We start from the raw sequence: 113,471 nt of genomic DNA on the forward strand, positions 1-113,471 counted from the left end.
GAGCGACCAGGGTCAACAACAAGGTCAGTGAGCAAAACAGGCGCATGTGGCGTCCTTCAAGCAGTGGTCGGAGTGAGGCGCTCGAACAGCGCCTCTACGATATTGAAACGCTCTTCCGCGCGCTCCATGGGCACCATGAATTTGAACATCGTGGCACCTTCGAACTTGTAGCGTTTGGGCTGGCCCTGGATCAACTTGATCAGCACCAATGGATCGACCGGGGTCTGGGCCTCGAACTCGATCCGGCCGCCGTTGGGGCCGCCGTCGACTTTCTTGATGCCCAGTTGTTCGGCCTTGAGCTTGAGCTGCGTGGTACGCACCAGGTTCTTGGTCGGTTCCGGCAGCAGGCCGAAGCGGTCGATCATCTCAACTTGCAAGTCCTTGAGGCCTTCCTCGTCGCTGGCCGAGGCGATGCGTTTGTAGAGGATCAGCCGTGCGTGAACGTCCGGCAGGTAGTCTTCCGGGATCAGTGCCGGCACCCGCAGGTTGATTTCCGGCCCGCCGCCCAGGGGTTGATCGAGGTTCGGCTGTTCGCCCTTGCGGATCGACTTGACCGCGCGCTCGAGCATTTCCATGTACAGGGTGAAGCCGACGGCCTGGATCTGGCCGCTCTGGCCGTCGCCGAGCAATTCGCCGGCACCGCGGATTTCCAGGTCGTTGGTGGCCAGCACGAAGCCGGCGCCCAGGTCCTGGGTATTGGCGATGGCTTCCAGGCGCTTTTCCGCATCCGGGGTGATTTGCTGGCGCGGTGGCGTCAACAGGTAGGCATAGGCCTGGTGGTGGCTACGACCGACCCGGCCGCGCAACTGGTGCAGCTGGGCCAGGCCGAATTTGTCGGCGCGCTCGATGATGATGGTGTTGGCGCTCGGCACGTCGATGCCGGTCTCGATGATGGTCGAGGCGATCAGCACGTTGAAGCGCTTGTGGTAGAAGTCGCTCATCACCTGTTCGAGTTCACGCTCGCGCATTTGCCCGTGGCCGATGCCGATCCGCGCTTCCGGCACCAGTTCGGCGAGGTCGGCGGCGCATTTCTCGATGGTCTTCACGTCGTTGTGCAGGTAATAGACCTGGCCGCCACGCAGCAACTCACGCAGCAAGGCTTCCTTGACCGTGCTTTTGTTCTGCTCCATGACAAAGGTGCGCACCGACAGGCGCCGGGCCGGCGGCGTGGCGATGATCGACAGGTCGCGCATGCCCGACACCGCCATGTTCAGCGTGCGCGGGATCGGCGTGGCGGTCAGGGTCAGGATGTCGACTTCGCTGCGCAGGGCCTTGAGCTGTTCTTTCTGGCGCACGCCAAAGCGGTGCTCTTCGTCGATGATCACCAGCCCCAGGCTCTTGAACTTCACGTCGTCCTGCAGCAGCTTGTGCGTACCGATGACGATGTCGATCTTGCCCTCGGCCAGGTCGGCCACGGCGGCGTTCACTTCCTTGGTGGATTTGAAACGGCTCATCACTTCCACGGTCACCGGCCAGTCGGCAAAGCGGTCGCGGAAACTGTTGTAGTGCTGCTGGGCGAGCAGGGTGGTCGGCACCAGGATCGCCACCTGCTTGCCACCGTGCACGGCAATGAACGCGGCGCGCATCGCCACTTCGGTCTTGCCGAAGCCCACATCGCCACACACCAGTCGGTCCATGGGTTTGGGCGCGAGCATGTCGGCGCGCACGGCTTCGATGGTGGTCTGCTGGTCGACGGTTTCTTCGAACGGGAAACCGGCGCTGAAGGTTTCGTAGTCGGCTTTCGGATCGGCGAAGGCATAGCCCTCGCGGGCCGCGCGGCGGGCGTAGATGTCCAGCAGCTCGGCGGCCACGTCGCGCACCTGTTCGGCCGCCTTGCGCTTGGCTTTCTGCCAGGTTTCCGAGCCCAGGCGATGCAGCGGGGCCAGGGCGTCGTCGCTGCCGGTGTAGCGGGCGATCAGGTGCAGGTTCGCCACCGGCACGTAGAGCTTGGCGCCTTCGGCGTATTCCAGGGTCAGGAACTCGGCGGCCTGGTTGTCGATTTCCAGTGTCGCCAGGCCCAGGTAGCGGCCCACGCCGTGGTCGATGTGCACCACGGGTGCGCCTTCGCGCAGTTCGGTGAGGTTCTTGATGACGGCGTCGTTGGCGGCGTCGGCGCGTTTCTCGCGACGGCGGCGCTGCATGACGCGCTGGCCGAACAAAGGACTTTCGGCGACCAGGGCCAGGGCCGGGTCATCCAGGACCAGGCCGTCGTTCAACGGCGCGATGGTAATTGCCAGGCGATCCTTGCCGGCGACGAAGTCCGGCCAGCTGTCCACCGTCTTCGGTCGCAGCTTCAGGCGCTCAAGCAGCTCCAACAGCACTTCGCGACGACCCGCGGATTCGGCGGTGAACAACACGCGACCGGGGAACGCATCGAGAAAGCCAGCCAGCGCCGCCAAAGGTTGCGTGGCCTTGGCTTCGATGGCCAGGTCTGGCAACGCCTTGGCCGGGAAACGTTCACGGCCGACGCCGGTTTCCACGTCCTGCTGGCTCGCCACCACCCGTGGCCAGCTCTTGAGGCGGGCAAAACAGTCTTCCACCGGCAGGAACAGCTCGGCCGGCGGCAATAGAGGCCGGGAAGGATCGATGCGACGTTCTTCGTAGCGGTTGCGTACGTCGTTCCAGAAGTTTTCCGCAGCCTGCTCGATGCCCGGCAGGGAAAACACTTGGGTGTCCTGGGGCAAGTAATCGAACAGGGTGGAGGTTTCTTCGAAAAACAGCGGCAGGTAGTACTCGATACCGGCGGGCGTGATCCCGCTGCTCAGGTCCTGGAAGATCGGGCAGCGCCGGAAATCCACATCGAAGCGCTCGCGAAAGCGCGCCTTGAAGCGGGTCACGGCATCTTTCTGCAGCGGGAACTCCTTGGCTGGCAACAGGCGGATCGACTGCACTTTGTCGATGGACCGCTGGTTTTCCGGGTCGAAGGTGCGCAGGGTCTCGATTTCGTCATCGAACAGGTCGATGCGATAAGGCAGTTTGCTGCCCATCGGGAACAGGTCGATCAAGGCGCCGCGTACCGCGAACTCGCCATGCTCGTACACCGTGTCGACGCAGCGATAGCCACTGGCCTCAAGGCGCGTGCGCATTTGCTCGACATCGAGCTTCTGGCCGATGTCCAGCACCAGGCTGCTGCCAAGCAGGAATTGGGTCGGTGCCAGGCGATGTAGGGCCGTGGTGATCGGCACTACCAAAACGCCATGACTGAGTTCCGGCAGCCGGTAAAGGCTGGCGATTCGCTGGGAAATGATGTCCTGGTGCGGTGAAAACAGATCGTAGGGCAGGGTTTCCCAGTCCGGGAAATGCAAGACCGGCAAATCCGGGGCGAAGAAACTCAGCTCCTGTTCCAGCCGCTCGGCGCTTTGGCTGTCGGCGGTCAATAGCAGGGTGAAACGCTTTGCAGCGCTGGCAGCCTCGGCGATGGCCAGGCTCAGGGCGGCACCGGGCAGGTTGCCCCAGTGCTGTTTACCTGCCGCGGCAGGGAGAAGCGGAAGACGCAGAACGGGCACGGAAGGTTGAGCTCCAGCGTTGCGACAAAGTCGACAATTGTAGCGGGGGAAGGGGCCTGCTGTCAGTCGCAGACTACCCAGGCAGACAGGAAAACCACGGTGCGACAGGCGCGCATTGCTCCGCCGAGGACTCGGCGGCATAATGTAGCCCCTTTTTTCAGCCCCTACATGTGGAAGGTTACCGTGACTCAGAAGCCCGACCAGTGTCTTGGTGAATGGATTGATCGTGAAGCTCTCGCAGAAGCGATGATCCCTCTCATCGGTCAGCTCTACCGCAATAACAACGTGGTGAGCTCGATCTATGGCCGCAGCCTGATCAACCAGTCTGTCATCGCGATCCTCAAAGCCCACCGCTTTGCTCGCCACCGTTCTTCCGACGACAGCGAACTCTCCGTCCACGAAACATTCCCCCTGCTCAAAGCCATGAGCGAGCTCAAGCTCGGCGCGGCTTCGGTGGATCTGGGCAAGTTGGCGTTCAAATTCCGCAACGAAGGCAATGGCCGTAGCGCCGAGCAGTTCGTTCGTGAAGAGATGGCCGATGTGGTTGGCCAGCAGAACGCTTCGCCTCGCAAAGGCACTGACGTGGTCCTGTACGGCTTCGGTCGTATCGGCCGTCTGCTGGCGCGCATCCTGATCGAAAAAACCGGTGGCGGCGACGGCCTGCGCCTGCGGGCCATCGTGGTGCGCAAGGGCGCCGAGAACGACCTGACCAAGCGCGCCAGCCTGCTGCGTCGTGATTCGGTCCATGGTTCGTTCAACGGCACCATCATCATCGATGAAGAAAACAACACCATCCTCGCCAACGGCAACCTGATCCAGGTGATCTACGCGAAGAACCCGACCGAGGTCGACTACACCCAGTACGGCATCAAGGACGCACTGCTGGTGGACAACACCGGCGTATGGCGTGATGCCGAGGGCCTGGGTCAGCACCTGACCTGCCCGGGCATCGCCCGCGTCGTGCTGACTGCGCCTGGCAAGGGCAAGCTGAAGAACATCGTTCACGGCATCAACCACGGCGAAATCACCGCTGACGACAAGATCATCTCCGCTGCTTCTTGCACCACCAACGCCATCGTGCCGGTGCTCAAGGCAGTGAACGACAAGTTCGGCATCGTCAACGGTCACGTCGAAACGGTTCACTCGTACACCAACGACCAGAACCTGATCGACAACTTCCACAAGGGCGACCGCCGTGGCCGCAGCGCCGCGCTGAACATGGTCCTCACCGAGACCGGTGCTGCCACCGCCGCTGCCAAGGCCCTGCCTGAGCTGGCTGGCAAGCTGACCGGCAACGCGATCCGTGTGCCGACGCCGAACGTGTCGATGGCCATTCTCAACCTGAACCTTGAGAAAGCCGCCACCCGTGAAGAGATGAACGAGTACCTGCGCTACATGGCGCTGCACTCCGATCTGCACAAGCAGATCGACTTCGTCAATTCCCAGGAAGTGGTGTCCACTGACTTCGTGGGCTCGCGCCACGCCGGTGTCGTGGATGCTGAAGCCACCATCAGCCAAGACAACCGCGTTGTTCTGTACGTCTGGTACGACAACGAATTCGGTTACAGCTGCCAGGTGGTTCGCGTGATGGAAGACATGGCCGGTGTAAACCCGCCAGCATTCCCGCGCTAAGCCTTAGCCGCTTGTGAAAACGCCCCGACTTGTCGGGGCGTTTTTGTATCTGAAGGTTTGTGTTGGCTGGGCCGGCCTCTTCGCGAGCAGGCTCGCTCCCACAGTTGACCGAGTTGTTGCTGATGTATGCGGTCCAATGTGGGAGCGAGCTTGCTCCGGGCGGCGATCCGACGATAGCGATGTGTCAGGCGCCGCCGACGACTGAAGCTTGTGCAGTCCGCAGTGCATGCCGATTGCCCTTGAACAGCACCAGAGTCGCAATCAACCCCAGCACCGCCGCACCACTGAGCCATATCCCCGGTGCAGCCTTGTTGTCGAGCACATGAATCAGATACGTACAGGCTGCCGGGGTAAATCCGCCGAACGTCGCTGTCGCCAGGCTGTAGGCCAGGGAGAAACCGGTGGTGCGCACCTCGACCGGCATGATTTCCGTCAAGGCCACGACCATTGCACCGTTGTACGATCCATACAGGAATGACAACCACAGCTCGACGATCAGCAAATGGCTGAAGCTGGGGTTCGCCACCAACCAGGACAGCGCCGGATAGGCGGTGAGGATCGCCAGGACAGTCGCACCGAGCAGCAGGGGTTTACGTCCGATCTTGTCGGAAAACGCCCCCATCACGGGCAGCCAGAAGAAATTTGACAAGCCGATGCACACCGTGACCAGCAGCGCATCCAGGTCCGACAGGTTCAGCTCGGCCTTGCCGAAGGTCGGTGTGTAGGCGGTGATCAGGTAGAACGACACGGTGGTCATCACCACCAGCGCCATGCCGGCCAAGACAATGCCGAAGTTCTGACCGATGGAACGGACAATTTCCGACAGGCTGGGACGATGTTTTCTCGCTTGGAACTCAGGTGTTTCTTCCAGTGAGCGACGAATCACGAATATCGCCGGCACAATCATGCACCCCACCAGGAACGGTACGCGCCAGCCCCATTCGCCCATTTCCTGGGGGCTCAGCCAGTGATTGAGGCCCACCCCCAGCAGGCCGGCAAACACCACGGCAGCCTGTTGGCTGGCGGATTGCCAACTGACAAAGAAACCCTTGCGCCCCGGCGTGGAAATTTCCGCCAGGTAAACCGACACGCCGCCCAGTTCCACGCCCGCGGAGAAACCTTGCAGCAATCGGCCCAGCAGCACCAGCAAGGGGGCCGCCACGCCCAGGGTGGCGTAGCCCGGCACGCAGGCGATCAGTATGGTGCCCATGGCCATCAGCGCCAGGGTGATGATCAAGCCTTTGCGGCGGCCGTGGCGGTCGATGTAGGCGCCGAGAAAAATCGCTCCAAGGGGACGCATCAGGAACCCGGCACCAAACGTGGCCAGGGACAGCATCAGCGAGGCGAACGCACTGTCGGCGGGGAAGAACGTCTTGGCGATGGCTGTGGCGTAGAAGCCATAGACCATGAAGTCGAACATCTCCAGGAAGTTGCCGCTGACAACGCGAAAAATCGCCTTGCCGTTGCTCGTTTGGGAAGACATGTGTAGGTACTCACTCTGGCAAATCTTGTATGGAAGCGCTGCGTCCCCTGCGGGAGCCTTGGTGCCTTGGTGCCTTGGAGCCTGTGGGAGCAAAGCTTGCTCGCGATGAACGATGACGCGGTCTTGCTGCTAAACCGTATCGTCTGCATCGCGAGCAAGCTTTGTTCCCACAGGGCTCCATTGGCTCCCACAGTTTTTGCGTGCGCTGGAGTTCATAATGGCCGGCGCGGTTTTGAGGGGAGATGAAGATTTGTTAACTGGACGATGGATTGGGCTTATGGTGCTGGCCGGCGTGTTGTCGGGTTGCGGCAACGGCGACACCCTGGAACGCTTCGACGGCCCGACCATGGGCAGTCACTATTCCATTCAGTACGTCAGACATTCCGCCGGGCCCGCTGTGAAAACGGTGCAGGCCGAAGTGGAAAGCATCCTCGCCGAAGTGGATCGGCAACTCTCGACCTATCGCAGCGACTCGGACATCGAGCGTTTCAACGCGCTGCCGGCCAACAGCTGTCAGGTCATGCCTGGCCCGGTCCTGGAGTTGGTCCGCGTGGGTGAGCAGTTGTCGGTTCAAAGCGACGGCTCCTTCGACCTGACCGTGGAGCCGCTGCTGAACCAGTGGGGCTTCGGTCCCCAGTCCCGGGAAGAGAAAGTGCCGACCGCAGAAGCTTTGGCCCTGGTGCGCCAGCGCGTCGGCCATGGTCATTTGCGCATCGAGGGTGATCGGTTGTGCAAGGACGCTGCGGTGGAAGTCGACTTCAACAGTATCGCCGCAGGCTATGCCGTCGACCGCATCGCCGCCAGGCTCCAGGCCCTGGGTATCGACAGTTACCTGGCCGAAGCCACCGGCGAACTCAAGGCCGCGGGGCACAAGCCCGATGGTTCGGCCTGGCGCATTGCCCTGGAGGAGCCTCGGGACGACCGGCAAGTGGCCGAGCGTGTCATCGAGGTCGACGGCTACGGGGTTTCGACCTCGGGCGACTACCGTAAATATTTCGAACAGGGCGGCAGGCGTTATTCCCACACCTTTGATGCACGTACTGGTGCGCCGGTCCTACACAACCTGGCGTCAGTCACGGTGATTCATCCTTCGGCGTTGATGGCCGATGGACTATCGACGCTGTTGCTGATTCTCGGTCCTGAACGGGGTTGGGACTATGCCCAGAAACATGGCATCGGGGTATTTTTCGTGTTGCGCGATGGCAATCGTTTTGTCTCCCGTACCAACGATGCATTTGAACGGATCAGCAGCGGAAAAACCCAATGATGACAGCGCCCTGAAAGGTTACCTGTGGCGAAATAGCACAGGCAAAACTAGCCTACGACGCGACCAAGGGGTAATGTGCGCGGCGTTGACGCTTCTATAGACTGTGGCCGGGCTCGTGAACCGGCCCCAAATTGTTCCTTCATGCCGCAGGCCGGCATGATTTAGCCGTCGGTGCCAAGTGAGGCACAGCGGCCTGTTCTGAGGAGTACGCATGGCTGTCTACAACTACGACGTGGTGGTACTGGGCTCCGGCCCGGCGGGGGAAGGCGCGGCAATGAACGCGGCCAAGGCAGGGCGCAAGGTGGCGATGGTCGACAGCCGTCGGCAGGTCGGCGGCAACTGCACCCACTTGGGTACCATCCCGTCCAAGGCCTTGCGTCACTCGGTCCGGCAGATCATGCAGTTCAACACCAACCCGATGTTCCGGGCCATCGGCGAGCCGCGCTGGTTCTCCTTCCCGGACGTGCTCAAGAGCGCCGAGAAGGTGATCTCCAAGCAGGTGGCCTCGCGCACCGGCTACTACGCGCGTAATCGCGTTGATGTGTTCTTCGGCACCGGCAGCTTTGCCGATGAGCAGACGGTTGAAGTGGTCTGCGGCAATGGCGTGGTCGAGAAGCTGGTGGCCAAGCACATCATCATCGCCACCGGTTCGCGCCCGTATCGCCCGGCCGACATCGATTTCAACCATGCACGTATCTACGATAGCGACACCATCCTGAGCCTGGGTCACACCCCGCGTAAGCTCATCGTCTACGGCGCTGGCGTGATCGGTTGCGAATACGCCTCGATCTTCAGCGGCCTGGGTGTGCTGGTGGAGCTGGTGGATAACCGCGGCCAGTTGCTGAGCTTCCTGGACTCGGAAATCTCCCAGGCCCTGAGCTATCACTTCAGCAACAACAACATCACCGTGCGCCACAACGAAGACTACGACCGCGTCGAAGGCGTCGACAATGGCGTGATCCTGCACCTCAAGTCCGGCAAGAAGATCAAGGCCGATGCCTTGCTCTGGTGCAACGGTCGTACCGGCAACACCGACACCCTGGGCCTGGAAAACATCGGCGTGAAGGTCAACAGCCGCGGCCAGATCGAAGTCGACGAGAACTACCGCACGTGTGTGCCGAACATCTACGGTGCCGGTGACGTGATTGGTTGGCCGAGCCTGGCCAGTGCCGCTCACGACCAGGGCCGTTCGGCCGCCGGCAGCATTGTCGACAACGGCAGCTGGCGCTTCGTCAACGACGTACCGACCGGCATCTACACCATTCCGGAGATCAGCTCGATCGGCAAGAACGAGCAGGAGCTGACCCAGGCCAAGGTGCCGTACGAAGTGGGCAAGGCGTTCTTCAAGAGCATGGCGCGGGCGCAGATCGCCGGCGAGCCGCAAGGCATGCTGAAGATCCTGTTCCACCGCGAGACCCTGGAAGTGCTGGGCGTGCACTGCTTCGGCTACCAGGCCTCGGAGATCGTGCATATCGGCCAGGCGATCATGAACCAGCCGGGCGAATTGAACACGTTGAAGTACTTCGTCAACACCACGTTCAACTACCCGACCATGGCCGAAGCCTATCGGGTAGCGGCCTATGACGGGCTCAACCGGCTTTTTTGAGCGGCTCCGGCCGGTGGCCTGAGCCGGCCGGGGAGACCGATTTCAGCAATTCTCGAGGGTGGCAGTGGCCAAACCGGGAAAGTCTGTAATCAGGCTGTCAGCGCCAAAGTCGGCGAGCCTGCGCATCAGCGCGGGCTCGTTGACGGTCCACACCGACACATGCAGCCCCTGGCGCTGCGCCTTGATCAGGCGTTCCGGCGTGCACAGGGTCCAGTTCAGCGCCAGAATCTCGCAGCCGTAACTCTGGGCGACCTTCAACGGGTCGAGCCAGGCGTATTCGGCCACCAGTCCGCGGGAGATGTCCGGGGTCAGGTCCAAGGCTGCCTTGAGCACTTCCCGGGAGCTGGACGTGATGGTGATTTTGTCCAGCAGCCCGAAACGCTGGGCCATTTCGCGGATGCCCAGCACCGTGGCGGCGGCGCGGGTGCGCGAGGCGCTCTTGACCTCCAGTTGCCAGTGCTCGAAATCACACTTCTCGAACAGCTCCTCCAAGCGTGGGATCGGGCACGGCTTGATCCAGCCCGGGCCACCCTTGCGCGCATCGTAGGTCACCAGCTCGGCGGCGGTATGCTCCACCACCTTGCCCCGGCGATCGGTGGTGCGCTTGAGGGTCGGGTCGTGGATCACCATCAACTCGCCGTCCATCGAAAGGTGCAGGTCCAGCTCGCAACGGCGTACGCCGTGCTTGAGGCACTCCTGAAAGCCGGTCAGGGTGTTTTCCGGTGCTTCGCCCTTGGCGCCGCGGTGGCCATAAATGAGGGTCACGGTTCTTCCTTATTGATACCTGAGTCGTTCTGTTCCCGAGCCAGGCGACGCTCTTGCGCCTGTTTCTGCAGGATATAGCGGGCCAGCAACTGGCGCTGGGCGTCGGTCGGGCGTTCAAACTCGGTGCCGACGTCGAAGCCGTCGCCCTTGGGGTCGCAGTGGGTGACCCGTGCCCGCAGCAACAAGCCGAGGGCTTGCGGCATCAGCACCAGTTTGATCGACAGGTGGGTGCCGACCGCGATCGGCGTGAGGTGTTGGAAGTCGATGCCGCCTTCGGAAATGATCACCGGCTGCGGCTCGCCGATTTCGCCGAGCACCGTCAGGGCAATGACCTGGCTGAGCAGGTCGATGCGTTTGTTCATTGCCTTGAGGTATGCCGCGATGCTGCGTTCGCGCTCGCTGATCTGGCGCAGCAGGTGCTGTGACTCGAATTCGCTCAGGTGCAATTCACTGAGCAGATTGAACAGTGGAGAAGCATCCTGCAACACTTCCTGATCAGCAGCTTCAGGAATGGACAGGGGCCGAATTTCCAGTGCGATCGTGTCCTCGATACGGTAGTATTCGCGGCGATCTTCTTCATCTAATGTCGACATGGCGAACCCATGGTAGCGGCGGTGGTCTGAGTGTAAAGCTGGTTTGTGACCCCCGCCACAAGGACGTTCCTTTTCCCTCCGAACAAGCCCCGACATGTTCAGACCTCTCTTCGTATTTATCGGCACGCGTTATACCCGTGCAAAGCGTCGCAATCATTTCGTATCGTTCATTTCCCTGACGTCCATCATCGGGCTGGCCCTTGGCGTGGTCGTGATGATCGTCGTGCTCTCGGTGATGAACGGCTTCGACCATGAGATGCGCACCCGCGTGCTGGGCATGGTGCCCCACGCGACCCTCGAATCCGGCGAAGCCATCAGCGATTGGCCGAGCCTGGCCGCCAAGGTCAAGCAGAACCCGCAGGTGCTGGCCGTTGCGCCGTTCACCCAGATGCAGGGGCTGCTGACCAATGACGGCAAGGTGTCCAAGGTCTTGCTCAATGGCATCGATCCTGGGCTCGAGCGGCAGGTGTCGATCATCGACAACTTCATGCAACAGGGAAAACTCGATGACCTGGCGCCAGGCAGTTTCGGCATCGTCATCGGCGACAAGGCCGCGGCCAAACTCGGCGTGGCCATCGGCGACAAGCTGACCTTCGTCGCCCCGGAGGTCACCGTGACCCCGGGCGGCATGTTCCCGCGCATGAAACGCTTTACCGTGGTCGGCATTTTCCATGTCGGCGCCGGCGAGCTGGATGGTTACCTGGGCGTCACCAATCTCCAGGACCTGGCGCGCCTGCATCGCTGGAAGCCGGACCAGGTCCAGGGCCTGCGGCTGAAGTTCGACGATCTGTTCCAGGCACCGCGCGTTGCGTGGACCATCGCCCAGCAGCTCGGCGAAGACCGTTACTACGCCCGGGACTGGACCCGTACCCACGGCAACCTGTACCAGGCGATCCGCATGGAAAAAGCCATGATCGGCCTGCTGCTGTTGCTGATCGTCGCCGTGGCGGCGTTCAACATCATCTCCACGCTGGTGATGGTGGTGAACGACAAGAAGGGCGACATCGCCATCCTGCGCACCCTCGGTGCCACGCCGGGGCAGATCATGCGGATCTTCATGGTCCAGGGCACGGTCATCGGCGTGATCGGTACGTTCGTCGGCGCTCTGGTCGGGATGTTCGCCGCGCTGAACGTCAGTGCCGCGATTGCCGCCCTCGAAGGCCTGATCGGGCACAAGTTTCTCAACGCCGACGTGTACTTCATCGACTACCTGCCATCGCAATTGCAGGCCGATGACGTGTTGATGGTCTGCGGCGCCGCGTTGGTCCTGAGTTTCCTCGCCACCCTGTATCCTGCCTGGCGTGCCGCGCGCACCCAGCCTGCGGAGGCGTTACGTTATGAGTGAGTCGGGCATGAGTGAAAAAGCAATCTTGAGCTGCCGCAACCTGGGCAAATCCTACGAGGAAGGTCCGGAGTCGGTGGTGGTGTTGTCGGGCCTGCAACTGGAGTTGCATCCTGGCGAGCGCGTGGCGATTGTCGGCACCTCCGGGTCGGGCAAAAGTACCTTGCTCAACCTGCTGGGCGGCCTGGATACGCCGACCGCCGGCAGTGTCTGGCTGGCTGGCGAAGAACTTTCGGCACTGAACGAGAAGGCCCGTGGCCTGTTGCGTAACCGTTCCCTGGGCTTCGTCTACCAGTTCCACCATTTGCTGCCCGAGTTCACCGCGCTGGAAAACGTCTGCATGCCGCTGTTGATCGGTCGCACGGCGATTCCTGAGGCCCGCCAGCGTGCCACGGCGTTGCTGGAGCGGGTAGGGCTGGGGCATCGCCTGGAGCACAAGCCGGCCGAATTGTCCGGTGGTGAGCGCCAGCGCGTGGCGATTGCCCGGGCCCTGGTCAACAAGCCTGGCCTGGTGATGCTTGATGAGCCGACCGGCAACCTCGACTCCCACACCGCCCAAGGCATCCAGGATTTGATGCTGGAGCTCAGCACGTCGATGCGCACCGCGTTCCTGGTGGTGACCCACGACATGAACCTGGCCCGGCAGATGGACCGCGTCCTGCACTTGCAGGAAGGTTGCCTGACGCCCATCTGACCGACCGAAACCCGGCGTTTGCTACACACGCCGGGTCTTTTATTTTTATACGGTGCCCCGCGAATGTTCAGACCGTTATCGATCTTTATCGGCACGCGCTATACCCGCGCCAAGCGCCGCAATCGCTTTGTTTCGTTCATCTCCATGACCTCGATGATCGGCCTCGCCCTGGGTGTGCTGGCGATGATCGTGGTGTTGTCGGTGATGAACGGCTTCCAGCGCGAAATGAGCTCGCGCATCCTCGGCATGGTGCCCCACGCCACTATCGTCGGCGTCAATCCGATCGACGATTGGCAGCCGGTGGCCGCCGCGGCGTTGAAAAACCCTGAAGTGACTGCCGCCGTGCCGTTTACCGAGATGGAAGGGATGCTGAGCCATAAGGGCTCGATGCAGCCGATCCAGATCAGCGGCGTCGACCCGGCCCAGGAAGGCAAGGTGTCCATCGTCGCCCAGCATATCGTCCAGGGGCGTCTCGATGCCTTGAAGCCGGGCGAGTTTGGCGTGGTGATCGGCGAAATCACCGCCCGGCGTTTTCGTCTGAATGTCGGCGACAAAATCACCCTGATCGTGCCGGAAGTCAGCACGGCCCCCGGCGGCATCACCCCACGGATGCAGCGTTTGAATGTGGTGGGTGTGTTCAAGGTGGGCGCCGAGCTGGACGGCTCCATGGCGCTGATCCACCTGGCCGATGCCGCACAGATGCAGCATTGGCAGCCGAACCAGGTGCAAAGCGTGCGTCTGGCGGTGAAGGACTTGTACGCAGCGCCGAAGGTCTCCGGTGACATTGCTACCGGTCTTGGCGCGGCCTACAAGGCCGACGACTGGACCCACACCCAGGGCAGCCTGTTCAGTGCCATGAAAATGGAAAAAACCATGATCGGCTTGCTGCTGCTGATGATCGTCGCGGTGGCGGCGTTCAATATCATCGCCACCCTGATCATGGTGGTGAACGACAAAGGCGCGGACATCGCGATCCTGCGCACCATCGGCGCCACGCCGCGGCAGATCATGGCGATCTTCATGGTCCAGGGCACGGTGATTGGCGTTGTCGGTACGCTGATTGGCGGCGTGCTGGGGGTGATCGCGGCGCTGAACGTCAGTGCGCTGGTGGGCTGGCTGGAACGGGTCAGTGGCCAGCACATCTTCAGTTCCGATGTGTATTTCGTCAGCAACCTGCCGTCGGAGCTGCAGCGCGGTGATGTACTGCTGATCTGCTCGGCCGGGTTCATTCTGAGCTTCCTTGCCACCGTGTACCCGGCGTGGCGTGCGGCGAAGATCGAACCGGCGCAGGCGTTGAGGTATTCCTGAAACGACACAGACCTCCGTGGCAGAAGGGCTTGCTGAAGATTCCGCTGTGGGAGCAAGGCTTGCCCGCGATGCAGACGACGCGGTCTGCGGGAGAAACAAGGCACCGGCATCGCGGGTAAGCCTTGCTCCCACAGATATGTTCCTTCGCCACAGGGGGGCGTCGGGCTTAATCTCCCTTCGGTAATTCGATCAGGAACCGCGTCCAGCCATCGGCCGATTCACAGCGGATCTGTCCGCCATGGGCGCGGATGATCGAGCGGGTGATGGCCAGTCCGAGCCCCGCGTGTTCGCTGCTGCCCTCCTGGCGGGCTGGGTCGGCGCGGTAGAAGCGGTCGAACAGGCGCGGCAGCAAGTCCGCTGCAATCCCCTCACCACTGTTTTCCACGCTGATGTTCACCCCTTGAGCCTCATCGACAATTCGCACCCGCACTTCGCCGTCAGCGGGGGTGAAGCGCAGCGCGTTGTCCAGCAGGTTGGAAAGCGCCCGGCGCAACATGTTGCGGTCACCCTCGATGCGGCCATCGCCCTCGCGGCTCAGGCGTACGTTGGTGTCTTCGGCCAGCGGCGCGAAAAAGTCCAGCAGCACGTCCACTTCCTCGGCCAATTGCAGCGGTTCGCGATTGAGCGCCAGCAGGCCGTGGTCGGCCTTGGCCAGGTACAGCATGTCGTTGACCAGTTGCGCCATCCATTGCAGTTCTTCGAGATTGCTGTGCAACGCCTCGCGGTAATCCTCCAGGGGGCGTTCGCGGGTGAGGGTGACCTGGGTGTGGGTCAGCAGGTTCGACAGCGGCGTGCGCAATTCATGGGCAATGTCGGCAGAGAACGCAGAGAGTCGCTGAAACGCATCGTCGAGGCGTCCGAGCATGGCGTTGATGCTGTGGGCCAATTCCGCCAGTTCGGCGGGCATTTGCTCCTCCGGCAGTCGGGCGTTGAGTGAGCGGGCCGAGACACTGCCGGCAATGGCGCCCATGCGCCGCAAGGGGCGCAAGGCCCGTCGGGCGGCCCAGGCGCCGAGCAAGGCAGTGGCCAGGGCCGAGAGACCGACGGTCAGCCAGATCAAGCGCTGCATGCGTTGCAGAAAGTGCTGGTGATGGGTGATGTCCAGCAGCAGGGTCAGTTGCGGCGAGTCGGCTCGATCGGGATACAACGGCGCATTCAACACCCGGTAATCGGTGTCGGCATCGTTGAGGGTCGACAGGCCGGGCCGCTCTGGCAATTGAGCGGGAATCCGGATCGAGCTGTCGTACCAGCGCACACCATCGCTGCCCTTGATGCGCAGCGCCAGGTCGGCCTGACGGCTCAGTTCATCCTCCAGGCGGGCCTGGGTCTGCTCGGCGTCGAGATCTTGCAGGGCCCGGCGCAGGCCGATCAGCTTGCCTTCGAGCAGTTGCTGGTCCAGCTCGATGAAATGCGCCTCGCTGCCACGGCTGAACAACACCCCGGCAAACAATGACACCACGGCAGTGCAGGCGGCGAACAGCAGCGCCAGGCGGCTGCTCAGTGACCACCGCCTCACAGGCTGCGCTCTTCAAGCACATAGCCCATGCCCCGAACGGTATGGATCAGTTTGCTGGGGAAGTCATCGTCAATCTTGATTCGCAGGCGTCGTATCGCGACTTCGATGACGTTGGTGTCGCTGTCGAAATTCATGTCCCAGACCTGGGACGCGATCAGCGATTTGGGCAGCACTTCGCCCTGGCGGCGCAGAAGCATTTCCAGCAAGGCGAATTCCTTGGCGGTGAGGTCGATGCGCCGACCGCTGCGTTCGACGCGACGGCGGATCAGGTCCAGGCGCAAGTCGGCCAGTTGCAGGCTGGTTTCCTGCTGTGTCGAACTGCCTCGACGCAACAGACTGCGCACCCGTGCCAGCAACTCGGAAAAAGCAAAGGGCTTGACCAGGTAATCATCGGCGCCCAGCTCCAGGCCGTGTACGCGATCCTGTACCGCATCCCGCGCGGTGAGAAACAGCACCGGTGTATCCAGCCCGGCGCCACGGACGGCTTGCAGGATCTGCCAACCATCGCGGCCGGGCAACATCACGTCGAGGATCAGCAAGGCGTATTCACCGCTCAAGGCCAGTTGCTGGCCGGTGATGCCATCGGCCACCAGATCGGCGTTGAACCCGGCTTCGCCCAGGCCCTGGCGCAGGTATTGGCCGGTTTTGGTTTGGTCTTCGACGATCAGCAGTTTCATGGGCAGCTCAGGGCATGGTTTGAACGTGGGCGTTATACCGCGGCGGCCGGGGTCGTGGCACAACCTGACAGAGTTGTAATGCAACTGTCAGTCAATTGGCAGCCGCACCGATCTAGAGTCTTGGGCAAGTTGAACCTTACCTTGTCGGAGTATGAACATGTTGATGGTAAACCGTCTGATCCTGGCCGCCTCTGCGTTGGTATTGAGTACCTCGTTGTGGGCATCGCCCGGTGCGCACTTTGATTTCGGCCAGCCCGCACCGGCGGCCAAGGCCAGTCGCACCATCGAGGTGGTGATGGGCGACATGTCGTTCAACCCTGGCACGCTGGATATCAAGGCGGGCGAGACGGTGCGGTTTGTATTGATCAATAAAGGCCAGTTGTTGCACGAATTCAACCTCGGTAACGCCGCGATGCATGCCCAGCACCAGCAGGAAATGCTCAAGATGCAACAGAGCGGCATGTTGACACCCACCGGGATGAAGCCGGGAATGGACCATGCCTCGATGAATCCGGCCTCGATGGGGCATAGTGGTAAAGACGGCATGATGGGCCACGACGACGCTAACAGCGTTCTGGTCGAGCCGGGCAAGTCCGCCGAGCTGACCTGGGCTTTTGGCAAGGCTACACGGCTGGAATTTGCCTGCAACGTCCCCGGTCATTACCAGGCCGGGATGAAGGGCGACCTGACAGTCAGTCAGTAAGCACTCAAAGGCTGCGGCAAAGGCTGATAGAATCGGCTGATTCTTCAGTCAGGTTTCCGTCATGCATCCCGCAGCCGAACATTCGCCGCTGGGCAAATCCAGCGAATACATCGCCACGTACACGCCGTCACTGCTGTTCCCGATCCCGCGCACGGCGAAATGGGCGGAACTGGGCCTGACGGCCGAGACCCTGCCGTACAAAGGCGTGGATTTCTGGAACTGTTTCGAGCTGTCCTGGCTGTTGCCGTCCGGCAAGCCGGTGGTGGCCATCGGTGAATTCGCGATCCCGGCGGATTCGCCGAATATCATCGAATCCAAATCCTTCAAGCTGTACCTCAACTCCTTGAACCAGACTCCGTTTGCCGATACCGCGAGCCTGGAAGCGACCCTGCGCCAGGACCTGTCGGCGGCTGCCGGCAAAGCAGTGGGCGTGCGGATCCGCAGCCTCAAGGATGTGGAGCGTGAAGGCATCGTGGCATTGCCCGGTACGTGCATCGATGATCTGGACATCAGCGTCGACTCTTACGCGCACCCGCGTCCGGAGCTGCTGCGTTGCGATGCTTCGCGCATCGTCGAGCAAAGCCTGCACAGCCATCTGCTCAAGTCCAACTGTCCGGTGACCAGCCAGCCAGACTGGGGCAGCGTAGCGGTGGAATATCGCGGCGCGGCCCTGGACCCGGCCAGCCTGCTGGCCTACATCGTCAGCTTCCGCCAGCATTCGGATTTCCATGAGCAATGCGTGGAGCGGATCTTTCTCGACCTGCAGCGCTTGCTCAAGCCAGAGAAATTGACGGTGTACGCGCGGTATGTGCGTCGGGGCGGGTTGGATATCAACCCGTATCGCAGTACTGAAGACGTTCAACTGCCAAACCATCGCCTGGTCCGCCAATAAACGTTCCTTGTGAAAGTGAGCTCTTGTGGGAGCGAGCTTGCTCGCGATGAGTCCGGTACATTCGACATTGATGTCAGCTGACACACCGACTATCGCGAGCAAGCTCGCTCCCACAGGGATTGCATTGCAGGTCGTGAAACTAAAAAGCCCCGCTAGCGATAGCAGGGCTTTTTGCATTTAAAGGGTTCAGATCCCCATATTGCCCAAGGCTTGCACGATGTTGCGCAAGGTCCCGGCAAGGGTAGGGTGTTCCACCTCGAAGCGCTCGACAGCCAGATTCACATTGTCGGCGAGGTTGTTGTCCGGTGCTTTGGTTTCCAACTCAAGCTCAAGTTCGATCTTTTGCATCAGCGCGTGCAGGTCATCGCGCTCGATTTCGGAAAGCGGTGGATTCTGGTCCAATTGCTCGCGCAGTTTGTTGAGCTGTTCTTGCAATTCGCGGGCAGGCATTGGCGTACTCCCTTTATTGATAGGCACTGCCATGGACCGCGACGCCGGGTCAAAAGTCCATGGCCTACCTTAAGAGTAATCTACCCTCGTGTTCCCTGCATGATCCCGGTCATGGCTTCTCGCCTTTGAGTCGGCGCAGGCTGATGTCCGCCAGGCAGGTGTCGAGTTCGCCCAGGTGATCGATCACCGAATGCACCCCCAGGCCGAACAATTGCACGGTGGCCTTGGCGCGCTTGGTTTCCCGTTCCTGTTGGCTCAGCGCCTGCCATTCGCCAGGCGTCAGGCCACACAGCGAGCCGCAGGACGCCAGGCCGATGGTCCACAAACCGGCGTTGAGCCCTGACTGCAACAACCGGGGTTCGCCACTGACCAACACGCAACCGTCCAATTGCTGGACGTTCAACGCCATCAGCGCCTGCCAGCAGGCATGTGGCGCCGGCCAAGGATTATTTGTTGCAGGAAGTTGCGGCGGTTCGATCCATGTCGGCAATGAAGCCGCCAGGGCATGGCTGACGGCAGGTGGCAATTCGTCGAGCCAGGCGCAGGGGATTTCCTGGAGCTGCAAGTGGTGCAAGCTCTCCAGGGCGCCAAGTGTTGGCTGTGCATGCTCATCCGGCGCTGCCCCTGGCTGACGGATGCGCGCGCCGAAGTCCACCAGACATCCGCTCAGGCCAAACAGTACCGCGGTCAGGCTGGGGGCGGGGAGGGGCAGGGCTTCGGGGCGGGGCATGGGAACGTCCTTGAAATAACCAGCAGCCTAAAGGGCCTCGATGACAGTCCGGTGACAGTGAAGTGAAGGGTGCCAGTCGTGGAAACGTCCTACGGCCTACTTGTTTTTTCGGTGCTGCCTATCCACGCGTTCCGTCTTATACTAGCCACCTTACCGCCTGGGCTCGGCGCCCTTGCCTGATTAATCCAAGGAGTTTTCCCCTATGCGCTGGAGCCATCGTCTAGCTCAGCTGTGTTTGTCTGCCAGCGTAGTGCTGGTTCCGTTCGCTGCCCAGGCCGCCACGGAAGAAGATCCTTGGGAAAGCATCAACCGTCCGATCTTTACCTTCAACGACACCATTGATACCTATGCGCTCAAGCCACTGGCCCAGGGTTATCAATACGTGACGCCGCAGTTCCTCGAAGACGGCGTCCACAACATGTTCCGCAACATCGGTGACGTGGGCAACCTGGCCAACAACGTGCTGCAGGCCAAGCCGGCCGCGGCCGGGGTCGACACTGCCCGGTTGATCTTCAACACCACCTTCGGCCTGCTGGGCTTCTTCGATGTGGGCACCCAGATGGGCCTGCAGCGCAGCGATGAAGATTTTGGCCAGACCCTGGGCTACTGGGGGCTGGGCAGCGGGCCGTATGTGATGCTGCCGCTGCTGGGGCCAAGCACCCTGCGTGACGCCCCGGCCAAGCTGGTCGATGACTACACGGCCCCGTATCGTTATATCGATAACGTCTCGGTGCGTAACTCTATTCGAGGCCTGAACGTCGTCGACACCCGCGCCAGCCTGTTGTCGGCCGAGAAGATGGTGAGCGGCGACAAGTATGTCTTCATCCGCAACGCCTACCTGCAAAACCGCGAATTCAAGGTCAAGGACGGCCAGGTCGAAGACGATTTTTAATTCCGACCAGTAAAACCACGAAGGCGGCCCAAAAGGCCGCCTTCTGTGCTTTGGCGTCGTGTTTGAGCGGGTTTGATCCTTCCATTGAGTTACGCTTCGCTCGGTTCTTATAACTCTCTGGACTTTGACAAATAAAGACGGCAAGCGGCTATCTGCCTGAGCTTGAAACGCCCCGCGGATGGGAGTACCGTCTGCGCCTTAGAAGGGCACCTCTGATGTAGCTGTGTGTAGGGCAAAGGCCTGAAACCGGTACGACAGAGAGGCTAGAAAGCGAATCCAGTAGTGCGTGCAAGGCCAGACGGCCCAGCCCGCTACGCCAACCTAATTCTGGCGCCGTTTGCCCACATGCCAAAAACCAGTGCCACGCTGCTGATAATCGATGATGACGAAGTGGTGCGAGCCAGTCTCGCAGCCTACTTGGAAGACAGTGGTTTCAGCGTCCTGCAGGCCAGCAATGGCCAACAGGGTCTTCAGGTATTCGAGCAAGACAAGCCCGACCTGGTCATCTGCGACCTGCGCATGCCGCAGATGGGCGGACTCGAACTCATTCGCCAGGTCACCGAGCTTTCCTCGCAGACCCCGGTGATCGTGGTTTCGGGCGCGGGTGTGATGAACGACGCGGTCGAGGCGTTGCGCCTGGGCGCGGCGGATTACCTGATCAAGCCCCTTGAAGACCTGGCGGTGCTCGAGCACTCGGTGCGCCGGGCCTTGGACCGTTCGCGCCTGTTGGTGGAAAACCAGCGTTACCGCGAGAAGCTGGAAACCGCCAACCGCGAACTGGAAGCCAGCCTGAACCTGTTGCAGGAAGACCAGAACGCCGGGCGCCAGGTGCAGATGAACATGCTGCCGGTCAGCCCTTGGGCCGTCGATGATTTCCGTTTTGCCCACCAGATCATCCCGTCGTTGTACCTGTCAGGCGATTTCGTGGACTATTTCCGGGTCGACGAGCGGCGAGTGGCGTTCTACCTGGCGGACGTTTCCGGCCATGGTGCTTCTTCGGCATTCGTGACGGTGCTGCTGAAGTTCATGACCACGCGCCTGTTGTTCGAGTCCAAGCGCAATGGCACGCTGCCAGAGTTCAAGCCTTCTGAAGTCCTTGGGCATATCAACCGAGGCCTGATCAGTTGTAAGCTGGGCAAACACGTCACAATGGTCGGTGGAGTCATCGACGAGGAGACGGGTTTGTTGACCTATAGCATCGGCGGTCACCTGCCTTTGCCTGTGTTGTATACGCCAGACAGTGTGCGTTACCTGGAAGGGCGTGGTTTGCCGGTGGGCCTGTTCAACGAGGCCACCTACGAAGACCACGTACTGGAATTGCCGCCGACATTCAGCCTGACGCTGATGTCTGATGGCATTTTGGACCTTTTGACAGAACCTACACTCAAAGAGAAAGAAGCGGCCTTGCCTGAACGGGTGAGCGCAGCGGGCGGCAGCCTGGAAGGCTTGCGTCAAGTGTTTGGATTAGCCACGCTAGGGGAGATGCCGGATGATATCGCCCTGTTAGTGTTGAGCAGGAACCTTTGATGAGTACCGGTAGAATCCAGTTCGCCGAGCAGGACGGCACCTTTGTCCTGAAGTTTGTCGGTGAAGTGCGCCTGACCCTGTGTTCGGCGCTGGATGCGACTATTGAGCGGATCTTCACTTCGTTGAATTTCAACGCCATCGTGATCGACCTGACCGAAACCCGTAGCATCGACAGCACCACATTGGGCCTGCTGGCCAAACTGTCGATCCTGTCGCGGCAGAAGGTCGGCCTGCTGCCGACTGTCGTCACCACCCACAACGACATCACCCGTCTGCTGCAATCGATGGGCTTCGACCAGGTGTTCAACATCGTGGGCGACCCTGTGCCGTGCCCGGAGTGCCTGGACGACCTGCCTGACCAGGACCAGTCCGAAGAGGAAGTGCGGGTCAAGGTGCTCGAAGCCCACAAGATCCTGATGGGGCTCAACGATTCCAATCGTGAAGCCTTCCATGACCTGGTGAATGCGCTGGAAGGGCCTTGATCCCTGGATTTTGCTTAGGCTGACCGGCCTCATCGTCGGAACGCCGCCCGGAGCAAGCTCGCTCCCACATTGGAATGCAGTCACCTGTGGGAGCGAGCTTGCTCGCGATAGCGTTTATCGATCCGCCACATCCCTCAGGACAAGCCACATAAAAAAGGGCGAACCCACCAAGGTTCGCCCTTTTTGCATGCCTTGTGAATCAGCTCAAAGCTTGGCTTGCAGCAACGCCTCCAGTTTCTCCTGGTCCCGGGCAAACTGACGAATGCCTTCGGCCAGTTTCTCGGTCGCCATGGCGTCCTCGTTGGACAACCAGCGGAACTGCGCTTCATTGAGGATCAAGCGCGCTTCCCCGGCTTGCCCTGGCGCCAGCTTGCGCTCCAGCTTGCCTTCGTCGGCGGCCAGTTTTTCCAGCAGGTCCGGGCTGACGGTCAGGCGGTCGCAGCCGGCCAGTTGCTCGATCTGGTTGAGGTTGCGGAAGCTCGCGCCCATGACCACGGTCTTGTAGTCATTGGCCTTGTAGTAGTTGTAGATGCGTGTCACCGACTGCACGCCCGGATCATCAGCGCCGGTGTAGTCGTTGCCATTGGCTTTCTTGTACCAGTCGTAGATACGGCCCACGAACGGCGAAATCAGGAACACCCCGGCATCGGCGCAGGCGGCGGCCTGGGCGAAGGAGAACAGCAAGGTCAGGTTGCACTGGATGCCTTCACGCTCCAGTTGCTCGGCGGCGCGAATGCCTTCCCAGGTGGAAGCGATCTTGATCAGCACGCGCTCGCGGCCAATGCCGGCCTTTTCGTACAGATCGATCAGGCGATGGGCACGCTTGAGCATGGCCTCGGTGTCGAACGACAGGCGCGCGTCCACTTCAGTGGAAATACGCCCTGGGATCACTTTCAGAATTTCTTGCCCGACCGCCACGGCAAAACGGTCGCTGGCCAGGCCCACATCGCCCTTGCAGTCCGCCACACAGGCGTTCAGTTGCTCGGCATAACCTTGAATGGCCGAGGCCTTGAGCAGCAGGGAAGGGTTGGTGGTAGCGTCCACGGGTTTGACGCGGGCGATGGCCTCGAAGTCGCCGGTATCGGCCACGACGGTGGTGAACTGTTTGAGTTGTTCCAGCTTGGAAGTCATGAGCGTGCTCTGTCCTATGGGTCCGTTGACATTACCCGAGGGCCGGCAGCCACTCAAGGGCGTGAAGGGGTATCGTCGGGCCCCAGCGGCAACAACCTGAAAACGGCTGTTTGAAAGGCCGGGGCGATATCGGTAGATACGATGCCAAAACAGCGCGCAGGTTCAAAGCAAGTGACGGTTAACGCCCTTCCAGCAATTGCCCCGCCTGGTCCAGCAGCGCCAATGGATCCTTGGTCTTGTGAATATCCACCGACAACAACTGCCGAAACCGCCGCGCCCCCGGGAACCCGGTGCCCAGGCCCAGCACGTGACGGGTGATGTGATGCATTGCCCCGCCAGCGGCCAGGTGATCGGCGATATACGGCCGCAACTGCGCCAGCGCCTCGGCCCGGGTGATGATCGGCGCTGTGCTGCCGAACAGCTGCTGATCCACTTCGGCCAGCAGATACGGGTTGTGATAAGCCTCGCGCCCCAGCATCACGCCGTCGAAGGTCTGCAAATGCTCGTGGCACGCCTCCAGCGTCTTGATCCCGCCGTTGAGCACAATCTCCAACTCCGGAAAATCCGCCTTCAACCGCGCGGCCACGTCATAACGCAGCGGCGGGATGTCGCGATTCTCCTTCGGCGACAACCCCTCCAGAATCGCAATCCGCGCATGCACGGTAAAACTCGTGCAACCGGCCTCACGCACCGTCCCGACAAACTCACACAACTGCTCGTAACTGTCCCGCCCATTGATCCCGATGCGATGCTTGACCGTCACCGGAATCGACACCGCATCGCGCATGGCCTTCACACAGTCAGCCACCAAACCCGGATGCCCCATCAGGCAGGCGCCGATCATGTTGTTCTGCACCCGATCGCTGGGGCAGCCGACGTTGAGGTTCACCTCGTCGTAGCCGTGCTCCTGGGCCATACGGGCGCAGGCGGCCAAGTCGGCTGGGACGCTGCCACCTAGTTGCAGGGCTAGCGGGTGTTCGGACTCGTGGTGGCGCAGGAAACGTTCGTGGTCGCCGTTGAGTAGCGCGCCGGTGGTGACCATTTCGGTGTAGAGCAGGGCGTGCTTGGAGAGGATGCGTAGGAAGAAGCGACAGTGGGCGTCGGTCCAGTCCATCATCGGGGCGACGGAGAAGCGGCGGGAGAGCGGGGCAGTTTGTAGGGGCATCGGAAATCTGATTCATCGGGGCGAATGGACGCAGTTTATCAGGGATGCTTGTCGGGTACTTGGCGGGCTCTCAAGCCTGGCAGCTCAATCTTTGATGACAACCAGGCAGAGCGCATGCTCGGTCAGCGTTTCAACTCACCTTGTGTTGACGATTTAATGTGGCTACGATAATTGCATGCAGATTACTTATGACCCAGCCAAAGACGCTCGCAACGTCGAAGAACGTGGACTTCCGTTTGCCCTCGTGCGGGACTTTGAATGGTCTACAGCATTGATCCTGGAAGATGATCGATTCGACTACGGCGAGTGTCGTTATCGGGCGATGGGGTACATAGGGGATCGGCTGCATGTCGTAGTGTTTACCCCACGGGGTGACGCGGTCCACGTCATCAGCTTTCGTAAAGCCAACAAACGGGAGGTCAAAAATTATGACCAAGAAACCCAGTCCTGAGAGGGTCGATACGGCAAACCCCGAATGGTCGACCGAAGACTTTGCCAAGGCCAAACCAGCCAGCGAGGTGCTTGGTGGGTTGTTTGGCAAAGCTCAGGCAAAGGAAATGCTCAAGCCAAAGCGTGGTCGACCCAAGTCGGTAGCCACTAAAGAGCACGTCAATGTTCGTTTCGATGCTGACGTGCTGGAGAGATTCAGAGCTTCTGGCCCGGGCTGGCAAACACGGATGAACGCCGCCTTGGCCGATTGGCTCAAGACGCATACACCAGAAGAACTGAAGGCTTAGTCGCTAAATATTATTCGTAAAAAATTAGCCGTCGATGAGGCGGCTTTTTGTTGTCTGCTGATTGGATTTGTTTCGGTAGCGGTACAATAGATCTTTCCCCTTTTCGGGTTTGATTGTGCTGAGCGCTACCACTGCACTCATACGTTTCACTACATGGGCCCGCCGTACTGGCAGACCGCTGGATATGGCGTGGACTTCCCGTTCGAGAACTACGAACGGATGACTGACTTCATGCCTGGCTGTCAGCGGTGATGATCACGAAGCGTTAGCGTCAGCATAGTCCAGCGGGCGATCCGTCGACAAAGCACAGGTAAGCGGCTCACGACCGCGACCTGCATCAGCCCGGGCCTGCTCAGCCACTTGTCAGAATATTCTTACTAGGGCTGCAGAGTCTTTGATTTCTCAAACGCAATCGCCTGCTACGCGCCCTGGTAGCCTCGGCCCCTATCATCTGATAGCGATTTTGCCTCGAAGAAAAATTGAGTAGAGGCGATGCCTTGTCTCACTGGTTCATATTTATACTAATGATTGTTTCGGTTTGGATATCAACTAGGCTTAACGCACCATCGGAAAATGAGCAGCCTGTGTCGATATAAATGACGTTGCCCAGGCGTGTAACGCCGGGTACTGTTGAGTGCCCAACATAGAGCCGGTCTATTCCTTTGATGGAAGTGTGGTCTTGTTGCTCGATTTTCTCTCTTGCATACAGCGCTGTTCTCAAGGCGTGCCGCTGGTGTGGCTCCCCAGAACTTCCAGTGATAGCGTCTTTGGCTTCCTGCCAGCCATCGTTACTTCGGATGACAGGAGCTTCGGCATGGACTATTCCAATTGTTTGATCACTTGATAAATTGATCTCAATGATCAGTGGAAGTGCTTGCAGGGCTTTTGATAGTTCTTGCTGAATGTCGGGTTGTAACTCGTAGAGCCAGGCACCACCGTTTCGGATATGTCGGGGTATGTCCCCATGGCCGGAGATGCAGTCAATAAGCATCTGTTCATGATTGCCGCGCACGGCATGGAACCACGGCTTCTCAAGCCAATTCAATATGTCTATGGAGTCGGGACCTCGGTCGATGAGGTCTCCCACGGAAAAGATGCGATCCAGCTCAGTGTTGAAGTCTAGTTTGTTCAAGGCTGCTGTTAGAAGTTTGAAATGCCCGTGAATGTCGCCCACCACAAAGTCGCGACCTTTTTTGTTGGGTGGGAAAGATCTCGTCCTGTACATTTTCAGTGCTTCAGCAGATGTTGATTGGCGGTGACTGTATCACTTGGCGAAATAAACAGTAAGACGCTGGGCGGGGGGGAATAACGTCGTACGGTCAAGCTTGAATCGCCTGCCCAATGCATTTCTCAAAAACCTGCTCCATAGGCTCCATGACGCAGTTATAAGCCGCGATATTGGCGAAGATCCACTCGTCCTTCTCTATCCCCCACCAACTGATTTCAAATCCGGCATTCATGATCAGGTGTTCAAACAGGATGCGTTGCGCACGACCGTTGCCTTCGCGGAAGGGGTGTACGACGTTGATGTCGGAATAGGCCTCTGCCACAGCGACGATCAGCTCAGCCCGCTCCATGCCCTCGAACCAGTTTGCTGCTGCCAGGGCGGTGAAGATCTTGCTGGCTTGCTTCTCCATGTACTCAGGTTGGCAGAAGCGGGTGGCTTGTTTGGACATGCCAACGGTGCGCAGTTCCCCGGCCCATTCGAACAGGTCAGAAAAGAGAAGTCGATGAATGTTTTGAAGGTAAGCCAGGCTGTAGGGAGGAGGGCTGAACTCGACGTTGTCCGCTGCGATGGCCGAGAGCTGTTGTTCGGCTTCGCTTAGGGTCGGTTCGTCACGGATATCGAGTTTGTTGCGAAGGACCGTGGAGCCGGGATAGCAATAAGCGTCCTCGCCGACTCCATATTTGTCAGGCATCAGGTTCTGGTCTGGGTGAAGGCCTTCAAGACCTCTTCACGCGTTGGCATTTTGCGTTCGTCGTCGGCGAAGGTCGTTTTGAAACCTTCCAGACGGAGGCTGGCCGCGTAGTTGGATCTACGCGTCCTGGCGGCATAGGCTTTTTTGGTTTCAAGGCTGACATTGCCCATGGGCTGGACCTCAAATCGCGCTGGTGGGCGGATTATAGCCCATCCGATTGGCATGGCCTACGTCGCGCCTGGACGAATCAGGTTTGACCGTGCGAGGCCGCTTTCGGGCTGACTATTCCAGACTGTGAGCAGTCTTTGATAGCAGGCCCTGGCGCAGTAGATGGTTGATGACGGTTTGATATCCAGTGCCGAGACTTTCGGCGTACTCGTAAGCGGCCTTGATCACTTCATCATCAAGCATGATGGTTATGCGGGTTTTTCCTTCGCTGTTCGTAACGGGACCCCGCTTGGCCGTGCTGAAGTCATATTCTTCTTTCATAAGTTATCCCTGGGTACTGCGCAGTTTATTTTTGAGGCTATTCGTGCGCCCATGGCTGCGCTTCACCGTACGATAGAATCATTGATGATACCAAGGCGTTGGGCGCTCATTCGTTTCGAGATTTGTCCTTGTCGCCCATAGCTGCGCTGCCCAATCCATCGCCGGACACCCCCATCGGAAATTTCCCTCAAGACGCGTCGCTCCCCGCTGACTATCCACCCAATCACCCCGTGCGCTAAGTTCTCTCCTCGCTGCAAATTCAGCGAGAGGGTGTGGAAGCCCTCACGAAAACCTAGCGCGTTGCACCGCTAAATTAAAAAGCAGACGCTTTTCCTAGGTCTGCTGTTAAATTACGGCGGCTGTACGCGGGGCGCCTTCGGGTGCGCCGGGTCCTAGGTTCTCGGTCTTCCACACCCGCGTACAGCTGCCACCCACCAGGTGGAAGTGGTGAAGGCAGTTCCTTTACATAACCTAGGTACAAGCCAATGAAAAAGCTCACCCCCAACCCTCCGAAAACCACAATCTATCCAAGGTGGCTTTCGTCTAGCGTCACCCAAGAATATCTCCTGCCAAATATCCGAATCTCGATCCGGGATTCGCTTCCTTTGCCAGCGGCATCCCAATCCGCCACTGACCTCCCATCCCTGCAGGAGTAACCCCTCATGTCCCGTTACATGCCCATCACCGGTATCGAAAACAATTTCCATGCGCTCTTGATCGACACAGAAGCTCCGCTGGACGTGCTGCACGACACCGCCGCTTACCGCATCGCCGCTGTCACCCAGTTGTTGGAAAACCTCGCCATGCGTTCCGACATCAGTACGGACGCCGTGATACTCCATGATTTTGCCCAAGTGCTAGCGATCCCACTGCGCGATGGGTGTGATTTGCTGGATGTGATTGGGCGGCGATTGCAGGCGCAGGTTTTGGCGTCGTAAGGGAAGTGGGCGACTTCACGAGGTCGCCTGCACTGTCTTGCTCATCACCCTTTGCAGTCTGCAATCCTGTGGGAGCGAGCCTGCTCGCGATAGCGATGGGGCAGTTGATGGAGGCGTTGGATGTGATGCCGTCATCGCGAGCAAGCTCGCTCCCACAGTTTTTCCGGGTTGTTCACAGATAGTGCGTTCACCGCAAATCTTTGTGTGGGAGCGGGCTTGCTCGCGATAGCGGTGGGTCAGTTGGTGAGGATGTTGGATGTGATGCCGTCATCGCGAGCAAGCTCGCTCCCACAGTTTTTTCCGGGGTGTTCACAGATAGTGCGTTCACCGTAAATCCATTGTTGGAGCGAGCTTGCTAGCGATAGCGGTGGGGCAGTTGGTGGGGATGTTGGATGTGCTGCCGTCATCGCGAGCAAGCCCGCTCCCACAGGTTGGTCGGCGTTTCGATGGGTTTGCTTACATCCTCCCTGGGGGGATAGGATGACGGGGTAAATTCACCGAAACACAGGGCTCAAGTTATGAGTGCGCACGACCACGAACATCCCCACCAAAGCCATGCGGCGATCGTCAAGCGTCTCAAGCGGGCGGACGGTCATTTGCGCAGCATTATCACGATGATCGAAGAGGGTCGTGAGTGCGTGGATATTGCCCAGCAGTTGCATGCGGTGGAGAAAGCGGTGTGCCAGGCCAAGCGGACGTTGATCCAGGATCACATCGATCACTGCCTGGAGGACACCGTTTCGTCGTTGCATAAAGGCGAGCGCGCGCCGCTGGAAGCCTTCAAGCAAATCACCAAGTATCTCTAGGCCCGACATGCCCAATTTTGCTGAATTGCTACAACAGGGTGGCACTCACGCTTGGCTGTATTTCCCCAGTGCTATCTTGCTGGGCGCCTTGCATGGCCTGGAGCCTGGCCATTCGAAAACCATGATGGCGGCGTTTATCGTGGCAATTCGGGGCTCGGTCAAGCAGGCGGTGTTGCTGGGCTTGGCGGCTACGCTATCCCACACTGCGGTGGTGTGGCTGGTCGCGATCGGCGGCATGTACCTGGGCCAGGGGTTGGACGCCGAAACCACCGAGCCTTATTTCCAGCTGGCATCCGCTGCGCTGATCATTGCCATCGCACTGTGGATGCTGTGGCGTACCTGGTGCGGCGAGCAGATGTTCAGGTTCGCGCAAAGTCATGACCACCATCATCACAATCACGATCATCACGATCATCACGATCATCACGATCATCACGACCACGACCACGACCACGACCACGACCACGACCACGACCATGACCATGACCATGACCACGGGCATCCCGAACCCAAAGGCCTGGCGCTCTCGCTTGAGGGTTACCAGGACGCCCACGAACAGGCACATGCCAACGATATCCGTAAGCGCTTCACCAACCGGGAGGTCACCACCGGCCAGATCATCGTGTTCGGCCTGACGGGCGGGCTGATTCCTTGTCCTGCGGCCATTACCGTGCTGCTGCTGTGCCTGCAAGTCAAAGAGGTCACGCTGGGCGGTCTGCTTGTCCTGTGCTTCAGCATCGGCCTGGCGATTACCCTGGTGACCGTGGGGGCTGCGGCGGCCATTGGTGCACGGCAGGCGTCCAATCGCTGGCCTTGGCTGGGCACCGTTGCTCGCCGCGCACCTTATCTGTCCAGTGTGTTGATCATCGGCGTCGGTCTCTACGTGGGTATCCACGGCTGGATCGGCTTGAACGCGTAGCCTCCACCGATCAGTTCGCACCTTCTGACACAGAGGGTGCGCTGCCCGGCTGCTGCAGCGAAGCGCCTTCCAAGGTCTTCCACAGCTTACGCATCGTTGGGTTGCGATTGGCAATCGCACAGTACGAACGAATCTCCAGGCGCGTTGAAGTGCGTTGCGTTGGCGCAAAAGGCACCACTCTGTGGGAGCAAGGCTTGCCCGCGATGAAGCTGACGCGGTCTCCCGAAGGCCAAGGTGCCTGCATCGCGAGCAAGCTTTGCTCCCACTGATGAATCAACCAGCCTTGGCCGACCCGCGTAGCGCCGCAATGTCGCGCTTGGGCGGCACGCCAAACAAGCGGGCGTATTCGCGGCTGAACTGGGAAGGGCTTTCGTAACCCACCTTGAAGGCCGCACTCGCCACGTCCACGTGCTCGTTGAGCATCAAGCGTTTTGCTTCGTTCAACCGCAGCCACTTCTGGTATTGCAGCGGGCTCATCGCCGTGAGCTGGCGGAAGTGGTGGTGAAACGTCGGCGCACTCATTTGCACTCGCGCGGCGAGGTCGTCTACGCGCACGGGTTCGGTGTAGTTCAATTTCAACCAGTCGATGGCCTTGGCGATCCGGTAGCCCTGGCTATCGACCGAGGCGATCTGCCGCAGCCGGGCGGCCTGGTCGCTGAGCAGCAACCGGTAGTGGATCTCACGCTGGATCAACGGCGCCAATATGGGGATCGCTTCGGGTTCATCCAGCAACCCCAGCAGACGTGCGAACGGCGCCAGCAGGTCGGGCGTCGCGGTGCCAATCCCCGCGCCGATCCCGACTGCTCGATCACGCGGCGGCGACAGGCTGCCTTGGGTGATCAGATCGGCCACCATGCGCAAGTCGAGCCTCAGGACCAGGCCCAGGCAGGGCTGTTCCGGGCTGGCCTGCATCACCTCGGAATTGGCGGGGATGTCCAGGGAGGTCATGAGGAACCGCCCGGTGTCGTAGCCATAGGCTTCGCCGCCGATCCAGACCTGCTTCTCGCCTTGGGCCACTAGCACGATGCTCGGTTCGATCATGCAAATCACCGGCGGCGCTGGGGCTTCACGCCGAAAGAAGGCGAGGCCGGCGATGGGCGTTTCAAAGTCGCCCGGGTGTGAGGTCCGGCCGCCGATGATGGCGGCCAGAGTCTCTTGTACGGATCTGCGTTGGATGGCCATGTCGGGTCCGGGTGTCATCTCAGCTCAAGCGCTATAGGCAGAACATTAACTCGGCAAACGAAGCGCTGCCTATGCGAAATGGAGAAGCTCATAGAATCAGGCAAGAATTTAACCGTAATGCACTACCTGCCGGCCGGGATGAGCCCTGAAGATAGAACCTCATTCAATCCAGCAAGGAGTCTTCTGATGCGTGTACAAGCCTACGGCGCCCACGCGGGCGACAAGCCCCTTGAACCCCTGCAGATCACTCGTCGCACGCCGGGCGCGCATGACGTCCAGATCGACATCGCTTTTTGTGGTATCTGCCATTCGGACCTGCACCAGGTGCGTGCCGAGTGGGCGGGTACCCAGTTCCCTTGCGTGCCGGGCCACGAAATCGTCGGTCGGGTCGCGGCGGTCGGCGCCCATGTGTCCGGCTTCAAGACCGGCGACCTGGTGGGCGTCGGCTGCATCGTCGACAGCTGCAAGCATTGCGACGACTGCGACAGCGGTCTGGAAAATTATTGTGACGGGATGATCGGGACCTACAACTTTCCCACCCCGGATGAGCCCGGTTGGACGCTGGGTGGCTATTCGCAAAACATCGTGGTGCATGAGCGCTATGTGTTGCGCATTCGTCACCCCGAAGCCCAACTGGCCGCCGTCGCGCCGCTGCTCTGCGCAGGCATCACCACCTATTCGCCGCTGCGCCACTGGAACGTCGGGCCGGGCAAGAAAGTCGGCGTGGTCGGCATCGGTGGCCTGGGCCACATGGGCATCAAGCTTGCCCATGCGATGGGGGCTCACGTCGTGGCGTTCACCACCTCCGAGTCCAAGCGTGAGGATGCCAGGCAGTTGGGGGCCGACGAGGTCGTCGTGTCGCGCAATGCTGAAGAAATGGTCGCGCACACCAAGAGTTTCGATTTCATCTTGAACACCGTGGCGGCCCCTCACGACCTGGACGCGTTGCTGGTGCTGCTCAAGCGCGACGGCACGATGGCCCTGGTGGGCGCCCCGGCAACCCCCATCCTTCGCCGAATGTCTTCAACCTGATCATGAAGCGGCGCACCCTCGCCGGGTCGATGATCGGCGGCATCCCCGAGACCCAGGAGATGCTCGATTTCTGCGCAGAGCACGGCATCGTCGCCGACATCGAACTGGTCCGGGCCGAGCAGATCAACGCGTCCTACGAGCGCATGCTCAAGGGCGATGTGAAGTATCGCTTCGTGATCGATAACGCGACCTTGGTCGGCTGAAGACAGGCGCCAGCGGACCGCTCGCGAAAGCGGTCTGCCTGAGGCGGTGATGTTGGATGTGCCGCTGTCATCGCGAGCAAGCTCGCTCCCACACGGGGAGGTGTGGCGGGCACGAAATATGTGAACACCCCCATTCAAAACTGTGGGAGCGAGCTTGCTCGCGATAGCGGTCTGCCTGAGACAGTGGTGTTGAATATGCCGCCGTCAATCTGCCCACAGATCCATCAAAGAAACACAGGATTGTCCTCCAATGACAGATAACTCATCGCCACAAGTCCAGCCCGCCTGGGGCGCGGTACTTGCCATGGCCCTCGCCGCATTCGTGCTCGTTGCCTCGGAGTTCATGCCAGTCAGCTTGCTGACGCCGGTAGCGGCGGATCTTCACGTCAGCGAAGGGCAGGCCGGTCAAGGCATTGCCGTCTCTGGCGCCTTTGCCCTGATCACCAGCCTGTTCATCGCATCGATCGCCGCCCGGGTCGACCGCAAATGGCTCCTTTTGGGGCTGACATTGCTGATGATCGTTTCAGGCACCGTGGCGGCGTTTGCACCAAACTATGCGGTATTCATGCTCGGTCGCGCGTTGATCGGCGTGGCGATTGGCGGCTTCTGGTCGCTGTCGGCGGCCACGGCCATGCGGCTTGTGCCGGACGATCAGGTTCCGCAGGCACTGGCCATCGTCAATGGCGGCAATGCCTTGGCGACGGTGATCGCTGCGCCGCTGGGCAGTTTCCTGGGGGCGATCATCGGTTGGCGTGGCGCGTTTTTCTGCATCGTGCCCGTCGCCGCCATCGCCCTGGTCTGGCTGCTGTTACGCCTGCCCTCCATGCCTTCGCAGGCGAAGCAAGGCAGTACCAATGTCTTCAAGTTGATGACCCGGGCACCGGTCGCACTCGGCATGCTGGCGGTCAGCACATTTTTCATGGGCCAGTTCATGTTGTTCACCTACCTGCGACCGTTCCTTGAAACGGTGACGCAGGTGAGCGTTTCCATGCTCTCCTTCATGCTGTTGGTGATCGGTGTGGCGGGATTGCTGGGCACCTTTCTGATCGGGGCCTGCCTGAAAAACAACCTCTATCGGACGCTCATCGTCATCCCGCTGTTGATGGCCGCGATTGCCATTGCCCTGGTGGGGTTCGGTGGCTCGGTAACGATCACGACCGTCCTGCTCGGCCTTTGGGGCCTGGTGGCCACGGCGGCGCCCGTAGGTTGGTGGACCTGGCTTTCGCGAACGCTGCCGCAAGATGCCGAAGCCGGCGGCGGCCTGATGGTGGCGATCGTCCAGCTTGCCATCGCCGCGGGCGCGACAGTGGGCGGCCTTCTGTTTGACCTGAGTGGCTATCGCGCGACGTTCGAAACCAGTGCGGCGGTGTTGGGCGTTGCCGCTGTTCTTACGGTGCTGGCCGCTCGGTCAGCGCTCCGGGAATCTTCATCGACTACGCAAGCAACGCCCTACAGCACGGTGGGTTGAGGTAAATATCCGTCAGTCGAGGATGACCTGGTGCTGCGCCGCGCCAGGGGCATAGGGCGACGGAGCTTCGCGGACCGCGTTCTGGGTCAGGAAGGAAGCGATCAGCAACACGATGCCTATCGCCGCAGGAACTGCACCGCGCGGCTTGCGCACACCGATGTGCGCGGACCCCGACAACAGCAAGTGATAGAGCATGCCTGCATAAGCCAGGTCGCTGAGCGCCACACTTGTGCGCGACAGGATGGCGACCACCCCGAGGACTTTCAGGACGGTGAGCATCGGTACCAGATAGCTGGGGTAACCGAGGTCAGCCAGCGCCTGGCCGACCCAGGCCTTCTTGGTGACGTACAGCGTTGCGGACGCCAGGTAAAGCAGGGCCAACGCCGCGGTACTGATCCAGTAGAGGTAGTGTTCAATCATGAGGTTCTTCCTGAGTGGGCTGGGTTGAATCGACAAGAGGCGAGAATGTCGCCTAACATGAAAGCCCACAAGAAGGATGAAAAAGTGATGGTTAGTATGGAAAACCAGACTAATGAGCACGCCAGCATCAGCATGCACGAGCAAATGCGCCGCGCATTCGCGCTGCTCTCGGGCAAGTGGAAACTGGAAGTCATGTGGTTGCTCAATCAGCGGATCTACCGCTTTGGGGAACTGCGAAAGGCCATTCCCGGCATCACGCAACACATGTTGACGGCGCAACTTCGCGAGCTGGAAAGAGATGGCCTGGTGTCTCGCACTGTGTTCGCAGAAGTGCCGCCGCGGGTGGAATACGAAATCACGCAAAAGGCCCGAGGGCTTGGGCCGACGATGGAGGCGCTGACGACCTGGTGGACGGAATATGGCAACAGCGTGCCTGTGAAGGGGGCCTCGCGCGGGCGCAAAGCCAAAGACAGTTGAAAGGGCGACCTCAAGGGTCGCCCATTTGCGTTAAAGCCCCAGGCCTTGCTCGACCAGCGCGAGCAAGGTGTCCTCGTCCAGCATGGCGGGTTCAGGACGCGGTTGTGCGGACAGGCGCAGTGCCTGGATATGCCAGAGCGATTCACCATGTTCGCCGAGTGTGCGCACGATGCAGTGTTCCTGCCCCTTCATATGGACTTCAATGCATCCCTCTCCCTTGGACGAGAAACGCGCAATCGGGTCGAATGAAATGCGCTGGTGATTGCCTTCGATCACCAGCTGATCGATGGCGTAGCTGTACGTCGAACCGCTGGAATGACTTTCAAATACATGGGTGGGGTTACGCCGAATGTCCAGGCCTGCCTCGCACACGGGCGCCAGCCAGATTTCGATCTGGCGATACAGTTCGTAGACCTGGGCGGGCCAGTGCTCGATCGCCAGGTCGGCGCAGTTGTCGGTATCCGCGCGGGTTTGCTGGGTTTTCCTCAGTTTGGCCGCTAGCTCGTCTGCCTTGCTCATGTCGATTCCCTGTCGTGATGATAGGTTGAGCTTAGCTGATGGGCTGGGGTGTTCATTTGCGCTGGGTCATGGGGTGGTGTGTTGTTGAGTTTCGGTGCGATGACGATTACCGGAACAATTTATGAGGAGCAAGTCATGCACATGAGAATACTGAGCAATAACGACCTGGGACCGTTGCGCGATGCGCTCGCCCTGGCCGGTCTTCCCGTGGACGACCTGACATACCCTGGTCGACAGTTCTTCAGCTTCAGCCACCAAGATGTTGTTGTGGCGTTTGGTGGCATCGAGGGGGAGGGGGCTGGCCGGTTGCTACGTTCGCTGGTTGTCCTTGAGGGGCAGCGGGGGAAGGGCACTGGCGCGGCGGTGTTGGCCGCTATCGAGGCGTTTGCGAAACGTGAGGGTGTAGAGCAGCTCCATCTGCTGACTGACAGCGCCGCGGCGTTTTTTACCGGCCAGGGCTATCAGGCGCGGGACCGCTCGCTGGCGCCTGCTTCGATCGGTGCGACGGCCCAATTCAAAACCTTGTGCCCGGCTTCGGCGACGTACCTGAGCAAACGCCTCGTCTAGCGCAGCAAGTGCACCGCCAGCCCGGCCAGCCCGCACGCCAGCAACACCTGGATCACCCCCAGCTTGTAGCGAAACAGCGCAATGGCCGCTGCGATTGCGATGATTGCCGACGGCCAGTCCAGGGCACCTGCAAAACCGTTGGGCCAGAGTACGTGGTAACCGAAGAAGCACGCCAGGTTGAGGATCACCCCGACCACCGCCGCGGTGATCGCAGTCAGCGGCGCGGTGAATTTCAGCGCGTTGTGCGTCGATTCCACCAACGGGCCGCCGGCCAGGATGAACAGAAACGAGGGCAGGAACGTGAACCAGGTCACCAGCGTGGCCGCGACGGCCCCGGCGAGAAACGCCTGTTCGGGACCAAACACCTGCATCACGTAGCCTCCGACGAAACCAACGAAGGCCACGACCATGATCAGCGGCCCGGGCGTGGTTTCGCCCAGGGCCAGGCCATCGATCATTTGCGTCGGCGTCAGCCAGCCGAAGTGTCCGACGGCGCCCTGGTACACGTAGGGCAAAACCGCATAGGCGCCGCCAAACGTCAGCAATGCAGCCTTGGTGAAGAACCAGGCCATTTGCGTCAGCGTGCCTTCCCAGCCGAACACCGCGGTCAGCAGGCCCATTGGCAACGCCCACAACAGGGCACCGATGATCACCAGCCGGGCGAGCCTGAAGGCGCTGAACCGGACGTGGTCCGGGGGCGGGGTGTCATCGTCGATCAATGCCGGGCCGAAGGATTGGTGCTTGTCATCGTGGCCGCCCAGGCTGAATTTTTCTGGTACCCAGCGACCGCCCAGGTAACCGATGACGGCGGCACCCAGCACGATCAGCGGGAAGGGCACGTTGAAGGCGAATATCGCGGCGAACGACGCCGCGGCGATCGCCCACAGCCAATTGTTCTTGAGTGCGCGGGAGCCGATCCGGTGGGCGGCATGCACCACGATTGCCGTTACCGCTGGCTTGATGCCGTAGAAAATGCCCGCCACTATCGGCACTTCGCCAAAGGCGACGTACAGCCAGGACAACGCGATGAGAATGAACAACGAAGGCAGCACGAACAGTGTCCCGGCGATGATCCCGCCCCAACCGCGGTGCATCAGCCAGCCCAGGTACGTGGCCAGTTGCTGGGCCTCTGGCCCCGGCAGCAACATGCAGTAATTAAGGGCATGCAGGAATCGTCGTTCGGAAATCCAGCGTCGGCGCTCCACCAACTCCTGGTGCATGATCGAGATCTGCCCCGCAGGGCCGCCGAAGCTGATGAAGCCCAGTTTGAGCCAGAACCAGAAGGCCACGCGCAGGCTGACGGCGTCGGGTCTGGTCAGGGGGCGTTCGTCATCGGTTCGGGTCGGTTTGCTCATGGGCGACGGGGCACGTAAAAGTCAAAGGCGATCTACGTTATGAGGCGTTACGCAATTTAGATAGCCCCCGGCAAGCTTTGCTTGTAAAAAAGGTCTGCTTGTGAAAAACAGCCCTTCAAACAGTTGAAACACAAGGTTGAAACAATCATCGCCCGATCATCCCGCTTTCGCACAATCGCCCCAAGGAGTGGGTCAATGAAACAACGTCTTGCCATTGTCGTGCTGATCGTACTGACACTGGGTTCCATGGGCGCGGCCAATGCCCGCGAATCCGGCAACGCACGGGCGCAATCCGTGGCCGGGGTGTTTGATTACTACTTGCTGGCGCTGTCCTGGTCACCGACGTTCTGCCTGACTCACCAGGAGGATGCGCAGTGTTCCGGCAAGGGCTACGGCTTTGTGCTCCATGGCCTCTGGCCGCAATACACCCGGGGTGGGTGGCCGCAAGCCTGTGCGCCCCAGGTGCCGTTGACGGCGGCGGAGCAGAACAAGGGCCTGACCTTGTTTCCCACCCGCAAGTTGATGGCACATGAATGGTCCAAGCACGGCACGTGCAGTGGCCTGGGTGCCATGGGCTACCTGGAGGTTGCCGATAAAGCCTTGGACGCGGTGAAAATCCCACCGCAGCTGCAACCATTCAATTCCTCGTATTATTTCGAGGCTGATGAAATCATCCGGCTGTTCCGCCAAAGCAATCCAGGCATCGCTCCCGACGGCATTGCGGTGATTTGCAGCGGGCCGCAACTGTCGGAAGTGCGGGTGTGCATGGACAAGGACTTGGCGTTCGCCGCGTGTGGCAGGGGCGTCAGGACACAATGCCGCGCCGGGGAGATCCGGGTGCCGCCGGTACGGTGAGAGCGACGGCCCTAGCCACAAGTGTTCATCGTTCTGAAGAGGGCATTTTTATCGGCTGGCAGGCGGGGTTTTGGATCCACTGCAGCCACCCATCGGCTCTGCTGCACGGGCAAATTGCCGCCTCACAAGCGGTAGGCTAAGCTCACGAATATTGGGGGCTTTGAGCGAATTCGCTCATGTTTTGCCCCCTTCAGGAATTCGCTTGCCTATCTCTATTTTCGATCCTTTCCATGTCCCTGGCGGTGCCTTGAAGCGCCTGCCGTTGCTCAAGGCAGCGGTTACGTTTATCGCGGCGGTGTGCCTGTGCCTGTGCGGTCTGCTTTACCTGCAACTGGAGCAATCGCGCAGCCACGACCTGGAGTCGGCCCGCGTCGCTTCGGCGACCCTTACCCGGGCCATGGCCCAGCAGGCCCAGGACACCTTCCTCCAGACTGATCTGGTGTTGGCCAGTCTGACGGATTGGATCCAGGTCGATGGCTACGGCCCCGCCGTACAGCCACGCTTGCAGCAGACCTTTGCCCGCCGTGTGCAATCGCTTGAGCAATTGCATGGCCTGTTCCTGTTCGACAAGCACGGTCACTGGGTGGTGACCTCTTTTGACAACCTGCACAGGGGCGCAGGGGTGGCGGACCGGGATTATTTTGCTTTCCACCAACAGAATGCCTCCTTGATCGCTCATATCGGCCCAGCGATTCGCAGCCGGCAAAACGGCGAATGGATCATTCCCGTTTCCCGCCGTTTGAACGATCAGGATGGCAACTTCCAAGGCGTGTTGATGGCCGGCATCAAAATGTCGTACTTCGACCGATTCTTCAAAAGCTTCAGCCTGGATGAGCAAGGCGAGATGGCCCTGGCTTTGTCTGACGGGACACTCTTGGCCCGGCGCCCCTTCGATGAGGGACGGATCGGTCACCCGCTGGCAGAGGAACACATCTACAACCATGTCCTGACCGGCGGGATGTCTGGCGATGCACTCATCCGTTCGACCATCGACGGTGTCGTCAGGCTGTATGGACACCAGCATCTACAGGCTTATCCGCTGGTGGTCACTGCTGCGATGTCTGAGGACGCGATCCTGTCGGGGTGGCATGACCGGGCTTTCCAATCCAGCCTGATTGTCGGTCTGGTGGTGCTGGGCATTTGCTTGTTCGGCTGGGTATTCGTGCGCCAGGTACGTAACAGCGAACGGATCGAAGCGGACTTGCGCAAGGCTCAGCAAGCGTTGGAGCTGATTGCCACCCATGACAGCCTCACCGGGCTGGCGAACCGGCGTCTGTTCGAGCGTGCCCTGGACATCGAGTTCGGCCGGGGCGCCCGTCAGCGCAGCCCCTTGAGCCTGATCATGCTCGATATCGATTTTTTCAAGCGCTACAACGACGCCTATGGGCACGTGGCCGGGGACCATTGCCTGGCGGAAGTGGCCAAGGTGCTCAAGGACTGTTGCCATCGCAAGGCCGATCTGGCGGTGCGTTATGGCGGCGAAGAGTTTGCGGTTTTGTTGCCCGACACCAATCTTTCGGGGGCCATGGCGTTGGCCGAGCAGATCCGCCGCAGCGTCATCGACAAGCACATCACCCACTCCGGCTCCCCGACCGGCCACCTCACGGTGAGCCTGGGCTGTTATGCCTTTGTGCCCAGCGGCCTGGACAGCATCGAAGTCTTCATCCAGCGGGCCGATGCGGCGCTTTACCAGGCCAAGCACGGCGGCCGCAACCGTGTGGCGGTGTTATCGACGGAAAGTGGGCTCGATACACTGGCGCGCTCGGATCGTTGAGATCGGTTGGAATCATCGGCAACGTGCCACGGTCCATTGTTCAGACACTGTGCTGGTGCCATATACGAGGTGTGTAGGTTCTTTCGCAAAAAACCGTGGGCTCGCCAAGTGATCAGGCAGCGGGTGCTAAGGTTGGGAGCATGACTGGCCGCGGACCCTCACCGTTCTCGATCGGAGCCAGCGTTGACAGGACAGGAGCAGATCAATGGATTCCGCTGCCGATACCCCTTCAAACACTGCGCGTCACACACCGATTACCCGTCGCCTGGTCGTGGCGGTCGGGGCACTATTTGTCCTGGGCATCCTGGTGGCGGTTGCCGCGTTGTTCGATATTGCGCAAAAGCTGGACGCGGAGGATGTGCGCAAGACGCATTTCTATATCGAGCGCGCCCTCGAGAATCGCACCACCGCCGCGAAAAACTACATCGCCAGTTACGCCTACTGGACCACGGCCTACGAGCGCCTCAACGGCGAGGTCGACGTGCAATGGGCCTACGCCGAACAGAACATGGGAAAGACCCTGTTCACCAACGATGAATACGAGGGTGTGTTTGTCATTGATCGGCAACGCACCAAATACGCCGTGGTGCGCGGGCGCAATGTCCAAGGTGATGCCGCGGTTTATATGAATGCGTCGCTGACCAACCTGGTGGATCAGCTCCAGGCGCAGCCCGACCTGACGATGTCCACGACCCGCTACACCTTGTTCGAGGGCTGGCCGGCCATCGTCACGGCGTCGGTGATTCTGCCCAATGACGAACGGCCCCAGGTCGAGTCCAAAGGCACCTCGGTCTTGCTGTTCGTCGACCAACTGACACCGGTCAAGCTGCGCAAGCTGGGCAAGAGTTATGGCCTCACCGACTTGAACCTCAAGAAAGACATCGAGCTTGAGCCCGGCCAGCCGGCCGTGCCGCTGGACAGTACCGGTTTCAGCCTGGTGTCCCGCCTGGAGCGGCCGGGCCAGCAATTGCTCTGGTCCCTGGTGCCGCCGCTGGGTGGCGCATTGTTTATTCTCGCACTGCTGACTGCCTACTTTTCTCGCTATGCGTTGCGCACGGCACGGCATGTGGACGCCAGTTACGACAGCCTGGAACAGTCGGCGCATGCGCTCGAGGCCAGCGAAGAGCGCTTTCGGGCCGTGGCCGAGGCGGCCTCCGACTGGATTTGGGAAATCGACGGGCAGCAACGCATCACTTATCTGTCGGGGCGTTTCAATACGGTCACCGGGTTTTCCGACCAGCAATGGCTGGGGCAGGACATCGAGCAACTGCTGTATTGCGATACCACGCCGATTGCCCTCTGGCTGGGCAAGTTGACGGAGGAACAGAACGCCAGCAACTTGCGCTGTTCCTACCGCGATCATTCCGGGCAATTGCGTTTCTGCCGTGTATCGGCACGCCCGATCTATAACAAGGCTGAGGTGGTGGGCTATCGCGGTACCGCCAGCGACATCACCGATGAGGTGGCGGCCCATGCCCAGGTCCAGCATCTGTCGATGCACGATGCGCTGACCGGCCTGCCGAACCGTAACAAGCTGGCGCGGCACCTCGATGATGCGCTGGTGGCCAAGGAGCATTCCGCACCGTTGACCTTGCTGATGGTCGACCTGGACAATTTCAAGCCGATCAACGACTCCCTCGGCCACCCGGCCGGCGACGCGGTGTTGCTGGAAGTTGCCCAGCGACTGCGCGACTGCACCCGCGAGCAAGACCTGGTGGCGCGCCTGGGAGGGGACGAGTTCGTGGTGGTGCTCAACGGGATGGAGCACACCACTGAGATCGACCGATTCTGTGAGCGGCTGATCGACAGCCTGCAGCAGCCGATCCTCTACGAAACCCATTCGTTGCACATCGGCGCGAGCATTGGTATCGCTGTCAGCCGCCGCCAGGGTTATGCACCCGGAGAACTGATCCGCTGCGCCGACATTGCCTTGTACCAGGCCAAGTCCGAGGGCAAGAAAACCTGGTGCTATTTCGCCTCGCAGATGAACGATCAGATCCAGCATCGTCGCCAACTGGAAAGCGACCTGCGCCAGGCTGTGAAGAAAAACGAATTCGTCCTGCATTTCCAGCCGCGCTACACCGTCGATGGTCGGGAGATCGTGGCGGTCGAGGCGTTGGTTCGCTGGCAGCATCCGACCCAAGGTTTGTTGAGCCCCGACGCCTTCATTCCATTGGCCGAGCAAACCGACTTGATCGTCCCGCTTTCGCAATGGGTATTGCGCGAAGCCTGCGAAACCGCGCTGACCTGGCCGGGAGAATTGATGGTCTCGGTCAACCTGTCGCCGGCGCAGTTCGAGCGCAGCGATGTGGTGGAGGATGTGCGACAGGTGTTGATCGAAACCCGTTTCCCGGCGAGTCGCCTGGAACTGGAGATCACTGAAAACGTGATGCTCAACGACGTTGATGGCGCCCTGCAGGTCATGAATGCCCTGAAGGAACTGGGCGTGCGCTTGAACATGGACGATTTCGGTACCGGTTATTCGTCCCTCGGTTATCTGCGCACCTATCCATTCGATGGCATCAAGATCGACAAGCGCTTCATTGCTTCGATGAGCAACAGCAGCAATGACCGCGCCGTGGTACAGGCGATCATCAACCTGGGCAAGGCCATGGGGCTGACGGTGACTGCCGAGGGCGTGGAAACCCAGGCCCAGCTCGGCTCACTGGGCTCGGACCAATGCCACGAAGTGCAGGGTTATTTCCTCAGCCGGCCGATCGACAAGCAAGCCTTTGCACACTTATTGGCGAGTGGCCTGCCGTTGCCGAAAACGGGTTCCTGAAAACCTGTTGCAACCACCCAGTCCGGTTGTCGGTCACAACTGTGACTTGGCATTTCGAGTTCTGGCGCTATGAAAAACCTTCGGATCGCGACCTTCAACATCAATGGCATCCGGACCCGGCTGCCCAACCTGCTGGAATGGCTGGAGCGGGAAAAACCCGACATTGCCTGTTTGCAGGAGCTCAAGGCCGTGGACAAGGATTTCCCGGCGGCGGAGCTGGAGTCGGTGGGGTACGGGGCGATCTGGCATGGGCAGGCGTCCTGGAACGGCGTTGCGATCCTGGCCCGTGACGCGCAGCCGCTGGAGAGCCGCCGAGGCTTGCCCGGTGGGGATGACGACAATCACAGTCGCTATCTGGAGGCGGCGGTGCATGGCGTGCTGGTGGGCTGCCTGTACCTGCCCAACGGCAATCCGCAACCGGGTCCGAAGTTCGATTACAAGCTGGCGTGGTTCGAACGGCTGATCGACTACGCCCAAGGGTTGCAGGCCAGCGATCACCCCGTGGTGCTGGCCGGTGATTACAACGTGGTGCCTACCGACATGGACATCTACAACCCGCGCTCCTGGCTCAAGGATGCGCTGTTGCAGCCAGAAAGCCGCGCGTGCTACCTGCGGCTGCTGGACCAGGGCTGGACCGATTCGTTGCGCCACCTGTATCCGGACGAGCGGATCTACACTTTCTGGGATTATTTCCGCCAGCACTGGCAGAAAAACTCCGGGCTGCGCATCGATCACCTGCTGCTCAACCCGGCGGCCAGCGCCTACCTGAGCGAGGCCGGCGTGGACGCCTGGGTCCGGAACCAACCCCATCCCAGTGACCATGCGCCCACCTGGATCCGGCTGGCGTCACGCAAGCGGCGGTGACCAGGGAGGCATCCGGTCGATTGTTGTCTCTGTGAGGGGAATGCCTTATACCTGGCGCCCAATAGCAGTGCGCTTGTCGTGAGCGCAGCGCCGACCCTGGAAAAGGACACCCCTCATGAGTCACCCCCAACTGAGCGACACGGCCCGCTATCTGCGGCGCCTGGGTTTCGACGCCCCCCCAGCGCCGACCCTCGACACGTTGCGCCAACTGCAACAGCGCCATACCGCCGAATTCCCTTTTGAAACCCTGTCGACCTTGCTGCGTCAGCCCGTGCCCGTCGACCTTGAATCGGTCGAACGAAAAGTGTTCGAACAGGGGCGCGGTGGCTATTGCTATGAACTCAACCAACTGTTTTTGGCGCTGTTGCTGGAGTTGGGTTTCGACGCCCGCGGCATCACCGGGCGCGTGGTGATGAACGCGCCTGAAGGCTCTTGGGCTGCCCGGACCCACCGGCTGAGCCTGGTGACGTTCGACGGCGTGCGCTACATCACTGACGTCGGCTTTGGTGGCATGGTGCCCACTGCGCCGTTGTTGCTGGACAGCCGTGAAGCCCAAGCAACGCCCCATGAGCCGTACCGCATCGAAACCCATGCGGACGGTTATATGTTGCGCGCCAACGTCGCCGACGAATGGCGGCCGATGTACCTGTTCGATCTGCAACGCCAGGAAGACATCGACTACACCCTCGGTAATTGGTACGTCAGCAGTCACCCGGAATCGCCGTTCATGGGCCGGTTGATGGTCGCGCGTACCGGTGACGGGTTGCGCAAGACCCTGAACGGCAACAGCTATGCGGTGCACCGGATAGGGCAGGAGAGCGAGCGCCGGGTGATCGCCGATGCCGATGAGTTGATCGACTTGCTCGAACAAGAGTTTGGCCTGCGCGTACCGCCGCGCGAGCTGTTGCGGCCGGCGATCGTGGGGTTGCTCCAGCCATAAAAAGGCTGTTGGCCGGGGAGCCTGTTCCTGCGTATGGCAACAAGTTGTATACAACTCTATGGACATTTGTCCTGAGTTTTGAATACAGTGTGCCCATAACAAAAAACAGGGAATCCCCGAACCATGAAAACGCCCCATGTTTCACTCCCACGGCCCGAGGACGAAAACCTTGGCGTCGGCGCGAATATGGCTTACGGCCTGCAACATGTGTTGACCATGTACGGTGGCATCGTCGCCGTGCCATTGATCATCGGCCAGGCGGCCGGGCTCTCGCCCGCGGACATCGGTCTGTTGATTGCCGCGTCATTGTTCGCGGGGGCTTGGCAACGTTGCTGCAAACCCTCGGCCTGCCGTTTTTCGGCTGCCAACTGCCCTTGGTGCAAGGCGTATCGTTCTCGGGCGTGGCGACGATGGTGGCGATTGTCGGCAGCGGCGGGGAAGGCGGCTTTCAAGCCATCCTTGGCGCGGTGATCGCCGCGTCCCTGATTGGTTTGCTGATTACCCCGGTGTTTTCACGCATCACCCGGTTCTTTCCGCCACTGGTCACCGGCATCGTGATCACCACCATCGGCCTGACCCTGATGCCGGTGGCGGCGCGCTGGGCCATGGGGGGCAACAGCCATGCCGCTGATTTCGGCAGCATGGCCAACATCGGCCTGGCCGCAGTGACCCTTGTGCTGGTGCTCCTGCTGAGCAAAATGGGTAACGCAACCATTTCGCGGTTGTCGATTCTGTTGGCGATGGTGATTGGTACCGTCATCGCTGTGTTCCTCGGCATGGCGGACTTTTCATCGGTCGGCCAGGGCCCGATGTTCGGCTTCCCGACACCGTTCCATTTCGGCATGCCGACTTTCCACATCGCCGCCATCCTGTCGATGTGCATCGTGATCATGGTGACCTTGGTGGAAACCTCCGCCGACATCCTGGCGGTGGGCGAGATCATCGACACCAAAGTCGACTCCAGGCGCCTGGGCAACGGCTTGCGGGCCGACATGCTGTCGAGCATGATCGCGCCGATCTTCGGTTCCTTCACCCAGAGTGCCTTTGCCCAGAACGTCGGGCTGGTGGCGGTGACCGGGATCAAGAGCCGTTTCGTGGTGGCGACCGGCGGGGTCTTCCTGGTGGTGCTCGGCCTGCTGCCGTTCATGGGCCGGGTGATCGCAGCGGTGCCGACCTCGGTACTGGGCGGTGCTGGTATCGTGCTGTTCGGCACGGTGGCTGCCAGTGGCATCCGCACGCTGTCCAAAGTCGACTACCGCAACAACGTCAACCTGATCATCGTCGCCACTTCCATTGGTTTTGGCATGATTCCCATCGCTGCACCGAACTTCTATGACCATTTCCCGAGCTGGTTCGAGACCATCTTTCATTCGGGCATCAGTTCTTCGGCAATCATGGCGATCGCGCTGAACCTGGCGTTCAACCACTTCACCGCCGGTAACTCCGACCAGCAGTCGGTTTTCGCCGCCGGCACCGAGCGAGTGTTGCGCTACCAGGACCTGGCGGCGCTTCGTGAAGGTGATTACTTCAGCGATGGCAAGCTGCACGACTGCGATGGCAACGAGATTCCCGTGGTGACTGAGCCTGTTCACGGGGCGGCGGAGCATGCGCCGGTCCGTTTGAAAAGCAGCGAGCACGTCTGACAATTACACTGTGGCGAATATGAAAAAGCCTGTGATCATTGATCACAGGCTTTTTTTTGCCACCCGGGAAGCTGATTACCAGCGACCGTAATGACCACGAGGCGGGCCATAGTAGTAGCCCCGTGGTGGCCCGTAATACACCGGCGCTGGGCGATAGTAGATCGGTTGCTCTACATACACCGGCTGTGGCTGGTAGTAGACCGGCGGTGGTTGCTGCACATAGACCGGCTGCGGTTGGTAGTAGACCGGTTGTTGCTGCACATACACCGGCCGATCACGGTTGATGAGGGCCGAGCCAACGATGGCCGAACCGACGATTGCGCCAAACACTGCGGGCCCCTCCCAACCACCACGACCGTGGGCGGATGCCTGGCCGGTGACCGCGAGTGCCCCCATGAGCAGGGCGATGATGGGAAGTCTACGATTCATGGCTGTTCCTCGTTTCGGCCCCGGCGCCTGTGGTCTGTAACAGACCCGATGAGGGTCGCGGGGATACTTGCTCTGACAACGATTTTCTCAGGATTTGCGACGCCGTTGGGTAAATATTGTGTAAGGTCTGTAGCGCTTTTCCTTACCGCGCCGCGTCATCCAGGGGCCTGAGACCGGGCTGGGGCTGGCGGTATCATCATCGAATAAAACCTTTCGCAGCGGTGATTCCGTCTGTCCGAAAGTGAATTGCAAGGAGACACGCATGCAGATCAATCCCAACAAAGACACCCAACTGTGCATGTCGCTATCGGGGCGTCCCGGAAACTTCGGCCTGCGCTTTCATAATCACCTGTATGAACAATTGGGCCTGAATTTCTATTACAAGGCGTTCAGCAGCCGGGACCTGCCTGGAGCAGTGGGCGGTATCCGTGCCCTGGGAATTCGTGGATGCGGCGTGTCGATGCCGTTCAAGGAAGCCTGCATTGCCCTGGTGGATGAGCTGGATCCTTCCGCCGCGGCGATCCAGTCCATCAACACCATCGTCAATACCAATGGCCATCTGAAAGCCTACAACACCGACTACATCGCCATCGCCCAGTTGTTGCAAAGCCACGCGGTGCCCAAGGACTCGACCTTTGCCTTGCGCGGCAGCGGCGGCATGGCCAAGGCTGTGGCCAGTGCCTTGCGCGATGGGGGTTACAAGAACGGGCTGATCGTTGCCCGCAATGAAGCCGCCGGGCGAGCCCTGGCCGAGTCCCTGGGGTATGAATGGCAAGCTGACCTGGGTACCCGGCGGCCACAGATGCTGATCAACGTCACGCCGATCGGCATGACCGGGGGGCCGGAAGCCGACCAGTTGGCGTTTGAGCCCGAGACCATCGTCGCGGCCGAAACTGTGTTCGATGTCGTGGCGATCCCGTCGGAAACGCCGCTGATCGTGCGCGCCAGGGCCGAAGGCAAGCGGGTCATCACCGGGCTGGAAGTCATTGCGATCCAGGCACTGGAGCAGTTCGTGCTGTACACCGGCGTGCGGCCCAACCTGGAGCAATTCGAAAAAGCCGTGGCCTTCGCCCGGTTGGCGTAGGCGCTGCTATTCCAGCCGCGACAGGCGTTCTTCCAGGGCCGCGATCCGCGCTTCGAGTTCTTCGATGCGCTCCAGCGAGACAGCGCCGCCGGCTCCACGCTCCACCGGGTGCTGGCGGGCGGCGAGAATCGCCTCGATGTCCGCCGGGTCGCCCATGGCGTGCACATAGCGGTCTTCGCGCTGGCCGGCCTGGCGTGGCACCAGCAGCGCCAGCCCCCGGGCGATCAGGCGTTCAAGCTGGTGCACCACTTGTTCGGCGTCTTCGAAGTCGTGCATCCGACCGCTGCGGGTCAGTAGCTCATTGACGGTTTGCGGGCCACGCAGGAACAGCAGGCCCATCAGGATCACTTGGGCCGGTACCAGCTCCAGGGCTTTGTCGACCCGATGTTCCCAGCGGTCGGCGCGGCTGCCCATCACCAGTTTGGTAAAGCCGCGACCTTCCAGTGCCCGCAGGCTCTGGCCGACCTGGCCCGGATTGAGGTTCATCACCGGTTCGCGGCTGGTTTTCTGGTTGCAGGCCAGGACCAGGGCGTTGAGCGTCAGCGGGTAGGTCTCGGGGTTGGTGGCCTGCTTCTCGACCAGCGTGCCGAGGATGCGGATTTCCGTGCTATTGAGCCGTGGTTCTTCAGCCTGGCTTTGTTCTTCGATGCTCATCGCGCGTTCCCTATGCTGTGGAAGCCGCCTAGCCTAATCCTTGCGCAATAAAAGACAAGCTGTGCAACAAGCCGTGGCTATAATCGCAGCCGTTTGATTCATTCTTTCCTGCCACCTGCATGAGATCGCCATGACTATTTCCCTGTACGCCGCTTCCGTCCCGGTTTTCAAGCAGATGCTCAACGCGTTGAGCGACGTTCTGAACAAGGCCGAAGCCCACGCCACCGCGAAGAACATCGACCCGAACGCCTTCCTGCAAGCTCGCCTGTACCCGGACATGTTCCCACTGGTGCGCCAGGTGCAGATCGCGGTGGACTTCGCTAAAGGTGTGTCTGCACGCCTGGCCGAGATCGAAGTGCCGAAGTATGAGGACAGCGAGACCACGTTCGCCGAGCTGCAAGCCTTGATCGCCAAGGTCTTGGCCTTCATCGACGGTATCCGCCCTGAGCAGATCGATGGCAAGGAAGGCATCGAAATCGTCACCCGTCCGGGCACGCCGAAGGAAAAACGCTTCAGCGGCCAGAACTACCTGCTGACCTACGGCCTGCCGCAGTTCTTCTTCCACGTCACCACCACCTATGCCTTGCTGCGCCACAATGGCGTGGAAGTGGGTAAGCGCGACTACATGGGCGCGTTCTAACCCCGCAGGCATGAAAAAGCCCGGGACGGTGTGGGCCGTTCCCGGGCTTTTTTGTGGCTGACTGGCACATCCTCGGCGGATGTACCGCCGCTATCGCGAGCAAGCTCGCTCCCACAGGGGGCAGTGGCGCTCACACAATAGCTGCTACACAACACATCCCCTGTGGGAGCGAGCTTGCTCGCGATAGGGACCGAACAGCCACCGCAACTGTTACGCCGTACGCGCGAGCTTCTCTTCCTCACCCAGGCATGCGGCCGCTGTGAACAGCACATCCGTAGACGAGTTCAACGCCGTCTCCGCCGAGTCCTGCAGGACACCGATGATGAAACCCACCGCGACCACTTGCATGGCGATTTCGCTGGGAATGCCAAACAGGCTGCATGCCAGGGGAATCAGCAACAGCGAACCGCCGGCCACCCCGGATGCGCCGCACGCGCAAATCGCCGCGACAACGCTCAGCAGCACGGCCGTTGGCATATCCACTGCGATACCCAGGGTATGCACGGCCGCCAGGGTTAGCACGGTGATGGTAATGGCGGCGCCCGCCATGTTGATGGTCGCGCCCAGTGGGATCGACACCGAATAGGTGTCTTCGTGCAGGCCCAGGCGTTTGCTCAGTTCCAGGTTCACCGGAATGTTTGCCGCCGAGCTGCGGGTGAAAAACGCCGTGATACCACTCTCGCGCAGGCAGGTGAACACCAGCGGGTAGGGATTGCGACGCAGTTTCCAGAACACGATGAGCGGGTTGACCACCAATGCCACGAACAGCATGCAGCCAATCAGTACGGTGAGCAGGTGCAGGTAGCCGAGCAGGGCGCCGAAACCGGAGGTTGCCAGGGTCGAGGCGACCAGGCCGAAGATCCCCAGTGGGGCGAAGCGGATCACCAGGCGCACGATCACGGTCACGCCGTTGGACAGGTCTTCGAGCACGGTACGGGTGGTCTGGCCAGCATGACGAATGGCGATGCCCATGCCGATAGCCCAGGCCAGGATGCCTATGAAGTTACCGTCCATCAGCGCCCGGACCGGGTTATCCACCACGCTCAGCAGGAGGCTTTGCAGCACCTCGCTGATGCCACCGGGCGCCGTGACTGCGACGTCTTGGGTCGACAGCACGAGGCTGGACGGAAACAGCGTGCTGGCAACCACCGCGACCACTGCGGCGGCGAAAGTGCCCAGCAGGTAGAGGAACAAAATCGGCCGGATATGGGTTTCCTGGCCATGCTTATGGTTGGCGATCGAAGCCATGACCAGCACGAACACCAGGATCGGCGCCACGGCCTTGAGCGCGGACACGAAGACCTTGCCGATGAATGCGGTGGACTTGGCCACGTCGGGCGCCAGCCAAGCCAGGACGATACCGGCGATCAGGCCGATGACGATTTGCGTCACCAGGCTGGTGCGTTTGAGGCGTTGCATAGGGGTAACGGACGAAGCTGTCATAGCGGCATCTCTGATTTTATTGTGTGCGACGGTCGACGAGTCAGGGCAACAAGCGGGCAGGCCACATGAGCGGACCGTGAGAAAAGTACGGCGTTTTGCAGGCCGCGGACTTTATCACAGCCCGATGAAAAATCTGACGGACCTGTGACGATCCGTCACTCGGGTGTTCAAGCGCGTTTTGTCTGGTGGACGCATTCTGTTAGGCTTTGCCTTCATCACCTTTCTATATCCGCCAGCGAGCCCACGGGCTGACGCTGGTGTCGTCGTTTCGCTGGAGTTCTGCATGTTGTTACCCATTTTTCTGTTGTCGGCCGCCGGTTTTACGGTGCTGACCACGGAATTCGTCATCGTTGGCCTGTTGCCCTCTATCGCCCGCGACTTGCAGGTCAGCATCCCCCAGGCCGGGCTGCTGGTGACGTTGTTCGCGTTTACGGTGGCGGCGTTCGGGCCATTCCTGACGGCCTGGTTCGCCCGTTTTGAACGGCGCAAGTTGTTTATCAGTGTGCTGGTGATGTTCGGCCTGGCCAACATGCTCGCCGCAGTCGCCCCCAACATCTGGGTGATGGCCGTTGCCCGGTTGATTCCGGCCCTGGGCCTGCCGGTGTTCTGGGCGCTGGCCAGTGAAACGGCGGTGAACATTGTCGGGCCACAGTTGGCCGGGCGGGCCATCGCCCGGATCGGCTTTGGCATCGTCTGTGCCACGGTGTTCGGCATTCCCGTGGGCACGTTGATTTCCGATGCGTTTGGCTGGCGCAGTGCGTTCGCGATCCTGGCGGTCATCGCCTTCGCCAAGGCGTTGCTGCTGTTTATCTACTTGCCGAAAACCAATCTGCACCAGCATCAGGTGAGCTTTCGTTCGCAATTCAAGATCCTGCGCAGCCCGTTGATGCAAGGGCATGTGCTGTTGTCGATCCTGGTGTTCAGTGGCATGTTCACCGCCTACACCTATCTGGCGGATATCCTCGAACGCCTCGCCGGGTTCGATGGCACCCTGGTGGGCTGGTGCCTGATGGGCTTCGGCGCCGTCGGGCTGCTGGGCAATTCCCTGGGCGGTCGGGCGGTGGACCGGCATCCGTTGATCGCATCGATGGTCTTCTGCCTGTTCCTGATCGGCGGCATGGTGGCGTTGGTGCCGAGCATTCATTCACCCCTGGCGCTGGCGGCGGCGATGGGCATCTGGGGCGTGACCCAGGCGGCCTTGTTCCTGGTCAGCCATGTGCGGCTGATGAAGGCGGCCCCGCAGGCCCCGGCCTTTGCCGCATCGTTGAACATCGCCGGGGCCAACCTGGGGATTGGCCTGGGGGCGATGGTTGGTGGCCGGGTCATTGATACCCTGGGCCTGGGCAGTGTCGGGTTTGCGGCGGCCGGGTTCATCTTCGTATCGATCCTGCTGGCGTTGCTGCTGATGACCTTTAAACCTCGTGTCGCCTGCTAAGCGCTGAACAACTCGCGACGCGCGCCTTCGGCAATCGCGACGATGCCGGGGTGGCTGACCTTGCGCTCCACGGAAATGGCGTAGAAGGATTCGCTCACCGCGTCGGTCTGGCCGATCACTTCTACGCCGTACTGGCGCTTGACCTCTTCGGCGATCACGCTCGGGCCGATGAAAATCCCGCTGCCTGATTGGCCGAAGGCCTGCATCAATGCGCTGTCGTCGAACTCGCCGACGATGCGCGGCTGGATCTGTTGCTCGGCGAACCAGCGTTGCAAGCGGCTGCGCACCACGGTTTCCGGTCCGGGAATCAGCAACGGAGCGTCATGCAGGCCGTGGGGGAAATCCCGCCCGTAGCGTTCGGCCAGCGCGGCGGTGGCGAAAAAGCTGATCCCGCATTCCCCCAGTTTCTGGCTGTAGCCCTTGATGTCCAGGTGGGTCGGCATCGGGCTGTCGGAAATCACCAGGTCCAGACGCTGGATCGCCAGGTCCGCCAGCAGCCGTTCGAGCTTGTCCTCGCGACAGGTGATGCGTAGCGGCTCACTCAACTCCATGGTCGGCGCGAGCAGCCGGTAGACGATGGATTTGGGCACCACATCCGCCACCCCGACCCGAAACAGGGTTTGCTGCTCGTTGGGCTGGGCGCGCAGCATCAATTCCAGCTCACCGCCCAACTGGAACATGTGTTCGGCGTAGGGCAAGGTCTGGCGGCCGGCCTCGGTCAGTTCCAGCTGCCGTCCGACGCGGCGAAACAGCTTGATGTTATAGGTCTGCTCGAACAGGGAAATCTGCCCGCTGATGGTCTGAGGGGTCAGGTTCAACTGCTCGCAGGCGCGCACGATGCTGCCGGTTTTCGCCACCACCCAGAAGTAATGCAATTGTCGGTAATTGAGCATGGGTTCACGCGGATTCGTAAAAACCGAAGTATAACCGCTGAAAATACGAATTTTCCTGAAGTGTTCGCGTCTCTAGAATGCCTGGCCATTGGCGGGCCATTTTCGTGCACCTTCTATTCTCTCAAGAGGCATTTATTTCATGACATACAAATCCCTGGGACTTGCAGCCTTGTTGACGATGTCTGCAATGACATTGGCGGGCTGTGAACAGGCTGAAAAAAGTGCCCAGCAACTGATGGGACAGGCTGCGCAAACCGCCAAGCAGGCCATCGATGACACCCACAAGGCCGCCGAACAGGCGATCAGCGAAGCCACCGGCGGGTTGATCAGCCCGAAGAAGAAGCCGGCCGACGAAGCTGACGAAACACAAACCCCGACCAAAACCATCTAACACGTCACATCAGTCAGGACTGACCCATGGATTATCTTCTGCAGCTCGCCGCCAGCCCCACCGCGTGGATCGCCCTGGCAACTCTGGTGGTCATGGAAATCGTGCTCGGCATCGATAACCTGATCTTCATTTCGATTCTGACCAACAAGCTGCCCGCCCAGCACCGTGCCAAGGCACGGCGGATCGGTATCGGCATGGCGCTGATCCTGCGCCTGGGCTTGTTGAGCACCATTGCCTTCATTGTGCAGTTGACCGAACCGGTCATCGAAATCCTGGGTCAGGCGTTCTCCTGGAAAGACATGATCCTGATTGCCGGTGGTCTGTTCCTGCTGTGGAAAGCGACTACTGAAATCCACCACAGCATGGACCCGGCACCGGATGATCCCAAGTCGGCCACGTCCGGCGTGACCCTGGGCTTTGCTGCAGCGATTGGTCAGATCCTGATGTTGGACCTGGTGTTCTCCATCGACAGCATCATCACGGCTGTGGGCATGACCGAGCATTTGCCGATCATGATCATCGCGGTCGTTGTGTCGGTACTGGTGATGCTGCTGGCAGCCGAACCGCTGGCCAAGTTCATCAATGACAACCCGACGGTGGTGATGCTGGCCCTGGGCTTCCTGATCATGATCGGCATGACGCTGATCGCCGAAGGCTTCGGTGCCCATGTGCCCAAGGGTTATATCTACGCGGCCATGGCGTTCTCGGCGGCGATCGAAGTGTTGAACATGTTGTCCCGTCGGGCCAGGGAAAGGGCGTTGGCCGACAACGCCTGATGCCACGCAAACAGAAGCCACCCGGGTCGAGGCCCGGGTGGTTTTTTTTGAGGGTTTGAAAAGCGAATGCTCAGTGTGCGGTGGCGTGGCGTCGCGCGGATTTTGTGGTTTTTTCCGATTGCGCAGGTGGCGCGTGATGATGGCGCCGGGTGATCCGAAGCACGCCCCACAGCATGGCCGTGGCTACGCTCAGCCAGCCGAATATCAGCATCAGAATTGTCGTGGTCAGGCTCATCTGTGCCTCCTTTTATCCCCAGTCCGGGATCACGCACCTAATACATGGACAGTCTAGTCGCTCAAGTGTTGCAGGTAATCGATCCGTGGCGGTCGGGCACGGATCGGTTCGTTCTATCGCGCTCGTAAAACTGCCGTTATGGCTATACCCAGGGCTGTGCGCGCCTTATGATCGTCGACCCAAGCCTGGCCCGGATGCCGGGTGCCTGAACAAGAGAGTCATCATGTCGCCGGTCATTTCATCTTTTCGATCACTGGTACTGACGCTGTCCTGCCTCGTTGCCCTGGTGGGGTGTGCGGGCAGTGTGTCGCCGCAGATCCAGCGCCTGCCCGAACGGGTGGAGCTCAACAGCGTGCCGTTCTTTCGCGGCGAAATGTACCAGGGCGCCCCGCAGTCCCTGGCTGCCCTGCTGACGTTGCAAGGCACGGTGATCACGCCGGGGCTGCTGGAGAAACCGTTGCACCTGCCGGGTGGCGAAGCCGGTTTGCAGCAGAACATGCTAACCCTGGCGCGCGAATACGGGCTGCTGGTGTATCCCCTCGACGCCAGGCTGCCGGCGTTGTTGGAACAGGTCGCGGCAGGCTATCCGGTGCTGGTGCGCTATGTCGACGGTTCGGCGTTCTGGGCCGAGCCTCGGTACGGGATTCTCGCTGGCTACAACCGTCAGAAGCAGACGGTATTGCTGCGCTCAGGCATGAACCGACGGCAGTTGATGAGCTTCAGTGCCTTCGAATCGGCCTTCAAGAGCGCAGGCGGCTGGGCGGTGCTGGTCCAGCGACCTACGCAGCTTCCGGCCAATGTCGACTCGCAGCGGTGGCTCAAAGCGGCGGCCGAATTGGGCGGGGCAGGGCAGGAGCAAGCGGCGGCGCGGGCCACCAAGACCTTGGAAGCGGCGCATTGATCGTTCACCCCGTTCGTCACTTGCCGGGCACAACCTGGCAGGCCTGAGGCTCTTATCGTCAGGGTTGGGCATTTTCCGACCCGTGATTGGAGGAGGCACGCATGGCACAGTCGAAAACACCTACGGGGCCACATTCGTCAGAGCATTCCAGTGGTGATGACCTGGGGTTCGATCCGGATTCGCCGGACCTTGAGGACCCCCAGGTTGATCCGGTAGGGCCGGCCAAGGCGCCTCTGGACAAGAAGGATGGGCGTAAGCCCAAGCCCTATGATCCGCTGGGTGACCTGAAGGCCTAGGCATTATCTGTTCCGAGAGGCGTGGGTTGGTGTGTATATCCGTTATTTAGGTAACGGATATAAACACCAAAGCAATAAAACAAAAAAACGGCGCTCCCCATTTCTGAAAGAAGCGCCGCTTTTTCTAAGTGAACAGCATTACGACGAGTCGGGGCTTTTCTGTGTGCCGCGGATTATTGGGAGGCTTCCACCACACCACTCTGGCGGCTCTTGAGATTCTTGGCAGCCTTGTATTGCAGGGCCACTGACGGCACGTCGGTGCTTTTTCCGGTCTCGACCCAGCTACGAATCCGGCTGGCATCGGCGAAGTGCGTGAACTTGCCGAATGCATCGAGGATCACCAGTGCCATCGGGCGATTGCCCATCTTCGTCACCAGCACCAGGCAGTGGCCGGCCTCGTTGGTGAAACCGGTCTTGGTCAACTGGATATCCCAGTTGGCCTTGTGGATCAAGTGGTCAGTGTTGCGAAAGCCCAGGCTATACACAGGCTTGCGGAAGGTAACGGTCTTTTCCTTGGTGGTGCTCAGTTCGCTCAGCAATGGATACTTGCGAGCGGCGATCAGCAGCTTGGTCAGGTCCCTGGCGGTCGAGACGTTGTGGATCGACAGGCCCGTCGGTTCGACGTAATGGGTGCTGGTCATGCCCAGCGCCTTCGCCTTGGCGTTCATGGCGGCAATGAACGCCGCATAGCCACCTGGATAGTGGTGGGCGAGGCTGGCGGCGGCGCGGTTTTCCGAAGACATCAGGGCGATCAGCAGCACGTCCCGGCGCGACAGCTCGCTGTTGAGTTTGACTCGGGAAAACACGCCCTTCATCTCTGGGGTGTTGGCAATGGTGATGGAGATGTACTCATCGAGGTTCTGTTTGGCATCCAGCACGATCAGGCCGGTCATCAACTTGGTCACCGACGCGATGGGTACCACCACGTCCGGGTTGCTCGAATAAACGACTTTATCCGTCTGCAGGTCCAGCAACATCGCGCTGCCCGAGGCGACTTGCAGCTTGGTCGTGTCCCGGGGGGCCGCGATGGTTTCCTGTGCAACGACATTTTGCGTGATAAAGCTGCCTGTGAAAGCGATGAATAGGCTGATGATGGAAAGACGGATTTTCACGCGAGTAGACTCGATAGAGTTGAAGGTGCCGTTGAGCAACGACTTTTAAAAAAAACGTCGCATTTTAGGAGTATGGGCGACAGCAGCGCTATATGCCTGTATCGCCAGGGCTTGTGAATAAATAAAGTTTCATGAGGGGGATTTTGGCGAAACGAATCTGAAAAATTCGTAATTTGGCGGCTAAAGTCCGGTCGCCAGAAACACCTGTGGGAGCAAGCTTGCTCGCGATAGCGACGTGTCAGTCAACTGGATGTTGGCCGGTCCATCGCTATCGCAAGCAAGCTCGCTCCCACAGGTTTGTTGACGCGTATCAGCTGTGCAGCGTTTCAGCCGCGTACAACGTGTTTTCCAGCAGGCAGGCGCGGGTCATCGGGCCTACGCCGCCAGGTACCGGCGTGATCCAGCCGGCGCGGGGCAGGGCGGTCTCATAGACCACGTCGCCCACCAGCTTGCCATCTTCCTGGCGATTGATGCCCACGTCGATGACGATGGCGCCTTCCTTGATCCACTCGCCCTTTACCAGGCCGGGTTTGCCGGCAGCCACCACCACCAGGTCCGCGCGGCCGACATGGCCAGCCAGATCCTTGGTGAAACGATGGGTCACGGTCACGGTGCAGCCGGCCAGCAGCAGCTCCATGGCCATTGGACGACCAACGATGTTGGACGCACCCACCACTACGGCGTCGAGGCCATACAGGTCCACGCCAGTGCTTTCCAGCAGCGTCATGATGCCTTTAGGGGTGCAGGGGCGAAGCAACGGAATGCGCTGGGCCAGGCGACCGACGTTATAAGGATGGAAGCCATCGACGTCTTTGTCCGGGCGGATACGCTCCAACAGCTTGGAGGCGTCGAGGTGTTCAGGCAGCGGCAGCTGGAGCAGAACGCCGTCGATGTTCGGGTCATCGTTCAGGCGATCGATCAGATCGGCCAACGCTTGCTGGGTGGTTTCGGAAGGCAGGTCGTAGGCCTGGGAAAGGAAGCCGACCTCTTCACAGTCTTTACGCTTGTGCGAGACATAAACCTGAGAGGCAGGATCGCTGCCGACCAGGATCACCGCAAGGCCGGGCGTACGCAGGCCTTGCTGGCGGCGCTCGGTGACTCGTTGGGCGATCTGCTGGCGCAGGCTGGCGGCGATCGATTTGCCGTCGATAAGTTGTGCAGTCATTGCGCGTGGTTAACCATCGAGAGGGGAAAAAAAGAGAACGCATTCTCGCATGCCGGGGCGTGGGGGCAAAGGCGCTTGGTCTGCAAATTCCCCTAACCCCTTTAATTAAATGAATTTTTTTTAAAAAAGAGTTGACGACCTATCAGGCCGTCTATAACATTCGTCGCACTTGTCGGGCACAGCCTAGCACTGGTTAAGAAGGTGGAGCGGAGTTGGTTGTTTCAACTCGGTAAAACTGAAAGCACTTAGTTTGTAATCGTCCAAGAATACAGATTAAAAAGGCGCCCGTAGCTCAGCTGGATAGAGCATCCGCCTTCTAAGCGGATGGTCGCAGGTTCGAGTCCTGCCGGGTGCGCCAATTAGGCAGCTTTGGCACAAGTAAGGCAACAAGGCAATATGGTGGGCGTAGCTCAGTTGGTAGAGCACGGGATTGTGACTCCCGTTGTCGTGGGTTCGATCCCCATCGTCCACCCCATATTCTAGAAAGGCGCCAGATCTAACAATCTGGCGCCTTTGCTTTAAAAGCTTGATACGCGGATGTGGTGGAATTGGTAGACACACTGGATTTAGGTTCCAGCGCCGCAAGGTGTGAGAGTTCGAGTCTCTCCGTCCGCACCATACAAGTCGCTATTTAAATAGCAGAAAACGGCGCAGTACCTGAAAAGGGCTGCGCCGTTTTTGTTTTCAGTGGTTCTGTGTTTGGCGTCGGTACGGTTTTTGGAGCTGCGCGCAGCGGTCGGTTCTTCGTGAATGTGTTTCGTGATGATGCGCGGTATGCCCGTTGGTCTCCTTGTGGGGCGGGGCGCTGCGCGACCGGACAAGCCCCTTCTATATATAGAAGCGTTGGCGCAGAGCCTTGGACTGAATCGACTGTATTTGCAATCCGGGTGGGGCATGACCGTTTGCCCTGTCCTAAATCCGGCGCCTGTTTCCAGCGCGTTTTCAGTAGGGTGACTTCTTGAGTTTGACCTACTAGAATGCATGCCCTTGATTCTGGGGTCGGAAACGCCCGGCCAACGTCTGTGCAACGAGGAATATCCATGCAAGTTTCTGTTGAAAATACTTCTGCTCTTGAGCGCCGCATGAGCATCACCGTGCCGGCTGAGCGCATCGAGACTCAGGTCAACAAGCGTCTGCAGCAGACTGCCCAAAAGGCCAAAATCCCAGGTTTCCGCCCAGGCAAAGTGCCAATGAGCGTGATCCGTCAGCGTTACGAAGCTGATGCGCGTCAGGAAGCCGTGGGCGACGTGATCCAGTCTTCGTTCTACGAAGCGGTCGTCGAGCAGAAGCTGAACCCGGCCGGCGCTCCGTCCGTCGAGCCTAAAGTGCTGGAAAAAGGCAAGGACCTGGAATTCGTCGCCACGTTCGAAGTGTTCCCTGAGTTCACGGTTGCCGGTTTCGAATCCATCGCCGTCGAGCGCCTGAGCGCTGACGTGTCGGATGCCGACCTGGACAAGATGCTGGACATCCTGCGCAAGCAGAACACCCGTTTCGAAGTGACTGAGCGTGCTGCCCAGAACGAAGATCAACTGAACATCGATTTCGTCGGCAAGGTCGACGGTGAAGTGTTCGCGGGCGGTTCCGCCAAGGCTACCCAGCTGGTGCTGGGTTCCGGCCGCATGATTCCTGGCTTCGAAGACGGCCTGGTTGGCGCCAAGGCCGGTGAAGAGCGCGTTCTGAACGTGACCTTCCCTGAGGACTACCAGAACCTGGACCTGGCTGGCAAAGCCGCCGAGTTCACCGTGACCGTCAACACTGTTTCCGAGCCGAAACTGCCTGAGCTGAACGAAGAGTTCTTCGCCCAGTTCGGCATCAAGGAAACCGGTCTGGAAGGTTTCCGCACCGAAGTTCGCAAGAACATGGAGCGTGAGCTGCGCCAGGCCATCAAGTCCAAGGTCAAGAACCAGGTCATGGACGGTCTGCTGGCCTCCAACCCGATCGAAGTGCCAAAGGCCCTGCTGGACAACGAAGTGAACCGTCTGCGCGTGCAGGCTGTTCAGCAGTTCGGTGGCAACATCAAGCCGGACCAACTGCCTGCCGAACTGTTCGAAGAGCAAGCCAAGCGCCGCGTCGTGCTGGGCCTGATCGTCGCCGAAGTGGTCAAGCAGTTCGAACTCAAGCCTGACGAAGCCCGCGTTCGCGAGCTGATCCAGGAAATGGCCTCGGCCTATCAAGAGCCTGAGCAAGTCGTGTCCTGGTACTACAAGAACGACCAGCAACTGAACGAAGTCCGTTCGGTTGTGCTGGAAGAACAAGTTGTGGATACTGTTCTGCAGAAAGCTAGCGTGACCGATAAAGCGGTCTCTTACGAAGAAGCGGTCAAGCCGGTGGAAGCTCCACAAGCCGATTGATGGTTCTGCGGTAAGAAATAAACACCCATAAGCCAGCCTTCGTGCTGGCTTATGCGTATTCAAGACATAACTATTTGGGAGTGACTGCGAGACATGTCCCGCAATTCTTTTTATCAGCAGAGCTCTGACATCCAGGCCGCAGGCGGCCTGGTCCCGATGGTTATCGAGCAGTCCGCCCGCGGCGAACGTGCCTATGACATCTACTCGCGTCTGCTCAAGGAACGCGTCATCTTTCTGGTGGGCCCGGTAGAGGACTACATGGCCAACCTGATCTGTGCGCAACTGTTGTTCCTTGAAGCCGAAAACCCGGACAAGGATATCCATCTCTATATCAACTCCCCTGGCGGTTCGGTGACGGCGGGCATGTCGATCTACGACACCATGCAGTTCATCAAGCCTAACGTTTCGACGACCTGTATCGGTCAGGCTTGCAGCATGGGTGCGTTTTTGCTGACAGCTGGTGCCCATGGCAAGCGTTACTGCCTGCCGAACTCGCGCGTGATGATTCACCAGCCGCTGGGCGGTTTCCAGGGCCAGGCATCGGATATTGAAATCCATGCCAAGGAAATCCTCTTCATTCGCGAGCGCCTCAATACCTTGATGGCCAAGCACAGCGGGCGCACGCTAGAAGAAATCGAGCGCGATACCAACCGCGACAATTTCATGAGCGCTGAAGCCGCACGTGAATATGGTCTGATCGATGAAGTGATCAACCAGCGCCCCGCTTAAAATAAGCAGCTCAAAATGAGGTTGATCGGCAGGTCCGATCACCTGCGGGCTTGAAAAAGCCCGCAATTGCCTTCATCTTGTGTTGCAAGCCTATCGGATTTGGATCGATCGAATGACTGACACCCGCAACGGCGAGGACAACGGCAAACTGCTTTATTGCTCCTTCTGTGGCAAAAGCCAGCATGAAGTGCGCAAATTGATTGCCGGCCCCTCGGTCTTCATTTGCGACGAGTGCGTCGACCTGTGCAATGACATCATCCGCGAGGAGGTGCAGGAAGCCCAGGCCGAGAGCAGCGCGCATAAATTGCCTTCGCCTAAAGAAATCAGCGGCATCCTTGATCAGTATGTGATTGGTCAGGAACGTGCGAAAAAGGTACTGGCCGTAGCGGTGTACAACCACTACAAGCGCCTGAACCAACGTGACAAGAAGAATGACGACGTCGAACTCGGCAAGAGCAACATCCTGCTGATCGGCCCGACAGGCTCGGGTAAGACCCTGCTTGCCGAAACCCTGGCCCGCTTGCTGAACGTTCCGTTCACCATCGCCGACGCAACCACCCTCACTGAGGCGGGTTATGTGGGTGAGGATGTAGAGAACATCATTCAGAAGTTGTTGCAGAAGTGCGACTACGATGTGGAAAAGGCCCAGATGGGCATTGTCTACATCGATGAAATCGACAAGATTTCCCGCAAGTCCGACAACCCGTCCATCACCCGGGATGTTTCCGGTGAGGGCGTGCAGCAGGCCTTGCTCAAGTTGATCGAAGGTACGGTCGCTTCCGTTCCACCCCAAGGTGGTCGCAAGCATCCGCAGCAGGAATTCCTGCAAGTCGACACCCGTAACATCCTGTTCATCTGCGGTGGTGCGTTCTCCGGCCTGGAAAAGGTTATCCAAAACCGTTCCACCCGTGGTGGCATTGGTTTCAACGCCGAAGTGCGCAGCAAGGAAGAAGGCAAGAAAGTCGGTGAATCCCTGCGTGAAGTCGAGCCTGACGATTTGGTCAAGTTCGGTCTGATCCCGGAATTCGTCGGTCGTCTGCCGGTCCTGGCGACGCTGGACGAGTTGGATGAAGCGGCATTGATGCAGATCCTGACCGAGCCGAAGAACGCCCTGACCAAGCAGTATGCCAAGTTGTTCGAAATGGAAGGTGTAGACCTGGAATTCCGTTCCGACGCGCTGAAATCGGTCGCAAAACGTGCCCTGGAGCGTAAGACCGGTGCCCGTGGATTGCGCTCGATTCTCGAAGGCGTATTGCTCGACACGATGTACGAGATCCCCTCGCAGTCCGAGGTGAGTAAAGTCGTGATCGATGAAAGCGTCATAGAAGGCAAGTCCAAGCCACTGTATATCTATGAAAACAGTGAGCCGGCTGCCAAGGCCGCACCGGACGCTTAAGCGTTCGGCTGCCGGAACAAAGGAGGGGCCTTCGGGCCCCTTTGCTTTTTGCGCGTTTTAGACGTGTCTTAGCGCTTGTTTTTTTTCAAGGCTGCCCCCATCTTGGTTTCAAGCTTACTTCCATCTGTTTCCGGCCCGAGGGCCGCCGTAGAGGCGAAATCATGAAGACAACCATCGAATTGCCTCTCCTGCCATTGCGCGATGTCGTGGTGTATCCGCACATGGTTATCCCGCTGTTCGTGGGGCGCGAGAAGTCCATCGAAGCCCTTGAGGCTGCGATGGCGGGTGACAAGCAGATTCTTTTGCTGGCTCAGAGAAACCCGGCCGATGATGATCCCGGCGAAGACGCACTGTATCGCGTAGGTACGATTGCAACGGTTCTGCAATTGCTCAAGCTGCCCGACGGCACCGTCAAGGTCCTGGTCGAAGGCGAGCAGCGCGGTGCTATCGAGCGTTTCAGCGAAGTGGACGGCCATTGCCGGGCCGAGGTGTCGCTGATCGAAGAGGTCGATGCGCCCGAGCGTGAGTCAGAGGTGTTTGTCCGCAGCCTGCTGTCGCAGTTCGAACAATACGTGCAACTGGGCAAGAAGGTGCCTGCAGAGGTCCTGTCGTCGCTTAACAGCATCGATGAGCCTGGGCGACTGGTCGATACGATGGCGGCCCATATGGCCCTCAAGATCGAGCAGAAGCAGGAAATTCTCGAAATCATTGATTTGTCGGCCCGTGTCGAACACGTGCTGGCACTGCTCGACGGCGAAATCGATCTGTTGCAGGTCGAGAAGCGCATTCGCGGTCGCGTCAAGAAACAGATGGAGCGCAGCCAGCGCGAGTACTACCTGAATGAGCAGATGAAGGCCATTCAGAAAGAGCTGGGCGATGGTGACGAAGGCCACAACGAAATCGAAGAGCTGAAAAAGCGCATCGATGCCGCCGGCTTGCCCAAGGATGCACTGGCCAAGGCCCAGGCTGAGCTGAACAAGCTCAAGCAAATGTCGCCGATGTCTGCTGAGGCCACCGTAGTGCGCTCCTACATCGACTGGTTGGTCCAGGTGCCGTGGAAAGCCCAGAGCAAGGTGCGTCTGGACCTGGCGCGTGCCGAAGACATCCTCGACGCCGACCATTACGGCCTGGAAGAGGTCAAGGAGCGTATCCTTGAATACCTCGCCGTGCAGAAGCGCGTGAAGAAGATTCGTGGCCCGGTCCTGTGCCTGGTCGGTCCTCCTGGGGTCGGTAAAACCTCCCTTGCGGAGTCGATTGCCCACGCGACCAACCGCAAATTCGTACGCATGGCTCTTGGCGGCGTGCGCGATGAGGCGGAAATTCGGGGGCATCGCCGTACCTACATCGGTTCGATGCCAGGAAGATTGATTCAAAAGATGACAAAGGTCGGCGTGCGCAATCCGCTGTTCCTTTTGGACGAAATCGACAAGATGGGTAGCGACATGCGCGGCGATCCCGCCTCTGCGTTGCTCGAAGTCCTCGATCCTGAGCAGAATCACAACTTCAACGATCACTACCTGGAGGTCGACTACGACCTGTCGGATGTGATGTTCCTCTGCACCTCCAACTCCATGAATATTCCGCCGGCGTTGCTGGACCGGATGGAGGTGATTCGTCTTCCGGGCTACACCGAGGACGAGAAGATCAACATCGCCGTGAAATACCTTTCGCCCAAGCAGATCCAGGCCAACGGCCTGAAAAAAGGCGAGCTGGAATTCGACGAGGAAGCGATTCGCGACATCATCCGCTACTACACCCGCGAAGCCGGTGTACGTGGCCTGGAACGGCAGATTGCCAAGGTCTGCCGCAAGGCGGTCAAGGAACATGCGCTGGAAAAACGCTTCGCGGTCAAAGTCACTGCGGACCTGCTGGAGCACTTCCTGGGCGTACGCAAGTTCCGCTACGGCCTCGCCGAGCAACAGGATCAGATCGGCCAGGTGACTGGCCTGGCCTGGACCCAGGTCGGTGGTGAGTTGCTGACCATCGAAGCGGCCGTGGTGCCGGGCAAGGGGCAACTGATCAAGACCGGTTCCCTGGGCGACGTGATGGTCGAATCGATCACCGCTGCGCTGACGGTGGTTCGCAGCCGCGCCCGGAGCCTGGGCATTCCCCTGGACTTCCATGAGAAGCGCGACACGCATATCCACATGCCTGAAGGGGCTACGCCCAAGGACGGCCCAAGCGCTGGTGTAGGCATGTGCACGGCCCTGGTCTCGGCATTGACCGGTATCCCGGTGCGTGCCGACGTCGCCATGACGGGTGAAATCACGCTGCGCGGCCAGGTCCTGGCGATTGGCGGCCTGAAGGAAAAACTGCTGGCGGCACACCGTGGTGGGATCAAGATCGTGATCATTCCCGAAGAGAATGTCCGCGACCTGAAGGAAATTCCTGACAACATCAAGCAAGATCTTCAGATCAAACCCGTTAAATGGATTGACGAGGTCCTGCAAATTGCGCTGCAATACGCGCCGGAGCCCTTGCCGGATGTGGCTCCGGAGATTGTCGCGAAGGAAGAAAAGCGAGAGTCTGACTCTAAGGAAAGAATTAGCACGCATTAATACGCATTTGCCTGGGGGGCTTCCTTGACAGTTTTTTAGAGCCCTTGTTATAAAGCGGCTCTTAAGTGTCTGCAGGCCATTCAGCACTCGTTTTGCTTTCACCAAAAAAACTTAGAATCATCTCAAATAGATATAAGGGGACTTAGAGTGAACAAGTCGGAACTGATTGATGCTATCGCTGCATCCGCTGATATCCCGAAAGCTGCTGCTGGCCGTGCGCTGGACGCTGTAATCGAATCCGTCACTGGCGCTCTGAAGGCTGGCGACTCCGTTGTTCTGGTTGGTTTCGGTACCTTCTCCGTGACCGATCGTCCTGCTCGTATCGGTCGCAACCCGCAGACCGGTAAGACGCTGGAAATCGCTGCTGCCAAAAAGCCAGGCTTCAAAGCTGGTAAAGCACTGAAAGAAGCCGTTAACTAAGGTTTCGTTGAGTTTATCCGGGTCGGGGTCATGCCTGGCTTGGCAGCGGAGCGGTAACACGGCCGGTTGCAACCGGTCTGGCACACCAGGGCTTGAAGGTTAGAGCCCGGTCCGCTCCGCCAGTTACGAGAAGGCGCATCCTCGGATGCGCCTTTCTTCTATCCGGATTCTACCCACGCTCCACGGTTGCCTAAATTTGAAGTTCAACCGTTTCTGGGGGACGCATGCTGCAGAATATCAGGGACAATTCACAAGGCTGGATTGCCAAGACCATCATCGGGGTCATCGTCGCATTGATGGCGTTGACCGGTTTCGATGCCATTTTCAAAGCCACTACCAACAGCAACGAAGCGGCCAAGGTCAACGGCGAAAACATCAGCCAGAACGAGCTGAGCCAGGCGGTCGATATGCAACGCCGTCAGCTCATGCAACAGCTGGGCAAGGATTTCGACGCCTCCCTGCTGGACGAAAAAATGCTGCGTGATTCGGCGCTCAAGGGCCTGATCGACCGCAAGTTGTTGTTGCAAGGCGCACACGATGCGAAATTCGCTTTCTCCGAAGCTGCGCTTGATCAAGTGATCCTGCAGACGCCTGAGTTCCAGGTCGATGGCAAATTCAGCCCCGAGCGTTTCGATCAGGTGATCCGCCAGCTGGGTTACAGCCGTATGCAGTTCCGCCAGATGCTGGCTCAGGAAATGCTGATCGGTCAGCTGCGCGCCGGCCTGGCAGGCAGCGGTTTCGTCACCGATGCCCAAGTGCTGGCATTTGCACGCCTGGAAAAACAGACGCGTGATTTCGCCACCTTGAACATCAAGGCTGATCCTGCCTCCGTCAAGCTGACCGATGATGAGGTCAAGGCTTACTACGACCAGCACGCCAAGGAATTCATGACGCCTGACCAGGTGGTCATCGATTACCTCGAACTGAAGAAGGCCTCTTTCTTCGATCAGGTCAGCGTCAAGGACGAAGACTTGCAGGCGGCCTATCAGAAAGAAATCGCCAACCTGTCCGAACAGCGTCGGGCTGCGCACATCCTGATCGAAGTGAACGACAAGGTGACCGAAGCCCAGGCCAAGGCGAAGATCGAAGAGATCCAGGCTCGCCTGGCCAAAGGCGAGTCGTTTGAAGCGTTGGCGAAGGAGTTTTCCCAGGACCCGGGTTCGGCTAACAATGGCGGCGATCTGGGCTACGCCGGTCCTGGTGTCTACGATCCGGAATTTGAAAAGGCCTTGTACGCCTTGAACAAGGACCAGGTCTCGGCACCGGTACGCACCGATTTCGGTCTGCACCTGATCAAGCTGCTGGGTGTCGAAGCGCCTGAAGTGCCTACGTTTGCCAGCCTCAAGGACAAGCTGACCCGCGAGCTGAAGACTCAACAGGTGGAGCAGCGTTTCGTTGAGGCGACCAAGCAACTGGAGGATGCCTCGTTCGAAGCGTCCGACCTGGCGCAACCCGCCCAGGACCTGAAGCTGACCGTCCACACATCGGCCCCGTTCGGTCGTGAAGGCGGCGAAGGGATTGCGGCCAATCGTGCCGTAGTTACTGCTGCGTTCAGTCCGGAAGTGCTGAATGAGGGGGCCAACAGCACCGCCATCGAGCTGGACCCGGAAACCGTCGTGGTGCTGCGTGCCAAGGAGCACCGCAAGCCTGAGCAACTGCCGCTGGAAAGCGTGGCAGGGCCGATTCGTGCTCAATTGACCAAGGAACACGCCAGCGCGGCAGCCAAGACCCGCGCCGACGAGCTGATCGCCAGCCTGCGCGATGGCAAGGTTGCACTGGACAAGCCGGTCGACGGCCAAGGCTGGAAAGCCACCCAGGCGGCAACCCGCAACCAGGAAGGCATCGACCCGGCGGTGCTGCAAGCATTGTTCCGCATGCCCAAGCCTGAGTCCAAGGACAAGCCGACGTTCACCAGCGTGACCTTGCCTGATGGCAGCCTGATGGTCGTGCGTTTGAATGGCGTGAACGAAGCGGCGGCACCGACTGACGAAGAGAAGGCGGAATATCGCCGCTACCTCGCGTCCCGTGTTGGTCAGCAGGACTTTGCGGCGTATCGCAAGCAGTTGGAGAGCCAGGCGGAGATCAAGCGTTTCTAATTGCTTGATGCTTTTTCAAACCTGGTTGTGATGCTGTTCAGTTAGAAAAAACGGCGCTTCTTCAGAAATGGGGAGCGTCGTTTTTTTTGGCTTGGGTTTTGTGAGTAGATCCATTACCGCAGAAATGGATATACACACTGAACTACGCCGCTCTGAACGTGATATCAAAATCTTCATTAACGGCGCAACTGAACAGGATTAAGCTAAATCCCGGATTTTTTTGTGTCTGCTTGTTGCTCGGGGCGGGTGTTCGTCGATCTATCCGCTTGGCGTCTTTTTCCTGCAAACAACCCCCAGTAAACTTGTAACCCCCTTGAAACAAGATTAGCCACGCTGCCAGGTCGCGTTCTGTTGCACAATACGCCCCGGACCGTTTTTCTCAGGATGTTCAATGTTCAAATCATTTCCCATGCGCACCGTCGGGCTTGCACTGGTGCTGGCCGCCGCAGCCGGTTGCTCGTCGAAGAAAGCCGCCATTTACGAGCACGAGAACTTCGATGACTCCGGCACGTTCTCGCGCACATATCCGGTTAACGACGCGGCGACCTGCGAGGCCGGGCGTCGGGCGTTGCTCAGCCAGGGCTACATCATCACCAGCAGCGATCCGAAGCTGGTCAGCGGTCACAAGAGTTTCCAGCAGACCGGCGACACTCACATGGAAATCAGTTTCAACCTGGTCTGTGCCGAGGACGGCGGTGCCGGACACCGTGCGACCATGTTCGCCAACGCCTTGCAGGACCGTTATGCCCTGAAGAAAACCAACAACTCCGCCAGCCTGGGTGTGGGCGTGCTGGGTTCGGTGTCGATGCCGATCGGCTCCTCGGATGATTCGATGGTCAAGGTCGCCAGTGAAACCGTGTCGGCGGCCAAGTTCTATGAGCGCTTCTTTGCCCTGGTGGAGCTGTTCCTGCCTCCCGAGGCGAAGAAAGCGGCCGACAACGCCGAGAAACCAAAAGCTGAACTGGGCATTCCGGAAACCAAGGTCGAACCGGCCGCCCTGATGCCTGCTCCAGCGCCTGCACCGGAGCCTGTCGCCCCCGCGCCCGCGCCGGCCCCTGTCGAAACAGCTCCTACGGTGTCGGAGCCCGTCGCACCGCCGAGCGAGCCTGCACCGATTGCGCCCGAGTCGTTCGAGTCTGCGCCGACGACGGAAACCGTTACACCACCACCGTCCAGTTCGTTGCCGGCCCCGACCGAGCCGATCCAGCCGCTTCCGGCATCCTGAGGTCCAGTGGCAGGGAGTAATGCCCTGTCACACTTCACACGGTAATTTCCCGACCCTGTGCTACGTTTAATTCATGAAGCCTTTGCTTCATGTTTTGTTCATAAAGCAGCTTTATGCTGATGCCAGCGCCATCAGGCATTGGTTTCAATGACAGGGGAAGGACACGTAATGGATGATTATCAGGAAGAGCTGCTGGAATACCAGGCGTATGAACTGGACCCGTTGGAACCCGCCGAAGATGCGACGGAGTTGTGAGGATCGCTACACGCTACAAGTGGTAAGCGCCAAGCCAGGTTCTTGAAGCTCAAACCCCTCGGTGACTACGACGAAACTCTCCGGGCGTCTGGTTGTTCCAGCGCTTGAAGGCTCGTTGAAATGCCTCGGCTGAGGCGAATCCCAATAGATAAGCGATTTCGCCGAACGCCAGTTCGGTATCGCGTATGTAGGTCATGGCCAGGTCGCGGCGGGTGTCGTTGAGGATGGCGCGAAACTGCGTGCCTTCCTCGGCCAGCTTGCGACGCAGGGTCCAGGTCGGCAGCTTCAGGCGGGCCGCCACTTCTTCCAGGTCGGGTTCCCGGCCGCCGTTGAGCAACGGTCCCAGCAGTTGGATGATGCGCTCGCGCAGGCTGCGGGTGCGGGTCAGTTGTTCCAGTTCCCGTTCACACAACTGAAGCAGATGGTGCCAGGTGCTGGGGCAATGCTGTGGGTTGCGCTGGGCGAGGCTGTCCAGGCCCAGGCGCAGTTGATTCTGTTCGGCGCCAAATTGGATCGGGCAGTCACCGAGCGTGCGGTAGGCCTCCAGGTATGCCGGCTCCTCGAATTCGATTTCGATGCGTTCTGGCCGCAGCGCGATGCCGCTGACGCTGGACAGTTGCGCAAGCCAGCCGGCAATGATCGAGTCCACGACAAAGCGGTTGTAGGCGTTATACGGGCTGATGGAATAGAACCGTAGCCAAGCGCCTCGGGCATCTTCATGGAAACTCGATTGGCCGCGATAGTTGGAGCCATACAGCGGCTCGAAGCGGATCATGCAGCGGGCGGCCTCGCGCACGGTTGGCGCCTGGGCCGCGGTGACGCCCGCGAGTCCGGCCTGGCTCAGACGGCCGAGTTGGCCCATGCGCAGGCCCAAGGCCGGGTCCTGGGTCTGTTGAATCGCGGCGTGGCCCAGGCGCATGTAGCGTGGGATCGACAGCCTTGCCCCGGGCTCGGCCAGGCGCGCGGCATCGAGACCGTACTGTTCGAGCAAAGGTTGAGGGTCTTGCCCATGGCTGGCGACGGCGTCAGCCAGGCTATGGACGAAGCCCACTGACAGGTCGCCCAGGCGCATCGGCCGCGGTTTCATGTTCACAACCACAGGTTCAGCAGGCGGGCGCCACGGGCGTTGCCATCGGAGAAGTGTTGGCCGTCGTGGCTGATGAAACTCTGGCCGGCACTGCCGCTGTCCCAGAACTGGCCCCGCAGGAACACGCTGACGCCGGCCCGGGCCTGGCTGATGGGCAATTGGCCGGTCAGTGTCAGGCGATGCCAGGCTTGGCCCTCGCTCACTTCACCGGGCTTGAGGCTCACCTCGCTCGGCGTGGACAGGCCTTTATAACCGCTCCAGGGTTTTTCCCACGTATCGCGACCGGTGATGAAGGCGGGCACGGCAATCAGTTGCGCGCCCTGGTCGTTGAGTTGCCGGTAGTGGAGCGGATACCAACTGTCGCTGCCGATCAGCACGCCCAGGCGCCCGGCGGGGGTGTCGATGACTTGGACAGCGGTCGGTCGGTCGGCCCCAAGCACGTCGCGCTGTTCAAACACTGGATGTCGTTGGCGTTGTGGCTGGCCGATCGGCCGGCCATCGCTGCCGAACACCAGGCTGCTGTTGTACAGCGCACCGCGACCGATCTTCAGTTCACCGTCGCTGACACTGGGCTCGGGAAGCACGATGGAGCCGGCCACCAGGGTGATACCGAACTCCTTGGCCAGCCCACCGAACAGTGCTTGATAGTCATGGGCCATGCGCTCGGCTTTCATGCGCAGGTAGGCATCGTCCAGTCGGCTATCGCCTTGAGCGCTGACCAATGCCTGGATAAACGCCAGCGGATTGCTGACCGCCAGCCAGTTCATGGCGTCCTTCAGGCTGGTGGCCTGGTACAACTCGTCTTTTTCGCCGCCGACCATCAGCCAGGTGCCGATGTGCTCGGGCAGGACCACCACGGTCTTGGCATTGAGAAAGCCCTGGTCGCGAGCCGTCTGCAGATAGGCCGCCAGTTTGCGATGCAGGCGCTCGGGGCTCTGGTAGTCGGTGGGGAACAGTTCGGGTTGGATGCCCAGCAGGTTGCCGCGGTCGGCGGGCGTGCCCTGGTCGACCGCCAGGCTGATGCGCAGGTCTGACAGGTAATGACCCGCCGGACGATCCGTCGTCCACAGTGCGTAGGTGATCAGAGCGGCAATCAAGGCCAAGGAAAACAGCAGGTACAGAAATTTGCGCATGGGGGAACAGTCAGCGGCCGTGTGCAGGTTCGTGATTTTTCATCAAGAGCTACGGGGCAGGGTACGGTAAAATAAGGGATTAGCGAAGGGCGGGCGCTGATTTGTACGCACGGTAAGCACACACAGAGGGTGTCCAGGAATCTTGGGACACCCTCTACGCTGGCAAGGCGCGCTAGTGACTTTTGGCTTTCCGGATCCGGATCAGAATCAGCAACATGATCAGCAGCACCGGTGGCGTCATGCCCACCAGCGCTTCGCGGGCCGAGAGGTTTGCGCCCAAGGTGTGCAGCCCGCTATAGACCAGTTTGAACAGGTTGATCAGGTAGTAGGTGATGGCAATGATCGACAGACCTTCCACCGCGCGCTGGATCTTGATCTGTGCATCGGCACGCGCATTGAGGCTGCGCAGGATCTCGGCGTTCTGGTCTTCCATCTCGACTTGTACGCGGGCTTGCAGCAGGTCACCCAGGTTGGCGACGCTCATGGCCAGTTGTTCAAGGCGCTGTTCGGTGGCTGCGCAATAACGCACCGTGGGTTTGAAACGCCGTTCGATGAACACGCCCAGCCGCTGGCAATCGCCCAGGTGACTTTCGCGCAACTCCCCCAGGCGCTCGAACACCAGTTGGGCGTAGGCGCGGGTGGCGCTGAAACGGTGGCGATTCTTGACCGTGCTACTGACGACCTGGCGAGACAGCAGGGCGATGTCCTCCAGCAGGGCCTTGGCATGCACGCCGCTGGCATTGGCGTTGCGTTCGGACAGGCTCACCAGGGTGCGATCGAATTCGTTCAGTTGCGGGTCCAGTGCCTTGGCGGTATTGAGCGACAAGGACGCCATCATGCGATAGGTCTCGATTTCCAGCAGGCGCCGGATCATGCGGCCCTGGCGATAAGCGTTGAGCCGTCGGTTGATGAACAGCAGGCGATTGGTGCCATCCTCGGTCAGGCGAAAATCGCTCCAGACCACCGCATCGCCACCGCCCACGCAAGAGCCGCAAGGGTCCTTGAAACCGTAGCTGGGCAGGTCGAGACCGGCTTCGGCGCGCACCACCACCTGAACCGCATTGATGAGGTGCTGGGAATGGCCTTCGATACCCTGGGCAAGGCATTCGGGCAGCGTTGTCCAGTGCAGTTCATTGGTGCTGGCGGGAACAACCAGGGTCAGGGTGAAGAACTCGGCGTGGCGCTCCCACTTGAGCGGATGTCCTTCAAGGCGGGTGATGCCTTGTGCGGCCTCTGCTGCGACGGTTTCAGGGCACAGTCGTTCGAGCAACGCGTTGCACTGGGCATTGTCGCCAAGAAACGCCAGGTGGAAGACGTGGGCCGGCTCGTCGAAATACAGCGACGGGCGGGCGTGCAACTCGTTGTGCAGCATTTTTCGTTGGGGATGCATGCAATGAGCACCATGTTATTAGGGTTATTTTTGGTTTCAGCACCTGGGCCAGCGTTGATAGGACTGGCTCACCCCGCCGAGAGTCACGCACGACTGATCGGCACCCTGCACATTTGGATCATTAAGTTGTCAGTTACGGTCATTGAGTGCCCGCATCCCGACTCTTACGCTGTGGGTCATGACAGACGCAGGCCGCAGAGCTTGCGCTTTTCCCCGTGATCGCCCGTTGTGGAGTTACCGATGACCGCCTCTCATTACCCGCATCTGCTGGCCCCGCTGGACCTGGGTTTCACCACCTTGCGCAACCGTACCCTGATGGGCTCGATGCACACCGGCCTGGAAGAGAAACCCGGCGGCTTCGAGCGTATGGCGGCGTATTTTGCCGAGCGCGCCCGGGGCGGCGTGGGTCTGATGGTCACCGGCGGGATCGGACCGAACGACGAGGGTGGTGTCTACTCCGGCGCGGCCAAGCTGACCACCGAAGAAGAAGCGCTCAAGCACCAGATCGTTACCCGGGCCGTACACGAGGCCGGTGGCAAGATCTGCATGCAGATTCTCCATGCCGGGCGCTACGCCTACAGCCCCAAGCAGGTGGCACCGAGCGCGATCCAGGCACCGATCAACCCATTCAAGCCCAAGGAGCTGGACGAGGAGGGTATCGAGAAACAGATCAGCGATTTCGTCACCTGCTCGGTACTGGCCCAGAAGGCCGAATACGACGGCGTCGAGATCATGGGCTCGGAAGGTTATTTCATTAACCAGTTCCTGGCGGCCCACACCAACCACCGTACCGACCGTTGGGGCGGCAGCTATGAAAACCGCATGCGCCTGCCGGTGGAAATCGTCCGTCGAGTGCGCGAGGCGGTAGGCCCGAATTTCATCATCATCTTTCGCCTGTCGATGCTCGATCTGGTGGAAGGTGGCAGTTCCTGGGACGAAATCGTCCAGTTGGCCAAGGCCATCGAGCAGGCTGGCGCGACGATTATCAACACCGGTATCGGTTGGCACGAAGCGCGAATTCCCACCATCGCCACCAAGGTTCCGCGCGCCGCGTTCAGCAAGGTCACGGCCAAGCTGCGTGGTTCGGTCAGCATCCCGCTGATCACCACCAACCGCATCAACACCCCGGAAGTGGCCGAGCAGATCCTGGCCGAAGGCGATGCCGACATGGTCTCCATGGCCCGGCCGTTCCTGGCCGATCCGGAGTTCGTCAACAAGGCCGCTGCCGGTCGCGGCGATGAAATCAACACCTGCATCGGCTGCAACCAGGCGTGCCTGGACCACACCTTTGGCGGCAAGCTCACCAGTTGCCTGGTCAACCCGCGGGCCTGCCACGAAACCGAGCTGAACTACCTGCCGGTGACCCAGGTGAAGAAAATCGCCGTGGTCGGTGCCGGCCCGGCCGGGTTGTCCGCTGCCACGGTGGCGGCCGAGCGTGGGCACCAGGTGACGCTGTTCGATTCGGCCAGTGAAATCGGTGGTCAGTTCAACATTGCCAAGCGCGTGCCGGGCAAGGAAGAGTTTTTCGAAACCCTGCGCTACTTCAAGCGCAAATTGCAGACCAGCCATGTCGAGCTGTGCCTCGACACCCGGGTGGATGTGGCGCAATTGGTGGCTGGCGGTTATGACGAGATCATCCTCGCCACCGGCATCGCACCGCGCGTGCCGGCGATTCCTGGCGTGGAGCATGCCAAGGTGTTGAGCTACCTGGACGTGATCCTCGAGCGCAAGCCGGTGGGCCGCAGTGTCGCGGTGATCGGTGCCGGCGGTATCGGCTTCGACGTGTCGGAGTTCCTGGTTCATCAAGGCGTTGCCACCAGCCAGGACCGCGAGGCGTTCTGGAAGGAGTGGGGCATCGACACCCACCTCGAGGCTCGCGGCGGCGTGGCCGGGATCAAGGCCGAACCTCATGCGCCGGCGCGCCAGGTGTTCCTGCTGCAACGCAAGACATCCAAGGTCGGTGACGGCCTGGGCAAGACCACCGGCTGGATTCACCGCACGGGCCTGAAGAACAAGCAGGTGCAGATGCTCAACAGCGTCGAATACCTGAAGATCGACGACGAGGGCCTGCACATTAGCATCGGCGAAACCGGTGAGCCGCAAGTGCTGGCCGTGGACAACATCGTGATCTGCGCCGGCCAGGATCCGCTGCGTGAATTGCAGGAAGGCTTGGAGGCGGCGGGGCAGAAGGTTCATCTGATCGGCGGTGCCGACGTGGCGGCGGAACTGGACGCCAAGCGGGCGATCAACCAGGGTTCGCGGTTGGCGGCGCAGTTGTAAGGCAGCGCCCCAGGAAAACCCTTGTGGGAGCGAGCTTGCTCGCGATAGCCGCAGGTCAGTCAACATTCATGCTGCTGACTAACCGCCATCGCGAGCAAGCTCGCTCCCACAGGGGATGTGGTGAACCTGAAATCACCCGCTGCCAAGCTGTTAAGATGCCGGCCTGTTTCCCCTCGGGCCCGCTGCCATGCTGCTTCCCGCCCTCGATTGGCATCCCCAACCCCGACTCGAACCCCTTCACCTGGACTGGCTCGCCCGTGCCGGTGTTGAGGTGGCGGTGTTGCGCCTGGACCGGATCGATCCACTGATCAGCGGCAACAAGTGGTTCAAGCTGGTCCATCATTTGCGCGCCGCCCATGAGGCCGGTGCCGAGGGGGTCATGAGCCTGGGCGGGGCCTATTCCAACCATTTGCATGCGTTGGCGGCGGCGGGCAAGCGCTTCGGGTTTCCCACGGCGGGGCTGTTGCGTGGTCAGCCCCAGGACACGCCGACGGTGCGCGACCTGAAAGCGTTTGGCATGGACCTGCACTGGTTGGGGTATGGCGGGTACCGAGAGCGACACGCGCCGGGTTTCTGGGCGCCGTGGCAGATCCGCTATCCACATTTGCATCCGGTGCCCGAGGGCGGTTCAGGATTACCCGGCGCACAAGGCTGCCAGGTATGGGCAGCCAGTGTCCGTGAACAACTGGCGACGTTGGGATGGGCGGATTTTCACGGTTGGTGGCTGGCCTGCGGCACCGGTACGTCGTTGGCCGGGCTGGTGCTGGCCGAAGCGGGACAGCGCCCGGTCTATGGCGTGCTGGCGGTGCCCCAGGACCATGGCGTGGCGCAGCAAGTCGAACGCATCGTGGGGGAGGCGGGGCTTTGCAGTCCACTTTATGAATTGTTCGACGGCAGCCGTGGCGGTTTCGCCCGGGTCGATGCTGAACTCACCGCGTTCATCGACAGCACGGCGGCCATCGAACTGGAGCCGTTGTACACCGGCAAAGCCTTGATGTTGCTTAGAGCACGGGTCGAGGCCGGAGGGTTTGCCCCAGGCACCCGTTTGATCTTCGTCCACACCGGCGGTTTGCAAGGCCGCCGAGGGTTCGAGTAACGGCGATCAGCCGCGCTTGGGCATCATCCGCAGCAGCGTGTTGTCCCGTACCACATAGTGGTGGTACAGCCCCGCCAAGGCATGCAGGCCAATCAACCAATAGCCGATAGTGCCGCCCAGCACATGCCAACCTTCCAGCTGCTTGGCAAATTCCTTGTCCTGATCGATGAGCAAGGGCAGATCGAAACCATAGAACATCACCTGATGCCCTTCGGCGCTGGTGATCAGCCAGCCCAGCAGCGGCATGGCGATCATGAACAGGTACAGCGCCCAGTGCATCAGGCGAGCGAGAACGGTTTGCCATGCAGGTGACGCCGGGAAAATCGCCGGTGCCTTACCCATGCTGCGGGCGAACAGGCGTAGCCAGACCAGCAGGAACACCGTCAGGCCGAGCATGAAGTGTGCTTCCTTGATCAGGGTCCGGCCGCCACTGCCCTTGGGGAAAATCCCTCGGAACTCGATGCAGGCATAAACCACGGCCAGCAGAACCAGCATCAGCCAATGCAAGGTTACCGTGACGGTACTGTAGCGGCTTTCTGAGTTTTTCCAGGGCATTGCAGGTATCTCCAACGATCAGGGTAGAGCGCCGTCTAGAGCGGCGTTATCCGTTTACTGTAAGCCCGTTTCGCTGGGTTTGCATGAGCCAGATCAGTTTTGCCGGCATGAAGTTACAGGGTTGAGTCAGGGCGTGAAGTCCGGCGGATTCAGCAGCCAGTCCAACAGCAGCCCCGCATCATGATTGCCACGGGGCGATTTCGGGCGCGTGGCGGTATGGTCTGCGCCGGTATCGACAGCCCCTGGGCACAGCACCGGTCGATCAGGGTCGCCATCGAGAAAACTCACCAGCACTTCGCTGCCGGCCATCAGGTTGGGGCTGCCATCCAGCGTCAGCCGCGATACGGGCAGCGTGATGCCGTCCTGGTCCGGCGTCCATAGGCTGACACGCACCTGGCCACGTTCATCGGGGCTGGCCGGCTGGCCGGCGCGGCCGAGTACATGGGCCAGGTGGTACCCGGGGATGCAGGGCTTGGCATGCTTGAGGGCTGGCCTGAACGCGGTGGACCAGGGAATGGCGGTGAACCGGTTGCGGTAGTCACGGGACGAAGGTGCGGCGGGCACGTCCGGTTCCAGGATCGAAAACTGCCGTCCGCGGTGCTGGACCTCGGTGATCAGCCATTGATCGTTGAAGGCTGCAACCGGGTGTTCGCAGATCTGCACGATGTTGCCACCGTGCAGGACCGGTTGGGTACTGTGGCCATGGATTTCCCGTTGCCGGCAGCGCAGCCGTTCAAGGTGGCGGCGACCGGCCTGGTAACGGTGTGCCAAGGCCGGGTTGTCGCGCATGGCTTTGTGATCGATCCGCTCAAGAGGTTGATTCGCCGCCGAGGCGTTGGCTTCGGGCGGGGCCCGGTCACTGAACCCGACGGGCAGGCCAGGCATCATCGGATGGTGACGCAAATACAAGCGTTTGGCGGCCGGTAGCTGGCTGTCGTTCGGACGCAGGGGCAGTTCGACGGGGCGCGCGGGAAAGCTCTTCGGGTCTTCGGCAAACACCAGGGCATGACCCTGGGGAGCGTGTTCGAAGTGGTAATGAATGCCTTCTTCCTCGCACAGCCTTTGCAGGAGGGTCAGGTCGCTTTCGTCGTACTGTATGCAAAACGGGCGACATGGATACTGCCCATGGGGCAGTTCGAAACGGTAACTGTCGACGGGTAGCGCGTGTTCTTCCAGCAGCCGTTGCAGCACCTGCACCACGCTGAGCCGATGGAAAACCCGGCGCCGCGGACCTTGCTCCAGTTGCTGGAGGTAGGGGACCAACGTCAGGCGATAGCCGATGCGCCGCGGCGCCAGGGTACTCAGGCTAACGCTGTGGACAATCCCATGGACGCCCGATTCGCCGTCAAGGCGCAGGAAAGCCGGATGCCCCAAGATCAGCTCAGGATCTATCGGCGGGGCCAGGCCGATCAGTTCGAGGTCAAAGCGGTATGGCTGGTTGAGGGCTTCGCGGCCATTGAACCGCAAGACTTGCAGTTGCAAGTCGCTTTGCGTGAGCGTCAGGCTGAAGGGACTTTCCGTGTCGTTGCGCATCGCAGCTCCTACTGGCGGGAAGAGAGGCGCAGAGGGTACGAAACTGCGGGGGGAAACGGTGCTTGTGAGTCGCTATTTCAGAAATGCCCTACAACACGCTGTGAAAATGTCGATCCGGCGGGGTGAATTTTTTGGTCGATCAGCCGGTTTAGGCCGTATAAACTTGCGCCACAGCGCCGGCCGGCAGATGTCTCGGCGCGTCAGACAAGAGAGTGAGTAATGGGCGCACAGTGGAAGGTTAAACACAAAGAAGCGGCTGCCAACGCCAAGGGCAAGATCTTCGGCAAATTGGTGAAGGAAATCACCATTGCCGCACGCAACGGCGCTGATACCGCTACCAACGCGCACTTGCGACTGGTGGTCGAACAGGCGAAGAAGGCCTCGATGCCCCGCGAGACCCTGGAACGTGCGATCAAGAAAGGTTCTGGCCAGCTCGGTGAAACCGTGCAATACCACCGCGTCACCTACGAAGGGTTCGCACCGCACCAGGTACCGCTGATCGTTGAATGCGTGACCGATAACATCAACCGTACCGTTGCCGAAATTCGCGTCGCGTTCCGCAAGGGCCAACTCGGCGCCTCGGGTTCGGTGGCGTGGGACTTCAACCATGTCGGCATGATCGAAGCCGCGCCGGACAGCCCGGACGCCGATCCGGAAATGGCCGCCATCGAGGCCGGTGCCCAGGATTTCGAGCCGGGCGAAGAGGGTGCGACTTTGTTCCTCACCGATCCTGCCGATCTCGATGCCGTCCAGAAGGCCTTGCCGGAGCAGGGCTTCACCGTGTTGTCGGCCAAGCTGGGCTACCAGCCGAAAAACCCGGTCAGTGGCCTGACCGACGAGCAGATGGCTGAAGTCGAAGCCTTCCTCGAAGGCCTCGACAACCACGATGACGTGCAGGACATGTTTGTCGGGTTGGCCGGTTAAGCAGTACACCCCTGTGACGAGGGAATTTATCCCAGGGTGCGGTTCACTCTGTGGGAGCAAGGCTTGCCCGCGATGAAGACGACGCGGTCTCTGAGAAAACGAGGTGTCCGCATCGCGGGCAAGCCTTGCTCCCACAGATAAATCCCCTCGCCACAATAAGTAGTGTGTTTGTTAGTTTGGGGGGCTGGTTTAGTCGATGTGTTTGAAGTCGCTCAGCAACCTTTCAATCTCATCGAACCCCGGCCGCGCCAGTACATCTGACTGACAGCAGCGCACCTGCAGATCCTGCAACCCTGCAAGCTCCTCAGCGCTGAGCCCCGGTTCGATCCGCGCCAGCAATTCCCCCAGCAAAATCCCGAAGGCCCGCACTTCGATGCGTTGCAGTGCGCGGGTTTGCACGTTGTCCGTGGTGGCGTGGAACGACGCCGCGCCAAAATCCCCCAGCAGACAATCGCCCTGGTCATCGCACAGAATATTGTGCCCGTAGAGATCCCCGTGGGTGATGCCCTGGCGGTGCAGGTGCGCCGCCACCGAGGCGATGCCATGGGCGATGCGCAGGGCCGCCGGAGCGCTCAGGCGCAGTTCATCGGCATAGACGTCGCGGCTGCACGACGCCAGGCTCGGCAGTCCGGCGAGGTTACGGTAGCTGGGTTCGATCAGCGCCATCACCAGCCCGGCCTGTTGCTCGGGGTGCCCGGCAACCTGGCCCAACACCTCAATCAGGTTCGGGTGTCGACCGGCAGTGATGCAGGCATGCATCTCATGCAGGGGCGAGCCATCGCTGGTCATCTGCCCTTTGTACAGCTTCACTGCGACCTTTCGTGCCACCTGGCCGGGCGCCTGCCAGAGCGCTTGATGAATCACCCCCGACGCGCCTTCGCCCAGTTGTTGCTGCAGTTCCAGATGCGACCAGTCGATAGGCGTCGTGGTATTCAGGGCCGCCGCCTCTGCCTGGGCTTCCAGCGGGTTGCCGGCGTAGGCCAGCCAACTGAGACTCGGCAACGTGAGCAGCCATTGCGGCAGTTCGCTCAGTTGGTTGGCGGCGATGCGTAGCAGTTCGAGGCGATGACACAGGCCCAGGCTCGCCGGCAACTGCTGCAAACGGTTGCCGGCCAGCATCAGTTTTTGCAGATAGGGGCGTTGGCCCAGTTCATCCGGCAATTGGCTGACGCAGTTGTCGGTCAGGATCAGCCAGCGCAGCAGTGGCGGCAATGCGGCGCCCGTGACGTGCGTGATGCGGTTGGCCTTGAAACCGACCATGGTCAAGGCGCTGCAACGGCCCAGGCATTCGGGCAGTTCTGTGAAGCGGTTGTCCGAGCAGAACAGCACGCGCAGGCGAGTCAGCCGATGCAGGTCGTCGGGCAGCGTGTCCAACTGATTGCCGCTGAGGTTGAGAATTTCGAGGGAATCGGCCAGGTCGAAGATTTCCCGGGGAAATTCCGTCAAGCCGCAGGCCAGGTCCAGCCGGGTAATGCCGGAGAGCTGGCCGGCGCGTAGTTGGGCGAGGGTGTGCATGGAGGGGGCCGCTGTTGATCAAGGGGAGGGGCTGGCGCCCGTAGCCAGACAGTTAACCAATAATCAGCTCAGTACAACACCCTGTGGCGAGGGGATTTATCTGTGGGAGCAAGGCTTGCCCGCGATGAAGACGGCGCGGTCTCTGAGAAGACGAGGCGCCTGCATCGCGGGCAAGCCTTGCTCCCACAGCAATTTTTCACAACAGTTTTTCCCACAACAGTGTTGCTTCCCTCGCCACAGTCGATCGCTCTAGCGCTCGATGCTGCGGTTCCAGCGGGCGTTCCAGGCCGGGCGTTGTTCGTTGACCTGATCCCAATCCACGGCAATCGCCGTTTCCAGGTATTGCTTCATCGCCTCCACCTGACCGCGAGTCTTGTCGGTGGTCGGGGTGTTGGGGTTGGACGGGATCTGGTCGCCTTCTTCCAGGGCGATGGCCTGGGCTTGCGGGGTCAGCAGGAAAGCCGCGAGCTTTTGCGCCAGTTCCGGTTGGGTATTCTGGGCGATGGCACATTCGGCGACGTTTAGGACCACGGCGCCTTCCTTCGGCTGGGCATATTCGACCGGCATGCCCTTGATTTTCAATGCGGTCACCTGGGTTGGCGTCAGTGGGAACAGCGCGGCTTCGTCGGTCTGCAGCATTTCGGATATCTTCGCCGAGCTCGGGATGTACTCCAGCACGTTGCGCCCCACCGTGTTCGGCCAGGCCTTGAAGCCCGGTTCGACGTCGGTTTCGCTGCCGCCCTGGATCCGGTTGAACATCAAAAAGCCGTGCAGGCCGAACGTGGATGAGGCCATCGACTGGAACACCACTTTGTCCTTGAAGCGTGGATCGGCCAGGTCCATCCATGAGGTGGGCGTATTCCAGCCCTTTTCCTTGAAAAGCCGGGTGTTGTAGGCCAACCCCGTCACCCCGAGGCTGACGGCCACGGCCTGATCCTTGATGCGCCCCTTGGCCGGGATCTGCGCCAGGGGCGGGCTGTCCTCGAGCTTGTCGCACAGGCCCATGGCGATGGCGCGATACATGATGCCGTCATCGAGGAACATCACATGCATCTGCGGGTTGCCTTTGCTGGCCTGGACTTTGGCGAGGATGTCGGCGGAGGTGCCGGGTACGATGACCACTTTGACGTTGTTGGCTTTCTCGAAAGCCGGCAAGACCTTGTCGGCATAGAGCCGCTCCATCGTTCCGCCGTTCATGCCCAGGTAGAGCGTCGGCTCGGCCAACGCCTGGGTGACCGGGAGCAGGGCGCCCAGGCAAGCGGAACCCAGCGAGCAGAAACCGAACAGTGCACTGCGTTTGACGTTATTCATTGGCGCGACCTTCCTCTATCAAGCAACGGAGATGGAGTGAAACCGGGTGATGGAAAACGCATCCAGCGGCGTGGTCGAAGCCCCGCTGCAGATGATCTCGGTGAGCGCCTGGCCCACCGCCGGGCCGATCTGGAAGCCCGCGCCGGCAAAGCCGAATGCGTGCAACAGACCAGGCTGGGTGCTGCTGTGGCCGATCACCGGTTGGCGATCTGGCAGGTAACCTTCGGTGCCGCTCCAGGTACGAATCGCCTGGGCGCCCTCCAAAAACGGGTAGAGCTCGACGGCCTGGCGCAGGATTTCCAGCACTGCGCTCTGGCCGGGTCGGGCGCGTGCAGCGTCCAAGGCAAAACCCTGCCCGCCGCCCAGCACGCAATTGCCGCGCGAGACTTGGCGGGCATAGATACCGCCGCCCTCGACGCCAGTGCTGGCGTCCATGACCAAAGGCAAGGGTTCGGTGACCAGCATCGCTGGGTGCCCGGCGTGCATCGGCACCGCTTCGCCGAATTGCGCGGCGAACTGGCTCGCCCAGGCACCGGCGCAGTTCAGCAGCCAGGGCGCGTGGTACGTCAGGCCCGTTGCGGTGTGTACGACAAAGCGCTGGCCGTCGTGCACAACGTTGCTGACGGCGCATTGTTCGTGGACTTGCGCGCCATGCCGGCGAGCGGCCTGGGCAAAGGCTGGCGATACCAGGCGCGGATTGGCATGGCCGTCGTCCGGGCACAGCGACGCCCCGACCGCAACGGCGCCGACCCACGGAAAACGGCCGCGCAGCGCCTTGCGATCAAGCAGTTGCAGATTCAGGCCAAAGCCTTGGCTGGCGGCGGCATAGTCGTGCAACGCTTGCAGATCTTCCGCGCTGCGGGCCAGCTTCAGATGACCGCTGCGCTGGTACTCACCGTCGATGCCGATCAACTGTGGCAACTGGCTCCAGATCTCATGGGCCCGTTGCGACAAGGGCAATTGCGACAGCGGCCGGCCCTGGCGGCGCACACCGCCGTAGTTCACGCCGCTGGAATGCGAGCCGCAGAAGTCGCGCTCCAGCAACGCCACCCGGCGTCCGGCCTTGCTCAGGAACAATGCGGCCGAGGCGCCGACGATGCCGCCGCCAATGATCACTGCATCCACTTCGATCATGGCTCGACCTCCAGGCCGAACGGTACGGGCTTGATCGGCGCCTGGGCCCGCAAGCGGCCGATGCTGGACACGGTGCGGCCACTTTCGCGGGCAATGATTTCCGCTGCGGCGGCACCGCACATTCGTCCCTGGCAACGGCCCATGCCGACCCGGCAATGCGCCTTGACCCGATTGATCTCCCAATGGCCTTCGCCCACCACCCGGCGAATGTCGCCGGCGCTGACTTCTTCGCAGCGGCAAATCATCAGGTCATCGACAGCGTCTGCGGCCCACTCTTCAGGAAAGGCAAACGCACGTTCCAGGCCCTCTCGGAAATGGCCGATACGTTCGAGGGATTGTTCCAACTGAGTGCAACGCTGCGGGTCGATCAGATAACCAATGTCTTCGAGCAAGGCGAGGGCCGCCCGTTCACCGGCCATCTCAGCGGCGTCGGCGCCCATGATGCCGGCGCCGTCACCGGCCAGATAGATCCCCGGCACGCTGCTGCGACCAGAGCGATCCCGTCGTGGCAGCCAGACGCGGTTGAGGGCGTTCCAGGAAAACTCGCAACCCAGCAGGTCGGCCAGCTGGGTTTCACTGCGCAAGCCGTGGGCGAAGGCCACCGCGTCGCAGTCGAGGGTGTGTTCGCCATTGGCGTTGCGCCATTTCAGCGACTGCACTCGGTGTTCGCCGTCGAGATGCGACAGGCTCGCGCCTTGGTGCACGGCGATGCCATGGGCGGTCAGCCAGGCGCGATAATAGAGGCCTTTGGCGAGGGTGGCCGGTTGTGCGAGCAGGCCGGGCAGGGCACGGACCTGGGCGCTAAAGGGCGAACTGTCGAGGACCGCGACCACGTTGGCGCCGGCCCGGGCGTATTGATAGGCCACCAGATACAGCAAGGGGCCGCTGCCGGCGAACACCACCCGCTCACCGATGGCGCACCCCTGGAACTTCAGGGCGATCTGCGCCGCGCCCAGGCTGTACACCCCGGGCAGAGTCCACCCGGGTACCGGCAGGATCCGGTCGGTGGCGCCGGTTGCGACGATTATGCTGGCGTACTCGAGGCGGTCGGCGCGGCCTTCATGCAGGGTATCGAGCAGGCCGGCTTCGGCGTTCCACACCAGGGTGTCGGGACGGTAATCGAGCTGTTCGCGCAATGCGTCGAGCGTCTGGTGGATGGCGTTGGCCTTGTGCGCTTCGAAGCCATAGAGCTTGCCTGGCGAGCGCTTGAAGTTGGCCGGTTGGCGCCGATAGATCTGCCCGCCACCGCGGGCGGCTTCGTCCAGCAGGATCGGGTATAGGCCGTGGGCGACCAATGTCTGCGCGGCACGGATACCGGCGGGGCCGGCGCCGATGATGGCTATAGGTTTCATTGCCACCTCATTGGCCGGGCCGGGGGATTTGTGCTGTGCTTGAAGCCGTCATCGCGAGCAAGCTCGCTCCCACAAGGGGTCTGTGGTGGATGCGGCTCTTGTGCGCGCCGCAGTTCCCCTGTGGGAGCGAGCTTGCTCGCGATGAGGCCAGGCCAGTCGACAGTGTTCATACCTGACGCCCCGGTTCGCGGCTGATGTGCTGGCCGGCTTCGAGCAGGGTCGAGCAGGCGCGTACGCGGCGGCCGTCGCCCAGGCGGACCCAGCAGTCCTGGCAGGCGCCCATCAGGCAGAAACCGGCCCGGGGTTCGGCGCTGAAGTCGCTGCCGCGCAGGTGTTCGCTGCAGGTCAGCACGGCGGTCAGCAGCGTGTCCCCCAGCAGGCCGGTGGCAGGCTGGCCGTCGAGGGTAAAGTCCAGGGCCGGGCGGTCGCCTTCGGCCAGTCGTTTCAGCAGCGCCATGGTGTCCTCATTGTTTGCCTACCAGGACCCGATCCAGGCCATAGACCCGGTCGAGCAGAATCATGGTCAGCGCGGTGAGCGCGATGACCAGTGCCGAAACCGCCGCCATCATCGGGTCGATGGATTCGGTGGCGTACACGTACATGCGCACCGGCAAGGTTTGCGTGGCCGGCGAGGTGACGAAGATCGACAGGGTGACTTCATCGAAACTGTTGATGAACGCCAGCAGCCAGCCCCCGGCTACCCCCGGCAGGATCATCGGCAAGGTGATTTGCCGGAACAGCGTGAAGCGCCCCGCCCCCAGCGATTGCGCGGCCTGTTCGGCGCTGCGGTCCAGGCCGATGGCCGAGGCCAGCACCAGGCGCAACACATAGGGCGTGATCACCAGCACGTGGGCGAAGATCAGCCAGGCAAAGCTGCCGTTCACGCCCATCAGCGCAAACAGGCGCAGCAATGCGACCCCCAGCACCAGGTGCGGAATGATGATCGGCGACAGGAACAGGCCGTTGAAGAAGTCCCGGCCGGGGAACTCGAACCGGGTAATCGCGAGGGCCGCCGGCACCGCGATCAACGTCGCCAGCGAGGCCGCGCTGAACGCCAGGACCAGGCTGTTGTAGAACGCATCGACAAAGTCCGCGCGTTCGAACACGGCGCGAAACCAGCGCAGGGAAAACGTCGTGGTCGGCAGGCTCAAGGTGTTTTCCGGGGTGAAGGCGACGAGGCAGACCACCACCAGCGGCGCGAGCATGAAGACCACCACCAGGGCGTGAAACAGCAGCGCGAAAGGACCGTTTCTGGACATGAAGAATTACCCCAATGACTTCTTGTAGCGGCCTTCGATCATCCGGTTCCACGACAGCATGATCAGCAGATTGAGCAGCAGCAGGGCAACGGCAATGGCCGCGCCCATGGGCCAGTTCAGCTCCGACAGGTACTGGTCGTAGATCAACGTGGCGACCATCTTCAAGCGCCGTCCGCCGAGCAAGCCGGGAATCGCGAAGGAACTGGCGGCGAGGCCGAACACAATCAGCGTGCCGGACAGCACGCCGGGCATGATCTGCGGCAACACCACTTTTCGGATCACCGTGAACTGGCTCGCTCCCAGAGACAGCGCGGCCTGTTCGGCGGCCGGGTCGAGTTTCTGCAGCGAGGTCCAGACCGGAATGATCATGAACGGCAACATCACGTGGACCAGGGCGATGACCACGGCGAATGGCGTATAGAGCAGCTTCATCGGCGAGCCGCCGAAGGCTTGCAGGGCCTGGTTGACCAGGCCGTCGGCGCCGAGCAGGAGGCTCCAGCCAAAGGCGCGCACCACCACTGAAATCAGCAGCGGGGTGAGAATCAGGATCAGGAAAATCGAGCGCCACGGTGCGCCCATGCGGCTGAGAATGTACGCCTCGGGCACGCCGATCAGCACGCACAGGAAAGTGGTCAGGGCGCTGATCCAGAACGTGCGCAAAAAGATCTCGTAGAAGTACGGATCGCCCAACAGGCTGGTGTAGTGCTCGAAGGTATAGGCGTCGCCGTTGATGCCCGAGCTGTAGTCGAAGACGTTGAACGACAGGACCAAGGTCAAGCCCAAGGGAATGACCAGCAAGCCCAGGTACAAGGCCAGGGCTGGCGCGGACATCAGGTAGCCTTGGCGACCGCGGCGCATCGCATCGATCAGCTTCATGCCGGCACCTCGTCCGCAGTCAGCACCCGCAGCAGCGTCGGGTCCCAGTCCAGGCCCACCGCCGTGCCTTCGACCAGGGGCGCGGAGCCGTCGTTGCGGCGCACCACGCAGAGTTCACCCAGGCTGGTCGAGACGCCGTAAAGCCATTGGCTGCCAAGGAAGAAGCGGCTGACGAGGGTGCCTTGCAGTCGCCCTGAACCGGCCTCGCACAGGTCGATTTTTTCCGGGCGCAGGCTTAGCGTCAGCTCGCCATTGCCCTGGCTGCAGGCTTGAACGACTCCCGCACTGTCCCGCATGCCGGGCAGCAGGTTGGCTTTGCCGACGAAGCCGGAAATGAACTCGGTGCGAGGGTGCTCGTAAAGGGTGTACGGCGCATCGATCTGGGTGATGCGCCCGGCCTGCATCACCACGACCCGGTCACTGATCGACAGGGCTTCGGACTGGTCGTGGGTCACCATCAGCGTGGTGATCCCGACTTCGCGCTGGATGCGGCGGATTTCGTATTGCATCTCTTCGCGCAAATTGGCGTCGAGGTTGGACAGTGGCTCGTCGAGCAACAGCACTGGCGGCTCGATCACCAGTGCCCGGGCCAGTGCCACGCGTTGGCGCTGGCCGCCCGAGAGTTCTCGCGGATAGCGGTCGGCGTGGCGGTCCAGGCGTACCAGTTTCAACACCCGGTCTACCCGTTGTTGCAGTTCGGTATTGGCCACTTTGCGCATGCGCAGGCCGAAGGCGACGTTGTCCTTGACGGTCATGTGGGGAAATAGCGCGTAGCTCTGGAACACCACACCCAGGCCACGGCTGGCGGGCTTGGCGTGGGTAATGTCGCGACCATCCAGCAGGATGCGCCCGCTGCTGACTTCGACGAAGCCGGCGATCATCTGCAGGGTCGTGGTTTTGCCGCAGCCGGAAGGTCCCAGTAGCGAGACGAACTCGCCTTTTTCCACCGACAGGTTGGTGGCGACCACGGCGTCGATATCGCCGTAACGTTTGCCAAGTCCTTCAAGTTGCACAAAAGCCATAGCTGCGCTCCACCTGAGATTGTTATGCGTCGCCCGCGGGCGCGCTTTTTTATGGGCAGATACGAAAGGGTGTTGCTGGGGTGCGTTGGCGCTCGACCTTGAGTCGGCTGCCGCTGTTGTTCGAATCGCCCCTGTCTGGACGAAGAGTAGGACGAAGAATAGGATGGGCTCAATGGACTATTTCACTGAAGCGAAGACTATTTTCAGTTTCATTCAGTGAGTAAATTTAATGACGAGAGATGGCATGTCTAATTCCACTGATCGGAATAATGAGAAAGGCGAAGTCGGTGTCGGTGCGGTCTCCCGGCTGTTTGCCGTGCTGCGCAGCCTGGGTGACACCGCCGAGGGTGGGGAGCGGGTGACACAATTGGCCCAGCGCATCGGCCTGTCCCAGCCCACCACGCATCGCTTGCTGCGCAGCCTGATGGACGAAGGCATGGTCGAGCAGGACGCACGCAGCAAACGCTATCGCCTGAGCCTGGAGTTCTTCGCCCTGGCCGCCCGCGCCGGCAACACCGGCAACCTGCGCGAACTGGTGCGCCCGGCGATGCTGCGGTTGTCGGCCTCCCTGGGGGACTCGTTATTTTTGCTGGCACGCAGTGGTTTCGACGCGGTCTGCCTGGACCGCAGCGAGGGGCCGTTTCCGATCCGCACGTTCACCGGCGACATTGGCGGCCGCGTGGCGTTGGGCGTGGGGCAGGGCAGCTTGGCGATCCTGGCGTTTCTGCCGGAGGAAGAGCGCGACACGGTGATTCAATACAACCTGCCGCGGCTCAAGGATTTCCATTTGTACGATGAAGTCTTCCTGCGTTCGGAAGTGGAGAACGTCCGTACGCTGGGCTACGCCGGGCGTAACACCGGTGTATTGCAAGGCATGGCCGGAGTGGCCGTGCCGATCCTGGACCGTGACGGCCGCGCCGTGGCCGCCTTGAGCGTGGCAACGGTGAGCGACCGCCTGGGGCCCGATCGCCTGCCGACGGTGGTGGACATGCTCAAGCGCGAGGCGGCCCTGATCGGACCGCGGATCAACCCGTTCGACCCGTTGCTGCGCAGGCCTTCGCAGGTGTTTGGGCAGGGGTGAACACACTCTCAAGAGCGGCCTGTATCCCCTGTGGGAGCGAGCTTGCTCGCGATAGCGGAGGTTCAGTTAGAAATGATGTCGACTGATACACCGCCATCGCGAGCAAGCTCGCTCCCACAGAGATTCCCACAAGGGTAGGGGGCTCAGAACTTCAGGGTCTGCTTGAGCCGTTGCACCGTCGGCGTATCACTGGGAATGACCATCGCATAGTTGTAGCCCGGCCCGGACCAGTACTCGGCTTGCAACTCGCCCTCGCGGCGACTGCCCCGGGGCAGGAGGAAGTTTTTCGGGCCGGGTGGGCGCACGTAGAAGCTGATTTTCTGACCGCTCGGGTCCTGATAGACCACCATTGCCGCCGCGCCTTGTTCGGTGCTGAGCAAGCGCCCGCTGATCGGCTTGAAGCCTGCGCCCGACAGGTCTGGCAGCCGGTCGGCCTGGGTGAAGTAGCGGTCGAGCCAGCCTTGCATGCTCTGCTCGTCACTCGTCTGGTAATCGGCCGGAAGGATGCCCTGTTGGGCAATCAAGCGGTATGCCTGCAGGGCGTCAGCCATCGGGGCAGCAGCGCTGAGCAGGGTCATTTGCCGCGCCTGCCAGCCACTGACCCCGCCCACGCTGACAGCCAGCAGCAACACCGCGGCGCTGGCCAGGTGGCGGCGGGAGCGATGTTTCAGGTGCTGGCGAATCATGGCCGGGTCGAGGTCGGGGTTGGGCGGCTGTTGCAAAGCGCCGCTCAGGGCCGTGCGCAGGTGTTGCGCGTCCTGTTGCCAGGCGCGGACCCGGGCGGCGACTTCCGGCTGGTTGGCCAGGTAAGCCTGCACCAGGCGCTGGTCGGCCTCGCTCAGTTGGCGATCAACGTAGGCGTGCAGGTCGCTGTCGCTGGGGGGCATGCTGATCATTTGAGTATCCGCAGGGTAGGGCGGGTGATTTCGCCGTCGCTGAGTTGGCGCAGGGCCTGGCGAGCGCGGGACAGGCGGGACATTACCGTGCCGATCGGCACGTCGAGGATGTCGGCGACTTGCTGGTAACTCAAGCCTTCCACCGACACCCACAACAACAGTGCACGTTGTTCCGTCGTGAGTTGATCGAAGGCCTGCAGGGACGATTGCGCGATCACGCTGCGCTCGGCCGAAGGGTGGGCATCGTCGCGGCCGGTGAAAAACTCCAGCATGCGCGCATACCGACGGGAGCGGCGATGACCGTCGAGAAACTGCCGGTACAGAATCGAAAACAGCCAGGCCCGCAGATCGCCGTCCGGACGCTTGTCGTTCCACTTGGACAACGCCCGCTCCAGGCATGCCTGCACCAGGTCATCGGCGTTGCTCGGGTTGCGCGTCAGCGACACGGCAAAACGCCGTAGCCTGGGGATGAGCTCGCGCAACTGTTCGTCGAGTGCGTTCATGAAAGTGTGGCTTCTATGGGCAGTCATTGCGCCGGGACTGGAAAGACGATCCGCGAACGAGATTATTCCAGTGCAGGAAAAATAAATACGAGGCGTGGGAATAAACCTGCGGGGCTTTCGTCTGACGGGTCCTTTCCAACAAATGGCCTCGAGCCCTGGAGCTTCTCATGGTTGATCCTTCACCCTCGTCGAGCCGGCCACCCTTGAGTGCCGCCGGCCTGACATTGCGCCTGAGCGGCATCGCAGTGATTATTGCCGCGCTGGCCGGGGCGTTTGCCTACGTCAATGGCAGCCTCGACCCACAACGCCTGACACCGCAGGCATTGGTCAATGTGCTGGAAAAAAACAACGGTGTTCACCCGGGTTTTCGACGCAACCACTCAAAAGGTGTCTGCGTCGCGGGCTATTTCCAAAGCACGGGTGAGGCCAGCGCCTATTCCAGCGCCCAAGTGTTCTCGCAGCCGCAAACGCCAGTGGTTGGGCGTTTCGCCTTGCCCAGCGGCAACCCTTATGCACCGGACGGCAGTGTGCCGATTCGCAGCCTGGCACTGCGCTTTACCCTGGCCAACGGCCAGCAATGGCGCACCGGCATGAACAGCATGCCGGTGTTTCCGGTGGGCACGCCCGAAGCCTTCTACCAACTCCAGCAAGCCCAGTCGCCGGACCCTGCCACAGGAAAACCGAACCCTGCGGCCGTACCGGCGTTCTTTGCCGCGCACCCCGAAGCGGCGCCGTTCCTGCAATGGATCAAGACCGCCAAGCCGTCGGCCAGTTATGCCACCGAAACCTACAACGGCATCAACGCGTTTTATCTGGTCAACCCCGCCGGGCAGCGCCAGGCGGTGCGCTGGGGCGTGGTGCCGATGAGCCAGGACGCTGCGGATGCGACGCCACCCCAGGGGGGCGACTTCCTCGAGCAAGACTTGGTGAAGCGTCTCGCCGCCGGGCCGTTGCGCTGGCAGTTGAACATCACCCTGGCCAACCCGGGTGACCCGGTGAACGATGCCAGCAAGGCCTGGCCCGCTGACCGCAAGGTCCTCAATGCCGGCACGTTGGTGCTCGAGCGCACTCAGGCGCAGGACAACGGCGAATGCCGCGACATCAACTATGACCCGCTGATCCTGCCCCAAGGGATCGAAGGTTCCGAAGACCCGCTATTGGTCGCGCGCTCCGCCGCCTATGCCAGTTCCTATCTGCGCCGTACCAGCGAAGTGAGCCAGTTGCCCGCCAAACAGGAGTCCCGCCCATGAGCGCCCCTCGTCACTTTGCACCGCTGGCCCGGCTGCTGCACTGGCTGATGGCAGTGATGATCATCGCCATGCTGTTCATCGGCGCGGGCATGGTCGCCTCGGTGTCCGAACGCCATGAATGGCTGCTGCAGTTGCACAAACCATTGGGTATCGCGATTTTGCTGTTGGTGATCGTGCGCCTGGTGGTGCGTTTTACCACCCGCCAACCGCCGCTGCCGGCGGATCTGCCGGCCTGGCAAGTGTTGGCGGCAAACGCCTCGCATGTGCTGTTGTACGCCCTGATGCTGGTCCTGCCGCTGTTGGGCTGGGGCATGATTTCGGCGGCGGGGGACCCGGTGATGCTCGGCGACTCGTTGCAACTGCCCTCGATTCTGCCAGCCCACGCCCAGACGTTCGCACTGCTGCGCAAGGCCCACGGGTACTTGGCTTACCTGTTGTTCGTGACGGTGCTGGTGCATCTGGCGGCGGCGTTGTTTCACGCTTGGGTGCGCCGGGATGAGGTATTGGACAGTATGTTGCGCGGCAAGGGTTGATGGGTTGTGGCCAGGGAGCAAGCTCCCTGGCCACAGAGGATTGATCAGGTCATTGGATCAGCGCAATTCGTCGACCATGGCCTCGATGGTGCTCAATACATCCTTGCCCAGTTGCATCGAGCGTTTGCCAGACCAGCCGGTGATCGGGTTCGGGTGATCGTTGTGGTCCTTGAACGGCATTTCCAGGGTCAGGGACAGGCAGTCATATTTCTGCCCGACCGCGTTGCAGGCCAGGGTCATGTTGGCCTGGCCCGGTTCGTCGCGGGTGTAGCCGTGAATGGTCTGGAAGTCTTTGGTCTGGTGCTTGAGATGGCTGCGAAAGCGCTCTTCGAGTTCGGCAATGCGTGGCGTGTAGCCCGGGTTGCCTTCGCAACCGGCGGTGAAGACGTGGGGAATTTCCTCATCGCCATGAGCATCGAGGAACAGATCGACGCCGTACTTTTCCATTTGCTGCTGGACGAAAAAGACCTCGGGACTGATTTCCGGACTGGCGTTCTGCCAGGCACGGTTGAGGTCCTGGCCCATGGCGTTGGTCCGCAGATGCCCGTGGAACGCGCCGTCCGGGTTCATGTTCGGCACCAGGTACAGATCGGCCTTGGCGAGCAACTGGTTCAGTTGCGCATCGTCCTGCTGCTGGAGGCGTTCGATCACGCCCTCCATGAACCACTCGGCCATGTGCTCGCCGGGATGCTGCTGGGCGATGATCCAGACTTTGCGCCGGCCTTGCGCACCGCTGCCTTTGCGCAGCAGCTGAACGTCACGGCCTTCCACGCTTTTACCGACGGCCAACAGTTCGGCGCCGGCCTTGTGCTGCGCTTGCTCGATCAGCCAATCGTGCCGGCCGCGACTGTAGGGTTCGAAGTAGGCGAACCAGGCGTTGGTCTGTTCGGTCTCCAGATAAAAACGCAGGGCGTCGCCTTCAAATTGGGTCGGAATGCGGAACCAGTTGACGTGATCGTAGGAAGCAACGGCCTGGTAGCCCGTCCAGGCCTTGTTGTAAGACGATTGGCTGGCGTTGAGCAGCCGGAAGGAATACTCCTGGCCGACGTGCAGGCCGCTGGCCTTGAAGTGGAACCACTGGAAATGGGCGCTGCGGGTGTCGGGCCTGATCTTGAGCAACGACTGCAACGGGTTGCTGATGTCGACGACCTCGATGTTACCGCTGTCGAAATTGGCGCTGATATCAAAGGAAGATTTAGCCACGGTCACGATTCCTGGAGAGGATTTTCATGGCCATTACTGTACACGCAAGAAGGGGGAGCCGAGACGATTTGCGTCACGTAAAAGAGGGGGCGTCCTCCCTGGACGCCGAGCCAGCTTAGAGAGTCTGCAATTGATTCTCAAGTGCTGGCTGTCGATAGTTTCAGCCTGCGTGGCGGGGCTGCTCTTGCAATCAGATATTCATTTGCTATCATCGCCGCCACCGAATTGGCAGCTCCCAAAAAGACTTCATTAGCCTGAAGCCATAAGCCGAAAAATCGGCAAAAAAAGACCCGGCAAAAAGCCGGGTCAAAAACCGTGATTAGCCTGATGAGGAGATATTCCAGAAGTCCGACCTAAGGTCTTCTGGTCTATCGACTGATCTCGCGACCAGCTGATACAATAATAATCATTATCATTTGCAAGTCAAATGGTTTTATCGCATCGATTGGAAAATTTTCTCGTCGTCCGCGTTCGCGGCGACATTCCCAAGTGTTACCCCTAGCGAGTCGGGTAGCGATCCAGGGATCGGTCAAGCATCACCTTGACCAGATCAATCATGTGCACCACCGAAAATGCCAGGTCACGGCTCGAACCGTTCAACTGGTTGGCGGACTCGTGGGCGGTTGCCGCAGCGCAGCGCAGCAGGTCGCAGGCGTGAACAAGGGCTTCTTCTGCGCTGATGCTGTGGTTGACGTCGAAGAAGCGATGTTCCGCCTGTGCCTGCGAAACACCTGGTTTCAAGTAATAGTCGAGGGCGCGTTTGGCCGCCGGGCAATCCTGCAAGGAAGGGAACGTGCTGTCGAAAGGGCTGCCGGGTTGGTCTTTGTCGGGTGTATCCATGGTGATGAAAATCTCCGTGTGTGGGGCTGAACTCCTGAATCCAGAGTAGTACTTATCGTAATTGTGACGATAATTTAAATACTACAATTTGTGTTTTGAATGGCCGGAGTCATCCACGTATCGTGCCGCACATGGATAAATGGATAGAGTTGGTCAAGGCCAAGATGAAGGAGCTGCGCATCACGCAAGTGGTGCTGGCAGAACGGTTGGGAATGTCCCAGGGCGGCGTCGGCCATTGGCTGACCAGGCGCCGGCAACCCAGTGTCGAAGACATGAACCGGGTCCTGCGGGAGCTGGGGCTGGAGTTCCTGGAAGTGGCGATGGTGATTCGCGAGCCGGACACCTCCACGGACGAAGGCCTGGCCCTGGCGCAGAAGTACAACCCGTACTTCCGCTACCCGGTCAGTGAGTGGCACGAGGTTGGCGAGGTTCGCGAAGGCGATCCTGGCGCCTACAGCCAGGTGCGCTACGAACTGACGGACTACCACGCCCTGGGGGCCGCGTTCTGGCTGGTGGTGGTGGGCGACGCGATGACCGCACCCAGCGGGTTGAGCATTCCCGAGGGCATGTCGATCCTGGTGGATCCGGCGATCGAGGCGGTGCCAGGCAAACTGGTGGTCGCCTGCTTGCCTGGCAGCACTGACGCGACCTTTCGCAAATTGATCGAAGAGAGCGGGCAGCGTTACCTGGTTCCGCTCAATCCGACTTACCCGAAAAACCTGTACACCGAGCAATGTCGCCTCATCGGTGTGGTGGTGCAGGCCACCATCAGGTTCTGACTGGATCGGCCCAGGGAGCGGGCCGATGCCTATTCTTCGAACGCCACCAGGGCGCTGCCTTCGCTGACCATTTCGCCTTCCTGGCAATACAGCGCCTTGATCACCCCGGCCTTGGGCGCACGAATGCTGTGCTCCATTTTCATGGCCTCCAGGACCACCAGTTGAGCCCCGGCTTCCACCGGCTGGCCGACACCCACCAATACCCGCACGATACTGCCGTTCATGGGCGCGGCCAGGCCGCCTTGATGGCTGTGGCTGGCCTCGGCGGCGGCCAACGGGTCGTACAGGTCGATCCGGTGCAGGTCACCCGCCCATTGCAGGTACAGGCTGTCGCCCAGGCGAATAGCCCGATGACTGCGGCGCAGGCCGTGGTGCTCGATCACCAGTTGCTCGCCCTTGAGTTCCGCGCAATGGGCGCTAACGTCCAGCGTCAGCGCGCGATCCTGGCCTTCGCAGCTCAGGTGCAAGGTGGTTTCCCTTGGCAGCCCCAGACGCAGCCCGGTGGTGCTGGCCCAAGGCGAATCGGCATCATCGCAGCGCACGCGCGGTGTCAGGTTCAAGGCGAAGCCCTGGGCGGCTGCGAACCAGAACGCATCATCCAATTCGCCCGGCTCTGGCAGCAATTGCGCCTGGTAACGTGGGATAAATCCGGTGTCCAGTTCTGCCGCCGCGAAGGCGGGGTGGGCCACGATTCGGCGCAGGAACCCGATGTTGGTTTTCAGCCCGCCAATGGCAAATTCGTCGAGCATGCTCAACAGCCGCAAGCGTGCCTGTTCGCGATCCTCACCCCAGGCAATCAGCTTGCCGAGCATCGGGTCGTAGAACGGCGAGATTTCATCGCCTTCTTCAACCCCGCTGTCGACCCGTCGACCCGGACCCTCGGCCGATTCGCGATACAACGCCAGGCGTCCGGTGGCCGGCAGGAAATCGTTGACCGGGTCTTCGGCATATAGCCGCACTTCGATGGCGTGACCGAGCAGCGGCACTTGCGCTTGAGTGATCGGCAGCGGTTCGCCTTGGGCGACACGGATCTGCCAGGCCACCAGGTCCAGTCCGGTGATCGCTTCGGTGACCGGATGCTCGACCTGCAAGCGGGTGTTCATTTCCATGAAGAAGAATTCGCCCCGCGCATCCAGCAGGAACTCCACTGTGCCGGCCCCGACGTAACCAATCGCTTGGGCTGCGCGCACGGCGGCTTCACCCATGGCCTGGCGCAATTGCGGGGTCAGGCCGGGGGCGGGGGCTTCTTCCACCACTTTCTGGTGGCGGCGCTGGATCGAGCAATCGCGTTCGTTGAGGTACAGGCAGTTGCCGTGTTGGTCGGCAAATACCTGGATTTCCACATGGCGCGGCTTGAGCAGGTACTTTTCCACCAGCATCCGTGAGTCGCCGAACGAGGACTGCGCTTCACGCTGGGCCGAAGCCAGGGCTTCGGCCAGTTGGCTGACGTCCTCGACGACTTTCATGCCCTTGCCACCACCGCCGGCCGTGGCCTTGAGCAATACCGGGTAGCCGATGTGCTCGGCGGCGTCGCGAAAGGTCTCCAGGTCCTGGGCTTCGCCGTGATAACCGGGCACCAGGGGCACCCCGGCGGTTTCCATCAAGGTCTTGGCCGCCGATTTGCTGCCCATGGCATCGATGGCCGAGGCCGGTGGGCCGAGGAAGATCAGCCCGGCGCTTTCAATCGCCCGGGCGAACCCGGCGTTCTCGGATAGAAAACCATAACCGGGATGGATGGCCTGGGCGCCGCTGGCTTTCGCTGCGGCGATCAGTTTGTCGATTTGCAGGTAGCTGTCGGCGGCCTTGCTGCCGCCCAGGTCGACGCGGATGTCGGCTTCACGGCTGTGGCGGGCATCGCGGTCGGTGGCGCTGTGGACGGCAACGGTGGTCAGGCCCATGGCCTTGGCGGTGCGCATCACGCGGCAGGCGATTTCGCCACGGTTGGCCACCAGCAACGTGGTGAGGGCAGGGTCGCTCATCGACGCGGCTCCTTGTTATTCGATTCGGCTTGCCAGTTTGGCGCACGCTTTTGCAGGAAAGCCCGCAGGCCTTCCTGGCCCTCCGGGCTGACGCGGATGCGAGCGATGGCGTTTTCGGTGTAGCGCCGCAGCGCTGGGGTAAGGGCGCCGTTACCGACTTCACGCAGCAGTTCCTTACTGGCGCGCATGGCCGCCGGGCTGTTGAGCAGCAGGTTGTCGATCCACTGTTCGACCTGCTGGTCCAGGGCCTCGGCCGGGTAGCTTTCCGACAGCAAACCGATTTCTTTCGCACGTTGCCCGTCGAAGCGTTCCGCCGTCAGGGCATAACGACGCGCGGCACGCTCGCCGATGGCTTGCACCACGAACGGGCTGATCACCGCTGGCGCCAGGCCAATGCGCACTTCCGACAGGCAGAACTGTGCTTCATCGGCGCCAATGGCCATGTCACAAGCGCTGATAAGCCCCAGTGCGCCACCGAACGCGGCGCCCTGGACGACGGCCAGCGTGGGAATCTTCAGCTTGGCGAGGTTGTACATCAGCTCCGCCAGTTCCCGGGCGTCATCGAGGTTGGTGTGGTAGTCGAGCTCGGCCGATTGCTGCATCCAGGCGAGGTCGGCGCCGGCGCTGAAATGCTTGCCGCGACCGCGGATCAGCAGGAAGCGCAAGCTTGGATCGCTGCTGACGTGGTCCAGGGCCAGGATCAGTTCGCGGATCATTTCGGCGTTGAACGCGTTGTTTTTCGACTCGCGGCTGAGCCACAGGGTGGCAACGCCCCGTGGGTCGGTGTGCAGTTCGAGGGTGTTGAAGTTATCCATGGGCATTCCCCGTTTACATCCGGAACACGCCGAAGCGGCTCGGTTCGATAGGCGCGTTCAGTGACGCGGACAAGGCCAGGCCCAGCACATCGCGGGTCTGGGCCGGGTCGATGACGCCGTCGTCCCATAGCCTGGCACTGGAATAGTAGGGGTGACCCTGTTCTTCGTACTGATCGAGGATCGGTTGCTTGATCTCGGCTTCCTGCTCGGCGCTGAAGGGGTGGCCGCTGCGTTCGGCTTGTTCACGCTTGACCTGCACCAGCACGCCGGCCGCCTGTTCGGCGCCCATCACGCCAATCCGCGCGTTCGGCCACATCCACAGGAACCGCGGGTCGTAGGCGCGACCGCACATGCCGTAGTTACCCGCGCCGAAACTACCACCAATGATCACGGTGAATTTTGGCACTTTGGCGCAGGCCACGGCCGTCACCAGTTTGGCCCCGTGCTTGGCGATGCCGCCGGCTTCGTACTTCTGCCCGACCATGAAACCGGTGATGTTCTGCAGGAACAGCAGGGGGATTCCGCGCTGGCAGGCCAGTTCGATGAAGTGCGCGCCTTTCTGCGCGGCTTCGGCGAAGAGAATGCCATTGTTGGCCAGGATCGCGATCGGGTAGCCATGCAAATGGGCGAAGCCGCACACCAGCGTCGTTCCGAACAGCGCCTTGAATTCGTCGAACACCGAACCGTCCACCAGGCGCGCGATCACCTCCCGCACATCGAACGGCTGCTTGGCGTCGGCCGAAACCACGCCGTACAACTCGTCGCCCGAGTAAAGCGGGGCAATCGGCAGGCGATGCTGCAACTCGCCCTGTTTGCGCCAATTGAGGTTGGCCACGCTGCGGCGAGCCAGGGCCAGGGCATGTTCGTCGCTGTCGGCGTAATGGTCGGCCACGCCTGAGATCTTGCAGTGCACATCGGCGCCGCCCAGGTCTTCGGCACTGACCACCTCACCGGTGGCGGCTTTCACCAACGGTGGGCCGGCGAGGAAAATCGTCGCCTGCCGGCGAACCATGATCGCCTCGTCCGCCATGGCCGGCACATAGGCGCCACCGGCGGTGCAGGAACCCATGACCACGGCGATCTGCGGGATGCCCTGGGCACTCATGTTGGCCTGGTTGAAGAAGATCCGGCCGAAGTGCTCGCGGTCCGGGAACACTTCGTCCTGGCGCGGCAGGTTGGCGCCGCCGGAGTCCACCAGGTAAATGCAGGGCAGGCGGTTCTGCTGGGCGATGGTCTGGGCGCGCAGGTGTTTTTTTACCGTCAGCGGGTAGTAGGAGCCACCTTTGACTGTCGCGTCGTTGGCGACAATCATGCATTCGACGCCTTCCACTCGGCCGATGCCGGCAATCACGCCAGCCGCCGGCACGTCTTCGCCATAGACTTCATGGGCTGCCAATGGGCTGATTTCCAAAAACGGCGAGCCCGGGTCCAGCAGCCGGTTGATGCGCTCACGGGGCAACAACTTGCCTCGCGAGGTGTGCCGCTCCTGGGCCTTGGGACCGCCGCCTTGGCGAATTTGCGCGAGCAGTGTGCGCAGGGCCTCGACGTGTCCGAGCATTGCATCGCGGTTGGCGATGAACTCCGGCGAGCGCGGGTTGAGCTGAGTGTGCAGCGTGGCCATGGTCAGCTCCGTTAGCGGGTTTCGTTGAACAGTTCGCGGCCGATCAACATCCGACGAATCTCACTGGTGCCAGCACCGATTTCGTACAGCTTGGCGTCACGCAGCAGACGACCGGCCGGGAATTCATTGATGTAGCCATTGCCGCCGAGGATCTGGATGGCGTCGAGGGCCATTTGCGTGGCGCGTTCGGCGCTGTAGAGGATCACCCCGGCGGCGTCCTTGCGGGTGGTTTCGCCGCGCTCGCAGGCCTGGGCCACGGCATACAGGTAGGCGCGGCTGGCGTTGAGCTGGGTGTACATGTCAGCGACCTTGCCCTGGATCAGCTGGAATTCGCCAATGCTCTGGCCGAACTGCTTGCGGTCGTGGATGTAGGGCACGATCAGGTCCATGCAGGCCTGCATGATCCCGGTCGGGCCGCCAGAGAGCACGACGCGCTCGTAGTCGAGCCCGCTCATCAGCACTTTCACGCCACCGTTGAGTGCGCCGAGGATGTTTTCTTCCGGCACTTCGACGTCATCGAAAAACAGCTCGCAGGTGTTGGAGCCGCGCATGCCGAGCTTGTCGAATTTGTTGCTGCGGCTGAAGCCTTTCCAGTCGCGCTCGACGATGAAGGCGGTGATGCCATGGGGACCTTTTTCCAGGTCGGTCTTGGCGTAGATCACGTAGGTATTGGCATCGGGGCCGTTGGTGATCCAGGTCTTGCTGCCATTGAGCACGTACTTGTCGCCATGCTTGTCGGCCCGCAGTTTCATCGATACCACGTCGGAGCCGGCGTTCGGCTCGCTCATCGCCAGGGCACCTATGTGTTCGCCGCTGATCAGCTTGGGCAGGTATTTGGTTTTCTGTTCGTGATTGCCGTTGCGGTTGATCTGGTTCACGCAGAGGTTGGAGTGGGCACCGTAGGAGAGGGCGACCGAGGCCGAGCCGCGGCTGATTTCTTCCATTGCCACTACGTGGGCCAGGTAGCCCAGGCCAGCGCCGCCGTATTCCTCCGGTACGGTGATGCCCAGCAGGCCCATGTCGCCGAACTTGCGCCACATGTCGGCGGGAAACAGGTTATCGATATCGATCTGCGCTGCTCGCGGCGCCAGCTCGGCCTTGACGAAGGCCTGCACCTGGTCGCGCAACATGTCGATGGTTTCGCCGAGGGCAAAGTTCAGGGATGGGTAGCTCATGGGACACCTTTGGCTTTTTTATCGGGTGCGGAGAGTGGCGGAATCGCTCTCACCTTTACGTTAACGTAAGCTTGTGACGAGAGGCTGTCAATCGCCCTTTACGTTAACGTCAACTTGAGCCAGAGTAAGTGCGCTTCAATAGCTTTACCCAAGGCATCTGTGCGTGAGATTCCACTGCTACACCCACTAATAAAGACAAGAGGGGGCGTCATGGATCAACCCGGTTCGCATTCGCAGCTCAGCTACACCCGTGGCTCCCAGGCCAAGGCTTTGCTGGCCCAAACCATCGGCGAGGTTTTCGACCAGACGGTGGCCCGCTATCCCGAGGGCGAGGCGTTGGTGGTTCGCCATCAATCGCTGCGTTATACCTGGCAACAACTGGCCGACGCCGTTGATCTGCACGCCCGAGCCTTATTGGCGCTAGGCTTGAAAGCCGGCGATCGCCTTGGCGTGTGGGCGCCCAATTGCGCCCAGTGGTGCATCAGCCAGTTCGCCAGTGCGAAGATCGGCGTCATTCTGGTCAACATCAATCCAGCCTATCGCGTTTCTGAACTCGAATACGTGCTGAAACAATCCGGATGCCAATGGCTGGTGTGTGCCGGGGCGTTCAAGACTTCGGATTATCACGCCATGTTGCAAGCGCTGGTACCAGAGCTGGCGGAGCAATCGATTGGCCACCTGCAGAGCGAACGCTTGCCGGATTTGCGCGGTGTGATCAGCCTCGATTCCCAGCCACCATCAGGTTTCCTGCCCTGGTCGCAACTGGCCGCCCTGGGTGCGGCGGTGACGCCGGAACAACTGGCTGAACGCCAATCCAGCCTGCGGTCCGATCAACCGGTGAATATCCAGTACACCTCCGGCACCACTGGTTTCCCCAAGGGCGCCACCCTCAGTCATCACAACATTCTCAATAACGGATACATGGTCGGCGAAAGCCTGGGCCTGACGGCTGGCGATCGGCTGGTGATCCCGGTGCCGCTCTACCATTGCTTCGGCATGGTCATGGGCAACCTGGGCTGCATGACCCATGGCAGCACCATGATCTACCCCAGCGATGCCTTCGACCCGTTGCTGACGCTCAAGGCCGTGGCCGAGGAAAAAGCCACGGCACTGTATGGCGTGCCCACCATGTTCATCGCCCTGCTGGACCAGCCGCAGCGGGGCGACTTCGACGTGTCCAGCCTACGCACTGGCATCATGGCCGGGGCCACATGCCCCATCGAAGTGATGCGACGGGTCATCAACGAAATGCACATGGCCGAAGTGCAGATTGCCTACGGCATGACGGAAACCAGCCCGGTGTCGTTGCAGACCGGTCCTACAGACGAACTGGAACTGCGCGTAACCACCGTCGGCCGTACCCAGCCGCAACTGGAAAGCAAAATTATCGATGAGGCCGGCAATATCGTCCCGCGTGATGCTGTCGGTGAGTTGTGTACCCGTGGCTACAGCGTGATGCTCGGTTACTGGAACAACCCCAAGGGCAGCACCGATGCCATCGACCCGGATGGCTGGATGCACACGGGCGATCTGGCGACCATGGACGAGCAGGGCTACGTGCGCATCGTCGGGCGCAACAAGGACATGATCATCCGCGGCGGGGAGAATATTTACCCGCGTGAGCTGGAGGAGTTCTTCTTCACTCACCCGGCGGTGGCGGACGTGCAAGTGATCGGCATCCCGTGTTCGCGCTATGGCGAGGAAATCGTCGCCTGGATCAAGTTTCATCCCGGCCACAGTGCCTCCGAGCAAGAACTGCAGGCCTGGTGCAAGGAGCGCATCGCTCACTTCAAGACGCCGCGTCATTTCAAATTCGTCGAAGAATTTCCCATGACGGTCACCGGCAAGATCCAGAAATTCCGCATGCGCGAAATCAGCATCGAAGAACTGCGCGATAGAGAAGGCTGAACAAGATCCCCTGTGGGAGCGGGCTTGCTCGCGAAGGCGGCGCCACAGTCGATGAAGATGTTGGATGGGCTGGCCTCTTCGCGAGCAAGCTCGCTCCCACAGGTTTTGCGGTGCACATGGGCTTTGGGTCTGCTGAAGATCCAGTGTGGGAGCGAGCTTGCTCGCGATAGCAGTGGCCCAGCCACATAGATGCCGGCATGTGCCCCGCTCTTGCTCTTGCTCTTGCTTTAGATCTTGATCTGGGGCGCCCCGTTAAACCACGCTGGCCGAACGCAGGCATTGCGCAGTGGGCATCCCGGCATGGATGCCGGGATAGCCGCGCTGGGCCATGGATGGCCCTTCGCGGCGGCCCACGGAGCAATGCCTTCGTTCGGGCACACCGAGCCTAGGCGAGGTGCCGAGTGGTGGGGCAAGAGCGTTTTGCTTACTTTTGCGCTTCTCAAAAGTGAGCCGCCGTAAGGGCGGAACCCTAAGCCGCCATTACCGCAGCAACGGATATGTACTCGATCAACAAAATCCAGGCCACCTGCAGGCCGCCTTCGCGAGCAAGCCCGCTCCCACAAGAAAAGCTCAAACCCCAGACAGCACAAAGGGGAGCCGAAGCTCCCCTTTAATTTTGTCGTCGCGTGCTCTTTTTTTATTATTGAGGGGCGGCCTGTTGTTGTTTTTGGCAGCCGTTGCCCTTTACCGCTGTTTTTGGCGATCCCCATCCGGGATCAAGAGCAAACGTATTTTTTTGAGCGCTGATCTGCTTTTTCGCCTTGCGATCCAACCGATTCGGGAGCTACCTGAAGGTAGTTTTATTGTTCTCTGCCCGGTTGCGGGTTGCTCCTGAAAGCACCCTGAAAAGCACATCCTCTCCAAAAAAATCTGTTAGCTGCGTCTCTGCCGTGTTGTTTTTGTTATGTCAGAGTCGTTTCGTCTTGTTTTTATTGGGTTTGCTGCGTTTTTTTATTCTTGTTATGCAAGAGATATAGCAGGTGGCGTGCCAACTTTTAAAACTCTATATAAATCAATAAGTTGTATTTTTTCGTCGAAAAAGCTGACGCGCCAGACCTGACAAATTGTTTCCGTGTTACTCGTTTCACCGCTGTTACAAGGCCAGCGGTAACACCTCACTGTGCGCTGCGGGCCTTGGCGACACGCGAACCGCTAGGGCGGCCGAGCACGTCGCAGATCTGCCGACCCGCGGCGATCAGGGCGTCCAGGTCGACACCGGTTTCGATACCCAAGCCATTGAGCAGGTACAGCACGTCTTCGGTGGCAACGTTACCGCTGGCGCCCTTGGCATAAGGGCAGCCGCCCAGGCCGGCGATGGAGCTGTCGAACACCGCGATGCCTTCCAGCAGGCTGGCGTATACGTTGGCCATGGCTTGGCCGTAGGTGTCGTGAAAGTGTCCGGCGAGCTTGTCCCGAGGCACTTCGGCGCCCACCACCTCGAACATCCTGCGGGTGGCCCCGGCGGTGCCCGTGCCGATGGTGTCGCCCAGGGAGACCTCGTAGCAGCCCATGGCATACAGCTCCCGAGCGACCCAGGCCACCTGTTCTGGCTTGACCGCCCCTTCATACGGGCAGCCCAGCACGCAGGACACGTAGCCGCGCACACTGACGCCGTGCTGCTTGGCGGCTTCCATGATCGGCGCGAAGCGCTCCAGGCTGTCCTTGATGGAGCAGTTGATATTGCGCTGGGAAAACGCTTCGGACGCGGCGGCGAACACCGCCACCTCTTTTACACCTGCCGCCAGCGCGTCTTCAAAACCTCGCAGGTTCGGCGCCAGGGCGCCATAGGTCACACCGGGCTTGCGCTGGATCTGCGCGAACACCTCGGCGGAACCGGCCATTTGCGGCACCCACTTGGGCGAGACGAAACTGCCGACTTCGATGTAGCCCAGGCCGGCGGCGCTCAAGGCATCCACCAGGCGCACCTTGTCGGCGACGCTGATGGGCTGTGCTTCATTCTGCAGCCCGTCACGGGGGCCGACTTCGATCAGGCGTACAAAGGAGGGGAGGGACATGGGGATTGACCTGTAGTGAGTTGCCAATATATCGAGAACGATGCTGCCCCCTGTGGGAGCGAGCCTGCTCGCGATAGCGGTATGTCAGTCAACATTGATGTTGTCAGTTACATCGCTATCGCGAGCAGGCTCGCTCCCACAGGGGGAAAGTGTTACTGGACGATTTCCTCGCCCTTGATCGTCTGCTCCAGCGCCTGGATGCAGCGTTCTTCGGCGGTGTCGAGTTCCAGCTTCATCTGTTCGATGTCCAGCAATTGCTGTTCGAGCTGTTCCCGGCGCTCGGTGATTTTCGCCAGCATGCTGTGCAGCTGTTTCTGATTGCCGCTGGAGGGGTCGTAGAGTTCGATCAGCTCGCGGCACTCGGCCAGGGAAAAACCAATGCGCTTGCCGCGCAGGATCAGCTTCAGGCTGACCTTGTCCCGTGGCGAATAAATGCGCTCCTGGCCCCGTCGCTCCGGGCTCAACAGGCCTTGTTCTTCATAGAAGCGGATGGCCCGGGTGGTGATATCCAGTTCGCGGGCGAGGTCGGAGATGCTGTAGGTCTGGCTGCTCATGGAAGCGCTCGAAACGAAAGGGACTGGCGCTAAGCTAAAGGCAGGTTGACGTTCGCGTCAAGCAATGACGTTTCTGCACACAAAACCTTGTGGGAGCAAGCTCGCTCCCACAATTTTGATCGCCTAAACCTTGTCGAGCTTCTTCTCATGGGCCGTCACCTGCTGGCACAGCTCGATCATCTGCTCGCGCATCCAGCGGTTGGCCGGGTCCTGGTCCGTGCTTTCGTGCCAGTAGAGGTGGGTTTCCACCGGCGGCACATCGTTGACCGGTAACAGGAAGGCGTGCAGATCGTGGCGACGGGCAAAGCGCTCGGGGACGGTCATGACCATGTCCGTTTGTTGCAGGACCTGGGAGGCCATCAGGTAATGCTGGGAGCGCAGGGCGATCTTGCGCTGGATACCCATCTTGCCGAGGGCCAGGTCGACATAACCCAGCCCGTTGCGGCGGCTGGAAATATGCACGTGGGTCTGCGCCAGGTAATCATCGAGGCTGATTTTTTCCTTGCCCGCCAACGGATGACCCTTGCGCATGGCGCACACGTAGCGATCTTCCATCAACTTGACGTGGCGTACCTGCGGGTCGGTGTTGAGCGGTGCGTCCACCGCGAAGTCGAGGCGGCCGGCGGCCAGCTCCTTGGTGGTTTCACGGCGCTTGGACAGGAAACTCTCGATCGCCACGGTCGGTGCCAGGCGACGCAGGCGCTGGAACAGCAGCGGCAGGATCACGCCTTCGGTGAGGTCGGTCATGCTGATGCGGTAGGTCTTGACGGCCTGCAACGGGTTGAAAATCCGGCTTTCCTGCACCGACACCCGCAGCAGCGACAGGGCGTTGCGCACCGGACCGATGATGTTCTGGGCCATGGGCGTCGGTACCATCCCCTGGGCGGTGCGCACGAAGAGCGGGTCGTTGAAGGTTTCCCGCAGACGCGCCAGGGCATTGGACACGGCCGGCTGAGTGATGCCGACGATCTGCCCGGCACGGGTCAGGTTGGCTTCGGTGTAGATCGCATCGAAGACAATGAAAAGGTTGAGGTCGACCTTGCTCAGATTCATGGCGCTGCACTCTTATTCTTGGGCTTGTTGTGAGGTGCCGGGTGGCGATGAGAATCAGTGAAACATATATCGGTGATGAATGTTAATACACGCCGAGAATAGGTTAGGTAAATTTTCGTAGCTGAACTAGCATCGATTTCATGACCTAAAACAACCTCTGCCAAGAAGGTGCTGCTCATGGATTTTGCCTATTCCCCAAGGTTCAGGAACTGCGTGAACGCGTCACGGCGTTCATGGATGCCTATGTCTACCCGGCCGAAGCAGTGTTCGAACGGCAAGTGGCCGAAGGCGACCGCTGGCAACCCACGGCCATCATGGAAGAGCTCAAGGCCAAGGCCAAGGCAGAAGGCCTGTGGAACCTGTTTCTACCTGAGTCCGAACTGGGTGCCGGCCTGACCAACCTGGAATACGCACCGCTGGCAGAGATCATGGGGCGCTCGTTGCTGGGGCCGGAGCCGTTCAATTGCTCGGCGCCGGACACAGGCAACATGGAAGTGCTGGTGCGCTACGCCAATGAAGAACAAAAGCAACGCTGGCTCGAGCCACTGCTGCGCGGCGAGATCCGCTCGGCTTTTGCCATGACCGAGCCGGACGTTGCCTCTTCGGACGCCACCAACATGGCCGCCCGTGCCGAGCGCGACGGCGACCAGTGGGTAATCAATGGCAAGAAGTGGTGGACCTCAGGAGCCTGCGACCCGCGCTGCAAGATCCTGATCTTCATGGGCCTGAGCAACCCTGATGCGCCACGCCATGCCCAGCACTCGATGATCCTGGTGCCAGTGGACACCCCTGGCGTCAAGATCGTCCGGCCGCTGCCGGTGTTCGGCTACGACGATGCGCCGCACGGGCATGCCGAAGTGCTGTTCGAGAACGTGCGGGTGCCGTACGAAAACGTCCTGTTGGGTGAAGGACGTGGCTTTGAAATTGCCCAGGGTCGCCTTGGCCCGGGCCGGATTCATCACTGCATGCGTTCCATCGGCATGGCTGAGCGCGCATTGGAGTTGATGTGCAAGCGTGCCGTCAGTCGCACGGCCTTCGGCCAGCCGTTGGCGCGTCTTGGCGGTAACATCGACAAGATTGCCGACTCGCGGATGGAAATCGACATGGCGCGACTGCTGACGTTGAAGGCGGCGTACATGATGGACACGGTCGGTAATAAAGTGGCGAAGAGCGAAATCGCCCAGATCAAGGTCGTCGCGCCGAACGTGGCCTTGAAGGTCATTGATCGGGCAATCCAGATCCACGGTGGTGCCGGGGTTTCCAACGATTTCCCGCTGGCCTACATGTACGCCATGCAACGCACCCTGCGCCTGGCCGACGGCCCGGATGAAGTCCACCGCGCGGCCATCGGCAAGTTCGAGATCGGCAAGTATGTGCCCAGGGAAATGTTGCGCAGCAAGGGCTAGGATCTGGCCCACCACAGGCTAATCCTGTGGGAGCGAGTCCGATTACTCCTTGACGCTCATGTATTCCTCGGCCCAGCGGATGTAGTCCTCGGGCTGGGTGTAGGTGTGGGTCAGTTCGGTGGCGCTCAGGTCCGAAGCCTGGGTGAAGATCTGCCGTTGTTCGCGAAGGCTGTCGTAGGTCGCCTTGATCGCGGCGAAATAGGCGCCGTGGCCGTCGATGGTCACGCGCACACCCAACTCGGCCAGGCGCTTGTCGTCGCGCAGCAACGGGTTGCCATAAGTGACAAGCATCAGCGGCACCGTCAGGTTTTCGCTGATCTTCTCCAGATGATCGAAGTCTTGCACGCCCACCATGCAAATCCCGTCCGCCCCGGCACGCTCATATTGCTGGGTACGGCTGATGATTTCCTGGACCGGCAGAATCGCGGCGTTGGTCCGGGCGATGATCGCCATTTCCGGATCGACTCGCGCCTCCAGCGCCGCACGAATCTTGCCGACACCTTCGGCTACGCCGATCAGGTCGGTGGATTTACGCCCGAACTGGGCCGGCAGCAAGGTGTCCTCGATGGTCAGCGCCGCGATGCCGGCCCGTTCCAGTTCAACGATGGTGCGCATCACGTTCAGGGCATTGCCATAGCCGTGGTCGGCGTCGGCAATGACCGGCAGTTGGGCCACGCGGCCGATGCGGGTGGCCTGTTCGGCAAATTCGCTGAGGGTGATCAGGGCGAAGTCCGGCGCGCCCAATACTTGCAACGACGCCACCGAGCCTCCCAGGATGCCAACTTCGAAACCCAGGTCAGCGGCAATGCGCGCCGACATCGGGTCAAACACCGAGGCGGTGTGGTAGCAGGTGTTGGAAGCCAGCAATTGGCGAAAGTTACGACGCAAATCTTGATGGGAAAGCCTGGACATATGAGTTCCACCAATGGAATGGAAAGGCTTGAGCAAAAGTGTCAACGCCGAAAGATCCAAAGGCTATCACGTGGCAGGCGCAAAGATGATGACGAATGTGTATGGGTGATGCCGTTATGGCATCGAAAGAAGGCTGCAGGCCCGGAAAGTCTGCAGCCGGGCAAAAAAAGCCCATTTCAAACTATTCAGTCTTCGGTCGGTAGGCTCCAGAACTGCTTGATCTCATGGATGTTTCCGACGTTGAAGCGCGTCGGGAAGCCGGGGAGCGTGCAGTGGATTTCGTTGGTTAACTGCATGGCGGTATCGACCACATTGGTACCCGCCCGCAGTAATGGGGTTTCATCCCAGTCTTTCATCAGGTTATTCATGGTTTCTCCTTCTTTAGTTGTTGGACAGCGAATGACTAGCTGGCGTTGAGCTGTGACAGCGTCTCTGTAAACAGTGCGATCTCTGGCGCAGCGATGCCGGGGTAAAGTGGTCTGTAATTTTTATCGAAACACCAAGCTTCGTCGGTCTTGACCAGGTGTTTAGGATGAATAAGTACACTCAATGAAGCGGACATTGAGTTCGGGGCGATTTGCTTATGGATTTCCTGTAGTGCAGGCATGTGCAGGACTTCACCTGGCGCAAGTTTAAGTTTTCGCACTTTACCCAACCTGGGTTTTTTACCTTTTTGCAGCGGTAGATCATCAAGTATTTCGCGTGTAATGGTGGTGTAGCCATCTCCGCTGTAGCCGACTGCATACATTTCAAAGTCGTGACTGTGGTTCAGGTTATAAATGAATGTTTCGCTTTCATCATGAGTCTCTACCGGCGACCAGAATCCCAGGCGAAGGGTGAATGAATCATTCTTGTGCAGTACAAAACCATAGGCGTTATAGAGGCTGTTGCGCGTACTGAAACCGTCTCGCTGGAGGGTGGTATAAAGATGATCGCTCAATAGACAACGGTTTTTGGCCAGTTGGCGCAAGTCTGCAATGATCCTGGTTTTGTCTCGCTGCAGGTCATAAGTGTTCAGTCGCTCGACAAACGTTTCCAGGTTCATGCCGCCAGCTCCAGTGGACGGAGCAAATTGTCCAGGCGGGCGTCCTTGCGTTTTTTCAGCGACGGGACGTAACTCAACGCGTTTTGCGGGTCAGCCCGATAAAGCATCTGGAAGGCTTTCCATGCCACGGCAGGGTGATAATGGTAGATCAGCTCCCCGGCAACCCTGACACCTTCCGGGTCCTGGATCGTTTCGAGTAATTCGAGGCTCAACAGGTACCGGGCGGTACTATTGTCTTGAGGCAGCCAGGCTGTTTTGCGCAATGAGACAGGATCAAATACGTTGATGTCTGCACTGCGGTCGGGGAAATTGATTCTGCCAATCAATGCAGGTTGTTTTTTGCCCCTTTGAGAATAGTCGAATAAGGTTCGATTGCCATCAATGATCAGCGGATTGCAGTTGTCGATGATCGAGGTGTCGGTTTTTTCAAGTTGATGCGTTTTGAGGGTGTATTGCTGGATTTCGAAAGGCTGATCAAGTGCGAATAGAATACTTTGACCGGGCACCGAGTACAGTTGTGAAGAGGCGGTGTTAGATGCTGGTGCCTTGACACTGATATTGCCCATGCTCGTGCAATGCAGCGTGATGGTCCCGGTATGCGGGTTGGTCATGTTCATGATGGCCGCGCGTCGAGACTGTGCCGTGGCAACGTTGTGTTGTATATCCAGATCGGCGATCAATTGTTTGACTTGCGCGGTCATGTCTAATGTCTTGATTTTCTCCGCTATGCGTTCGAGCGGTATTCGTGTAGCAATCAGATTCTTGATCATGAATATTGTCGTTACAGTGGGGCGATGCGCGAAAGTATGGGTCCCGAGTAGGTAAGTGGCAATTATGCAATTGTGGAGAAGTATTGCTGATTAACGAAGTTCTTATGTATTGAATATCCAAGGTCGGGCGGTACCTTGGCTACGCCGCCACCGCCTGTTGCCCCTGCCTGGGCAATACCACGGCCCGCACCGTATCACCCGGTTGCACTTGCAGGCGTTTGGCGGTGAGGCGATCGACGAGCAGCTTGTGGCCATGCAGGTGTGCGCGAGCGCTGGTGACGCGGCAGTTTTCCAGGCGCCGATTGTGAATCAGCCAGACCGGTGCCTGTTCGTCCGGGGTGCCAATGACCAGGGTCAGCATCTGGCTGTCGCGCACGGTACGGATCTTCGACACTGGCGCCTCGATCACCGGACCGCCGTCAAAGATGTCGATGTAGCCCTTATGGCTGAAACCTTCGGCACTGAGGATCTTCAGGGCCGGCTCGGTGTTCGGGTGAGCCTTGCCGATCACCGCCTGGGCCTGTTCGGTGAGCAGGCAGGTGTACAGCGGCTGGCGTGGCATCAGCTCGGCGATGAACGACTTGTTGCCCATGCCGGACAGCTGATCGGCGTAGCTGAAATCCTTCTTGAAAAAATGCCGTCCCAGGCTGTCCCAGAACGGCGAACAGCCTCGTTCGTCGGCATGGCCGCGCAGTTCGGCGATCAGTTTTTCGCCGAACAGCTGGGAGAACTCGGCCACGAACAGCAGGCGCGCCAGGGACAGCAGGCGTCCGTTGTGACCGTGACGTTGCTCGGGGTGCAGGAACAACGAGCAGATTTCCGATTGCCCGGACATCTCGTTGTTGAGGAACAGGGTCGGGATCTGCCGCTGGATCCCCAGCTCCGGCGCCGAGCTGACCGTCAGCCCGACCCGATAGTTGTACCAGGGCTCGCGCAGCCCGACCGCGCCGGTCAGGGCACTGATACCCAGCACCTGCCGGTCATCGTCTTCGAGCACGAACAGGTAATCGGCGTCGGCACGTTCGACTTGCCCGGCAAAGGTTCGTTGGGCCCAGCGAATGCGGTGGGCCAGGCGCTCTTCGTTGGCTGGCAGGCTGGTGAAGCCGGGACCTGCGCAACGGGCCAGGTCCAGCAACGCGGGCAGATCGGTAATGGCGACCGGACGGACAATCATGCTGCAGCTCCTTCATTGTGTCGGTCCAAGCGCCAATGCGTGCCACGGGATCGAGTGCGGTTCATAGGGCAACCACCCGGATCCGCTCGCCATCCAAGACGCCCAGGGCGGCCAGCATGTCGGGCGACAGGGCCACGGGGCCTTCGGCGTTGACGTCCAGCTCGGCGACGATGGCCCGGTAGTTTCCAAGACGGTCGTTGCTCACCAGGTAACGGCCTCTGGCATCGATCTGCAGGCTTTGCCGGGCCGTGGCGCTCCGACTTTGCGTGATGGTACGGACGTTGGCGATACGGGCATGCAAGGTCGGCCCACCGTCGAAGATATCGACGTAGCTGTTGGTCTCGAAACCCTCGCGCGCCAGGATGTCGAAGGCCTCCTGGCCGTCGGGATGCACCCGGCCGATGCAGGCCTGGGCGGCTGGCGGCAGCATGGGTACGTAGATCGGGTATTGCGGCATCAGCTCCGCGAGAAAGGTTCGGCTCTGCAAGCCACACAACCGTTCGGCTTCGACGTAGGGCAGGTCGAAGAAGTGCTGGCCTATGGCGTCCCAGAAAGGCGACTGGCCGTCCTCGCTGCTGAAACCGACGATTTCGGTGATGACCGATTCGGCAAAGCGCTGGGGATGGGCGGCGATGAACATCAGTCGGGCCCGGGACAGCAGCTCCGATTCCGGCGTGCGCACCCGCTCGGCGTCGATGTGGAAGCCACGTAGCAGCGTCTGTCCGTTGAGGTCCTGGCACAGCGACAGCGCGGGCACGCCATGCTGGATGTTCAGCTCCCGGGATTCGCTGGAAAACGGCCGGTTGCGCAGGCTGTAGAACGGTTCGTTGCACCCGGTGCTGGAGAGAATTTCCGAACAACCGACCAGGCGCCCGGATTCCAGGTCCTCCAGGACAAAAAAATAATTCTCCGCGCCAGGGCCCTGCACATCGGCTTCGAACGAGGCGCACGAGTCGAGGATCTTTTCCTCCAGGCGCGCGGTATCGTCCGGCAGCGACGTCACACCCACCAGGCTGTCACGGGCCAGTTGTTGCAGTTGCGGCAGATCGGTTAATTGAACTGGACGTAAGGCCAGCATGGATTGCACTCCTGTTCCAGAGAGCCCGATGACCAGCACCGGGCTTGACGATCACTGTCGATGTCCACGCGTTGTAACCACGGTTGGCCGAGTCCTTCGGCCGCCGGCCCTCACTGACCGGCCGGATCGGGCACGGCGGTAGGGTTGCCGAATTTGTTGAGCACACACAGATAGATCACGCCCGCGGCGATCCAGATCAGGCCGAGCTTCTGCGCAGCCACGCCCATGTTGTACATGATGGCCGCGACGATCACGAAGCCGATCAGCGGGCAAATCAAGTGGCGAATCAGTTGGCCGGACTGCTGGCGACGCCAGTAATGGTTGATGACGGTGATGTGCAGCAACATGAAGCCGCTCAGGGCACCGAAGTTGACCAGGGAGGTGAGGGTGTCCACGGCGTCGATGAACAGGTAGCAGATCAACAGCGACAGCACTGCCACCAGGTAGATGCTCAGGTACGGGGTGTTGTGTTTCGGATGGACCTTGGCCAGCACCTTGGGCAACTGGCCGTCCCGGGCCATGCCGAACAACAGGCGCGATACCGCCGCCTGCGAAGTGATCGCCACGGCCACGCCCCAGGCCAGGGCCGTGGCAACCGCGGTCAAGGTGGCCAGCCAGCTGCCGGCTGCCAATTCGGCGATTTCATAGAATGCGGTGTCGGCGGACTTGAAACCCATGCCGGCGGCCAGGTCCGTGGCGATCCAGGTCTGCACCACGAAGATCGCTCCCATCACCAGCAAGGTCACCAGGGCAGCCTTGCCGACGCTGCGGCCCGGGTCGTCCTTGATCTCTTCAGCCAGGGTGGAAATGGCGTCGAAGCCCAGGAACGACAATACCGCGATGGACACGGCTTGCATAAGCAGGGCGAAGTTGAAATGTTCGGGGCTGTAAAGCGGTGCCAGGGTCAGTTGGCCGTTACCGGCACCACCGTGCAGGGCATTCCAGGCGTAGAACAGGAAAATCCCCAGCACCACCAGTTGCGCCAGCAGGAAAATGATATTCATCCGAGCGGTGAAGGTGATGCCCCGCAGGTTGACGAAGGTCGCGCTCACCAGGAAGGCCAGGATGAAACCGACCTTGGGGATGTCCGGGTACAGATGGTTCAGCGCCATGGCGGCGTAGACATAGAGCAGCGGCGGGATCAGCAGGTAGTCCAGCAGCATCAGCCAACCGGCAATGAAGCCAACGTGTGGGTTAAGGCCCCGTTGCGCGTAGGAATAGACCGAACCTGCCACCGGAAAGGCCCGGGCCATGCTGCCGTAGCTCAAGGCAGTAAACAGCATCGCCACCATGCCGATGATGTACGCCAGCGGCACCATCCCCGGTGCCTCGGCGTTGACATAGCCATACACGCCGAACGGGGCGATGGGGATCATGAAAATCATCCCGTATACCACCAGGTCTGTCAGCGACAGGCCGCGTTTCAATTCCTGTTTGTAGCCAAATGCCTCAATGCTCATGAGCCGTTTTCCTTTTCAGCTGTGGGGTTGCTCTTGCTTGCTGTCTGTCGCAGGAAACTTGCCGCTGCCGCGTTACAGCAGGGGCGCCAGGTAGGCGCTCCAGGTCCGTACCGCTTCGGGGCTGCGCAGTTGGTCGTTGCGCACTTCGATCAACACCGAATCCAGGCCGCGGCCATCGCCGTGCACCGGGACCGTCATGTCGGTCAGGGGGTTGATCTTG

The 113,471-nt window shown here is 60.5% G+C and carries 104 protein-coding genes, 3 tRNA genes and 5 pseudogenes (2 of these 112 only partly in view); 53 read left to right on the forward strand and 59 right to left on the reverse strand.

Annotated features, from left to right (window positions below):
- Positions 1-46: the start of a CsiV family protein gene (locus KI235_RS09555; protein ID WP_003199661.1), read on the reverse strand. 521 nt of this gene lie to the left of the window's left edge; only the first 46 of its 567 coding nucleotides appear in the window; it begins with the start codon at positions 44-46; its stop codon lies beyond the left edge, outside the window.
- Between the two features lie 10 nt (positions 47-56).
- Positions 57-3,506: a transcription-repair coupling factor gene (gene mfd / locus KI235_RS09560; RefSeq protein ID WP_003199664.1), complete on the reverse strand. Its 3,450-nt coding sequence runs from the start codon at positions 3,504-3,506 to the stop codon at positions 57-59.
- Positions 3,507-3,674: 168 nt separating this feature from the next.
- On the opposite strand from mfd, the gene KI235_RS09565 reads away from it, so the two are divergent.
- Complete coding sequence (locus tag KI235_RS09565; protein WP_003199666.1) at positions 3,675-5,138, forward strand: glyceraldehyde-3-phosphate dehydrogenase; 1,464 nt, start codon at positions 3,675-3,677, stop codon at positions 5,136-5,138.
- A gap of 184 nt (positions 5,139-5,322) precedes the next feature.
- Here the strand turns inward: KI235_RS09565 and KI235_RS09570 are convergent, their stop codons facing one another.
- The gene (locus tag KI235_RS09570) at positions 5,323-6,621 is read right to left on the reverse strand and encodes an MFS transporter (RefSeq protein WP_013692626.1); all 1,299 of its coding nucleotides are present in this window, start codon (positions 6,619-6,621) and stop codon (positions 5,323-5,325) included.
- 277 nt (positions 6,622-6,898) lie between these two features.
- Here KI235_RS09570 and KI235_RS09575 point away from each other — a divergent pair, with 277 nt between their 5' ends.
- Together KI235_RS09575 and sthA are read left to right on the forward strand one after the other, a co-directional pair.
- Complete coding sequence (locus tag KI235_RS09575) at positions 6,899-7,888, forward strand: FAD:protein FMN transferase (protein ID WP_013692627.1); 990 nt, start codon at positions 6,899-6,901, stop codon at positions 7,886-7,888.
- Between the two features lie 211 nt (positions 7,889-8,099).
- A complete protein-coding gene (sthA, locus tag KI235_RS09580; RefSeq protein WP_003183399.1) occupies positions 8,100-9,494 on the forward strand; it encodes a Si-specific NAD(P)(+) transhydrogenase in 1,395 nt (464 codons plus the stop codon).
- A gap of 42 nt (positions 9,495-9,536) precedes the next feature.
- Here sthA and KI235_RS09585 read toward each other — a convergent pair whose 3' ends face one another.
- The gene (locus KI235_RS09585) at positions 9,537-10,259 is read right to left on the reverse strand and encodes a glycerophosphodiester phosphodiesterase family protein (RefSeq protein WP_003199672.1); all 723 of its coding nucleotides are present in this window, start codon (positions 10,257-10,259) and stop codon (positions 9,537-9,539) included.
- On the reverse strand, positions 10,256-10,852 hold the full coding sequence (locus tag KI235_RS09590; protein WP_039010985.1) for a PilZ domain-containing protein: 597 nt from the start codon (positions 10,850-10,852) through the stop codon (positions 10,256-10,258). The genes KI235_RS09585 and KI235_RS09590 overlap by 4 nt, the downstream gene beginning before the upstream one ends.
- A 94-nt stretch (positions 10,853-10,946) precedes the next feature.
- On the opposite strand from KI235_RS09590, the gene KI235_RS09595 reads away from it, so the two are divergent.
- The 3 genes from KI235_RS09595 (at position 10,947) to KI235_RS09605 (ending at position 14,196) form a co-directional block, all read left to right on the forward strand.
- Positions 10,947-12,197: a lipoprotein-releasing ABC transporter permease subunit gene (locus KI235_RS09595; protein WP_003199675.1), complete on the forward strand. Its 1,251-nt coding sequence runs from the start codon at positions 10,947-10,949 to the stop codon at positions 12,195-12,197.
- Between the two features lie 7 nt (positions 12,198-12,204).
- Complete coding sequence (lolD, locus tag KI235_RS09600) at positions 12,205-12,888, forward strand: lipoprotein-releasing ABC transporter ATP-binding protein LolD (RefSeq protein ID WP_162843734.1); 684 nt, start codon at positions 12,205-12,207, stop codon at positions 12,886-12,888.
- Positions 12,889-12,951: 63 nt separating this feature from the next.
- Positions 12,952-14,196 (forward strand): lipoprotein-releasing ABC transporter permease subunit, encoded by a 1,245-nt coding sequence (locus tag KI235_RS09605; RefSeq protein ID WP_003199679.1) that lies wholly within the window; start codon positions 12,952-12,954, stop codon positions 14,194-14,196.
- Positions 14,197-14,362: 166 nt separating this feature from the next.
- On the opposite strand, the gene KI235_RS09610 is transcribed toward KI235_RS09605, so the two are convergent.
- Entirely contained in the window at positions 14,363-15,712 is a 1,350-nt protein-coding gene (locus KI235_RS09610) for a heavy metal sensor histidine kinase (protein ID WP_003199681.1), read from the reverse strand.
- Positions 15,709-16,389 (reverse strand): heavy metal response regulator transcription factor, encoded by a 681-nt coding sequence (locus tag KI235_RS09615; protein WP_003199682.1) that lies wholly within the window; start codon positions 16,387-16,389, stop codon positions 15,709-15,711. Before KI235_RS09615 ends, KI235_RS09610 begins: the two co-directional genes overlap by 4 nt.
- Positions 16,390-16,546: 157 nt before the next feature.
- Between KI235_RS09615 and KI235_RS09620 the strand changes: the two genes are divergently transcribed.
- Entirely contained in the window at positions 16,547-17,092 is a 546-nt protein-coding gene (locus tag KI235_RS09620; protein WP_027912665.1) for a cupredoxin family protein, read from the forward strand.
- Positions 17,093-17,153: 61 nt separating this feature from the next.
- Positions 17,154-17,984 (forward strand): NADPH-dependent 7-cyano-7-deazaguanine reductase QueF, encoded by an 831-nt coding sequence (gene queF / locus KI235_RS09625; protein WP_013692631.1) that lies wholly within the window; start codon positions 17,154-17,156, stop codon positions 17,982-17,984.
- A gap of 186 nt (positions 17,985-18,170) precedes the next feature.
- Here the strand turns inward: queF and KI235_RS09630 are convergent, their stop codons facing one another.
- Positions 18,171-18,434, reverse strand: a complete 264-nt coding sequence (locus tag KI235_RS09630; protein WP_003199688.1) for a DUF4404 family protein — start codon at positions 18,432-18,434, stop codon at positions 18,171-18,173.
- A 109-nt stretch (positions 18,435-18,543) separates the two neighbouring features.
- Positions 18,544-19,164: a hypothetical protein gene (locus KI235_RS09635; RefSeq protein ID WP_003199690.1), complete on the reverse strand. Its 621-nt coding sequence runs from the start codon at positions 19,162-19,164 to the stop codon at positions 18,544-18,546.
- Between the two features lie 202 nt (positions 19,165-19,366).
- Between KI235_RS09635 and KI235_RS09640 the strand changes: the two genes are divergently transcribed.
- The 3 genes from KI235_RS09640 to rssC all read left to right on the forward strand — a co-directional run bounded on the left by KI235_RS09640 (position 19,367) and on the right by rssC (position 22,065).
- The gene (locus KI235_RS09640; protein WP_003199692.1) at positions 19,367-20,056 is read left to right on the forward strand and encodes a VacJ family lipoprotein; all 690 of its coding nucleotides are present in this window, start codon (positions 19,367-19,369) and stop codon (positions 20,054-20,056) included.
- A gap of 345 nt (positions 20,057-20,401) precedes the next feature.
- Positions 20,402-21,583, forward strand: a complete 1,182-nt coding sequence (gene rssB, locus KI235_RS09645; protein ID WP_003199694.1) for a two-component system response regulator RssB — start codon at positions 20,402-20,404, stop codon at positions 21,581-21,583.
- On the forward strand, positions 21,583-22,065 hold the full coding sequence (gene rssC, locus KI235_RS09650; RefSeq protein WP_003199696.1) for an anti-sigma factor antagonist RssC: 483 nt from the start codon (positions 21,583-21,585) through the stop codon (positions 22,063-22,065). The genes rssB and rssC overlap by 1 nt, the downstream gene beginning before the upstream one ends.
- A gap of 204 nt (positions 22,066-22,269) precedes the next feature.
- Here rssC and tal read toward each other — a convergent pair whose 3' ends face one another.
- Complete coding sequence (gene tal / locus KI235_RS09655) at positions 22,270-23,196, reverse strand: transaldolase (RefSeq protein ID WP_003199698.1); 927 nt, start codon at positions 23,194-23,196, stop codon at positions 22,270-22,272.
- A gap of 178 nt (positions 23,197-23,374) precedes the next feature.
- A complete protein-coding gene (dusA, locus tag KI235_RS09660; RefSeq protein ID WP_095974966.1) occupies positions 23,375-24,361 on the reverse strand; it encodes a tRNA dihydrouridine(20/20a) synthase DusA in 987 nt (328 codons plus the stop codon).
- 175 nt (positions 24,362-24,536) lie between these two features.
- On the opposite strand from dusA, the gene KI235_RS09665 reads away from it, so the two are divergent.
- From KI235_RS09665 to KI235_RS09675, 3 genes and pseudogenes are all read left to right on the forward strand, one after another.
- Complete coding sequence (locus KI235_RS09665) at positions 24,537-24,812, forward strand: BrnT family toxin (RefSeq protein WP_028237683.1); 276 nt, start codon at positions 24,537-24,539, stop codon at positions 24,810-24,812.
- A complete protein-coding gene (locus KI235_RS09670) occupies positions 24,790-25,098 on the forward strand; it encodes a BrnA antitoxin family protein (RefSeq protein ID WP_028237682.1) in 309 nt (102 codons plus the stop codon). The genes KI235_RS09665 and KI235_RS09670 overlap by 23 nt, the downstream gene beginning before the upstream one ends.
- A gap of 111 nt (positions 25,099-25,209) precedes the next feature.
- Positions 25,210-25,344: pseudogene (locus KI235_RS09675) on the forward strand (DNA adenine methylase); the annotation flags it as partial.
- A 256-nt stretch (positions 25,345-25,600) separates the two neighbouring features.
- On the opposite strand, the gene KI235_RS09680 reads toward KI235_RS09675, so the two are convergent.
- From KI235_RS09680 to KI235_RS09695, 4 genes and pseudogenes are all read right to left on the reverse strand, one after another.
- Entirely contained in the window at positions 25,601-26,323 is a 723-nt protein-coding gene (locus KI235_RS09680; RefSeq protein WP_060613676.1) for a metallophosphoesterase, read from the reverse strand.
- A gap of 94 nt (positions 26,324-26,417) precedes the next feature.
- A complete protein-coding gene (locus tag KI235_RS09685; RefSeq protein ID WP_212795652.1) occupies positions 26,418-27,017 on the reverse strand; it encodes a putative adenosine monophosphate-protein transferase Fic in 600 nt (199 codons plus the stop codon).
- Positions 27,017-27,187: a YhfG family protein gene (locus tag KI235_RS09690; protein ID WP_095974958.1), complete on the reverse strand. Its 171-nt coding sequence runs from the start codon at positions 27,185-27,187 to the stop codon at positions 27,017-27,019. Before KI235_RS09690 ends, KI235_RS09685 begins: the two co-directional genes overlap by 1 nt.
- A gap of 136 nt (positions 27,188-27,323) precedes the next feature.
- A pseudogene (locus tag KI235_RS09695) lies at positions 27,324-27,506 on the reverse strand (BrnA antitoxin family protein); the annotation flags it as partial.
- 662 nt (positions 27,507-28,168) lie between these two features.
- Here KI235_RS09695 and KI235_RS09700 point away from each other — a divergent pair.
- From KI235_RS09700 to KI235_RS09710, 3 genes are all read left to right on the forward strand, one after another.
- Positions 28,169-28,444, forward strand: coding sequence for a hypothetical protein (locus KI235_RS09700; protein WP_013692639.1), 276 nt, complete (start codon positions 28,169-28,171; stop codon positions 28,442-28,444).
- Between the two features lie 518 nt (positions 28,445-28,962).
- A complete protein-coding gene (locus KI235_RS09705; RefSeq protein WP_003199793.1) occupies positions 28,963-29,250 on the forward strand; it encodes a metal-sensing transcriptional repressor in 288 nt (95 codons plus the stop codon).
- A gap of 7 nt (positions 29,251-29,257) precedes the next feature.
- Positions 29,258-30,169: a nickel/cobalt efflux transporter gene (locus KI235_RS09710; protein WP_212795653.1), complete on the forward strand. Its 912-nt coding sequence runs from the start codon at positions 29,258-29,260 to the stop codon at positions 30,167-30,169.
- A gap of 10 nt (positions 30,170-30,179) precedes the next feature.
- On the opposite strand, the pseudogene KI235_RS30360 reads toward KI235_RS09710, so the two are convergent.
- Positions 30,180-30,317: pseudogene (locus tag KI235_RS30360) on the reverse strand (LysR family transcriptional regulator); the annotation flags it as partial.
- A gap of 125 nt (positions 30,318-30,442) precedes the next feature.
- The gene (locus tag KI235_RS09715) at positions 30,443-31,351 is read right to left on the reverse strand and encodes an AraC family transcriptional regulator (protein WP_038858692.1); all 909 of its coding nucleotides are present in this window, start codon (positions 31,349-31,351) and stop codon (positions 30,443-30,445) included.
- Between the two features lie 186 nt (positions 31,352-31,537).
- On the opposite strand from KI235_RS09715, the pseudogene KI235_RS09720 reads away from it, so the two are divergent.
- Together KI235_RS09720 and KI235_RS09725 are read left to right on the forward strand one after the other, a co-directional pair.
- Positions 31,538-32,586: pseudogene (locus KI235_RS09720) on the forward strand (NAD(P)-dependent alcohol dehydrogenase).
- 250 nt (positions 32,587-32,836) lie between these two features.
- Positions 32,837-34,054 carry an MFS transporter gene (locus tag KI235_RS09725; RefSeq protein WP_013692642.1) on the forward strand — a complete coding sequence of 406 codons (1,218 nt, stop codon included), beginning with the start codon at positions 32,837-32,839 and terminating at the stop codon, positions 34,052-34,054.
- 12 nt (positions 34,055-34,066) lie between these two features.
- Here the strand turns inward: KI235_RS09725 and KI235_RS09730 are convergent, their stop codons facing one another.
- Positions 34,067-34,474: a DoxX family protein gene (locus KI235_RS09730; protein ID WP_003199813.1), complete on the reverse strand. Its 408-nt coding sequence runs from the start codon at positions 34,472-34,474 to the stop codon at positions 34,067-34,069.
- Between the two features lie 57 nt (positions 34,475-34,531).
- Between KI235_RS09730 and KI235_RS09735 the strand changes: the two genes are divergently transcribed.
- Positions 34,532-34,951, forward strand: coding sequence for a helix-turn-helix domain-containing protein (locus KI235_RS09735; RefSeq protein WP_280527338.1), 420 nt, complete (start codon positions 34,532-34,534; stop codon positions 34,949-34,951).
- A gap of 30 nt (positions 34,952-34,981) precedes the next feature.
- Here the strand turns inward: KI235_RS09735 and KI235_RS09740 are convergent, their stop codons facing one another.
- Positions 34,982-35,470, reverse strand: a complete 489-nt coding sequence (locus tag KI235_RS09740; RefSeq protein ID WP_060613680.1) for a hypothetical protein — start codon at positions 35,468-35,470, stop codon at positions 34,982-34,984.
- Between the two features lie 135 nt (positions 35,471-35,605).
- On the opposite strand from KI235_RS09740, the gene arsN2 reads away from it, so the two are divergent.
- Positions 35,606-36,037: an arsenic resistance N-acetyltransferase ArsN2 gene (gene arsN2 / locus KI235_RS09745; protein WP_212795654.1), complete on the forward strand. Its 432-nt coding sequence runs from the start codon at positions 35,606-35,608 to the stop codon at positions 36,035-36,037.
- Here the strand turns inward: arsN2 and chrA are convergent.
- Complete coding sequence (gene chrA / locus KI235_RS09750; RefSeq protein ID WP_212795655.1) at positions 36,034-37,392, reverse strand: chromate efflux transporter; 1,359 nt, start codon at positions 37,390-37,392, stop codon at positions 36,034-36,036. The genes arsN2 and chrA overlap by 4 nt on opposite strands.
- 195 nt (positions 37,393-37,587) lie before the next feature.
- Between chrA and KI235_RS09755 the strand changes: the two genes are divergently transcribed.
- The 6 genes and pseudogenes from KI235_RS09755 (at position 37,588) to KI235_RS09780 (ending at position 46,250) form a co-directional block, all read left to right on the forward strand.
- Positions 37,588-38,247, forward strand: a complete 660-nt coding sequence (locus KI235_RS09755; protein WP_212795656.1) for a ribonuclease T2 — start codon at positions 37,588-37,590, stop codon at positions 38,245-38,247.
- A 202-nt stretch (positions 38,248-38,449) separates the two neighbouring features.
- Positions 38,450-40,021: a GGDEF domain-containing protein gene (locus KI235_RS09760; RefSeq protein ID WP_003199824.1), complete on the forward strand. Its 1,572-nt coding sequence runs from the start codon at positions 38,450-38,452 to the stop codon at positions 40,019-40,021.
- A gap of 205 nt (positions 40,022-40,226) precedes the next feature.
- Positions 40,227-42,803, forward strand: a complete 2,577-nt coding sequence (locus tag KI235_RS09765; RefSeq protein ID WP_212795657.1) for an EAL domain-containing protein — start codon at positions 40,227-40,229, stop codon at positions 42,801-42,803.
- Between the two features lie 69 nt (positions 42,804-42,872).
- Complete coding sequence (gene xth, locus KI235_RS09770; RefSeq protein ID WP_212795658.1) at positions 42,873-43,667, forward strand: exodeoxyribonuclease III; 795 nt, start codon at positions 42,873-42,875, stop codon at positions 43,665-43,667.
- A gap of 115 nt (positions 43,668-43,782) precedes the next feature.
- Positions 43,783-44,607, forward strand: a complete 825-nt coding sequence (locus KI235_RS09775) for an arylamine N-acetyltransferase (protein WP_003199829.1) — start codon at positions 43,783-43,785, stop codon at positions 44,605-44,607.
- Between the two features lie 123 nt (positions 44,608-44,730).
- Positions 44,731-46,250 (forward strand): annotated as a pseudogene (locus KI235_RS09780) (nucleobase:cation symporter-2 family protein).
- Positions 46,251-46,325: 75 nt separating this feature from the next.
- On the opposite strand, the gene KI235_RS09785 reads toward KI235_RS09780, so the two are convergent.
- On the reverse strand, positions 46,326-46,679 hold the full coding sequence (locus KI235_RS09785) for a hypothetical protein (protein ID WP_003199833.1): 354 nt from the start codon (positions 46,677-46,679) through the stop codon (positions 46,326-46,328).
- Between the two features lie 262 nt (positions 46,680-46,941).
- Between KI235_RS09785 and KI235_RS09790 the strand changes: the two genes are divergently transcribed.
- Positions 46,942-47,763, forward strand: a complete 822-nt coding sequence (locus tag KI235_RS09790; RefSeq protein WP_003199836.1) for a shikimate 5-dehydrogenase — start codon at positions 46,942-46,944, stop codon at positions 47,761-47,763.
- A 6-nt stretch (positions 47,764-47,769) separates the two neighbouring features.
- Here KI235_RS09790 and KI235_RS09795 read toward each other — a convergent pair whose 3' ends face one another.
- The gene (locus tag KI235_RS09795) at positions 47,770-48,417 is read right to left on the reverse strand and encodes a DUF480 domain-containing protein (RefSeq protein ID WP_003199838.1); all 648 of its coding nucleotides are present in this window, start codon (positions 48,415-48,417) and stop codon (positions 47,770-47,772) included.
- Positions 48,418-48,547: 130 nt separating this feature from the next.
- Here KI235_RS09795 and KI235_RS09800 point away from each other — a divergent pair, with 130 nt between their 5' ends.
- The gene (locus KI235_RS09800; protein ID WP_003199840.1) at positions 48,548-49,057 is read left to right on the forward strand and encodes a DUF1993 domain-containing protein; all 510 of its coding nucleotides are present in this window, start codon (positions 48,548-48,550) and stop codon (positions 49,055-49,057) included.
- 210 nt (positions 49,058-49,267) lie between these two features.
- Here KI235_RS09800 and sstT read toward each other — a convergent pair whose 3' ends face one another.
- Positions 49,268-50,500 (reverse strand): serine/threonine transporter SstT, encoded by a 1,233-nt coding sequence (gene sstT, locus KI235_RS09805; protein WP_003199842.1) that lies wholly within the window; start codon positions 50,498-50,500, stop codon positions 49,268-49,270.
- 283 nt (positions 50,501-50,783) lie between these two features.
- Between sstT and KI235_RS09810 the strand changes: the two genes are divergently transcribed.
- Complete coding sequence (locus KI235_RS09810) at positions 50,784-51,935, forward strand: MFS transporter (RefSeq protein WP_212795659.1); 1,152 nt, start codon at positions 50,784-50,786, stop codon at positions 51,933-51,935.
- Here KI235_RS09810 and nhaR read toward each other — a convergent pair.
- Complete coding sequence (nhaR, locus tag KI235_RS09815; protein ID WP_003199846.1) at positions 51,932-52,828, reverse strand: transcriptional activator NhaR; 897 nt, start codon at positions 52,826-52,828, stop codon at positions 51,932-51,934. The genes KI235_RS09810 and nhaR overlap by 4 nt on opposite strands.
- Positions 52,829-52,967: 139 nt before the next feature.
- Here nhaR and KI235_RS09820 point away from each other — a divergent pair, with 139 nt between their 5' ends.
- Both KI235_RS09820 and KI235_RS09825 read left to right on the forward strand, forming a co-directional pair.
- Complete coding sequence (locus KI235_RS09820) at positions 52,968-53,219, forward strand: hypothetical protein (RefSeq protein ID WP_003199848.1); 252 nt, start codon at positions 52,968-52,970, stop codon at positions 53,217-53,219.
- A 26-nt stretch (positions 53,220-53,245) separates the two neighbouring features.
- Entirely contained in the window at positions 53,246-53,995 is a 750-nt protein-coding gene (locus KI235_RS09825; protein WP_003199850.1) for a TerC family protein, read from the forward strand.
- Positions 53,996-54,065: 70 nt separating this feature from the next.
- Here the strand turns inward: KI235_RS09825 and KI235_RS09830 are convergent, their stop codons facing one another.
- Complete coding sequence (locus tag KI235_RS09830) at positions 54,066-54,230, reverse strand: hypothetical protein (protein WP_003199851.1); 165 nt, start codon at positions 54,228-54,230, stop codon at positions 54,066-54,068.
- A 223-nt stretch (positions 54,231-54,453) separates the two neighbouring features.
- Between KI235_RS09830 and KI235_RS09835 the strand changes: the two genes are divergently transcribed.
- Together KI235_RS09835 and KI235_RS09840 are read left to right on the forward strand one after the other, a co-directional pair.
- Positions 54,454-55,131 carry a hypothetical protein gene (locus KI235_RS09835; RefSeq protein WP_069970975.1) on the forward strand — a complete coding sequence of 226 codons (678 nt, stop codon included), beginning with the start codon at positions 54,454-54,456 and terminating at the stop codon, positions 55,129-55,131.
- A 101-nt stretch (positions 55,132-55,232) separates the two neighbouring features.
- Positions 55,233-55,427 carry a DUF6021 family protein gene (locus tag KI235_RS09840; RefSeq protein ID WP_027912605.1) on the forward strand — a complete coding sequence of 65 codons (195 nt, stop codon included), beginning with the start codon at positions 55,233-55,235 and terminating at the stop codon, positions 55,425-55,427.
- A gap of 173 nt (positions 55,428-55,600) precedes the next feature.
- Here KI235_RS09840 and pbpG read toward each other — a convergent pair whose 3' ends face one another.
- Entirely contained in the window at positions 55,601-56,539 is a 939-nt protein-coding gene (gene pbpG / locus KI235_RS09845; RefSeq protein WP_003199856.1) for a D-alanyl-D-alanine endopeptidase, read from the reverse strand.
- Positions 56,540-56,849: 310 nt separating this feature from the next.
- Positions 56,850-57,704: a bifunctional methylenetetrahydrofolate dehydrogenase/methenyltetrahydrofolate cyclohydrolase FolD gene (gene folD, locus KI235_RS09850; RefSeq protein ID WP_003199858.1), complete on the reverse strand. Its 855-nt coding sequence runs from the start codon at positions 57,702-57,704 to the stop codon at positions 56,850-56,852.
- Positions 57,705-57,985: 281 nt separating this feature from the next.
- On the opposite strand from folD, the gene KI235_RS09855 reads away from it, so the two are divergent.
- From KI235_RS09855 to KI235_RS09900, 10 genes are all read left to right on the forward strand, one after another.
- A tRNA-Arg gene (locus KI235_RS09855) sits at positions 57,986-58,062 on the forward strand.
- Between the two features lie 41 nt (positions 58,063-58,103).
- Positions 58,104-58,179: transfer RNA gene (locus KI235_RS09860), tRNA-His, on the forward strand.
- A gap of 58 nt (positions 58,180-58,237) precedes the next feature.
- Positions 58,238-58,322 (forward strand) — tRNA-Leu (locus tag KI235_RS09865).
- A 422-nt stretch (positions 58,323-58,744) separates the two neighbouring features.
- Positions 58,745-60,055 (forward strand): trigger factor, encoded by a 1,311-nt coding sequence (tig, locus tag KI235_RS09870; RefSeq protein WP_003199860.1) that lies wholly within the window; start codon positions 58,745-58,747, stop codon positions 60,053-60,055.
- Positions 60,056-60,148: 93 nt separating this feature from the next.
- The gene (gene clpP / locus KI235_RS09875) at positions 60,149-60,784 is read left to right on the forward strand and encodes an ATP-dependent Clp endopeptidase proteolytic subunit ClpP (protein ID WP_003199862.1); all 636 of its coding nucleotides are present in this window, start codon (positions 60,149-60,151) and stop codon (positions 60,782-60,784) included.
- A 112-nt stretch (positions 60,785-60,896) separates the two neighbouring features.
- Complete coding sequence (gene clpX / locus KI235_RS09880) at positions 60,897-62,180, forward strand: ATP-dependent Clp protease ATP-binding subunit ClpX (RefSeq protein ID WP_003183176.1); 1,284 nt, start codon at positions 60,897-60,899, stop codon at positions 62,178-62,180.
- A 161-nt stretch (positions 62,181-62,341) separates the two neighbouring features.
- On the forward strand, positions 62,342-64,738 hold the full coding sequence (gene lon / locus KI235_RS09885) for an endopeptidase La (protein WP_003199864.1): 2,397 nt from the start codon (positions 62,342-62,344) through the stop codon (positions 64,736-64,738).
- Positions 64,739-64,885: 147 nt separating this feature from the next.
- Positions 64,886-65,158, forward strand: coding sequence for an HU family DNA-binding protein (locus KI235_RS09890; RefSeq protein WP_002552737.1), 273 nt, complete (start codon positions 64,886-64,888; stop codon positions 65,156-65,158).
- A gap of 224 nt (positions 65,159-65,382) precedes the next feature.
- Entirely contained in the window at positions 65,383-67,254 is a 1,872-nt protein-coding gene (locus KI235_RS09895; RefSeq protein WP_003199929.1) for a SurA N-terminal domain-containing protein, read from the forward strand.
- Between the two features lie 391 nt (positions 67,255-67,645).
- Positions 67,646-68,479, forward strand: a complete 834-nt coding sequence (locus KI235_RS09900; RefSeq protein WP_003199930.1) for a DUF2242 domain-containing protein — start codon at positions 67,646-67,648, stop codon at positions 68,477-68,479.
- 304 nt (positions 68,480-68,783) lie between these two features.
- On the opposite strand, the gene KI235_RS09905 is transcribed toward KI235_RS09900, so the two are convergent.
- The 3 genes from KI235_RS09905 to KI235_RS09915 form a co-directional block, all read right to left on the reverse strand.
- Positions 68,784-69,821 (reverse strand): AraC family transcriptional regulator, encoded by a 1,038-nt coding sequence (locus tag KI235_RS09905; RefSeq protein ID WP_003199937.1) that lies wholly within the window; start codon positions 69,819-69,821, stop codon positions 68,784-68,786.
- A 2-nt stretch (positions 69,822-69,823) separates the two neighbouring features.
- On the reverse strand, positions 69,824-70,954 hold the full coding sequence (locus tag KI235_RS09910) for a carbon-nitrogen hydrolase family protein (RefSeq protein ID WP_003199939.1): 1,131 nt from the start codon (positions 70,952-70,954) through the stop codon (positions 69,824-69,826).
- Positions 70,955-71,126: 172 nt separating this feature from the next.
- A complete protein-coding gene (locus tag KI235_RS09915; RefSeq protein WP_013692652.1) occupies positions 71,127-72,344 on the reverse strand; it encodes a DUF3422 domain-containing protein in 1,218 nt (405 codons plus the stop codon).
- Between the two features lie 240 nt (positions 72,345-72,584).
- Here KI235_RS09915 and KI235_RS09920 point away from each other — a divergent pair, with 240 nt between their 5' ends.
- Together KI235_RS09920 and KI235_RS09925 are read left to right on the forward strand one after the other, a co-directional pair.
- Positions 72,585-74,624, forward strand: a complete 2,040-nt coding sequence (locus KI235_RS09920; protein WP_212795660.1) for an NADPH-dependent 2,4-dienoyl-CoA reductase — start codon at positions 72,585-72,587, stop codon at positions 74,622-74,624.
- Between the two features lie 187 nt (positions 74,625-74,811).
- Positions 74,812-75,720: a pyridoxal-phosphate dependent enzyme gene (locus KI235_RS09925; protein ID WP_003199948.1), complete on the forward strand. Its 909-nt coding sequence runs from the start codon at positions 74,812-74,814 to the stop codon at positions 75,718-75,720.
- 6 nt (positions 75,721-75,726) lie between these two features.
- On the opposite strand, the gene KI235_RS09930 is transcribed toward KI235_RS09925, so the two are convergent.
- Together KI235_RS09930 and tssI are read right to left on the reverse strand one after the other, a co-directional pair.
- On the reverse strand, positions 75,727-76,275 hold the full coding sequence (locus KI235_RS09930) for a cytochrome b (RefSeq protein ID WP_003199949.1): 549 nt from the start codon (positions 76,273-76,275) through the stop codon (positions 75,727-75,729).
- A 126-nt stretch (positions 76,276-76,401) separates the two neighbouring features.
- On the reverse strand, positions 76,402-77,808 hold the full coding sequence (tssI, locus tag KI235_RS09935; RefSeq protein ID WP_038857185.1) for a type VI secretion system tip protein TssI/VgrG: 1,407 nt from the start codon (positions 77,806-77,808) through the stop codon (positions 76,402-76,404).
- Between the two features lie 219 nt (positions 77,809-78,027).
- On the opposite strand from tssI, the gene KI235_RS09940 reads away from it, so the two are divergent.
- Entirely contained in the window at positions 78,028-78,732 is a 705-nt protein-coding gene (locus tag KI235_RS09940; RefSeq protein WP_003199952.1) for a YebC/PmpR family DNA-binding transcriptional regulator, read from the forward strand.
- A 189-nt stretch (positions 78,733-78,921) separates the two neighbouring features.
- Here KI235_RS09940 and KI235_RS09945 read toward each other — a convergent pair whose 3' ends face one another.
- The 8 genes from KI235_RS09945 to KI235_RS09980 all read right to left on the reverse strand — a co-directional run bounded on the left by KI235_RS09945 (position 78,922) and on the right by KI235_RS09980 (position 87,201).
- Positions 78,922-80,247 (reverse strand): leucine-rich repeat-containing protein kinase family protein, encoded by a 1,326-nt coding sequence (locus KI235_RS09945; RefSeq protein ID WP_003199956.1) that lies wholly within the window; start codon positions 80,245-80,247, stop codon positions 78,922-78,924.
- Positions 80,248-80,496: 249 nt separating this feature from the next.
- Positions 80,497-81,558, reverse strand: coding sequence for an ABC transporter substrate-binding protein (locus tag KI235_RS09950; protein ID WP_003199958.1), 1,062 nt, complete (start codon positions 81,556-81,558; stop codon positions 80,497-80,499).
- Positions 81,559-81,576: 18 nt separating this feature from the next.
- Positions 81,577-82,692, reverse strand: a complete 1,116-nt coding sequence (locus tag KI235_RS09955) for an FAD-dependent oxidoreductase (protein WP_013692656.1) — start codon at positions 82,690-82,692, stop codon at positions 81,577-81,579.
- Positions 82,689-84,044, reverse strand: coding sequence for an FAD/NAD(P)-binding oxidoreductase (locus KI235_RS09960; protein WP_013692657.1), 1,356 nt, complete (start codon positions 84,042-84,044; stop codon positions 82,689-82,691). Before KI235_RS09960 ends, KI235_RS09955 begins: the two co-directional genes overlap by 4 nt.
- A gap of 166 nt (positions 84,045-84,210) precedes the next feature.
- Positions 84,211-84,501: a (2Fe-2S)-binding protein gene (locus tag KI235_RS09965; protein WP_003199964.1), complete on the reverse strand. Its 291-nt coding sequence runs from the start codon at positions 84,499-84,501 to the stop codon at positions 84,211-84,213.
- A 7-nt stretch (positions 84,502-84,508) separates the two neighbouring features.
- Positions 84,509-85,303, reverse strand: coding sequence for an ABC transporter permease (locus tag KI235_RS09970; protein ID WP_003199966.1), 795 nt, complete (start codon positions 85,301-85,303; stop codon positions 84,509-84,511).
- Positions 85,304-85,309: 6 nt separating this feature from the next.
- Positions 85,310-86,179: an ABC transporter permease gene (locus KI235_RS09975; RefSeq protein WP_003199968.1), complete on the reverse strand. Its 870-nt coding sequence runs from the start codon at positions 86,177-86,179 to the stop codon at positions 85,310-85,312.
- Entirely contained in the window at positions 86,176-87,201 is a 1,026-nt protein-coding gene (locus KI235_RS09980) for an ABC transporter ATP-binding protein (protein ID WP_013692659.1), read from the reverse strand. Before KI235_RS09980 ends, KI235_RS09975 begins: the two co-directional genes overlap by 4 nt.
- Before the next feature lie 244 nt (positions 87,202-87,445).
- Here KI235_RS09980 and KI235_RS09985 point away from each other — a divergent pair, with 244 nt between their 5' ends.
- The gene (locus KI235_RS09985; protein ID WP_003199972.1) at positions 87,446-88,282 is read left to right on the forward strand and encodes an IclR family transcriptional regulator; all 837 of its coding nucleotides are present in this window, start codon (positions 87,446-87,448) and stop codon (positions 88,280-88,282) included.
- Positions 88,283-88,425: 143 nt separating this feature from the next.
- On the opposite strand, the gene KI235_RS09990 is transcribed toward KI235_RS09985, so the two are convergent.
- Together KI235_RS09990 and KI235_RS09995 are read right to left on the reverse strand one after the other, a co-directional pair.
- A complete protein-coding gene (locus tag KI235_RS09990) occupies positions 88,426-89,178 on the reverse strand; it encodes an anti-sigma factor (RefSeq protein ID WP_003199974.1) in 753 nt (250 codons plus the stop codon).
- Positions 89,175-89,681, reverse strand: a complete 507-nt coding sequence (locus KI235_RS09995) for a sigma-70 family RNA polymerase sigma factor (protein ID WP_003199976.1) — start codon at positions 89,679-89,681, stop codon at positions 89,175-89,177. Before KI235_RS09995 ends, KI235_RS09990 begins: the two co-directional genes overlap by 4 nt.
- 167 nt (positions 89,682-89,848) lie before the next feature.
- Here KI235_RS09995 and KI235_RS10000 point away from each other — a divergent pair, with 167 nt between their 5' ends.
- Positions 89,849-90,931, forward strand: a complete 1,083-nt coding sequence (locus KI235_RS10000; protein ID WP_212795661.1) for a catalase family peroxidase — start codon at positions 89,849-89,851, stop codon at positions 90,929-90,931.
- Entirely contained in the window at positions 90,928-91,464 is a 537-nt protein-coding gene (locus KI235_RS10005) for a cytochrome b (protein ID WP_003199979.1), read from the forward strand. Before KI235_RS10000 ends, KI235_RS10005 begins: the two co-directional genes overlap by 4 nt.
- Before the next feature lie 57 nt (positions 91,465-91,521).
- On the opposite strand, the gene KI235_RS10010 is transcribed toward KI235_RS10005, so the two are convergent.
- Both KI235_RS10010 and KI235_RS10015 read right to left on the reverse strand, forming a co-directional pair.
- Positions 91,522-92,673, reverse strand: coding sequence for a M14-type cytosolic carboxypeptidase (locus tag KI235_RS10010; RefSeq protein WP_003199982.1), 1,152 nt, complete (start codon positions 92,671-92,673; stop codon positions 91,522-91,524).
- Positions 92,674-93,165: 492 nt separating this feature from the next.
- Positions 93,166-93,507, reverse strand: a complete 342-nt coding sequence (locus tag KI235_RS10015; protein WP_003199984.1) for a DUF3077 domain-containing protein — start codon at positions 93,505-93,507, stop codon at positions 93,166-93,168.
- A 131-nt stretch (positions 93,508-93,638) separates the two neighbouring features.
- Between KI235_RS10015 and KI235_RS10020 the strand changes: the two genes are divergently transcribed.
- Complete coding sequence (locus tag KI235_RS10020; RefSeq protein ID WP_003199987.1) at positions 93,639-94,286, forward strand: S24 family peptidase; 648 nt, start codon at positions 93,639-93,641, stop codon at positions 94,284-94,286.
- A 29-nt stretch (positions 94,287-94,315) separates the two neighbouring features.
- Here the strand turns inward: KI235_RS10020 and KI235_RS10025 are convergent, their stop codons facing one another.
- Genes KI235_RS10025 through KI235_RS10040 form a run of 4 tightly spaced genes read right to left on the reverse strand, consistent with a single transcriptional unit; the run spans position 94,316 to position 99,876 of the window.
- Positions 94,316-96,265 carry an acetyl/propionyl/methylcrotonyl-CoA carboxylase subunit alpha gene (locus KI235_RS10025; RefSeq protein WP_212795662.1) on the reverse strand — a complete coding sequence of 650 codons (1,950 nt, stop codon included), beginning with the start codon at positions 96,263-96,265 and terminating at the stop codon, positions 94,316-94,318.
- On the reverse strand, positions 96,262-97,080 hold the full coding sequence (locus tag KI235_RS10030) for a gamma-carboxygeranoyl-CoA hydratase (RefSeq protein ID WP_027912592.1): 819 nt from the start codon (positions 97,078-97,080) through the stop codon (positions 96,262-96,264). Before KI235_RS10030 ends, KI235_RS10025 begins: the two co-directional genes overlap by 4 nt.
- A gap of 13 nt (positions 97,081-97,093) precedes the next feature.
- The gene (locus KI235_RS10035; protein WP_027912591.1) at positions 97,094-98,701 is read right to left on the reverse strand and encodes a carboxyl transferase domain-containing protein; all 1,608 of its coding nucleotides are present in this window, start codon (positions 98,699-98,701) and stop codon (positions 97,094-97,096) included.
- Between the two features lie 11 nt (positions 98,702-98,712).
- On the reverse strand, positions 98,713-99,876 hold the full coding sequence (locus KI235_RS10040) for an isovaleryl-CoA dehydrogenase (RefSeq protein WP_003199994.1): 1,164 nt from the start codon (positions 99,874-99,876) through the stop codon (positions 98,713-98,715).
- A 210-nt stretch (positions 99,877-100,086) separates the two neighbouring features.
- Between KI235_RS10040 and KI235_RS10045 the strand changes: the two genes are divergently transcribed.
- A complete protein-coding gene (locus KI235_RS10045; RefSeq protein WP_013692667.1) occupies positions 100,087-101,784 on the forward strand; it encodes an AMP-binding protein in 1,698 nt (565 codons plus the stop codon).
- Between the two features lie 1,115 nt (positions 101,785-102,899).
- Here KI235_RS10045 and KI235_RS10050 read toward each other — a convergent pair.
- From KI235_RS10050 to KI235_RS10060, 3 genes are all read right to left on the reverse strand, one after another.
- Positions 102,900-103,799: a hydroxymethylglutaryl-CoA lyase gene (locus KI235_RS10050; RefSeq protein ID WP_003199998.1), complete on the reverse strand. Its 900-nt coding sequence runs from the start codon at positions 103,797-103,799 to the stop codon at positions 102,900-102,902.
- A gap of 152 nt (positions 103,800-103,951) precedes the next feature.
- A complete protein-coding gene (locus tag KI235_RS10055; protein ID WP_003200000.1) occupies positions 103,952-104,353 on the reverse strand; it encodes a MerR family DNA-binding transcriptional regulator in 402 nt (133 codons plus the stop codon).
- A 123-nt stretch (positions 104,354-104,476) separates the two neighbouring features.
- On the reverse strand, positions 104,477-105,406 hold the full coding sequence (locus KI235_RS10060; protein WP_003200002.1) for a LysR family transcriptional regulator: 930 nt from the start codon (positions 105,404-105,406) through the stop codon (positions 104,477-104,479).
- A gap of 209 nt (positions 105,407-105,615) precedes the next feature.
- On the opposite strand from KI235_RS10060, the gene KI235_RS10065 reads away from it, so the two are divergent.
- Positions 105,616-106,812 (forward strand): acyl-CoA dehydrogenase, encoded by a 1,197-nt coding sequence (locus KI235_RS10065; protein WP_280527344.1) that lies wholly within the window; start codon positions 105,616-105,618, stop codon positions 106,810-106,812.
- A gap of 42 nt (positions 106,813-106,854) precedes the next feature.
- Here KI235_RS10065 and KI235_RS10070 read toward each other — a convergent pair whose 3' ends face one another.
- The 8 genes from KI235_RS10070 to KI235_RS10105 all read right to left on the reverse strand — a co-directional run.
- The gene (locus KI235_RS10070) at positions 106,855-107,724 is read right to left on the reverse strand and encodes an oxaloacetate decarboxylase (RefSeq protein ID WP_003200006.1); all 870 of its coding nucleotides are present in this window, start codon (positions 107,722-107,724) and stop codon (positions 106,855-106,857) included.
- Between the two features lie 185 nt (positions 107,725-107,909).
- Positions 107,910-108,092 carry a hypothetical protein gene (locus KI235_RS10075; RefSeq protein ID WP_003200007.1) on the reverse strand — a complete coding sequence of 61 codons (183 nt, stop codon included), beginning with the start codon at positions 108,090-108,092 and terminating at the stop codon, positions 107,910-107,912.
- A 35-nt stretch (positions 108,093-108,127) separates the two neighbouring features.
- A complete protein-coding gene (locus KI235_RS10080) occupies positions 108,128-108,769 on the reverse strand; it encodes a transposase (RefSeq protein ID WP_212795664.1) in 642 nt (213 codons plus the stop codon).
- Positions 108,766-109,539 (reverse strand): hypothetical protein, encoded by a 774-nt coding sequence (locus tag KI235_RS10085; protein ID WP_053162232.1) that lies wholly within the window; start codon positions 109,537-109,539, stop codon positions 108,766-108,768. The genes KI235_RS10080 and KI235_RS10085 overlap by 4 nt, the downstream gene beginning before the upstream one ends.
- 139 nt (positions 109,540-109,678) lie before the next feature.
- Entirely contained in the window at positions 109,679-110,713 is a 1,035-nt protein-coding gene (gene astA, locus KI235_RS10090; protein WP_003200013.1) for an arginine N-succinyltransferase, read from the reverse strand.
- Positions 110,714-110,774: 61 nt separating this feature from the next.
- On the reverse strand, positions 110,775-111,791 hold the full coding sequence (locus KI235_RS10095) for an arginine N-succinyltransferase (RefSeq protein ID WP_028237661.1): 1,017 nt from the start codon (positions 111,789-111,791) through the stop codon (positions 110,775-110,777).
- A 110-nt stretch (positions 111,792-111,901) separates the two neighbouring features.
- Entirely contained in the window at positions 111,902-113,251 is a 1,350-nt protein-coding gene (locus tag KI235_RS10100) for an APC family permease (protein WP_003200017.1), read from the reverse strand.
- 72 nt (positions 113,252-113,323) lie between these two features.
- Positions 113,324-113,471, reverse strand: the final stretch of a protein-coding gene (locus tag KI235_RS10105) for an N-formylglutamate amidohydrolase (RefSeq protein ID WP_212795665.1). Its footprint extends 605 nt past the window's final position; 148 of the gene's 753 nt are visible here — the last part of the coding sequence; the start codon falls outside the window, past its right edge; its stop codon occupies positions 113,324-113,326.

Origin of the sequence: Pseudomonas sp. St386 (assembly GCF_018325865.1) — a bacterium.
In the GTDB taxonomy this organism is placed as follows: Bacteria; Pseudomonadota; Gammaproteobacteria; order Pseudomonadales; family Pseudomonadaceae; genus Aquipseudomonas; species Aquipseudomonas brassicacearum.

Coding starts and splice junctions, on each gene's coding strand:
- KI235_RS10060 (WP_003200002.1), bottom strand. CDS start 105,406: ATGAATCTGAGCAAGGTCGACCTCAACCTTTTCATTGTCTTCGATGCG.
- KI235_RS09790 (WP_003199836.1), top strand. CDS start 46,942: ATGCAGATCAATCCCAACAAAGACACCCAACTGTGCATGTCGCTATCG.
- KI235_RS09985 (WP_003199972.1), top strand. CDS start 87,446: ATGTCTAATTCCACTGATCGGAATAATGAGAAAGGCGAAGTCGGTGTC.
- tal (WP_003199698.1), bottom strand. CDS start 23,196: ATGACTTCCAAGCTGGAACAACTCAAACAGTTCACCACCGTCGTGGCC.
- KI235_RS10075 (WP_003200007.1), bottom strand. CDS start 108,092: ATGAATAACCTGATGAAAGACTGGGATGAAACCCCATTACTGCGGGCG.
- KI235_RS09915 (WP_013692652.1), bottom strand. CDS start 72,344: ATGCATCCCCAACGAAAAATGCTGCACAACGAGTTGCACGCCCGCCCG.
- KI235_RS10005 (WP_003199979.1), top strand. CDS start 90,928: ATGAGCGCCCCTCGTCACTTTGCACCGCTGGCCCGGCTGCTGCACTGG.
- arsN2 (WP_212795654.1), top strand. CDS start 35,606: ATGCACATGAGAATACTGAGCAATAACGACCTGGGACCGTTGCGCGAT.
- KI235_RS09905 (WP_003199937.1), bottom strand. CDS start 69,821: ATGAAACCGCGGCCGATGCGCCTGGGCGACCTGTCAGTGGGCTTCGTC.
- KI235_RS09825 (WP_003199850.1), top strand. CDS start 53,246: ATGGATTATCTTCTGCAGCTCGCCGCCAGCCCCACCGCGTGGATCGCC.
- KI235_RS09715 (WP_038858692.1), bottom strand. CDS start 31,351: ATGGCCATCCAACGCAGATCCGTACAAGAGACTCTGGCCGCCATCATC.
- KI235_RS09705 (WP_003199793.1), top strand. CDS start 28,963: ATGAGTGCGCACGACCACGAACATCCCCACCAAAGCCATGCGGCGATC.
- KI235_RS09635 (WP_003199690.1), bottom strand. CDS start 19,164: ATGCCCCGCCCCGAAGCCCTGCCCCTCCCCGCCCCCAGCCTGACCGCG.
- KI235_RS09665 (WP_028237683.1), top strand. CDS start 24,537: ATGCAGATTACTTATGACCCAGCCAAAGACGCTCGCAACGTCGAAGAA.
- KI235_RS10030 (WP_027912592.1), bottom strand. CDS start 97,080: ATGGATAACTTCAACACCCTCGAACTGCACACCGACCCACGGGGCGTT.
- KI235_RS09940 (WP_003199952.1), top strand. CDS start 78,028: ATGGGCGCACAGTGGAAGGTTAAACACAAAGAAGCGGCTGCCAACGCC.
- chrA (WP_212795655.1), bottom strand. CDS start 37,392: ATGAGCAAACCGACCCGAACCGATGACGAACGCCCCCTGACCAGACCC.
- KI235_RS09640 (WP_003199692.1), top strand. CDS start 19,367: ATGCGCTGGAGCCATCGTCTAGCTCAGCTGTGTTTGTCTGCCAGCGTA.
- KI235_RS09785 (WP_003199833.1), bottom strand. CDS start 46,679: ATGAATCGTAGACTTCCCATCATCGCCCTGCTCATGGGGGCACTCGCG.
- KI235_RS10020 (WP_003199987.1), top strand. CDS start 93,639: ATGGATAAATGGATAGAGTTGGTCAAGGCCAAGATGAAGGAGCTGCGC.
- rssC (WP_003199696.1), top strand. CDS start 21,583: ATGAGTACCGGTAGAATCCAGTTCGCCGAGCAGGACGGCACCTTTGTC.
- sstT (WP_003199842.1), bottom strand. CDS start 50,500: ATGACAGCTTCGTCCGTTACCCCTATGCAACGCCTCAAACGCACCAGC.
- KI235_RS09690 (WP_095974958.1), bottom strand. CDS start 27,187: ATGGGCAATGTCAGCCTTGAAACCAAAAAAGCCTATGCCGCCAGGACG.
- KI235_RS10045 (WP_013692667.1), top strand. CDS start 100,087: ATGGATCAACCCGGTTCGCATTCGCAGCTCAGCTACACCCGTGGCTCC.
- KI235_RS10070 (WP_003200006.1), bottom strand. CDS start 107,724: ATGTCCAGGCTTTCCCATCAAGATTTGCGTCGTAACTTTCGCCAATTG.
- KI235_RS09930 (WP_003199949.1), bottom strand. CDS start 76,275: ATGCCCTGGAAAAACTCAGAAAGCCGCTACAGTACCGTCACGGTAACC.
- tig (WP_003199860.1), top strand. CDS start 58,745: ATGCAAGTTTCTGTTGAAAATACTTCTGCTCTTGAGCGCCGCATGAGC.
- KI235_RS10095 (WP_028237661.1), bottom strand. CDS start 111,791: ATGCTGGCCTTACGTCCAGTTCAATTAACCGATCTGCCGCAACTGCAA.
- astA (WP_003200013.1), bottom strand. CDS start 110,713: ATGATTGTCCGTCCGGTCGCCATTACCGATCTGCCCGCGTTGCTGGAC.
- KI235_RS09670 (WP_028237682.1), top strand. CDS start 24,790: ATGACCAAGAAACCCAGTCCTGAGAGGGTCGATACGGCAAACCCCGAA.
- nhaR (WP_003199846.1), bottom strand. CDS start 52,828: ATGCTCAATTACCGACAATTGCATTACTTCTGGGTGGTGGCGAAAACC.
- KI235_RS09590 (WP_039010985.1), bottom strand. CDS start 10,852: ATGTCGACATTAGATGAAGAAGATCGCCGCGAATACTACCGTATCGAG.
- KI235_RS09970 (WP_003199966.1), bottom strand. CDS start 85,303: ATGTCCAGAAACGGTCCTTTCGCGCTGCTGTTTCACGCCCTGGTGGTG.
- KI235_RS09795 (WP_003199838.1), bottom strand. CDS start 48,417: ATGAGCATCGAAGAACAAAGCCAGGCTGAAGAACCACGGCTCAATAGC.
- sthA (WP_003183399.1), top strand. CDS start 8,100: ATGGCTGTCTACAACTACGACGTGGTGGTACTGGGCTCCGGCCCGGCG.
- KI235_RS09595 (WP_003199675.1), top strand. CDS start 10,947: ATGTTCAGACCTCTCTTCGTATTTATCGGCACGCGTTATACCCGTGCA.
- KI235_RS09685 (WP_212795652.1), bottom strand. CDS start 27,017: ATGCCTGACAAATATGGAGTCGGCGAGGACGCTTATTGCTATCCCGGC.
- KI235_RS10080 (WP_212795664.1), bottom strand. CDS start 108,769: ATGAACCTGGAAACGTTTGTCGAGCGACTGAACACTTATGACCTGCAG.
- KI235_RS09565 (WP_003199666.1), top strand. CDS start 3,675: ATGTGGAAGGTTACCGTGACTCAGAAGCCCGACCAGTGTCTTGGTGAA.
- KI235_RS10000 (WP_212795661.1), top strand. CDS start 89,849: ATGGTTGATCCTTCACCCTCGTCGAGCCGGCCACCCTTGAGTGCCGCC.
- KI235_RS09605 (WP_003199679.1), top strand. CDS start 12,952: ATGTTCAGACCGTTATCGATCTTTATCGGCACGCGCTATACCCGCGCC.
- KI235_RS09990 (WP_003199974.1), bottom strand. CDS start 89,178: ATGATCAGCATGCCCCCCAGCGACAGCGACCTGCACGCCTACGTTGAT.
- KI235_RS09910 (WP_003199939.1), bottom strand. CDS start 70,954: ATGCGCAAATTTCTGTACCTGCTGTTTTCCTTGGCCTTGATTGCCGCT.
- KI235_RS09755 (WP_212795656.1), top strand. CDS start 37,588: ATGAAACAACGTCTTGCCATTGTCGTGCTGATCGTACTGACACTGGGT.
- KI235_RS09615 (WP_003199682.1), bottom strand. CDS start 16,389: ATGAAACTGCTGATCGTCGAAGACCAAACCAAAACCGGCCAATACCTG.
- KI235_RS10050 (WP_003199998.1), bottom strand. CDS start 103,799: ATGTCCCTCCCCTCCTTTGTACGCCTGATCGAAGTCGGCCCCCGTGAC.
- KI235_RS09980 (WP_013692659.1), bottom strand. CDS start 87,201: ATGGCTTTTGTGCAACTTGAAGGACTTGGCAAACGTTACGGCGATATC.
- KI235_RS10015 (WP_003199984.1), bottom strand. CDS start 93,507: ATGGATACACCCGACAAAGACCAACCCGGCAGCCCTTTCGACAGCACG.
- KI235_RS09575 (WP_013692627.1), top strand. CDS start 6,899: ATGGTGCTGGCCGGCGTGTTGTCGGGTTGCGGCAACGGCGACACCCTG.
- KI235_RS09945 (WP_003199956.1), bottom strand. CDS start 80,247: ATGCACACCCTCGCCCAACTACGCGCCGGCCAGCTCTCCGGCATTACC.
- KI235_RS09620 (WP_027912665.1), top strand. CDS start 16,547: ATGTTGATGGTAAACCGTCTGATCCTGGCCGCCTCTGCGTTGGTATTG.
- KI235_RS09810 (WP_212795659.1), top strand. CDS start 50,784: ATGTTGTTACCCATTTTTCTGTTGTCGGCCGCCGGTTTTACGGTGCTG.
- rssB (WP_003199694.1), top strand. CDS start 20,402: ATGCCAAAAACCAGTGCCACGCTGCTGATAATCGATGATGACGAAGTG.
- KI235_RS09730 (WP_003199813.1), bottom strand. CDS start 34,474: ATGATTGAACACTACCTCTACTGGATCAGTACCGCGGCGTTGGCCCTG.
- KI235_RS09920 (WP_212795660.1), top strand. CDS start 72,585: ATGACCGCCTCTCATTACCCGCATCTGCTGGCCCCGCTGGACCTGGGT.
- KI235_RS09735 (WP_280527338.1), top strand. CDS start 34,532: ATGAAAGCCCACAAGAAGGATGAAAAAGTGATGGTTAGTATGGAAAAC.
- KI235_RS09700 (WP_013692639.1), top strand. CDS start 28,169: ATGTCCCGTTACATGCCCATCACCGGTATCGAAAACAATTTCCATGCG.
- KI235_RS09895 (WP_003199929.1), top strand. CDS start 65,383: ATGCTGCAGAATATCAGGGACAATTCACAAGGCTGGATTGCCAAGACC.
- KI235_RS09830 (WP_003199851.1), bottom strand. CDS start 54,230: ATGAGCCTGACCACGACAATTCTGATGCTGATATTCGGCTGGCTGAGC.
- lon (WP_003199864.1), top strand. CDS start 62,342: ATGAAGACAACCATCGAATTGCCTCTCCTGCCATTGCGCGATGTCGTG.
- KI235_RS09960 (WP_013692657.1), bottom strand. CDS start 84,044: ATGAAACCTATAGCCATCATCGGCGCCGGCCCCGCCGGTATCCGTGCC.
- KI235_RS09820 (WP_003199848.1), top strand. CDS start 52,968: ATGACATACAAATCCCTGGGACTTGCAGCCTTGTTGACGATGTCTGCA.
- KI235_RS09740 (WP_060613680.1), bottom strand. CDS start 35,470: ATGAGCAAGGCAGACGAGCTAGCGGCCAAACTGAGGAAAACCCAGCAA.
- folD (WP_003199858.1), bottom strand. CDS start 57,704: ATGACTGCACAACTTATCGACGGCAAATCGATCGCCGCCAGCCTGCGC.
- KI235_RS10085 (WP_053162232.1), bottom strand. CDS start 109,539: ATGATCAAGAATCTGATTGCTACACGAATACCGCTCGAACGCATAGCG.
- KI235_RS09995 (WP_003199976.1), bottom strand. CDS start 89,681: ATGAACGCACTCGACGAACAGTTGCGCGAGCTCATCCCCAGGCTACGG.
- dusA (WP_095974966.1), bottom strand. CDS start 24,361: ATGCCCCTACAAACTGCCCCGCTCTCCCGCCGCTTCTCCGTCGCCCCG.
- KI235_RS10040 (WP_003199994.1), bottom strand. CDS start 99,876: ATGAGCTACCCATCCCTGAACTTTGCCCTCGGCGAAACCATCGACATG.
- queF (WP_013692631.1), top strand. CDS start 17,154: ATGCATCCCGCAGCCGAACATTCGCCGCTGGGCAAATCCAGCGAATAC.
- KI235_RS09975 (WP_003199968.1), bottom strand. CDS start 86,179: ATGAAGCTGATCGATGCGATGCGCCGCGGTCGCCAAGGCTACCTGATG.
- tssI (WP_038857185.1), bottom strand. CDS start 77,808: ATGCGCAACGACACGGAAAGTCCCTTCAGCCTGACGCTCACGCAAAGC.
- KI235_RS09725 (WP_013692642.1), top strand. CDS start 32,837: ATGACAGATAACTCATCGCCACAAGTCCAGCCCGCCTGGGGCGCGGTA.
- KI235_RS09965 (WP_003199964.1), bottom strand. CDS start 84,501: ATGGCGCTGCTGAAACGACTGGCCGAAGGCGACCGCCCGGCCCTGGAC.
- KI235_RS09765 (WP_212795657.1), top strand. CDS start 40,227: ATGGATTCCGCTGCCGATACCCCTTCAAACACTGCGCGTCACACACCG.
- clpX (WP_003183176.1), top strand. CDS start 60,897: ATGACTGACACCCGCAACGGCGAGGACAACGGCAAACTGCTTTATTGC.
- KI235_RS09570 (WP_013692626.1), bottom strand. CDS start 6,621: ATGTCTTCCCAAACGAGCAACGGCAAGGCGATTTTTCGCGTTGTCAGC.
- KI235_RS09680 (WP_060613676.1), bottom strand. CDS start 26,323: ATGTACAGGACGAGATCTTTCCCACCCAACAAAAAAGGTCGCGACTTT.
- KI235_RS09955 (WP_013692656.1), bottom strand. CDS start 82,692: ATGATCGAAGTGGATGCAGTGATCATTGGCGGCGGCATCGTCGGCGCC.
- lolD (WP_162843734.1), top strand. CDS start 12,205: ATGAGTGAAAAAGCAATCTTGAGCTGCCGCAACCTGGGCAAATCCTAC.
- KI235_RS09840 (WP_027912605.1), top strand. CDS start 55,233: ATGGCACAGTCGAAAACACCTACGGGGCCACATTCGTCAGAGCATTCC.
- KI235_RS09630 (WP_003199688.1), bottom strand. CDS start 18,434: ATGCCTGCCCGCGAATTGCAAGAACAGCTCAACAAACTGCGCGAGCAA.
- KI235_RS09800 (WP_003199840.1), top strand. CDS start 48,548: ATGACTATTTCCCTGTACGCCGCTTCCGTCCCGGTTTTCAAGCAGATG.
- clpP (WP_003199862.1), top strand. CDS start 60,149: ATGTCCCGCAATTCTTTTTATCAGCAGAGCTCTGACATCCAGGCCGCA.
- KI235_RS10100 (WP_003200017.1), bottom strand. CDS start 113,251: ATGAGCATTGAGGCATTTGGCTACAAACAGGAATTGAAACGCGGCCTG.
- KI235_RS09835 (WP_069970975.1), top strand. CDS start 54,454: ATGTCGCCGGTCATTTCATCTTTTCGATCACTGGTACTGACGCTGTCC.
- KI235_RS10035 (WP_027912591.1), bottom strand. CDS start 98,701: ATGGCCACGCTGCACACTCAGCTCAACCCGCGCTCGCCGGAGTTCATC.
- KI235_RS10055 (WP_003200000.1), bottom strand. CDS start 104,353: ATGAGCAGCCAGACCTACAGCATCTCCGACCTCGCCCGCGAACTGGAT.
- xth (WP_212795658.1), top strand. CDS start 42,873: ATGAAAAACCTTCGGATCGCGACCTTCAACATCAATGGCATCCGGACC.
- KI235_RS09925 (WP_003199948.1), top strand. CDS start 74,812: ATGCTGCTTCCCGCCCTCGATTGGCATCCCCAACCCCGACTCGAACCC.
- KI235_RS09950 (WP_003199958.1), bottom strand. CDS start 81,558: ATGAATAACGTCAAACGCAGTGCACTGTTCGGTTTCTGCTCGCTGGGT.
- KI235_RS09775 (WP_003199829.1), top strand. CDS start 43,783: ATGAGTCACCCCCAACTGAGCGACACGGCCCGCTATCTGCGGCGCCTG.
- KI235_RS10025 (WP_212795662.1), bottom strand. CDS start 96,265: ATGAGCGACCCTGCCCTCACCACGTTGCTGGTGGCCAACCGTGGCGAA.
- KI235_RS09900 (WP_003199930.1), top strand. CDS start 67,646: ATGTTCAAATCATTTCCCATGCGCACCGTCGGGCTTGCACTGGTGCTG.
- KI235_RS09710 (WP_212795653.1), top strand. CDS start 29,258: ATGCCCAATTTTGCTGAATTGCTACAACAGGGTGGCACTCACGCTTGG.